The following is a 115,343-nucleotide window of genomic DNA, read 5'->3' as shown; positions in this document are numbered from 1 at the left end:
AGGCCTCAAAGTGTGTGAGACTATCCACGTTAGCCATGGGTCGCTAGTATGACCCACCGTTAACGTAGATAGACGCAGACATTCTCGTCAGCTTGTCGCGCTGGTATAGCGGCGCAGACCCGCTCGCCAGACCAGCGTGACACAAAGGTAAGCTATGCTGCTAACGATCAGGCCAGTTAGTGGCAGGAAGGGATCGGCGTGACTGGTCAGTGCGCTGACAGGGAAGGTCGCCAGAAAGGCGAAAGGGAGGACATAGGTCAGGCAGAAGCGCAGGGGCTGGCGGTAGATATCAACTGGGTAGCGACCAAACTGCCAGAGCGCGGAATAAAACACGTCCAGCTCGGCGGTTGGGGACCAGAAGGCGAGACTGGCCAGTAGAACGCGTATCGCCCAGGCAATGACGATTCCCACGGCAAGCAGGAGCAACCAGCTTAGAATGCCCCACCACGAGGGTAGGGCTCCCATCTGCACAATGCCCAGGATCGTGGCTAGAAGCCCCAGTGCTACCTGGGAGAGCGCGAACGGCGCGCATTTCCCCAGGCTGACCATAAAGAGACTCGGCGCGGGCTGGAGCAGCACGTGATCTAGCTTGCCATCTCGGACTTGTCCCGCGAACCAGCTCAAATTGGGTTCCACAAAGGTCGAGAAGATCCCGCTGCTGACCTGAAAGGTTCCCAGCAGGGTAATCGACTCTCCGAGGCTCCAACCGGCCAGCGTTTGCGTCTGCGTATAGATCACGCTCAAAACCACAAAGCCGGAAGCAATATTAAGTGTAGTCAGTAGTAGCTGAAAGACCAAGTTCGCCCGAAAGGCCAGCTCGCGGCGTAACGAGAGCGAGAAGTTCATCCCCAGCAACTGTAAAAGCTTCATAGATCTTTACCCTCCAATGGCGCTATAACGTCGTAAGCCTGCGCGCCAGGTTGCCTTAACGGCCAGTAGAAAGACGAGTATCCAGGACACCTGCCAGACATAGCCTCCCAAAATTTGCTTATAGTCTAGGTTGGAACTCATGATTTCGGCCGGAAAACCGAGTAAGGCGTGAAAGGGCAGAGCCTCCACAAGTGGACGCAGGCTGGAAGGAAAGCGTGTGATGGGCGCAGCCGACCCACCCAGCAGAAAGACCAGGGACTCGCTCAAACCTACAATACCATGCGCCTGCTCAGTCCAGAAGGCTGAAAGGGCGAAGAGATAGGTAAAGAGAAAACGCAGTATTGCCGCCAGAAGCAGGGCGGGCAGTGCCAGAAGAAGCATGCGTATATCCCAGGTGGTGTGAGTAATCACGCCCACAAGGATGATGATTGGCAGTCCGAACAGCAGGTGCCAGAGGCGCATCGCGATATTCGTACCGAGCTGTCCCAGCACCGTAGGCTGGGGTTTCAGCAACTCCTGGCTGAATGTCCCATCATAGATAGCATTAGAGAATGTATGGTTTTCATAAGAGACCGTCATCAACTGGATGGCTAACAGCGCGACATAGTAGGTTGAGATTTGACTATTTCCGGGTAAAGCGACCGACCAGACCGCGAGTCCGATCAGGGGCGCGATTGCCTGGTTGATCATCAGAGTAATCACGAAGGCTCGCCCGGTCAGCCATTGCAGGATTTCACGCTGCGTCGTGATTGCGAGTAAGCGGAGTATGCGCATCATATCCTGCCTTCCTGATAAATTTGATCTATCACCTGCTCCAGAGGAATGCCTCCTATAGCCAAATCAACGACAGGAAGTTCGGAGAGTAACCGTGCGGAGACGGTCGCGACCTGCTCACGTTGGACGCACAGTGTAGCCTTGCCTGGCTCCGCTTCTATGACTTCACCATACATATTCCACTTCGGGGTCACCTTTTCGGCGATCGTGACTGTCAGTATTCTAGAGGTCGAGAAGGATGTGGAGAGGCCCTCCAGCCCCCCATCATATCTCAAGGTTCCGTGGTCAATAAGCACGACACGTTTGCAGAGCTCCTCGACATCGGCCATATAGTGGCTAGTCAAAAGGATGGTTGCCTTTGTCTGCTGGCTATAGTCTGTGATAAAACGGCGTATCATACTGACCGCGGTCACATCCAGGCCTAGCGTCGGCTCATCGAGAAAGAGGATACGTGGCTGATAGATGAGTGCGAGGGCCAGCCCACAGCGCATGCGCTCCCCCAGACTGAGGGCACGAATCTGGCGCTTAAGCAGCGGCTCCAATTTAAGCATTTCTACCAGGAGAGCCAGGCCTTTATGAAAAGCCGTCTCAGAGATTTCGTAGATGAGCTGCTGGAAGCGTAGTGAATCAAGTACCGTCAGTTCGTTTGGGCCACCGATGGGCTGGCTACCACGGATAAAGGCGATGTTCTTTAAGAAAGAGGTTTCCCGGTGCCAGGGAGTAAAGCCAAGCACATTGACTGTGCCACCGGTTGGGTGCAAGATACCACTCAGAATCTTCATCGTCGTAGTCTTCCCGGCGCCATTAGGACCAATAAAGCCCACTACCTCGCCCGCTTCAAGCTCAAATGAGATATCACGCACAGCCTGTATCTCGCGGTATTTTCGGTGAACAAGCGAGCCTAACGCGGCACGCAAACCAGCCTCTCGCACCGGGGCTTTATAGATCATCGAGATATCCTGAATATTGATGACAGAGACCATAGATGGTCCTCCTAGAGTGAGTATATCCATCGTTCTGTGCATGCATGCGATGCTACCCGAGCCGGCCATGCTCTTTTTTTCTGGATAGCAACTATACTTTACGACACTGATGCAAGAATAGAGGGTTATATGTCTATTAACAAGAGATAAGCTGTGATATAAAGCCTGAAGACAGCTATATGACACACCAAAAGCCTATATTTGCAATTGAGGCTTTTGCATTAGTAAATGGAACCTCGGGCTCACGGTGGTACGACGCTGGGGACGAGACGCGTGCCAATCCATAATACCGCAGGGAGCAGGCGTGAATAAATACTTTATCGAAGCGTAGTCATAGTATGACTTGTTGCTGTTAGCGTAGCAATAATCGCGCTCTTGATAAGATGTTATCTATGAAAGGTCTTATCTATTGGATATTCGTAAGCTTTTAGGACTCCCGGATTTGTTAGATGTGCGCTCTGTCGTGTGCGTACAGCCACATCCCGACGATAACGAGGTTGGAGCGGCAGGAACGCTGCTGGCGCTTGCGGAACGTGGTTGCAAGATCGTCTTTGTGACCGTCACTGATGGTGGCGCTGGAGTGCCAAATCTCACCATGTCCCGTGAGGAGATCGTCGAGATCAGGCGTGAGGAGAGGCTCAACGCCGGGAAGTTGCTTGGTGTCTCTGAGCAGTTGGAACTGGGTTTTCCAGATGCGGGCCAGTATACAGAGCAAGAGGTCGTTCAGCGCCTGATTCCTATTCTGCGCGAGCATCGTCCTGAACTGGTAATGACTGTGGATCCCTGGATGCCCTACGAGGCCCACCCTGACCATATCAAGACTGGCCACGCGGTCGTGCATGCCATGCTCTTCTCCGGTAACAACGCGACTCAGCGTGGAGCTGGTGAGCCATATACCGTGCCGCAGATCGCCTTTTACGCGAGCAGTCACCCCAACACCTATATCGATGTGACCTCCTATTGGGAGCGCAAGCTCTCAGCCATCCTGGCACACAAGAGCCAGTTTGAGAACGCGGAATGGCCCCTCTTAAGCAATTTCTTTGCCTACCAGGCCCAACAACTCTACCAGGCTGGTCATATGGAAGCCAGAGCAGACGAGGTACGCTACGCCGAAGCCTTTAAGCTGCTCTCCGTTCGACAACTGCACTTCTTCCCCACCGCACTTTATAGCTAAGAAGTTTAATGAGGTTCGATGATGAACGAGATAACGACTCTCGCTCAGCCGGTACCTGTGCGTAAGCGCATCGCCTATAGCACGCACCAGCTTGGCTCCAACCTGCTCTGGAACGCCTTCAATACGGTTGCCGTCTATTATTATGTGACGGAGCTGCATGTTTCGGGCGTGATCCTCTCCGCCAGCTTGATTGCCTATGGCCTCATCAATGCGGTCTTAAATCTGCTGGCTGGCCATATTAGCGATCGTACCAATACGCGTTGGGGGCGGCGTCTCCCCTTTATTATTGGTGGCGCGCTTCCTTTTTGTGTGACCTTCTACTTTATCTTTGCCCCGCCTGCTTTGGGGCCTCAGGGACTATTGATCTATTTCCTGGTCTTGACCTTCATTTTTGATCTCTGCTTTACGGTTACTGCGCTCAATTTTGGCAGCCTCTTTCCTGAAATGTATCAGGAAAAGCGGACGCGGCTGTATGTTGGCGCGCTCTTGCAGCTATTTGCCATTCTCGGCCTGATGGTGGGTGTGGCTCTCTCGAAGTCCCTGGGTCAGACCCTGGGATGGCAGACCATGGCCCTGGTTTTTGCTGGGATTGGTGTGGTCTCGCTCTATGTCTCGGTTTATGGCAGCTTTGAGAATCCCGCCTACCGTGAGCGGTCCTTCAGCTTCCGTGAGGCCGTCACCTCCACGTTTCGTAATCCGCGCTTTATTCCCTATGTTGTGGCGAACTTCTTGATTCAGTTCTCCACGACCCTCTTTACGACCGTTTCTGCCTTTTATACCAAATATGTGGTCTCGTTGAATGCCCTGGAGAACACGCTATTCCTGGGCAGCATCTTTATTGTTGCTATCCCTATGTCGTTTCTCTGGGCCAGGATCGCAACCCGCATCTCAACGATTCGCGCGGCCATGATCAGCACGCTGCTCTATCTGCTGATTACGCTGGCTTTTCTCTTTGAGACGAATCCCACCAGCGTCATTATCACCGGCGCGTTCCTGGGCATCCCCATCGCCGGCTTCCTGGTGCTGCTCAACATTCTGCTCGCCGACGTAATTGATTATGACGCCGAGCTAACTGGCCGCAGGCGCGAGGGCATGTACTTGGGCATGAATGGCTTTATTGTTCGCCTCGGCCTGTCTCTGCAATATGCCGTTATGGCCATCTTCTTTGTCGTAAGCGGTTATGACGAGCATCTCAAAGTGCAACATGCGAACACCATTCTCGGCTTCCGAATTCTACTAGGCGGCCTGCCAATAGGCTTCTTGCTGATAGCTATCGTCATGCTGAGAAGCTATCAGAGCCGCCTCAAGCCAACACAGATCATGATCGAACCAGCAATAATGCCAGCTGATTGAGGCTAATCACTGCCCCTGGTGCTCACATACCAGGGGATATGAGATATGATACTAACAAGTCAGATACCCTACGGCTAAAGCCGAGGGCTTGTGTCTGAACTCCACCGCAACTCAGCATACCTTTTCAGGCGTGCTACTTTGGCTTCATCGTCCGACACATCAGGGCGTACTGACAAGAGGCCCGTTCCTATCCAGTCTTGCCGGATAAGAAGCGTTCTCATGGCAATATTCCTCGCGCCAACCAGATCGGCATGGAGGGTATACTGACAATTCTGACAGACAAAGAGCAATCCCTTGTGAGGACGATTCTCCTTGCAGGTGTGCCCACATTTGGGGCAGGCCTGCGAGGTAGAGTTGGCATCCACCTTGATCGCCATACTTCGATGCAAGAGCGCTTTATAGGCGATCATCGCGTGCAGCTCACCAAAAGCCCATTTGGAGAAGGTACGATTGGCTTTTCGCTGTTTTGCACTGGCTTTTTTGCCTTTCCGTCGTTTGGTACGCTCACGAATATCTGTCAGATGCTCCAGTCCAATCAAGCTTTGTGGGTGCTCTAGGACGATCCGCTTACTCACAACATGATTGACGTTTGCTTTCAACCGTCTCTCTCGTCCACTGATGGCGACGAGCCTTCTCGTCGCGGAACGAGTGCCTTTTTTTTGCAGACGCTTTCTCAGTCGTGCATAGTGGTGAGACTTGGCAATAGGAGAGATGTCAGCATGGAAGGTACAATCGCCTTGCATCGTCGCCGTGACGGCGAGATATCGCATCCCAACATCCACGCCAACGATCTGCTTGTGCGTTTCAGGGGTAGGATCAGACGTCTCCACTTCCAAGGTGACGAGCAGGTAAAACTCTTTTTTCTTGCTGGGCTTAGGCCGCCACTCCAAACAGACGGGCGAGAAAGGTGACTTGAGGCGCTCTCTGCTCATCTTATTTTTCTCACTTCTTGCAACACAACCCGCAAAGGTATCTGCACCAGCCGTCATATCCACGACGACATACTCATCTGCCCCCTCAACACAGTAATTGAGGAGCGGTTCTACCGCACCCGCTTTGGAGTGATAGCATTTGAGTCTTTTCTCAGAAAAGCCTGTATGCCTGCGTAGCGAGCCGAGGCAAGAGCAAAAGAGAACTGAGAAAATGCTAATGATACCGCGTATCATTGACAGAAAGCAGGGCGATCCGGTATACTTTCAACAACGCTTGTTAATGATACGTAATATCATTAACAAGCGATATCAAGGAAGGAGTGAGATATGCCAGTCTACGAGTTCGTATGCCCGAAGTGTCGAACTTACTTCGATGAGTTGCGACCGGTACGCGAGGCCGATGATACAGCATGGTGTCCCGCGTGCGCAACGGAAGCGATACGTCAGATCTCACGTTTTGCCTTTAAGAAGGCTGCCAAGGCCAGGTCCGGGGAGCGCGAGACCACGCTTCAACGTTCCAGTCCCATCTCGCACGCCAGCGGGTGTGCCTGCTGTTTGCCAGCGCCATCTCGCTCACAGCATGTCTGAGTCACTGCATAAAGGCACTTTAGACCCTGGAAAGGATTGCACTTGATTGTGAATCAACGTTTGCAGGAGATCGAGCAGGAACGTCTGCGTCTTGCCCCGGCCACGCGCGATGACTTTGAGGCTGTCGCGACGCTCTTTGCCGCGTTGCATGCATATAACGCCTCACTCAATGAGCAGTTCGCACTGGCCGACGACTGGCGAGCCTTATTGAGGGAACATTTTCTTCACACGCATGAGACTGAGAACGCGTTCTGGCTGCTGGCATGGGAGGGACAGCGTCCTGTGGGATTGTTGCTTTTAGAGAACCATCTCGACTCCCCCCTCTTTCGCCATCGCAGTTGGGTGGAACTGGTCGCGCTCTATATCGATCCAGGCTTACAGGGCGCAGGACTAGCACAGCGCTTGATGGAAGAGGCGAAGAGTTGGACGACACAGCATGGATCCTCGCATATGCAGCTCTACGTGACAGCACAAAACGCGCGGGCGCGGGCCTTTTATCGCCATTGTGGCTGGCAGCCCATTCAAGAGATCTTGAGCCTGGCCCTTTCACCGGAGCCGCGCTCGGCACCATTATTGGTTGATCCCTCGTGTGATGGGGAATTGCTCAACAATGGGCACCATCACCTGGCACTCAAAACGCATACACAGGTAGACCAGGCTCAGAGCAATCAAGACCTTCTTGAGCCGGAAGCACGATGAACAGAAAGGATAGATACGTATGACAACACAGGCACAGGTCCCAGTGACCGTTCTGACAGGTTTCCTGGGTTCGGGGAAGACGACCCTCCTCAACTCTCTTCTGACCGCCGAGCATGGCAAGCGTATTGCAGTGATCGAGAACGAATTTGGCGAGGTTGGTGTCGACCAGGATCTTGTGATTGGTGCCGAGGAAGAGATCTTTGAGATGAACAACGGCTGCATCTGCTGTACTGTACGTGGAGATCTCATCCGTATTTTGGGCAACCTGATGAAGCGCAAAGATCGCTTTGACTACATCCTCATTGAGACAACGGGCATGGCTGATCCCGGCCCTGTGGCTCAGACCTTCTTTGTTGATGACGAGATGCAGAGCAAGATGCGTCTCGATGGCATCGTGACGCTCGTTGACGCCAAACACGTCTGGGAGCACATTGATGACAGCAGCGAGGTCAAGGAGCAGATCGCCTTCGCCGATGTGATCCTGCTCAACAAGATCGACCTGGTTGCCCCTGAGGATGTGGACCAGCTTGAGGCACGCATGAAGAGCATGAATGCCGCGGCGAAGATCTACCGCACGCACAACGCGGAGATTAATGTTGAGAAGATCCTCCATGTGGGTGGCTTCAATCTGGATCGTGCTATGGAAGTAGATCCAAAGTTCATGGAGCCAGAGTATCCCTTCGAGTGGGGTGGGATCTACGCGCTGGAGGCGGGAACGTATCAGCTTGCGCTTCAGCCCGGACCTGATCCGCAGATCAACGTCGCACTTTTTTCAGCTCAGAAGGCGACGACTGCTACTCTGGCTGAGCGCACGATGGATGCGGTGCTGCTCTTCTCCAATGATGAGCAGGTGTGCCGACCTGGTGAAGTGCTTGAGAGGACAGATACCCTCTATCAATTGGCACTGGAGGGACAGGAACTCAATTATACGCTCTCAATTGCGCAGCCTGGTTTCTATGCACTCTATACCCAGCATCATCCCACAGAATTTCAGCTCGAACTGCGCTCTGAGCATGGTCCTCTGACTGCTGTGGTGGCACACGACTACAAGCCTAAGCATGAGCACGACGACGAAGTCTCCTCCGTTGGTATTGATGTTTCGGGCGACCTCGATCCACGCAAACTCAATGAGTGGCTGGGAGAACTATTGCGTACCCAGGGTCCCGATATCTTCCGCATGAAGGGAGTGCTCAGCATCAAAGGGGCTGAGGAACGCTATGTCTTCCAGGGCGTTCACATGCTCTTCGATGGTCGTCCTGACCGAGCCTGGGGCAGTACGCCACGCCGCAACTCACTGATCTTTATTGGTCGCAACCTCAATCGAGAGCAGTTGAACAAAGGATTTAAAGCATGCCTGGCGTAAGACTACATTCAAAACGGCTGCTTGATCCGACCTCGAGCCAGCGGTGGTTAGAGCACCTGGATGATCATGTCAACTCCCTGGCCTGGTCACCCGATGGGCTATGGCTTGCGGCAGCCTCGGTCAGTGGCCCCATCACCATCTTCTCTGGCAGCACAGGCCAGGTCGCGCATACCCTGACAGGTCACGGCTTTGGAACCTGTGAGCTGGGCTGGAATGCCAATGGTAGCCTTCTTGCCAGTGTGGGGCAGGATGGCAAGGTCAAGCTCTGGAATCCGCAGACGGGCGAGGAACGCTTCTCGCTGCCTGGTGGTGGTGCCTGGGTGGAGCACCTGGCCTGGAATCCCCAGGGGAATCTGCTCGCCACGGCGGCTGGGCGCAAGCTCCGCCTCTGGGACTCGGCGGAGGGGAAATTGCTGCGCGAGTATCCCGATCATCGCAGCACCATCGCCGATATTGGCTGGAAGCCTTCCAGCAATGTGCTGACCTCGGCAGCCTATGGAAGCCTCACGTTCTGGAGCATCGACAAAGATGAGCCATTGGAGCGCTTCGAGTGGAAAGGCTCGATCCTGACCATGGCCTGGTCACCCGATGGCAAGCATATCGCGACCGGCGACCAGGATGCGACCGTGCATTTCTGGATCTTCCAGAGTGGCGAGGACCTGCAAATGTGGGGCTATCCCACCAAGGTACGCGAGCTCTCCTGGAACAGTACCGGGCGCTACCTGGCAACCGGTGGCAGTACAACGGCTACGGTCTGGGACTGCTCGGGCAAGGGACCAGCTGGCAGCAAGCCTATTGAGCTTGAGGGACACGCTAACCTGATCACGGCCCTGGCATTTCAGTTCAAAGGCTCACTCATTGCCGCCGCCAGTAACGAGGGGAAAGTGATCTTCTGGAATATTGAGCGTCCACGCCGCCCGCTGGTGCAGGCCGACTTCGGCTCCGGTATCAGTCAGCTCTCCTGGTCGCCCAATGATCAGTATGTCGCGATTGGCACCGAGGGCGGACTGGTCACCGTGTGTACCCCACCACGAGGCAAGTAGAAAGAGAGACAGTCTATGAGTATGCTTACACAGAAGCGTGCTGATCAGCGCATTCCAGTGTATGTGCTCGTCGGGTTCCTGGGGAGTGGCAAAACGACTGTGCTGGGCGAGATGCTTGGCTGGTGTGTTGAGCAGGGCCTCAAGCCAGGTCTCATTATCAATGAGTTTGGCGATGTCTCCATTGATGGCGAGGCGCTCCGCGATGAAGGACTTGCGATGACCGAGTTGACCGATGGTTGCGTATGCTGTACGGCGGGTGAGGAACTGGTCCCCGCGATTCTGGAGATGGCACGCCGCCCGGACGTTGACCTGGTTTTCTTAGAGGCAACCGGCCTGGCCGATCCGGCTGATATGCTTGATGAATTGACGGATCCTTTCTTATGGCAGAAGGTCACAGTTGGCGGTGTCATCTCGGTGATGGACAGCAAGCGCATCATTGAGCTGGCTGGTAATCTGGAGCTGGCGCGTAGGCAGATTGAGTTCGCCGATGCGCTGATCATGAACAAGTGTGACCTGATCGACCAGGAATGGCGGCAAGCACTCCTGGAGTGGGTGCCACGCTATGCGCCGAAAGCGCGTGTCTTTGCCGCCGTCGAGGGGCTGCCCGAAGAAGGTGTAGAGACCTTGCTTCTGCACGCGTTACACCTGGGAAAGGCACGCTTCGAGCGCGATATCGTGCCTCAAGGCCAGGAGAGCCATGCTCATCATGCGCATGATGAGCACGATGAACATGAGCACTATCATGCGCATGATGAGCATGATGAATATGAGCATTACCATGCGCACGGGCATGCCCACGAATCTCTTCACACTGTGAGCTTTCCCCTTGATCAACTGGTGGTGCGTGCCAGGGTTTGAGCATTTCCTGGGTGAGTTGCCGGAAGAGGTCTATCGTGCCAAGGGGTTCGTGACCTTTGTGGATGATCCACAGACCATACATGTCTTCCAGTTCACTCCCGGCTTCTTGCGTATTCGCCCCTTCAAGTTGCAGCGACGCGAGTTGCTACGCGGGGTCTTCATTGGTCAGAACCTCGAGAAAGCCGAGCTTGCGGAACAGCTTCAAGCCTGCTTGCAACCAATTTCTACTGAGCAGAGCATACCCTTCAACTAGTTCTTGCTCTTCGTGACTCGTCGTGTGCCGTTGGCCTCCCTCGGCACACGGCGAGTTTTTCTCCTTCGTGTCCAGAAAGGCAAAAATGGAACGTGTAATGCGAGTGACAAGCACGGCAGTCATGCGAGACGATGGAAAGTTGATCAAAGTCGTACAGAAACGAGGACAGCTCTTTATCTGCGCGCATGGTTGTTGCTGTGGAAAGACAGAGCGGGGCTTCGCCTCAGTGCCTGAGGATCTCTATCACCAGGAGTGGGAGCGGCGCAAACTGCGCAACAAGGTCCATTTGACCTTCTCGGCGTGCCTGGGACCATGCTCGCTGGCCAACGTGGCCTTGCTCATCTTCGATGGCACATCGACCTGGTTCCACTCGCTCAATACAACTGAGCAGATTCGAGCGCTTTATGACTATCTCGAGGCACGGTTGCTTGCAGACGTTCCTCTCCCTCAAATCCTGCAAGAATGTGTCTTCGATGGATTTCTACCTGCCGAAAGAACGGCAGAGCTGCCGGCTCCTGCTTGCTAAATTTAGAGATGCCTCCTTCCTCATCTGGGGGCATCTCCTTGTTCATTGCGACAACGGGCGCAACGCCCAAAGAGGGTGAGAGTCAGGCCCTCAAGCGAGAAATTGGTCTGGTGACAAACGGAGGCAAACTGTTCAACGGAGACATCCAGATCGACCTCAACAAAGCGTCGACATTGGACGCAGGTCAGGTGATAATGGGTGTTATCATGACAGACATGATAGCGATGTGACCCATCGGCATAGGTAATTCGGTCTAGTAATCCCTGATTGACCAGCACCTCTATTGAACGATAGAGGGTCGCGCGTCCAAAGTGAGGGTCTTGCTCGCGCAGGTCGTGCCAGAGATCATCAAGCGAGAAATCTGCACCGCTGGCAGCCAGCTCCGCCAGGCGATCTGCGATCAAGCGCCGTGGGCGCGTGATGCGCTGTCCCGCTCGATCAAAGGCAGTGTAAATGGTCTGTGCGATCATAGTGATAGCTCACAATCTTTCCTGGTCACGGCGTGCAGAGCGTTCCTCAAAGATAGAGACATATGGGTGATGAGGAATATTTTGATGGACATGGTCGGCATGATATTCGGCCTCGCGGAAAAGGACCGCAAGATGCTCATCGTCGAGCGAATAGTAGATAATATTGCCCACGCGACGCTGTCTGACGAGCCGACGATCACGCAACAGCCGAAGCTGATGGGAGACCGCTGACTCTGACACATGTACCAGAATCGCCAGGTCTCGCACGCAGAGCGGATGGCGCATCAGAGCATACAGTATTTTGACCCGTGTGGTATCACCCAGGGCTTGAAACATCGTGACGACCAGGGAAAGCAGCTCCTCTGAGGGACCAGAAGAGCGAACCTCCTCTATCGCCCCAGGATCGATGGGCACCAATAATAGTCCGCCAGTACGAGTTGTTGGCTCAAGTGGTTCTTGTTGTTTCTTCACTATTTAATGATACAACGTCTCTTTAGGGTTTGTCAAGGGCCTGGAAAACGAGGGCGACGCGCTTATTGTGCATGCGCCAAACACTGCCTCATCTTCTTGCTCTCCTTCCCCCTCATACTCTTTGCTCTGCTTACGTAGAAATGCTGGGCATATGCGCACCAGAAGATAGGTCGTAAAGGCAAAGGTGGTGATAAAGAAGCTGACCGGATAAGGAAGATAGTATGAGACGAACAGCCCAAGCCAGGTGAAGAGAAGGGAGAGGATGATAGAGCAGAGAATGGTCAGGGGGGGACGTGTAGTCAGGCGTTCGGCAATCGCCGCAGGCGTGACCAGAAGCGCAAAAATCATGAGGACACCCACAACTTGTGTCGCGGCTGTGACCGCCAGGGCCAGTACAATCATAAAGAGGAGCGAGAGCAGCTGGGTTGGTACCCCACGTGCCTCAGCAATCTCTTCATCCAGGGAAGCGAAGAGTAAGGGGCGATAGATCGCAAGCAAGACCACGAGCGTCACAATCGTAGTAATCAAGGTAACGATTACATCTCGCTGGCTGATCCCGAGCACCTGACCAAAGAGCACTGCATAGGCCTGGGTCGCGTAGCCCTTGTAGAGCGATAGGAAGAGTACTCCCAGACCAAGCATCCAGGAGAGCACAATACCTGTGACCACGTCGCGACCCTGTAAGCGCTTTCCTAGCCAGCCCATGATCATGCCACTGCCAATAGTGAAGGCGAGAAGACCGTAGAGCGAACTCAATCCTACGAGGATCGCCGCGGTTGCCCCTGCGAAGCCGACATGCGAGAGAGAGTGGCCCGCGAAGGAGAGTCCGCGCAGGACCACAAAATAGCCAACAATGCCAGCGACAATCGCCACCAGTGTTCCCGCCAGAAAGGCATTGCGCATAAAGGCATAGCGAAAGATCTCTCCGAAGTCGGCGACCAGGTTCCAGGACAAGGTCGGGCTACTCGCTACGACCAGGCCGTGTCCCATCTGTGCCTGGGACAGGAAAGGGAGCAGCAAATTGATTGTGTGCAGCATCAGTATGAAGTTCCTTCCTTCTCTCTTCTTTGTCCGTGTTTATCTTCCCAACTCTAAACCAGAGACTAGCACACGCCCTCGGCTATCGCGCATGACTTCAACAGGCACGCGATAGAGGCGCGAGAGACGCTCGGTCGAAATAATCTCCTCGGGCGTGCCAAGTGTGATTTGCTTCTGTGCGATGTAGAGCACCTGCTGCGTCATCGGCAGCAACGGGTTGATATCGTGGGTGACCAGGAGGACCGTCATCTGGTGCTCCTGCGCGACTGTGCCAACCAGGTGCGCGATGGCGTACTGGTTGCGGATATCCAGGCTAGCCAGGGGCTCGTCGAGCAGCAAGAGGTGCGGCTGACCCAGGATGGACTGGGCCAGGAGCAGGCGCTGCTGCTCACCACCCGAGAGCTGCCCGACCGGGCGGTTGATATAGCTGGTAGCGCCCACTGCCTCACACGCCGCCTCTACTGCTTCGCGGCGTGCCTGGCGTTGTCGCGAGGACACAAAAGGCGAGGCAACGCCCCATCTATGTCCATCGAGGCCTAGCATGACAAAATCGCGTGCGCATACCCGCAGATGTGCGTCCAATGTGCGCCGCTGTGGAACATAGCCAATCAAGGGGTTGCCACGTTTGGGGGGCACTCCCAGCACATGTATCTCTCCTTGCGCTGGCGATATCAGACCAAGCACCAGGCGCAGGAGCGTGGTTTTGCCTGCGCCATTTGGGCCAAGCGCGCAGACAAACTCCCCCGCATGAATAGTGAAGGAGGCATCACGCCAGATGGTGCGGTCTCCCTGCTGCACTGTCAGACCATGCGCTTCAAGCGCGTGAGCGCGAACCTCTTGTTTCTGCCTGGTCGTTGTCTCTGTAGTGTGTTCTGTCTCTGCTGGACCTGTCACTTCGTCGCTCCTCTCCTTGTTAGCCCTTGTTACTCTGACTCAGTGCCTGCTCAAGTTTGTCGAGCTGGGCAAGCTGCCAATCCTGGAATCTGCTAGTGGAGGGTCGTACCGTCTCGGAGACCTCGACAACTGGAATACTGGCCTTCGCCACCTGCTGTTGCAGATTCTTGACACTGTTATCGATGGTCTGCACATTGAGAATGAAGACCTTGATCTCGTTCTTCGTCACCTGGTCGTTGAACTGGGCGACAGAGCTTGCAGGGGGGTCAGAGCCATTGGCTTCAGCGGTGTAGTAGGCTTCTGGCGTAATGACTTTGAGTCCAAGGGCGTTCGTCATGTAGACAAAAATGGATTCGGAGATACCAATAGACACACCTGCGTACTTCGCCTTGATGTCGGCAATCTTGTTGAGATAGGGCTGTAAAGCAACCTCAAAGGCGCGATATTGCTGATCAAAATAGCTGGCGTCGGCGCTATCCATCGCCTTATAGTCAGCAGTGATCTGCCTGGCAGCCTGCTGCACATACTTCGGGTTGTACCAGAGGTGGGGATTATCGCCCTCTTTCTTGCCCACCAGCTTACCCACATCCAGGACTTTGCGGTTGTCAGAAGGGTTGGCGTCCAGGAGCTTACTGCTCCAGGTATCGTAGCCCGCTCCGTTGAGCACCACATAATCAGCCTGCGCAATCGCGCGTGCATCGTCGTTGGTGCTCTCATAGTCGTGGGGATCGCCAGTGGGAGAACTGACGATACTTTTGACGTCCACATGGGTCCCACCAAGTTGTGTGGCGATACTGCCCCAGAAATTCTCGCCAGCGACCACGCTTAGTACTTTTCCGCCGCTGGCGTTGCCGGCCTGGCTCTCGCCTCCACAGTCCGCGAGAGGGAGTAATACACTGAGTACCAGGAAGAAACCAAAGAACAAACGCTGTTTACATTGATAACTACTTAACCAAGACACCCTATGTGCTTCTCGTAGCGCCTTCTCCATGTGCATCATAGATCCTCCATGAACAGATTACAATGCTCCAACCAACTAATGATATTATGTATCATTAATTTTCGAGACACTGTACCATGCTTCTCTGTCTATGTCAAGAAAAATGAAAGTATTTGCGAATAATTCTATTAAAAGTCAATACAGGTTCATATGAGCATATATACAGATAGGCATGAGCCGCCAAAAATAGCGTTATTTTCTTCTCCCTGGCAATGGATTCCATGCGTATCGTTTGTATGAGGATCTATTCTCTCGAGTTATTTTGATATTTTGTCTCATTAGCTATTGACACCGCATCTCAATAAATGATACTGTAGAGGCATATTGATATGTTGTATCGATAGCTACAAACATCGTATAGCTCATGAAAACCCTCGTCGAAGGGTTTTTCTTAAACAAGAGTCTGAGCATCTTGACGAGTTAGGTGATGTTTCTAATTACAGGTTGTCTACGTTATCTATTTTTGTTTGTTCAAGGAGGATTCCTATGTCTCCCTCGCGTCGTGCAGTGTTTCCGTCTGCACTTATCAGTATGTTCTTCCTGCTGGTCCTCGCGGCCTGTGGTGGGAGTAACGCTCAGGGTTCGTCCACTGGAAATGGTGGAAAGACAATTGAAGTTGTGGCCGCCGAAAATTTCTGGGGCAGTATAGCCTTCCAGGTCGGCGGCAGCCATGTCCATGTTACCAGCCTGATCGTCGATCCCAATGCCGACCCTCATAGCTATGAGCCAACCACGGCTAATGCAAGAGTGGTCGCTGACGCGCAGTATGTGATTTTCAATGGTGCGGGCTATGATCCCTGGATGGACAAGCTCTTGAAGGCCAATCCGGCAAGTGGGCGCAAAGAACTGAATGTGGGCGACTTCAATGGCAAGCACGAGGGTGATAATCCGCATATGTGGTACAGCCCCGATTATGTGACAGCCGTGGCGAATAAAATCCGCGATGACCTCAAGACGCTCGATCCGGGCGATGCCACGGCCTTTGATCAATCGGCTCAGGCGTTTCTCACGAACGGGTTGAAGCAGTATCATACGTTGATCGCGGACATCAAAGCGAAGTATAGCGATACACCGGTCGGGGCGACCGAGAGCATCTTCTCCTATCTCGGGCCCGCCCTGGGATTGAAGCTGGTCACGCCGTATTCGTATCTCAAGGCCGTTTCTGAGGGACAAGATATCGCTGCTGGCGATGAGGCGACCGTCGAGCAGCAGATCAAGCAGAAACAGATCAAAGTCCTGATCTACAACTCACAGAATACGCCCAATAATATTCAGGCCCTGATCAACCTGGCAAAGGCCAACAACATTCCCGTTGCCACCATCACGGAGACGCTGACCCCGGCGAGCGCCTCGTTTGAGGAATGGCAGTCAGCACAACTCCAAGGCATCGAAACCGCCCTCGCTCAAGCAACGGGCAAGTAACGCATGAGTGCGGCAAGTTTAGGCTTGCCGCACTCATAAAGGGAACCACAACATGCATGATATATTCTCTTCTCCTTCGCCTGTTCCCACTCCTCCCAAGCTTTCCCCCATTATCCAGGTGGAAGACGCGGCGGTTGTGCTGGGAGGGCGTAGGATCTGGCAGCAGGTACACCTGAGCGTCCAGCCAGGCGAGTTTCTGGCGATCCTGGGTCCCAATGGCGCAGGCAAGTCGACGCTGCTCAAAGCCATGCTTGGGCTGCTTCCGCTCGCGGCTGGAAACATTACGGTCCTTGGGCGTCCCGCGCAACGAGGGAATGCTGCCATCGGCTACGTTCCTCAACGGCGGCATTTTGAGGCCGATGTGCGTGTGCGAGGGCGCAGTATTGTGCGCCTCGGGCTAGACGGAGCGCATTGGGGCTTGCCCTTACCGCTACTTCAACGCCGCAAGGAGCGCGAGGCTGCGGACTGCGTGCAGGAGGCCATTGATCGTGTTGGCGCAAGCGCGTACGCGGATCGACCAATTGGTGAGCTCTCTGGCGGAGAGCAACAACGCTTGCTGATCGCGCAAGCGCTAGTCAAGCGCCCGCGCATCCTGGCCCTGGATGAACCTCTCGACAGCCTGGATCTGCGCAACCAGCAAGGAGTGGCGGGCGTGATCCGCCAGATCAGCCGGGAGACAGGGGCCACGGTACTGCTTGTCGCGCATGATGTCAACCCCATCCTGGCGGCGGTTGATCGCGTGGTCTATGTCGCACATGGGCAGATTGCTGTCGGAAAGCCAGAAGAGGTGATCACGACTGAGACCCTTTCGCGCCTCTACAATACGCCCATTGAGGTCCTGCGCGCCAGCGATGGGCGCATCGTTGTGGTTGGGCAACCCGAAGAGGAGGTCAGCTATCATGCACATCGTCTTCGCTGATGCCAACCCCTTCTCCTGGGACCTCGTCGCCGATCTCCAGCTCCTTTTGCACTATCACTTCATGCAAAACGCGTATCTCGCCGGGACGCTTGTCGCCGTGGCGGCAGGTATGATGGGCTATTTTATGGTGTTGCGCGACCAGAGCTTCGCGGGTCATAGCCTGGCCAACGTCGGCTTTGCTGGGGCGACGGGAGCTGCTCTCTTTGGGATCGCGCCCGTCATCGGCCTCTTTCTCGCGGGCTTGCTCGCGGCTGTTGGTATCCAGACACTCAACAGCGCGGCTCGCCAGAATCGCCAGAGCGATATCGCGGTTGGAGCTGTTTTCACCGCCTCGCTGGCGCTGGGCTTCCTCTTTATTCATCTCTCCACAGCCGAGTACGCGGGCAGCGTCTATACCGTTCTCTTTGGGAATGTGCTCGGCATTAGCGACGCGGATGTGGGAGTCATTGCCTGCTCAACGCTGCTCCTGCTTGCTGTTCTGTTCTGCATTGCGCGCCCCCTCTTTTTTGCATCCCTTGACCCCAATGTGGCGGCGGCGCACCGAGTACCAGTGCGTATCCTCTCCCTTGGCTTCCTTGTGCTGCTGGCGCTTGAGGTTGCCGTCGCCGTACAGGTCGTTGGGGTGTTGCTTATCTTTGCGCTCCTGGTCACGCCGGCAGCGATTGCGCACGCTGTCACAACTCGCCCTGCCGTGGCTGTGCTGGTCGCGATCACCTTAGCGCTGCTCTTTACCTGGGTCGGACTCGCCATTGGCTACGCCACTCCCTATCCAGTCGGCTTTTTTATTACCACCTTTGCCTTTTGCACCTATGTACTGGTCCGTGGCGTGCGCTTCATCCAAACGGCTCTCCTACGCCGACGTGTCCATTCACGAGAAGGAGGGATCATATGAACATCATCACTGCCACAGCACTGCCCCCATTCACCCTGAATCTCTGGCAGGATCTCCAGGTAATGCTGAGCTACGACTTTATGCGCCAGGCTCTCCTTGCCGGAACACTCTTGAGTATCGTTGCCGGGTTGGTTGGTTATTTTGTCGTCTTGCGCCACCAGGCGTTTGCAGGAGAGTCACTTTCGGATGTCGCCTTTACCGGAGCGCTGGGTGGCGCGGCATTGGGTATCAATCCTTTCCTCAGTCTGATGGTCACAACCGTTGTTGTGGCACTTGCGATGGGAGGATTTGGTGAGCGCTTGCGGGGACGAGATGTGGCAATTGGCACGGTCCTCTCCTGGGTGCTTGGATTAGGTGTCTTCTTCTTGAGCCTGTTTACCGCGCACGTGAGCGGGACAGGAACGGGCTTTTCAGGGGTCACAGTGCTCTTTGGCAATATCCTGGGGGTATCAGCAGATCAACTGCGTACGATAGCCCTTGTGAGTGGCGGGGTAATCCTTGCCCTCTTGCTGCTTGTGAGGCCTCTGCTCTTTGCATCCCTTGATCCCGATGTCGCAGCCGCTCATGGGGTGCCAGTACGTGCACTTGGCCTGGGTTTTATGGTCCTGCTGGCCATCACCGTCAGTGAAGCAACCCTGGCCGTGGGAGCACTCCTGGTATTCGCATTATTACTTTTGCCAGCCGCTATTGCGTACCAGATGAGTAGTCGCCCCTTTGTAGCCCTTGGGCTTGCGGCTATCCTCGCTGTCGTCTTTACCTGGATTGGCATGGCCATCGGTTTTTATACAGGATATCCAAGTAGTATCTGTATTAGCCTGCTTGCGTTTGTGTGCTATGTTGCGGTGATTGGAGGGAGTGGCAGCATAGTGAAGATCGCAGGAAAAAGAACGAGGCCGTTTGCGCATGAGAGCATCGTGTGACCCATATTTCCCGACAGAAAAGACACAAAATGTGTTTAATCAGCTTGGTGGACAATCTTTGTTGTGCAAGAGAGATATTGGTTTCGTTTGACATATGCCATTTGAAAAGAAAACTCCATAGCTACCTCTATGTGCCTCATTCTCTATGGAGAATAAGGTTAACCTCAACGACTATCAAACTTTGGAGAAAGCATGTGCTAACATTGAGTACTTCTTCCACAATGTCTATAATGGGCAACGGCTGCATTCCGACTTGACGTATCGATCACCAAACGAATTTAAGCAGATGTATTACCAAGGTCTGCTTTCCTGAAATGTCATCTGAAGTGGCCTTTGGGAACCAGTCCAGGGAGAAAAGGGCCTCAATGTGAGGATGATTTCCAGATTTCAGCCCTTTTTGCAGATGAAAATTGGCAAAAGTGGAGTCAAAGTGGTGAGAGCTCATCAACAAAAATGCTTAAGTTAACACTACCAGCACAAAGGTATTGTCAACTTAACCAGAAAAATGAAGAATATTGCTGAGGTATAGCGAAGAAGGATGCTGATGGGTCATGGAAGATGTGGGGGATACCTATGGTTATGCGACTCGCTTTGCTCCAGTCAGTTCATTCCAAGTCTGAAATCGGTCCTGTAAAAGAGCGCGGTATTTTCCGGCCCTCAGACGGTGTCGTCGCAGTTGAAAATGTCCAGCGATGGGGCCAAAGGCAGAGAGGAAGCGTTGAGCCTGTTTCGTTGATTTGAACCGCCGCATCTTCTTTTCACGCAGGCGCGTCGGTTGGTGAGAATTTTCCGCCCGGTTGTTGAGCCCTTTGTGCTGCCGGTGCTCTACGCCAGGCAGAATCTCGCGTTTGGCCGCGCCATAGCTCCTCAGCTTATCGGTAATGATTACACGAGGAACGTATTGCAACCCTTTGAGAAGTTTGCGGAAAAAGCGTTTCGCCGCGTGTGTGTTCCGCCGGCTCTGCACCAGGATATCCAGCACGTTGCCGTCCTGATCGACGGCTCGCCACAGATACGACCTTTTCCCATTGATGGTGAGAAAGACCTCATCCAGGTGCCACTTGTCCCCACACCAAGGGCGACGGCGGCGGAGTTCGTTCGCGTACGTCTGCCCAAACTTCAAGCACCACTGGCGCACGGTTTCGTAGGTCACGACGATTCCGCGCTGTGCCAGAAGCTCTTCTACATCGCGAAAACTGAGCGAGAAGCGGAAATAGAGCCACACAGCATGGCTGATGATTTCAGGCGGAAAACGGTAGCCTCTGTAATCGGGGGCAGTGGTGGTTGTTTTCATGAAGCCATGTTAGCACATTGTTCAGCTACGTTCCAAGTTGACAATATCAGGCCGAGACCCAGCGGTCGTCGCCCTCTTTCACGCCTTCGCACAGGCCGTTGCCGACGCCGGTCCCTTTACCTATTCACCCATCAAGGCACAAGTGGGTTTCCAGGGCCAACAGCGGATTTTTGCAGGAGTTCGTCTGACGAAACGAGGGTTGGAAGGCTATCTCGACTTGCCCCGACGAGTCGAGAGTGCGCGCTTCCGCCGCGTTTCTCCCTACACTCATCGCCTCTTCGTGCACCATTTTGTCTTGACTTCTGCCGACCAGCTCGACGCCGAGTTCCTTGGCTGGATAAAGGAGGCCTATCAGGTCGGCCAGGGCCTTCCCCAGATGAAAACGCGACTAGGCCGGGGCGCTCTTGAGTTCCACGAAAACAAGTGTGGCTGGAGTCTTAGGCGCTGACGAGACCGAGAGACGTGGCGAACCTTGCTGGGATGCCAAACAGTTGGATCGTCACCCGCTCAGCGGAGTGCGCGCGCGCATTGCGAGCCAACCGCTTGGCCCAGGACAGACGAGTGCGGGCACGCTCGGCACGGGAAAGTGGGGCGGGAGTGGCAGGGTCTCTGTCATTCCCAGGCTCTGCCTGGATTTCTACGAGCTGGTGGCGAAGCAGGTGGATGCAGGCACGTCGATGTGCTCTTCGACTCCAATCCTGCCAGAGAAGCGGCTTCCCTTCGATAGCGAGTGGATGCAGGAGCACGCTGACCTGGCGTGGCTTTTTGGTGGCGTTGCCATTCCATTGGCACTGCTCACGCAGCGGACAAGGACGGCAACTGCGAATGCTGGCCGCGTACACCACGCGCAGGCTCCCATCAGCTTCTCGACGTTGTTCCTGGGAGTGAAGAGGCTTGCCAGCCGGACATCGGAGCGTCCCATCAGGCTGGAGAGGAAAGTCGGCTCCGGTAAAGCACCCCGTTTTCCAGGAGGTGGCTGTGGTCGGTGGACCGTATCCAGAGGCAGGAGCGGCTGAGGATGGATGGGTAGCGGCCTGCTTGCTCTGTAATGGAATGGCAGGAGCAAACTCAGTCGTGCGCAAAGGGGTCGGATCTCCCTGGTGCCCCAACTCCAGGCGCAGATTCCACACCCATTGGCTTACGATACACCATGTCTCTTGGCCGCAAGCAGTATGACTACACCAGCGATCCGGATCGATCTCCTGATCTTCATCAGAGAGCGTCGGCTCGAAGGCGCCACGATGCAGATACAGTTCGACCACATCGGAAGCGGTGAATGCCTGCTGCGGCAGGTTGGTGAAGAAGAGTTCGTAAACAACGCCTGCGCGTGTGACGCCAACCGGACTCTTCTTTTTGGTGGCTGGATGCGTTGCCACGACTACGCGACAAGATATCCCCTCGGGTCCCACCGGGGCCTGTAGGCAGTCGTAGAGGCTGCGCACCATCTGGCTTTCTGGGCGCTGTTGGACCTGGTCAGGAGGCAGATGCAGACGCGCCTGAACCAACGGGTGATCGAGCACACGGTATTCTTTGCCACGGGTCACAAAGGCGAAGCCAGCCACATCGGTGAGCACAGCCCCGGTGCCATATTGCCCGTCGAGCCGCAGCAGGGTGTGCGAAGCTTCGAGCTGATATGCCGTAAGATAGCACCCAATGGCAGAGAGCCCCTTGCGCAATTCTTCCCGGTAATGCCCGTTGCCACGGTTGCCAAACGAGCCGAGCCACTGGTAGCTATGGGCCTGAGAAATGGCTGCGCGTGTCCGAACAACCTCTCCGCGTTTGCGGCCTCGGTAGCCAGGGGCGCACACGTCATCCAACCGACGAAAGGGCGGGGGAAGTTCATCGGTCTGGGGTAAAGCGCGTTGGCGGGCGGCCTCTCGCGTCCCATCGATGTCGAACACGATCCAGGAGGTTCCTGCTCGATCTCGCAGGCTTCCTGCTTGCTGGTCGGGCGTGAGTGGCCGAGCGAGTAGATCGTCCAGAAAGAGGATACGCAGGGCTTCAACAGGTGCCTCCGTCAACGCCGTTAAGAAACGGGAGAGCGCCGAACGGGAGGGCAACCGATCCCGTTCAAATAAGGCCATAAATGGGACGGCAAACGGCTGGAGACGCTGGTAGAACTCCTCCGGGGTGCGTTCCCCGCTGATGGCATAGCCGAAGAGGATGGCAAGGAAGTCGATCACGTCGTAGTGCCCGAAGCGCCGCCGCGCAAAACGCACCTGCTCGTTGATCTTGTTCAGCACGTCATGCTTGCGAAGATGCGCCGTTATCACCACGACTTCTCCGAACCACGAGGGCGTTGTGGGATTGGATTCAGAAGAGGTCTGGATACGCACTGATCCATCGGCGATACTGGTCATATGTGCCTCCTTGAGAGAAAGTGTTTGCTTCTTTCTTCTTAAAAAGGCACATTTTTATCCCTGCGCGCTATGGGTTAGCAGCTCGTTGCGCATCGCGTGGGTAAATGGGCACCTGGCCCTTTACTTTTTTGTAGCACTATGCAGAGCTACGAAACCGCCAGTGAGATAGTGAAAATGAACATCCATCCAGCCACATTCCTCCATGAGCGCCTTCAGTCGGGGAGCGTCGGGAAAGGCACGCAGAGATTGGGGGAAGTACTGATAGGCGCTGAGCTTCTGGCCAAGCAAGACGCCGAAGAGAGGCGCACATGTGTAGAAGTAACCATGGAAGAGCGCGCGCAAGATGGGGCCAGGCGGGTGGCTGACCTCCAAGCAGATGAGCCGACCGCCTGGGCGCACAACTCGCCGCATTTCCCGTAATCCTTGCTCCAGATCCGTCAGGGTACGTACGAGAAAAGAAGAACAGCAGAGGTCCACGCTGTTGTCAGGCAGATCGAGCTGCTCTCCATTGCCTACACGCAGTTCGATCCGCGCCCCAAGCCCGAGCAAGCACACCTTCCGCTGCGCCTGAGCGAGCATCTCTGATGTGAGATCAATCCCAATGATGCGCGCCTCGGGAGCGGAGACACGCGTGAGCTCGATGGCGAAATCCGCTGTACCGGTTCCCAGATCCAGAGCGACTTCCCCAGTGCTCACAGCCAGCATCCGCGCCACACGCTTGCGCCACACATGGATCAGACCAAAGCTTATCAAGACGCTCATCGCATTATAAATCCCCGCGATACAGCGAAAAGGATTGCTCAGAGGCAAGGCCTGCTTGCTGGCGCCCACTGAAACTCCTTCTGTTTTCATCATGGGCGCATATTCTCCTCTCCTGATTCGATGTGAAAAGCGTTAGCGTTGCTCATCTCACGCCACTGAACTGCCTTCGCTTCTCGGCTGACTTGCTGCTGTTGAGCGCGCGTCAAGGTTCGCTGGAGAACAATAAGCAGTACGCCGGTGAGGGCTCCAATAGAAGTCGTGGCCCAGCCTCCATAGATCAGGCTAAAAATGATCTCCAGGAGCGGAAATGAGAACAGCGGCGGGGTGAGTGCTTGCAGCATGAACAACGTGGGTATCCAAAACAACATCCACATGATAGGATGAGCAGCAATGCTACTAAGAATGCCTACCAGCAACCCTCGTTTGATCGTCATGCGATTGGGCTTCACGATAAAGCGGAACCAGGCGGGTATACCAATCAGCAGGGCGGCAGCGGGAGCGGCCAGATAGAGGAGAGAGAAATCGCTATTGAACCCTTGTGCTGTAGTGTGAAAAACCAGTGCGGTGGCTCCGTCAGCAGCCAGGACAATCACCAGTCCCATAAACAGCCAGAAGATTCGAGGCGGTTTGACCGAAGCGCTTTCAATATGCGCTAATGACATGTTGTGTTCCCTCCTTCTCTTCGCTTATGATGTTTCTTTTTGAAGCTGGTCTATGGCTTTCTCATCTCGTGTTGAGCAGATCAATTGGTAAAAGTTCATGAAAGCTACGATGCTGTCCTTTAGATTGGTTTTACAAGGAAACTTCGTTGCTCTGGTAATCCTCGTCCTGATAGCGTTCGTCACCAAGCAGAGGACCAATGATTGTAGCCAGCCGGGCCAGGGATTGTCTCACCGGCGAGAGCCAGAGCACGGGCTGCATGAGCTTGAGCACATCGCAGAGAAAGGCGAGAAAGAGCCGGGTACGCGCCGCGTTTTTGCTCTGATCGATCAGCCAGAAAAGCACCAGGGCCATATGAGCGCCATACAACACGGTTGCCAGATCCTCGCGCTGGGCCTCGCGCGGCGCATCCTTTGCCCCCTGAATAACTCTCAGATAGCTCTTTCTGGCTCGCCGGCGTATCTCTGCGGCGCTTGCGCCAAACACTCCCACTTTGGAATGCGGATTGAGCGTAGTACCGAACAGTGCACTGAATACGCCTCGATAGGGTGCGAGCAATGTAAGCTGCTGGCTGAGAGTCTGATGAAGCCGCTCGGATAGGGAAGTAGGCGGAAGCTCGCGTGTATACTGGTCGAGTTCCTCGTCCAAGTTTTGATACAGCACCAGGACCAGTTCCTCTTTACTTGCAAAGTAACGATAGGTCAGCCCAGGCGAATATCCCGCCTCTGCCGCTATCTCGCGCATCGTCGTTTCTTCATAACCCCTGTCCCCGAACAGACGCAGCGCGCTCTCCAGAATGCGCTGGCGCGCCAATTCGCCTTTGCGGGTCAGTCTCCCGTCCAACTCTTCGGTCATCTCGCCTCTTTCGTGCTTTCTCATGCTCTCTTCTTTGAAAAATAAACGTGTTTATTTTTATAAGTATAGAACGATACGAGGAAATTGTCAAGAGAAAATAAACACGTTTATTTTCTCAGTGAGGGCCAGCCGAAGCGTTGTCTCCTGTTGGCCCTCACTGCTTCTTGCTACCAGAAGTTGCGCTTATGAAGCGTGGCTCCATTCACGAAAAGGTCGCGTGGCTTTGCATTAGGAACTCCTGTTCCCGTCCCCTGCGGGATGGACCAGAAAGGTTCAGGGACGCCTCGAAAGCCTGGCCTAAAGTGCCTTTACGCGGCCTTATGGGCCAGTTCCAAAACGTTGAGGCCTCGCTGCCAACGATGGAGACCAGCACCCAGAGCGGAAGCCACAATCAGTTCAAATGCGGCCCTCTCACTTCCTGCCTGTTCGACGACCTTTGCCACCTGCTCATCCGTGACCTGGTAGGCGGCCTTGCCAACCTGTCGTGCCAGGTCGTCGTAGGGTGCCTCCAAGGGGGGGCCTCCGGTTGCTCGCTCTGCCATCGCTTGGCGAAGGGTGGCATCGGTCTCCCCCGGCCCTTCGAGGACGCGCTGGCGCACCGTGTCGGCCAGGGCACGATGATCGGGATGGGCGGGAGTCTTCCCTTTCCCAAACGCATAGCCCTGGACCAAGAGTCGCTTTGCGGCTCGGTCGAAGTCTCTCTCAGAGAGCATCTGGTAATCGAGGGTATCCGCGCAACGGGTGGTGATATGAAAGAGAACGCAGACCGCGATTGCATCCTCCAAGGCTTGAGGTGTGACCTCTCTCCGAAGCACCGCCCGAGCATCCTTCACCGTCAGTTCGTCAGGTCGCCGGGTCAAGATCTCCAGGAAGGTGAGGGTTGCCTGTAGTTTCGTGGGTAGTTCCGCCTGCCGGAAATCCTCAAGGGTTGCCTCTACGAGCGGCCTTCCCAGCACTCGCGCCACGATCGCGCCGTGAGCTCCGATACAGAAAGGGCATGCATTCCACTTGGCGGTCATGACCACCATCAATTCCCGCTCTGCGACGGTCCAGGCGCTTTCTCCACGCATGGCCGCATGCGTCCAAACACTCATGGGGTCGCCAAAGAACTTTTTGTGGTAAAAGACGAGCCGCGCTGCATCGGGCAGGCGCATACCCGACACCAGGGAGATAAAGCGGATAAGGAGGGGCGAGATGAGGCCATCGCCATGCTCGACCTTGTGCAGTCTCATACGTTTTCCTTTCGTTCTTGAGATACTGTCAGTAACGTGGGATCTTTAAAAGAGAAAACACCATTTTGTGTGTTTGTGCTTTTTCGTGCGCAGACCTTTTCAGTTGCGACGTGTCACGCTTCTTGCAGCGAAGCTGCGCCTGCTCTAGGCCTCGTCTCCCGCATTACACTGGCAAGAAAATCACTTGTTATGCGGCTGCGCGCAATTCTAACGGCTACATCGCCCTGCTGGCTGACATTGAAGCGGACAATCTCTCCAGTCACAACAGTCTGGAAACCCGCACCTGGCTGACGGACCATCCACGCATCCAGCACGTGGTCATTCCCAAGGGGGCGTACAGGCTCAATCTGCAGGAAGGCTGGCTGGGCCTTGTGAGCACCTCTTTCGACGCGATGCGTTCGCTGGACAGGGTTTTGCCAATGCCAGTGAAATTGAGCGAGCGATGTAGGTGGCGACGGTGCAACTCAACCACCGAGCCAAACCCTGGATTTGGGGACGGCCTCCCAGAACGCGGCGCCACTTGCATCGCCTCTTTTCTTACCGCCTTCGAGGAACAAAGCACTAAGCGAGCACGCGGCCCGGTCTGCATCCCCATTGGGGGTAGAGGCTACCGTTTTCAGTTGAAACACATTGGTCAGGTCGAGACACGTGATCAGCGACCCGCGTCTGAGACAATGGAGGCAAAAACTCAATCCCAACCCATCGTCATGGCTGCCATGCTCAATGCGGTGCGGGGTATGCTATGGTTCGATAGCCTTCCTCGTGCTCAGACTCGCCAGCCTGCTTTTGTTCGCCTCTACGATACTGCTGGCGGTTCAAAAGTGAGCCAGAACCACATGAAATCTCAAAACCTGCTCAGCCTACACCCTTATTACCATGTATCCAAAGGAGCCAGAGCCACTTGGTAAATTGCGTGAAGAGTGAGCACGTTTTGACTCGAAGGGTGGGATTTTGGCGCGAAGGGTGAGCAGCACAACTATTGAGAGCAGATCAACTCGCTTCTGGAGCGGGCTATGTTGCGCTGTTTGTGTAAATTCGGCTGGACATTTGGAGTTTCAAGGGGAAACAGAGAGACATCCGTGAGTGATGCTGTTCTCGAACAACGCAAATCACCTCTTGAATGCTCCTGAAACCGTCCATGAAATTCCCCAATTACCCCTATAGAAGCCTAATTCACAGAAAGATCTTGTTTGAAAATGGTCTCATATTTCTGATAAAACTCAGGCTTCAGTATCCCAAAAATGTAGGTATCTTGGCGTACTCCATTGTGGAAATCGTGCTGCCGCAGCAAACCTTCTCGCTGGAACCCAACATGTTCCATCAGCTTCTGCGAACGTTGATTAAAACTGAACACTTCGGCATAGACGCGCTCCAAGCCCTTCACAGTGAACCCATAGTCCAGGAGAAGACGCAGGGCCGTCCTTCCAATCCCCTGTCCCCTCAGATGTTTTTCGCCAATACAGATGCCCAGAGCCGCACGACGCATCCGCAGATCGATCATAACCAACTGAAGAAAACCGACGAGCTGCTTCTCAAACTCGATGCCAAGCATTACCTGATCATCTTTCGTCTGGACCATATGTTGCTCGAAGAAAGGTCGAAAAGCATGATGAGAAAGTGGTTTCTCTAGAGCTGGCGTCCATCCTCCCCAGATGCCGGTTTCGATATCCGCAAACCAGGCATAAACACTCTCTATGTCATTGGGCTCCAATGGACGGAGCGTTACCGCATCTAGCGTAAACATTGAACCTCCTTAAGGGTTTTCCAACAAAAATAGTGTCAATTCCTCTGAAACCTTCAGGGGCACAGTATATACTACCATCAATGGTTCTCATAGATGCCATGATTCGCTTCTTCTCCATCTCTTCAGTGAAACACTCGAAAAGAGACTGCTCAACATACCGTGAATTTACAAGTTTCGAGAACCATGAACCGCTTGTGGCGCGAGCTCTCAAGTATCGAATAGTTGTGCTGCTCACCCTTCGCGCCAAAATCCCACCCTTCGAGTCAAAACGTGCTCACTCTTCACGCAATTTACCACCACTTTTCAAGGCATAGGCGGCTCTGGTGAGATAGTGACCAGGGTGAGCATATTCATTTCCTTTCTCTTCTAGAAGCAAGAAGATTCGGCCAGGTATTTCAGGTTGAACAATTGCTTGCGCATCATGATGAGATCTCCTACAGGCAAGAAGAGACGTAGAAAGCAGCCCCATGCCTTCTTCGGATAGAGAATGCGCAACTTGACGATCAGGCGGCAGGTTTCATCGGTTTGCGGCACAATGAAGTAACTCACTGCACTTTCGCCATACAAAGATTGCACTTGTGGGGAGGTAGCAAGTCCCGTCAGATGCCGATCGTTCTCGAAATCGACAAGTTGCCAGATCCCGAAGTGCTGACCGAACTCCAGGTTTTCCAGGCCTGCGGTGAGCTGGCGGGGGCTGCGGTGTCCGAGATTATCAATCCAATCGTAGCTATAGGGAGCGACACGAAGCTGGCAGAGCCAGCGAAACAGCTGGAAGGCAGGAACACGGACCTCGACCGCTCGAAAGTAGACGCCATCAGCATCTGGCAGATAGCGATCACAAGGAAAAGACAGAGCGCGTTCAGCGGGCGTCGTGCCCCAGGTTGTCCAGAATGATTGAGCGGTTCCTTTCATGCTCTGATTCCTTTCCGCTTGGCAGAGATATTATCTCTGCCTCAAGAGAGATCCATGCGTTGGAGCAGGATAATAACTTCAAAACGCTATCAGGCTTCAGGTCAGTTAATGGCACCAAGGTGCCGAAAGATTCTCACTAGAATCAACCCATGTGCTTATGCGTGCGTGACAGAGAGCTTCCCTTCTACGACGGATTGCGCAACGAGCAGATCCAGGGAGAAACTTGTAAGCAGGCAACAGAGAAGAAGCCAGGAGAAAAAGGCTATTCTCTTCCTTGCAAGGATACCATACCATATGGTATCCTTGCAAGGAAGAGAAATGGGTATTGTCAACTTAAGCAAAATTGTAGAGATTAAACAAAAGAAACAGACCCCAAAGTGGGGATGGCGCCCTTTTTCTGACCGTGTTTTCTAGAGAATCTTGGAGAATGTGGCATCGATGTGGTGAAAACTCATTAACAACTTACCGTTCGCTTAAATCTGGACGCAATAACAAGATTCTGATAAGCTCGTGGCATGAAAGAAGCCTTGAGCATTGAAACTGAAAGAATGGATGATCTTCCGTTGTTGCTGACCCACATGCAACGTATGCACCTGGCAGAATTGCTGGACAAACACATCCCGACCCACGGTCAGAGAAAAGGACTGAGTGTGGGTGAACTGAGTGTGGTGTGGCTGGCCCATATTCTTTCGCAGGCCGATCATCGGATGAATCGCGTGCAAGAGTGGGCAACCCGACGGCTCTCCACCTTGCGTGGATGCGGAATGAGCACGCTGTGTCCGCAGGATGTGACGGATGATCGGTTGGCGGATGTGCTGCGCTTGCTCTCCGATGATGTCCACTGGCAGGCATGTGAGCAAGAACTGATGGAACAACTGGTGCGCGTCTACGATTTGCCCGCGACCTGTGTACGGATCAACACCACCACAGCCAGCAGTTATGCCGAGGTCAACGAGCAGGGGCTGTTGCAACTGGGGCACAGCAAAGATCATCGTCCTGATCTGCCTCAACTCAAGCTCGTGCTTGCCAGCCTGGACCCGTTGGGAATACCGCTGGCGACCGAAGTGCTCTCGGGGGAGCATGCCGATGATCCGGTGTACCTGCCCATCATTGCCCGCGTGCGTGACGGGCTGCAGCAGAAAGGATTGCTGTACGTCGGGGATTGCAAAATGGCCGCGTTGCAGACGCGTGCGAGCATTGCCGCGCAGGGAGATTTTTACTTGTGTCCTCTTTCGGCTCTGCAAGCCCCCCCAAAGCAGGTGGGTCAGGAAGTGGACACGAAGCGTACGCAAGGAGCCCGTTTGCTGTCGGTCTGCCGAGTGGACGAACAGGGAACCAACACGTGCATTGCTCAAGGATACGAAACCATCCACCTCGTAACGGCTCAGGGAGATGGAGAGACGCAGAGCTGGCAGGAGCGCCGTTTGTTGATCCAATCGATGGCAGCCACCCGCGCAGCTCAAGCCAGCTTGCAAGAGCGTGTGCAGAAAGCCCAGCAGGAGCTTGAGGAACTGACCGCACGTCGCCAAGGCAAACCCCGCCTGACGACATGCAACGAGGTGGATGAGGCCATCAAAGCGGTCCTCAAGCGGTTTCGGGTAGAGGGCTTGCTGCAGGTACAGATCCAGGAACACGTCCAGGAGCGTCCAGTACGTGCCTATCGCGGGCGTTTGTCGGGCGTACGTCGCGATTGCACCTTCACACTGACGTGTATGCGAGACGAGATGGCCATTGCCAAGGCCATGAGCGAGCTTGGCTGGCGGGTCTATGCCACCAATCATCTGGCAGAAGACCTGACGCTGGAACAGGCCGTCGAAGCCTATCGCGATGAATATCTGGTAGAACGCAACTTCGCTCGTCTCAAGGGCCGTCCGTTGTCCCTGGCTCCGTTGTATGTGCAACGCGATGATCACCGCGTCGGACTGGTCCGCTTGCTTACCCTGGCCTTGCGCGTTCTGACCTTGCTGGAAGGTGTGGTGCGCCAACGCCTGGGTGAGCAGAAAGAGGAACTGGCTGGCCTCTTTGCTGGCAACCCTAAACGGAGGACGGCTCAACCCACCGCTGAACGCTTGCTGGAAGCTTTTCGCGAAGTGACCTTGACGGTCGTTTCTGCTCCTAGTTTCGCACAGCGGCATGTCACACCTCTTTCTCCTCTTCAGCAGCGAATTTTGGCTCTTTTTGGCTTCTCTCCTGCTGTCTACCTTGGGTTAGCTGATGATTCGTAATATCGACCTAAAATTTAAGCGAACGGTAAGTAACAAATTTTTTTAAGTTGAAAATACCCCTTGCATGAATGAGAACTTTGCTGGCTGCTTGAGCACATGCACTACACCGTGGATGGGCTGACAGAACAGCAACTGCACTGGCGCCCTGCTCAGACTCAGGCCAATAGCTCAGCAGCAATTATCAACCACATTCTCGCCAGTATGCGCGCCTGCATCCTGTGGCCCTGAAAATACGCAGGGTTGGTGGCGCGTAAACAACGATATGATCCACTAAATGTCTTTTGTCGCAACCACTTTTCTATTCAATCAGTCCAAGATTCGTAAGGAGGGAGCCTACCATGCCACTTTCTTTTCAGCATTCTTGTTCTGCCCCGATAGGTATACGCCAGAGTGAGGTAGAAGCAAAGCTTCAGTCACTGCTTGCTCGTGCCATTGCCTGGGCGCAACGTCACCAACATCCCATTATTGCGAGCCTATCTTTTCCTCTTGACCAGTTTGCACCATTTCATCTCTTCGCGGTGTTACAGCACCTTGAGCTCTCGCATCGTTTCTTCTGGTTGCATGGGCAGGAGTGCCTCATAGGAGCAGGTACTTCCCTCGTTCTGGAAGCGCAAGGTGCCGATGTGCATAGGATCTTGAAGCAAAAATGGGAGGCAGCCCGCGAGCAGGTAGTGGCTCTTGGAGATGAACAGGTAACGGACGTCTTACCTACCTTCTTGGGGGGATTTCGCTTTGATCCGCAAGCGCGCCATACATCCTCTGCCTGGCGCCATTTTCCTGATGGTGCTTTGATTTTGCCCCAGGTAGTATTTCGTTCAACACAAGGCGGCTGTTCCCTGACAATCAATCATTCCATTACCCCCGAAGATACTGTTCTCACTTGCGAGAGCGCCATTCACTTGGTGCTTGACCGCATTTTTCAGATAAGTGCATCCTTGGCTCAAGACGCTCTGTTTCGCTCTGGCATGGTCTCGAGGGACGTTGATACCTCTCAGGAAGAGCCCTGGAAACAACTGGTAAGCGACGCAGTACGGGCAATTCGACAAGGCACCATGTCGAAAGTGGTGTTGGCACGCAGTATGAGAGTCAATGCACGCTCGCAGTCCTCTTTTGATATTCCCTCTCTGGTCTATCGCCTTCACCAGCAAGCACCACTTTCCTATATTTTCGCAATGCAATTCCAGGAGACGGCGTTTGTAGGCGCAACACCAGAACAGCTCGTAGCAGCACAGGCAGGAAAGATACGGACGATGTCACTGGCCGGTTCTGCGCTGCGCGGTCAAACCGTCGAGACCGATGCTTGTATTGGTCAGGCGCTGCTAACCAGTAGGAAAGACCGAGAAGAGCATGCAATAGTGACTGATACCATCATGCAACAATTAGGTCCTTTGTGCAACACACTTCATCGACCAGTTCTGCCTCAATTGCTCCGCCTGCCCACAATTCAACATCTGCAAACGCCTATCTGGGGCCAATTACGTCAGGGCTATAGCTTGCTGGATGCGGTATCTGCGTTACATCCAACCCCTGCCGTTGGGGGATTACCCTCTGATGGAGCACGAACCTACATTCGCACTTACGAGCAGATGGACCGCGGTTGGTATGCTGGGCCTCTTGGCTGGATTGATCTGAATGGAGATGGAGAATTTGTGGTAGCGCTACGTTCTGGACTCGTGCAGAAACAAACCGCAACGCTCTTTGCTGGCTGTGGTATTGTGGCCAACTCGCAGCCAGAAAGTGAATATCAAGAAACATGCTTAAAGTTCCAGGTCATGCTCAATGCAATTCAAGGACAAAGCTAAATCTTTCTTGGCAGACCAAGGACGATAGCTCCATGCTCTCGCAAAATACAAACCCACCCTGGTCATAAGACGAGGTAGAGCCACACGAACTGGTGAAAATGGGAGAGATTTGAAAATATCAGGCTTTATTGGTGCGGATATATGTATGCAAACCAACATATCAGCACCAATGGAGCCTGGACTGCCCCTAAAGAATCGCTCCAGCTCAGATTTCACAGAAGAGTCCCCTGAGAAGTGGTGAGCAAAAAGGAGCAACATCATGACTCAGCAAGTTTTCAGTCCAGAAATCAAACTGCACATTGTCCGACAACTGGTGAGTGGCTTGGCGTCAATCGGCGCTGGTACTATGAGCATCAACAGCAGCAAGCCAGACGTGGCGAGCAAGAAGCCAGGGTCCGCCAGGCGATGGAACAGGTCATTCTCGCGTTTCCCGGCTACGGCTATCGGCGCGTTGCAGCGGGCAGGCACCAGGATCAACCACAAACGGGTGCGGCGCATCATGCGCGAGCACTCCTGGCTCTGCCGAAGCAAACGACGAACGGGGCGAACGACCAATTCGTGGCATCAGTACCGCCGCTCTCCCAACCTTGTCGCCAATCGCCAGTTTGATGCTCCCGATCGGTGTTGGGTGGCGGATCTGACATACATCCGTTTGCCCAAAGAGTTCGTCTACCTGGCTTGCATTCTCGACGCCTATTCGCGCAAGTGCATCGGCTGGAGCCTGCGACGGGGGCTGGATCACTCGTTGACCCTGGCGGCCTTAGAGATGGCTATCCAGTCTCGCGAGGTGCGCCCCGGACTGATCCATCATTGCGACCAGGGCAACACAGCCTATGTGCATCGTCTCTTCGAGGTCGGAGCCTGCGTGAGCATGGCTGCCACGGGGAATCCGTATCAGAATGCTCAGGCCGAGAGCTTCATGAAGACCCTTAAAACTGAGGAAGTCTACGTGAATGATTACCAAACCCTGGAAGAAGCCTCAGACAATATCGGGTACTTCTTGCAGGTAGTCTACAACCAGCGGCGGCTTCATTCCAGCCTGGGATATCGGCCGCCTGGCGAGTTTGAGCTTTTGTGTGCTCAGGGTCTCCTTGAGTGATATCTCTACTGGAGTGGTTTCTCGGGTCCAGTCCAAAGACATTATCGGTGATCCTCCATCCCCCATGGATGGTACAACAAGCTGATCCAGGGAAGGAAGCTGTAAGCAAGCGACGGAGAATCCATGGAGAGCAACGAAGCAGGGAGGGAAAGAGCGTTCATCCCTTGCAAACATACCATACCATATGGTATGGTATGAGGAAGAGAAACGTGTTGAGCAAAGGGAGGAACCGGTCATGGCGCAACTCAGCAGACGCAGATGGCTCGAGGAAGGACTCGCCCTGCTTGAAGAGGCAGGAGCCGAAGCGCTCACCATTGAGTCCTTGACCAGTCGACTTGGGGTGACCAAAGGGTCCTTTTATCACCACTTCGCCAATTCCCAGGACTTTAAGCAGCGGTTGCTGGAGTTTTGGGAAGAAGAGGGAACACTTCGCATTATCCAATGGGCAGAACAGGAGGATTCACCACCAGAAAAGCTGGCACGGGTGATACGAGCGAGCTTACATCCTCCTCGGCTCGATGTGGCTCTGCGCGCCTGGGCCTTACAAGATGAACAGGTGCGCGTTCACCAGCAGCGCATCGATCAGCAGCGGCTGGCGTATCTGGAAGCGGTGGTCTTTGCCACCAGGGCCGATCATCTGTACGCAAAGTCTCTTGCCAGAGTCCTCTACAGTCTCTATGTGGGCAGCCAGCATATCATTCCCCCCATTGAGGGCGAGGATCTCGGCGCTTTATATCAGCTTGTCCAACAGTGGTTTGCAAAGGAGAGTCAGCAATGTTTGTCGTGATCTATACTCATGGCCCGGCCTGGCAGACTGGGAAGACGGTGTCTGAGCAGCCCTTTTATCGTGAACATGGCAGGTATATGAAACAGTTTTTTATGGCCAGGAAGCTGCTTTTGGGCGGTCCTTTTCTGGACAATCAGGGCGGTCTGGGCATTCTCGATGTCACGAGCGAAGCGCAGGCGCGGGAGATCGTTGCACACGATCCCGCGGTGTTGGAGCGGGTTTTTGAGCCGCACCTGCATCTCTGGCATGCCTACTTCAATCAGTATCAAGCGCAAAGCGCTCCATCAGGAGAGTGCCCATCGGGCGAGAGGGAGGTCTTGCCATGACGAACCCAACACAGGCTCTCGAACGCTTCGTTCGTCCGAAGACAATCCTGCTCACGAGCTATCGTCGCAACGGCACCTCGGTGGGTACGCCGGTGCATATCGCCGTCAACGGGGAGCACGCCTTCGTCCGTACGTGGGACAAAACATGGAAGTTCAGGCGCATCCGCAACAACCCCGTGGTCGAGATCGCCCCAGCGACCTGGCGCGGTCAGCCCACCGGTCCGGCGAGCCGTGCCCACGCTCGGGTGCTGGATGGGAGTGAGGCGCTCCATGCTGCTCACGCCCTTGCCCGCAAGTATCCTGTGCTGCATGGTTGGTTGTGTTGCAAAAAAGGGAATGATATGCAAAGGCCTGTTTTCTCCTCTTGCTGTTGCACTTAGGCAGCCACCCCGAACAGGCGGGAGATGAAGGTGACTTGACGAAGAATATCTCCTTTTCCCACGCTTCGTATCTGCCCTTTGCGTATCATGTTCATCACCTCGTATCCTTGCAAGGTTCGCTCCGCTGTCTCGAATGAGAAGAAGCCCATCCCGGGTTTGGTCAGCCGCTTGATAAACCGATGGTCTTGTTCGATCAGATTGTTGAGGTATTTGACCTGCCTCAATTCAACACTCTCTGGAAGCACTCCGGCTGCTTTCAGATCAGCAATAGCTTTGGGATAGGCCGCGTTTTTATCGACGTTGATCACGCGAGGAGCCAACGTGATGGCTGTGATGTCAGTCAGAGCCATGGGCGAGGCTACCTGCTCAGTGACCAGACACGCCAGAGAAACCGGACGAACAGTCGATACGAGTGCTTTGAGGAAGAAACGTTTGGCCGCTTCGGCATCGCGCGTCGGGCTCAAGAGAAACTCCAGCGTATTCCCCTCGGAATCGACGGCCCGGTAGAGATAGGCCCAGGCTTTTTTGATCTTGATGTAGGTTTCATCCACGCGTCCTCGAGTCGTTGCCTATTCTCAGGCGGGTCCGGCAACGTTTTTCCAGTTCCGGCGCATATCGCTGCACCCAGCGATAGATCGTCGTGTGATCAACGCACAGGCCCCGTTCGAGCATCATCTCTTCCACGTCGCGGTAGCTGAGTGCGTACCGCAAGTACCAGCGCACACACAGAAGAATCATGCCGGGCTGAAAGTGACGCCACTTGAACGGGGGATGATGACTCATGAAGAGAACTCCTCGCAAATAAAGAAGAGTTTATCATCGCCCCCTCATTCTTGCAACACAACCCAAAAAAGCGAGAAGCGTTGCAAAAACGGCTTGAGAATGTGCGACGGTGGACAGTGGGAGCCCGGAAGCGGATGCACAACGCGAGCAAGCTGTACCGGAAACGCTGTCAACAGACCAAAGAACGAGCTGATACACTCTATCGCATCCTCAATGAGCATCAAAGAGAGATGGAACTGGAAGGTGTCGCCGACTTTCTTCTGCGTAAAACGATCAAAGAGGAGAAGGCTGTGGCAGATGCCGAAATTGAGGAATACCAGCAACGACAGTGGAAAGCCTATCACACCAGCAACAAAGAGTTCGCCAAGTGTGAGAAATATTGTCGAGAGCAGCGTGAGTTCCTCCGAGCCATTGAGGATCTAGCACAACAAGAGCGGGAGATGTACGAGCTGGATGTGCGACCCGTTCAGTCTAAACTCGCTGCATAAGCGGGAGGACGACTGGCAAGGTGATGAACTTTGACAACTGATCATCCGATGTGAGGCGCAATTCCTCACCCGCGAGGTGAACGCGGAACAGCAAGGCCCCGTGGTAGCGACTGGTCATCAATCCACGAAGCGGGCATCAAAGAAGCAACTGTGAGTCTGACGACGGTGAACTTCTGAGCCAGGCTCCTATGGCTAAGGAAACTGAATGTACGGCTGAACCATCGTAACGTACAACAAGTCAAACAGACTGAAAGACTTGCCCAAAAGGGAACAGGATAAGGCTAGCAGTATCCAAATGACTAGCAAACGTGATGTGGTTGTCGAGACCGCATCATCTCACCCAACACTATCCTCGGTGGATAGTACAAGCCTAACGGAGCGCAAAACGGATGATCGGAACGGGATAACCCTCAAAACCGCTCTCATTGATGGTCGATACAATGAGCAGGCGACCAGGCCGCATGCGCTTGAGGGAAGGATTGCCGAAAAAGCGAATGCTAGGGGTAATGCCCTAGATAGGCTAACGTCGGCACAATGATCTGGAAGAAAGAGGCACAAGTAGTATGACAGATACGAAGGCACCTAGGGTGAAGCGGAAAATGCCACTTGACCCTGAGAGTGAGAGTTGGCACAAGCTGCCCTGGCGCAAGTTTGAGCGGCATGTGTATAGGATACAAAAGCGCATCTTTCGAGCCGAACAACGTGGCAACGTGAGAGCAGTCCACAAACTCCAAAAACTCTTGATGAAATCCAGAGCAGCGCGAATGATAGCTGTCCGGCGGGTGACGCAGGAGAATCAGGGCAAGAAAACCGCAGGGATAGACGGAATCAAATCTGTCCACCCCAAACAACGGTTGGAAATGGCTGATCTCTTGCACCCGAAACGAATAAGACACAGGAAGCCCCAACCGGTCAGACGAATATACATTCCAAAGCCGGGAAAAACGGAAAAAAGGCCGTTAGGCATACCTGTCATGCTCGACCGCGCCCACCAGCATCTAGTAAAACAAGCACTAGAGCCAGAATGGGAAGCAAAATTCGAGCCGAACAGCTATGGATTTCGCCCTGGACGCTCGTGTCATGATGCCATCGGAGCCATCTATATGCAGATCAACAAAAAGGCAAAATATGTCTTAGATGCGGATCTGAAGGGGTGCTTCGATAACATCAACCATGAGGCACTGCTTCAAAAACTGAAAACCTACCCGGCGCTCAAACGGGTGATCCGGGCGTGGTTGAAGGCTGGCTATGCTGATAACGGGGTGTTTGAAGAAACACCGAGCGGCACACCGCAAGGGGGAGTCGTTTCACCGTTATTAGCAAATATCGCACTTCACGGGATGGAAATAGCTCTAACAGAAGCATATAGACCCAAAGAAGGGAAACCAAACTTTGTCCGATATGCCGATGATTTTGTGGTTTTTCATCCAACGGAAGAAGGGATATTCAAGGCTAAAGTAGTGCTAGAAGCATGGATCAAGGACATGGGATTAGAAATGAAGCCCAGTAAAACCAGGATTACACATACGCTCCAAGAATATCAAGGAACGATAGGATTTGATTTCCTGGGATGGACTGTGAGGCAATTCCCGGTTGGGAAAACGCACTCAGGAAAACTCCATCAGCGTCCACTGGGGTTCAAGACCATCATCAAACCGAGTAAAGAAGCAGAGAAACGCCATATAGCGGAATTGGGAGAAATCATTCGGAAAAACCGCCATGTATCCCAAGAACAACTTATCAACAAGTTGAACCCGGTGATACGTGGATGGACAAATTATCACAAGACCGTGGTAGCCGCCAAAACCTTCCAGCGATGCAGGAGAAATCTGTTTCAGCAACTCCAAGAATGGGGGAGACGACGACACCCCAACAAAGGGAAACGATGGATAGCCAGGAAATATTGGCATGTTGAGGATGGCGCAGGATGGATTTTCAAAGACGAAAAAGCCACCTTATGGAGCCATGATCTCACGCATATCCAACGCCATACCAAAGTAAGAGGGACGGCAAGCCCATACAATGGAGACTTACTCTACTGGAGTCAAAGACTGAGCAAACACCCAATGCTGAGCAGCACCAAAGGCAAACTCCTCCAAAAACAAGAAGGAAAATGCCGATGGTGTGGACTCCTCTTTCAAGATGGAGATCTGATAGAAATCGATCACATTACCCCCAAAAAGGAAGGAGGTGGAGAAGAATTGAGCAATAAATTCGCACTCCATCGACATTGCCATGATGTAAGACACGCAAAACGTGTTGCCGGTGCTTATGACAAAAGCCAAATCATTGAGGAGCCGGATGCGTTGAAAGGCGCAAGTCCGGTTTTGAAGACGAGCGGGAGGGGCGATCCTCCTGCTTAGTTTAACAACCGCAAGGATCAGATCATGGCTGTCTGCAAGGTGGCTCTGGCAAATCTGGGCATGTGCGTGCGCGATCACTATTTTCCGGCTTCCTACGCTCATGCCAGTTGGCACCGCTTGCAGCCTTTCTTTCAGTTGCCGGGACGGATCTTCTGGGGACGGGACCGGGTCGAGGTTGAACTCAAGCCATTTAACGACCGTGTCCTCAACCGAGATCTGGAGGCACTGTGTGCAAAGGTCGCGAAAGTCCAGCCGTGTTTACCAGATGGACGCTCTCTCTTCTTTCGTATGCAAGGGGCTGCTGTCATTCCACTTCTAGATGCGCAAGAGATGGCGGTGGTGTGAAACCCTGAAAAAGCTCTGGAACACCAGGCAGAACGGTTGCAAAACAAACTCAAGAACAGTATGCTATTCATATATGTCTGGAATCCGAACAGGCGGCGTGCGATGCCGAAGCCGTTGATGTTATCACTGCTGCTTCATTAGAAATATATGCAGGTGTGCATCCACTTATCACGGACGAGAGCAGACAAAAAGATGGAAGGTTAGTTATCATATGAAAGTACACATTTCCGGTTTTGGACCGTTTGGAAAGGAAAAAACAAATCCCACGGCCCGCTTGATTGAAGACCTTGATAGCTACCGTATTGACGGCGCATCACTTCAGTTGCATCTCTTGCCTGTTACCGTTCAGGGAATACATGATTATGCCAAATTGCTTTATGAAGAGAGTCTTGATGACGAGATCCTGGTAATTGCTTTTGGTCTCGCCGGCGGAAGAAAAGGCATGGCTATAGAAAGAGTGGCCATTAACTGCTTCGACTTTTCAATACCCGATAACGATGGTAAGAAACTTATCGATACCCCTATTGTTCCGGGAGGCCCGGATGCCTATTTTTCCGGACTTCCAATTAAACGAATCCAGGCATTCTGGCAACGTACCGGTATAGCCGGTTATGTTTCCAACACTGCTGGCACGTATCTGTGCAATGGACTCTTCTACCTTCTCCGGCACTACACCAGGGCTTCTGGCGCACGTGGTGGCTTTATACATGTTCCTTATACAGGGGACATCATTACTGATTCTTCAGAGCCAACAATGAGTTATGCGGATGTGTTGAGCGCGGCCAAGATGGCTATCGAAGTAGCGATACAGTACCCTGACGATGAAGTGCTTCCAGGCGGAGCTATTTGCTGACCTTTACGAGTAATCACGTATGGGGGAAACGACACGTGGTTCGTTCCTAAGTACTTGTTAAAAAATAACTTTCTCCCTCTCTGAGGTTTGAGTAGCCTCGGAAGGGATAGCGGGACGCGGCCTGATCGTATAGTTCCACTGGCGACACACACTCAGCGGTTCGATGTTGAGTTGCAGCATTTGGTCATCGGAGACCTTTTGCCCTTTCGCAAAGGTTCCGTCTAAGCAGGCAGCCCGAACCGTCAACCCGCTCTGGGTACTGGTGCCGCGAATATAATTGAGCATGATGTCCAGACTGCGGAGGGGCTTGCCCGCCCAATTCCGGCTGATCTGGCTAAAGAGTCGATGCTCGATGGGATTCCATTTCGAACACCCAGTGGGATAATGACACACGGTCACACTCAGCTCATAGCGATCACTGAACTGCTCTTGCAGGTGGAGCTTAAAGCTGCCGAGTCCGATAGCCATTGCTGCCTCCGGCATCGGCCAGGATCAATAGGTGTGTGGCGTGAGGAAAGAGCTTTCGTCCCTCCTCTTCCCACCAGCGGGCCAGGGCGGTCACGGCAAATTCCGGCGTATCGGCTGAGGTCCCTACATAAACGGAGCCACGATTGCTACCCACGTCATAAATCCCATAGGGCACCGCTCGCATCAGGGCATCGTGGGGAAAGTCATGCACATTGACCGTCTCTGCTTCTTGACCCCAGGCTCGCCCAGCATTCTTGAAGTCGCCAATCAACTCTTTCTTCTTGGTATCCACACTGATGATCGGCTTGAAAGACCTGTCTCTGGTTCTCGATCACCTCAAACTGAGATTGTCGATCAGGATGAGCGGCGCTGGCCTCGTGCTTTTTCACATTCACGCGCAAAGAGTAGCCAAGCTTGCGTAACAGACTCCCCACCGTCGGTGGACTGGCAGCATAACCGGCTTCCTCCAGCTGCCGACTGAGATGACGCAGACTGCTGCGCACCCATTTCTGCTCACTCATGGGGTCGCCGGCTGTTTCTGGCTGCACCAAAGCTTGCAGTGCCCCCTCTAGCGCCGGGTCTTTTTTCGGCGCGGGGCCGACCTCCACCGGGCAGGCGAACTCGCTGCTCCGGTCGCTCCGCAAGCTCCCCGGCGAGTTCTTGTCTTCCACGCCGGATCGTCTTTTCATCCAGACCGGTGATTTGCGTGAGCAACCGATCCCCACCAGCACCCAGGCGGGTGGACTCCACCGCCACATACCAGCGCCGTTGTTGTTCATCCAGTCGGCTCAGCAGCAGATTCATCTGTCGATGCAGCTCTTGATCAGGATGAGGCGTGTCCTGCTGGCAATGGGGACACTCGCAGTGATGCACCTCTGCTCGTGACATGGCTTGTTTCTCTCACCTCTGTTTTTCTTAATAACCTATTCTACCTCCTATCTTCACGTCTCACCAGCTGTAAATCCCAGATTCGGCGGGAGAAATCTGCATACCTCTGCGGGCCATCGTAAGCTGGGGAGCTTTCCCTTTGGCTCTTTGTTCGCCAGGATACCTCTGCCGATTCCGCCCTCAGCATGTTGGGATTGACAATGGAAGTACCGGTGGCCCCGGTTGGTAATATGTTTGGCAGAGTTGAGTCTCAAAACTTTCCCTCTCTTTCCTTGTCTCTGCTCTCGTGATATGGTACGCTTGTTCCAGATACCTATTGGTTCAATTGCTTGCTCCGTCTGGAGGTGTATGTTCCTGGCCTGGCCGCTCGCGCTTTCGGCGTTCGCCCCGATGGGGTTATTTTAAACAATCAGGAGTTGAAACATGATGCAGAAGAGAACAACGCCACCCCCACCCCTTGATATCACCGCTCTCTTTCCCGAATTAGCTCCCCTGGCCCGCCGAGCTGTACGCCTGCACCCACGTCGAGGCCTTAAACCTGGACCTGGTGAAAGCAAGGTGGGCGGCACGTTTCTCTGGCCCGCCAACGAACCCTGGCCGATGTGTTCGGTTGGTCATGCCCAGACTGAACCTCGACGCAAACAGGATGCAGAATTGCTGCGCAGGGAGGCGGAGACCTGGGGTCCAGTGAATGAGCGCTACCCTTCTGGAAAGCCAATGCCCGAGGGCCAGCCACATGGAGCTTATGTTGGGGTCATCCAGTTGCGAGTTGCTGATGTCCCCGAACTTGGCTTTCCAGAAGGGTGTGATCTCTTTCAATTGCTCTGGTGTCCACGAGACCATGACCATGAAGAATACTCCTACTACGGACCTGAATGCCGCGTGTATTGGAGACAGAGCAGCACTATTTCTGAGGTTCTGAAGGAGCAGCCAGTACCTGCCATCTTCGATCCTCATTATATGCCGCAGGTCTGCCAGTTTATCCCGGAACGCATTCAAGACTATCCAGACGTCTTCGCGCTTCCCGAAGAGTTGCAGTACCGCATCTGGAACTGGGAGGAGACGGAGGCCGCTCAAGGCCACGTATATGGCTATCCGGATGCAGCTCCTGGCATGAAGATTGGCGAGAATGTCGATTGGATTCAGGACCCCTGGTTCCCCCCCTGTCCTTCCTGTCGGCAAGAGATGGAGCATTTACTCACGGTAGCAAGTTGGGAGTGGGATGGGGGGTCTTTCCGCTGGTGGAGACCTCTGGAGGAACCGCCCCTCGCGCATGGTGTGCCTCTGCAAGACGGTCAGGATACGAATGATGACGCAGGGATTACGCTGGGAGATGCAGGCAATATCTACCTGTTTGTCTGTCGTCGCTGTCCCGGTTGGCCTATAGCCTATACGCTTCAATGTAGCTAGTGCAGATTTCTCCCGCCGAATCTGGGATTTACACACCAGCCTGCTAGCTCGAACGGAAGTTATTTTTTAACGGCACCTTAGCGTGGTATTCCGGTCCGTTAATACTCAAGGGCCACAATCAAGTCGAATGACACTGTGTTCCAGGCGTCCCATTAGCAGAAAGATTACATCCCTACCCATGATCTGCACACAGGAGCCAGGCAGGAGCGAGACGGCAAAACACGGCAAGGACCATCTGACATTGCGTTCAGACGGCTGACGTATCGCTGAACTCGCGTTCATCCGCCATCTCCATCCTGTCGTATATAGGTGCGAGCTGTGATGGTTGCAGCGCTAGTTTGAAGCGGAGAACCACGCCCATGCCTCGCGTGCAATCTCTACTGGAATAGTATGTGGACCATCGAATTCTTGATAGGACACGTCGTAGTGGTCATGTTGTAGTTGCCGCACAATGCGGCGACTACAAAGATCGATGGGAAGTATATTATCTTGTGTTCCGTGCGAGATATAGATGAGGGGCTTGCCATGCCTTGATGACTGAGGTAGGCGTCCTGGTGAGAAAGCAACGATATGAGTAAAGAGATCGCCATTTGCCAGCCCAAGCGAAAGAGCATACGATGCTCCATCAGAAAAGCCACCAATTGCGAGGTGTGATGGATCTATCGCATAGTTCGTAAAGATATGAGTGAGAGCCTTGTCAATTGAGCGAACATCCTCATTATAAGTGTTCATGATTGCATTCCAGGTTCGGCTTCGTGAGGACGGCGCGAGCAACATGAAACCAGCCGTGTCTGCTACTGGAATAAATGATGTCAGGCCATCGCGGGCGTTGCCTCCTGCTCCGTGCAACATGATAACAAGTGGTGGAGGGCTAGTAGTACGATAATTGGAAGGAACGTAGAGAAGCACACTAGGTGTATCCTTTAAGCGAAGGGGATGAAGTCCGCTAACAGCAGACTTCTCATTTGTCGGAGTCGCAGGTCGCGCTGTCAACCTCTCACGCATTGCTTCTGAGTTCGTATTGTTTATCGAGGACATCACCCACTACTCCTCATCTTCACAATACAGGATTTACGGCCACTCGCTCCCTGGAAAATGATTGCTTTTCGTGACAAATACTTCTCCTCTTATTCCTTCTAGCGAGACGAGCCAGGGAATACGTCTGCTGCCTCGTCATTGGATCAAGAAACTGTCTCAGTGGAAGTTTTGTTCGGTTCTTCATTCTACCACATTGACATCATCGGGCCTGTGGGAGAACCATATCCACGACTATGGCGCAACTTTTGACAGAGATCGTGTCCATTGGTCCATTCGCGCACAAGTTGGTATCTCCGCGCGGAAGTGAGCGGACTACACGGACAAGAATTGGCTCTTGTCGAGGTATCTCCCGGATGATGGAATAATAGGAATTAGGGAGAAACGGTAAAAGCGGCGTGGCCTAAACTGAGAAAACAGGCGAAAATATGGATTTGCACCTGTTATTTTGCCTCCTTTCCTCTGTTTCACGCTCAAACGCTTTGCTGATTTGCCCTCTAACGCCCATAAAAAACAGGCGAAAAAACGGGCGAGTTGGCCTTTATTAGAACAAAGGTGCGCTAATTCCTACTATTTCGTTATCCGGGAGATACCTCATCACAGGGCTAGTGGAAGAGGCAAATTCCTTAGCGTGCGTTTTCGTTCCATTAATACTCAGAGGCCTAAAAGGGCTGAGAGATGATGCGGATGTTAGAGGAAGAGATGCCTTTTACTTCAAAAACCCCAACGTATTTGACCCCGGAACAGCGTCAAGAGCTGACCCAGATCCCGGCTGATCTGTCCGACCGAGAGATTGCTCGCTACTACACCTTTACGCAAAAGGATCTTGATCTGATCAACCAACGGAGGCGACATCATAATCGTCTGGGCTTTGCTGTTCAGCTTGCCGTGCTTCGATTCCCTGGACGCCCTCTCAAGGATCTAGCCGGGGTTCCCAGTCGCGTTCTGGCTGTAATCGCAGATCAAGTACAGGTTCCTGCTTCCGCCTTTTTCCGCTATGGAGATCGTGACCACACACCTTATGAGCACCTGGATGAGATACGGCGCGCATACAACTTCCGCGAATGTGGGTGGAAGGAGTATGTGTGGCTGGCCCATGAACTGTTGCCGCTGGCATTGGAGAGCGAGCATCCGCTCCCGTTGATTGAACACATGCTGGAACTGCTGCGGAAAGAAGGAATCCTTCCCCCAGGGTTTCCTCATCTGGAGCGGCTGACCTGGATTGTGCTCAAGGCTGCGGAGAGGTGCCTGTACCGCCTGCTGACGTCCAATCTGACACTGGAGCATCGCACCAAGCTAGATGGATTGCTCCAGTGGGATTCCCACTTTCCAGCGCTTGCTGCGGTAAGCTGTAGTAACACAGGTTGCGATGGTCACGATCCCGTATCTTCGGGCTGCGATAGTGATGCACAAACGAAATATACGGCAACGAGTAACGATTTAGGAGGAGAGTTAAGAGCAACTGTTTACCTTCGCTATAGCGTAGCGTGCTTGGCCGCGTGGGCAAAAGTGGTGTTTAACCAACCGATGCCATCCGGTCACTACGGAGATGCGGTGGTTGCTCGGAATTCAGATAATAGGCAGCAGGATTGCATAGAAGCAGGCGGCAATGGGAAGGTTTGGCCCGGTCAGACATCGTGCTATAGTGGAATGGTTGGTGGTGGTTACTCGCTAACTGCCTATGCTGCTGGCCTTTATTGGTCGCCCTATGCGTGGAAGCAGGTAGCCACCACATATTCGTATTAGTCCCTCTCTGACATTTCTGGAGTCAAGTGGCTGGCTTGCACATTTCCAATGCATACCCTTTCCAGGCCACTTGATGTCAATCCCAACAGTCTGCAATGTTCGCCAGCAGACTGTTGGGATTGACCAACAACAAGCAATGCTCTGGCGCCTCAGTGCCTCTTTCCACCGTGGTGATGGCACAAGCCCCATCGGGAGCGGCTTTCCCTGGATGACCACCACCGATTCCCGTGATTGACGCCGATTTCCCCGTTTCACCTCAAAATCGGTCGAAGTTTGCCCAATTTCCCAGCTCTCTCCCATCGTACCGTCTCTCCATTGCTCTGGATGAGCTCGACGCAAAAAAAACTTGCCGCACCCCCATGCAATGGGTAGCCCACAGCTTTTTGCGCGGGCTATGTGAGGGATGAGCAAGATCAAAGAAGTTTTTACCACAGTCCCTATACTATACTTCAATTGCAACTCTAGTGTTGATAATACGTTTATCCTAAAAAGTACGGAGGTGAAAAATGTTATTTGTAGTCATTGGTAGTAGCGCAGGAAAGACTCGTGACGAGATTATGGCCATCTATCCTCGCCACAAGGCATTTCTGGATCAGTTCCTTACCCGCGGTGAGGTGGTAGGAGTAGGTCCTTTCACTGACCCAGGAGGCGGAAATATGGGGCTCTTCCGCAGCCGGGCTGCGGCCGAGGCCTTCGCCAAGTCAGATCCGTTCTTCTTGGAAGGAGCCGTGAAGGAGTATCAGATCAAGGAGTGGGGCGATAGCATGCTTTCCTAAGTACTACAGCCCCACTTAAGGAAAAAATGTGGTAGGATCTCTCGGGGAGGAGAAGCCTATGACCACATCAGCTAGGATCGAGCAGGAACATCTACAAGAAGAGGAGGCCCTACGCCGCATCACTGGTGCAGCCCAGGTGCTGGAAGAGCTTACCGCACGCTTGGGCAAGCACGTTCGCCGCGCGGAAGTCCGCTCACGCCTGGAACGCTATCTCCGGGGTTTGTTGGCCCCCGTTGGGCGCAAGAATGGCTGGCAGATGGCCGAGGCTCTTGGGGAAGCCAATGCGCATGGGGTGCAGCGGCTCCTGCAAGAAGCGGAGTGGGATGAGCAGGCCCTACGCGATGAGCTGTGCAGGTACGTCATCGAGCACCTAGCAGGCGAACAAGGTGTACTGGTCGTCGATGAAACAGGCTTTCTCAAGAAGGGAAAGAAGTCCGCAGGGGTCGCCTCACAGTACAGCGGTGCGGCGGGGGGAACAGCCAACTGCCAGATTGGTGTCTTCCTGCTCTATGCGAGCTCCAAAGGCCAGGCATTCATTGATCGAGAGCTCTACCTGCCCCAGGAGTGGACCCAAGATCGGGTGCGCTGTCGAGAGGCGGGTATCCCCGAGGAGGTCGCTTTCGCCACTAAAGGCCAGTTAGCACAGCAGATGTTGGCGCGCGCCTTTGCTGCAGGGGTACCAGCACAATGGGTGGTTGGCGATACGATCTATGGCTCTGACGAACTGCGGTTGTGGCTGGAGGCACAGCACAAGCACGCTCTCCTGGCAGTCCCAGAAACACATCTGGTATGGGTCGCTGGTCGCCAACAACCTGTGGGCTTGCTCGCGGCGCTTTTACCCGCGTCAGCCTGGGTTGTGCTCTCCGCCGGCGAAGGCAGCAAGGGCGCGCGACGCTATGAATGGGCCTGGCTCCAATTGCCAGAGCGCGCGCGAGCAGGCCGCTGCCCAGGGCCGCTGGGTGCTGATCCGGCGCTCGCTCTCCGACCCGAGCGAGCGGGCCTACTATCGTGCGTCTGGGCCAGCAGAAACAACCTTAGCGGAACTGATAGCCGTGGCAGGGAGTCGCTGGCAAATTGAAGAGGGCTTTGAACAGGCCAAGGGCGAGGTTGGACTCGACGAGTATGAGGTGCGAACCTGGCGGGCTTGGCACCGCTACGTGACCCTGGCTCTGCTCGCCCATGCCGCTCTCGTCGTGATGCGCCGTAGCATCCAGGAGCAGGAAAAAAAAGCGGAGCCTGCGGCGAGCGCATCGAAGTGAGTGTACCAGAAGTGCGTCGCTTGCTGGCTGCGTTGGGCGCCTCGTCAGAAGAACAGCGCTTGCGCTTGCACTGGTCCACCTTTCGGCGGCGACACCAGGCAACGTCCAAGCGTTTGCATGCGCTGCGTCGTGCTCGTCAGGCTCCCTGCCCGCCTGCTCAGCTTCCAGCTCCGGTCCCTCTCTGTGGGCTGCCTCCCCTCACCGAGGCGGACTGGCAACGCATCACGCCGTTGTTACCACCCCAGACCCCGCAGCGAGGCCGCAGAGCAGCGGATTATCACCGGATGGTGGAGGGTATGCTTTGGATTGTGCATACTGGCTCATCGTGGCGCGAACTGCCAGAGCGATTCGGCCCCTGGGAGACGGTGGCCTATCACTTCTACCGCTGGGGCAAAGTAGGTCTCTGGCAGCGCATCCGAGAGGTCTTACTCCAGGAGAGGGCGCTGCCAGGTCCTGCTCCCTGATCATGTATGTGGGACTGTAGTATAAGTACTACAGCACCACTTAAAACGTGGGGTGGCTCCACAGGCTCACTGCCATATTACAAGTCTTCTACAAAGAAGGAGCCTAAGAAACCACTTCGTAACATATATACCTCGCTAAGTGGGACTGTAGTATAAGAGCGTGTTTTGTAAATGACCACAGAGCTAGAGCCAGGACTGGCGAGCCAGCGGGTGTAAGCACACTCCCGCTAGCTGCACCTGTCGCATGGACTGAAACGTCTTAGAAAGCGGCTTCAGCCTATTTACAAAACAGGCTCTCAGAAGGATCACTCTTCACCTACTTTGAGACCAAGGAGACACTGTTCAATGAATTGTATTTGGAATTGAAGGCCGAAGTGCGAGCAAACATGCTCGACACGTATCCCGCCCATGCAAGCTTAGGGGTCCGTGCTCGTTGGGTTTGGGACATGTATGTTCGGTTCGGCATTGCCCATCCTGATAAATACAAAGTCATAACCCAATTGAGCGTTTCGAATTCCATCTGGGAACAGACCAAACGTCTGAGTATGGAAGGATACGAAGCTCTTCATGCGATGATTCAAGAGACGTTTGCCTGTGGTGCTCTCAAAGATCAGCCCTATGAATTTGGTACGACCTTACTCCTCTCTCTCATGAATATGACAATTGAGTTCATTGCACTCCATCCTTCAGAGGCAGACCGTTTTTGGGATGCTGGCTTTACCGCTTTCTGGAATGCGGTGACAGGGTCCTAAAAATTTTCTTCTTAAATGAGTGCCTAAGCAATCATTTATAAAACAAATGATTGCCAAACGTTGTCTGACTATTAGATTGTGCCAAGGCAAATGGGACGTGTGTGTTATCAATCACGGCTCTCCACACTTCTGGTACAATCACAAACACTCATGTTTCTTTTGGGAGATTTTCATGACAGCACCCAATCCACTCATCACAACCCGATTCAACGTCACAAGCACCGCTGCGGACGTCGTAGCTGGTCTCGACCTCTCTAGCGTCCGTGCCATCGTCACCGGAGCCTCGTCTGGCATCGGCCTTGAGACCGCTCGTGCACTCGCTAGTGCTGGTGCGGGAGTCACCCTCGCAGTCCGCAATACCGACGCTGGCGCGAAGGCTGCCGAGGACATTGCGAAGTCAACCAGGAATAAGCGTGTGCGCGTCACCGCTCTGGACCTCGCCAATCAAGCCTCAGTAGCCAACTTTGTCCAGAGCTGGAAGGGACCGCTGCATCTGCTGATCAACAATGCAGGGGCCATTCCGAGCACTCTGTCCCAGACTGCGGAAGGCTGGGAACTGCAGTTCGCCACCAATTACCTTGGTCACTTCACTCTGAGCCTTGGATTGCATGACGCCCTCGCCGTTGGTGCCCGCGAACGGGGCGAGGCACGCATCGTCTCGGTCAGTTCCACGGCACATATGAGATCACCAGTCGTGTTCGACGACATCCACTTTGAACGACGCGAGTACGACCCGCAGGCGGCCTACGCACAGTCCAAGACCGCCAACTCGTTATTTGCGGTCGAAGCCACGCGCCGCTGGGCCGCCGACGGCATCGTCACCAACACTGCCAACCCCGGCGGTATCGCCACCGGATTGCAAAGAGACTTCACACAGAAACAAAAAGATTACTTGGCCGCCGCCGAGGCCGCGGGAGTCTTCGTCTACAAGACTGTCGAGCAAGGTGCCGCTACTACCCTCGTCGCGGCAGTTGCCCCCGAATTCGCCCACACCGGCGGACACTATCTTACCGACGGCCAGGAGGCCCACACGGTGCCCAACGACGCTGACTTGTTCAAAAACAGTGACGGTGTCAAGCAGTGGGCGATTGACCCGGACATCGCACAGAAACTGTGGACGGTCTCGCTCGAACTCATCGGCCAACCCACCGCGTAAGGCGAATCGAATCCGCATTGCGGGGAGATGCGTGTCCCTATCGGAGGGAGGCCCAGGATACGTGTGAAAACTACTCAAAGTGATAGATTTTTTCACGTATCCTGGGCCTCCCTCCGATTTGCTTCTCGTCACCGTTTGCAACAGCCCGAAAAGGACGCCATTTTATGCCTACAAAATGAGCCGTTGCATTTTTCCGAAAAGCATCAAAGGGATGAGATGAAATTGCGCCGCCATATTATGAGAGAGAAGTTTTTCTCAAAAATCGTCTCAATGCATTCTTCAAGCTAATCGTCGGCAAATTATCTGAGAGAAACGCGCCAATTTACCTGAGAAATGACATGACCCCGAGTTGGGGTCATAACATTTTTTCGTACACTTTTCCCCGCTAAGGGTTTGCAAGCCTGATAGGAGCCTTCAATCTCCCCGCTAACGCACGCGCAAGCAGGAAGGGCTATCGGCCATCTACTCGCCTTCATTCTGGTGTTTGTGCTTTCTGCTCTCTGACATAGCGATATAACGTCGAACGGGAGATCCCAAGCGTCGAACAAATATCATCAATGGAATGGTTTGGATCTGCAAACAGACGCAAGGCCAAGGCAACTTTCCCATTGGAGGTCAGTTTTCTGGGTCTCCCTCCTACGCGTCCCCTCGCACGGGCTGCGGCTAATCCTGCATTCGTTCGCTCTCGAATCAGATCGCGCTCAAACTCAGCCAGCGCTCCCATCAGGTGAAAAATCAGCTTTCCTCCTGGGGTTGTAGTATCAATATTCTCGGTGAGGCTGATAAAGTCTACCCCATATCCCTGAAGGCCGTTGAGGGTTGCGATGAGGTCTTGGAGGGAGCGGCCTAAACGGTCAAGTTTCCAGACCACCAGGGTGTCTCCTGGCCTGATGAACGCCAGGGTGTCCTCCAAGCCTTTGCGTTCAAAGGTTGATCCGGTCATCTTATCGCTGAAATACTTCTCACATCCCCCTTCTTTCAACGCATCCCTTTGTAATGCCTCGTTTTGTTCTTGCTTGGAAACCCGGATATAGCCAATCTTCATAGAACCTCTGCTAAGGTTTTCGAGAGCATCGGACAAAAATGGCTGTTGTAGGAAGGAATTCTTGCCATACCTCATCCACGCGTGCTGGTTAGTTTACTTTCACTCCCCCCACTTCTCTCTCCTCCTGCGATGTGGGCGGATTCGGCCCCACCAGCCGTCCTACCAACGTAATACTGAGTGTAAGCTTTTGGCGTTTTCTCCGATGTTCTATATAGATAAAACAAAAGGCAGGGTAAGGCTATTGCAAATCATCTGTTCTCTACCATGACGGACCATGAATTGGTGGCACAGCTCTATCGGAGGTACGCTCAGACGCTCTTAAAATACCTTATTTCTTCCCTTCGGGAAAGGCAAGATGCCGAGGATGTTCTTGTGGAGGTCTTTCTGGCCGCCCTTGAGTACCGGGGACTTGCGCGCCTGAATGAATACCAGCAATTCGCCTGGCTACTCTCGGTGGCACGCCATAAGGTCGCGGACTGGTATCGCGCGACAAAACGTCTTTCGCAGGCGTCGCTCGATCAGATGACACCCTTTCTTCAGGAACCTGTAAGCAAGGAGAATCAGCCAGAGACCATAGTTCTGAAACGGGAAGAATACGCGTTGCTTCAGCGGCTGATTATGCGTCTGCCCAAAACACAACAGGATGTGCTGCAGCTTCGCTTCATTTGTGGGCTACGCCACGCGGAAATCGCGTCTCTTCTGAACAAAACCGAGGGCGCGGTGCAGGTGATCTTCTCCCGTGCCATTCGCGCCTTGCGGGCCAGGTATCAGCAGGAAACCGGCAGAAGGATGGTCAAATGACTCATAAAGATACACTCTGGCATGATAACCCGGACGATCTCAACTCCTCTGCGGGCACATTCAAGGGAGATGTGGAGGTGCCAGATCCAGACGATGAAAAGATGTACATGCTACTGGAAATGTTCTACAGTACCAGCCATGAAGAAGATGCTGGCTCGCTACAGCGAGCATGGGAACGCATCGCGCGTGAGGGTTCACATGCATTCCCTTCTCAAAGGCGTGCTCGTCGAATCCAATCGGCTCCGCTGGCTTCTAGGCGGTTAGCTCGTCCTGTTCGACGCATCCATTCCAGTTTGAGAATACTGGCCGCCTGTTTGGTAGCTTGTGTCCTTGTTGGAAGTATGCTTGGCATGATCGCGCTCCACAGCACAAAGTCGTCTGGACCCGCGTCCCAGAGGCCATCACCGAGCGTGACACCAGTCCGCGTTCTTGGAAATACCCTGGGACCGCTCTCGCTGGGCATGAGTCAGGATGAGGTGAGAGTGATAATGGAGAAAACGTCGAAGGTCTCCTCAGGGAAAGACATAGACAGACAATCTATCATGTTGCAGGCGGATAAGATGAATTGTGAGGTAGCATTTAGGTTTCTTTCCCCTCAGAAAGCGGTACAACTGCTAGCCTGGGGTTCCTTTCAGGGAGCCACACAGCAAGGGTTTCGTCTGGGAATGACGATGCAGGAGTTCACGCAGCACTACTCCTCATTTCATCTGGTATCGCATGAGAGAACCTCCTTGCCGTTTCCCCTTCTTATAAAGCAGGGTATTTCCTTAAAGCAGGATATTTCCTCTATCATCTCGATTACAGATGGGAAACACATCACGCTATGGGTCGTATTCGATCAGCAGCAACGTGCGCTCCAAATGGTTTTGCAGTCGGGAAGCCAGGCCGGGTAAACAGACGAGAGGGTTAATGCTTCCCTCTCGCCCCTACCTCCTGTACGCCAGACACCCATAAAAGGACATCCATAAAAGCTCAATTCGATTTGTAAAAGCTCAAACTGTTGTCTGGTTGAGTACATGACATACTGTATCTTTTTACATCACTCGAAGCTTATAGACATCGCAAAGGAAAGGAATTCAACTGATGTATCAATTTCGACAGCCACTGATAAAGGAGCAAAGCCGGAACGCTCCGCGATCCTCCTCTCTAAGAGAACAGGTCGCACCGAGGATGGAGGGGCCGCATCTTCAACGCCCCACATCCTCTCTCACGAAAGCGCCCCACATCCGATCTCATCTCCTCGTAAGGGTGGGCCTTTCCCTGCTCGTGTTCCTTGTTTGTTTGGGCATCTTTATCAGTCTCGTCCAGTTTTCTCCCCTCGCATCGCTCCTGGGGGGAAGCCAAACGCAGGCAACTCCTATAGGGCATTCATCCACATCATCCATCTTCCAAGTTGTGCAACGTCCGTCCGAAGTGAATGACCAGATGAGGGCGATGGGACAGGAGAAAATCCATGCATTTGAATCCGCACTTGGGCATATCCAGCGAACGAGCAAAGATGTGGCCCACTATCAAGCTCAATTGCAACATTACCGCACGCAACTGGCGGCGCTCTCAACAAGGCGCGACTATATAGCCTTTCTCATTCAGATTGGCTCCGATCTGGCTTCAATGCAACAGGATCTGGCTGACAATCAACCACAGCCCATGCTCAACCAGTTTAAAACGGAGGCTCAGGATTGGGGCAAGGCTCACCTCTATCACGACCCCTTCGACAAAAAAGACTACTATCTCAACTCAAGCTATCTCTCGATGGATGGACATAATGGGTACTTCTATGGCGAGAGCGCTTATCTCAATGATGAAATCCGGGCCAATTCGCCCCAGGTTATGCAAGATATTAAAGATGATTACTTCCTGCACGCAATGCTGGAGGCCAATTATGAGGATACAACATCCTATAATCAACCACATCAGGTCGATCAAAACTTACTTGCTTACTACAGTTTGCAGAACGCGGATGTCTTACTTGTTTCGCTGACAGAGCAATCCATGCGCATTTATCACGATGGGACGTTGAAGCAGTCCCTCCTGCTCACAACGGGGCGAGTCTATCGTCCTACCCCGGTGGGCCACTTCCACATGTCGACACATTATGAGAACCTGACGCTCACCTCGTATGATGCTCCCAGTTCGCCTGATTACTACACGCCAGTCGTGGTACGGGATGCGGTCCAGTTTTGGGACAATGGGTATCTGATCCATAGCTCACAATGGCGCAAGGATTATGGTCCTATGACCCAATTTCCTCACAATGACTCCGGCGGAGATCCAGAGGCAAGCGTTGGAAGCCATGGCTGCATCAATGTTGCCCCCAGCATTTTGCGAACGCTCGCGCCAACCATTACCACACAAACCCACCTGATCATTTTCTAGCCGCAATCATGACTCATCCCTCGATACCGTTGGGACACCCTCAACCAGCTAGATATGAAGAGCAACTCTGAGGAGAAGAACAGAAAAAAGCGAGCGAAGTTTTATACCTGGTGGTTGCTGGCTGTAAATGTGATTACTTGATGGCGGCAAAATGGTTCTTTCTCACTTTCCGTGAAAAGGTCAAGCACAATGAAGGACTCGCTGGCGGAGTAGGTCAAATTCAGCCCGTCCGTACATTTGTCGTTTGATCAATTTCAGGCGATTCACATGTCCTTCAACCATTCCGTTGTTCCATTCCAAAGTGAAGGCTGCTACGACAGCCTTCCAGTCCTTGCGAAGCCCAGCGACAAAACTATGTAGTTCGGGACACGAGCTTTGAAGAGCTTGTTGTGACCAGTCGTCAAGTTGATCAGCACGACGGTGGTGGAGCATCTCCCGAAACTGCTGGACGAGTTGGTAGATCAAAGCCAGGTCAGCACTGCGGTCTAAGATTTTCTGCAGATCTTGCTGTTCTTCTCGTTGTAAGTCGGTAGGAGAGCGTAAAAACAGGAAACGCACTTGCTTGACGGTCAGCGTTCGAACAGCAGGAGGTATCGGAGTAGCAGGCAAACGGGCCCCGGTGCGCAGACACACGAGATACTTATTGACTGAAGCATAGCTTCCCTTGTAGCCAAGAGTTGTGAGTTCCCGAAACAGATGAGAGGCATTGTGTACCCCTGCCTGCCATCGCTCCCAGAGGTAGGAGTGATACGCCTCCAGTTTGGTTCGCTCGGCACGGCGGCGCTTTTTCTCTGGAAAGCACGGTGCGGCAAGAAAGCGTTCAATGGTCTGCGATGGACACCAATGTGAGAGGCAATTTCTGCAATTTTGAAGCCTTGTTTACGCAGGGCGATAGCCTGCTCATAGCGTTCCTGACGCTCTTGGCGCTGTGCTAAACGGATCCCCTCAGCCTTTTTGCTGGGTGCAGGACGGATCTCACTGAGAACTGGAGGCTGTGGGGGGGATGCTTGCCCCTCCCTTTGGGCATCTGGCCTAGGCTCTTCCGTGAAGCGAAGACACCCTTTGTTTCGGTCAAGAATGGGTTCAAGTGCATCTCCCAAATTCTTGACCCGCGTGAAAACGGTCTGCCACCTGAATGGCTTGAGGAGCTCCCTGTCGGGCTGCATCGGCATACTCAGTACTGCGATCTCGACTGACAATCTCCACACTGGGATGCGCCTTCAGCCAGGTGATGACCGAGTCGGCCTCCCGGTCAGGGAGGAGATCAATAGGAATATGCCGTTCCAGATCGCAAAGAATTGTGCCATACCGACGTCCTTTGCGCCATGCCCACTCGTCCATCCCAACAACCCGTGGCGGCACTGGATCAGGAACTGCAGAGCGGCGAATGAGACGCAACAGGGTCTGCAAACTTGCAGGCATCCGAAGCTTTTCCGCCAGATGAGCTCCTGGCTTTCCTCCCAGGGCAAATGCTACCTCGCGTAACACATTGGCCTGTCGCGAGGTGCGACGAGCATATGGGAGCGCAAACGTGGGAAATTGCTCTGCAAACGTCTTGCGCGGGCAGGTGGCCTCATCACAGAAAAAGCGGCGAACCTGCAGATGCAGACGAACCACCTGCGCCTGGCAAGGTAAGTCAGCAAGCGTACGCATATATCGGCTGTGAACACGTCTAGAGATCTGATGACACCCAGGGCAAGTACCTTCTGCCTGAGAAGATCGTACGTGCAAAAGCAAAGTATCCTTCTCCCAGGAGACCACTTCTAGCAAGAGGTCATTGGAAGAAGGAAAGACGAACGGAGAGATCATGGAATGTGAGTATCTTTCTTCGTGGGGAACAAGTGGAACAAAACTTTTGCTGGATCTTATTCTATCACTCATCCCTTTTCACGGAAAGTGAGAAAGAACCTAATCTTTTATCAAGAAAAACCGCTTCACAGGCCATTCGGACTCTTTTCCCACGTGGAGATTACCTCACATAATTCCCAAAAGAGTACCTCATCGAATTTCAATATTTACAGGGTAATATACAGGGCAATCGCATCTAATTAACCCCATCAAGAATGCGGAGCAGGTACTGGGTATCCCAGCCAGCTTTGAGACGCTTGGCATGGATGCCAACCCGAGAGGAGCGTTCCTGACGTAAGAGATTCAGGCTGATATGGCGTAAAACGGCCAGATTTTCGTTTGCATGACCAAGCCGAACCCGCGACTCATCTTCCCGAAAGGCCACATCCAACACCCAATGGAGGCTGTTTTCGATCCCCCAGTGGCTTCTGACCGCCTTTGCAAAGGTTTTGACCGATGAAAAACTGAGCAAGAAATAGCGCGTTTCTTTCGTGGTCTGCTGCTCCATCCGCCGTTCTGCCCGCACCACCCCAACGCCTCGCAAGCCTTTCCACTTCCCTTCTGGATCAAGATACGCCAGGATGTCGGGGTCGGAGAGCGTCCAATACTCGCGGATTTCCAACCGACCATGCCCTTTTGCCACCTGCCGATCGGTCTGCCAGTGTTGGCCCGCAAAGCCGTCCTTTTCGGAGAGGGCAAAGGTCGCTTTCACCTCGTCATACAGATTTCCCTGGTTGTCTTTGAGCGCCAGAGCGTAGTCGCCCTCTTGCTCGATAATCTGTTCAGCAATCTTGATTTGCGTTCCCAAGGCATCAATGGTAACCAGACACCCCTGTAAAGCCAGTTGCTTGAGCAGCAGAGGAATGGCGGTGATCTCGTTGAATTTCTCTTCCGTCGCAAGTTGCGCCAACACCAGCCGATTTTCCACCGCCCACGCACTGACCAGATGCAACGCTTTTTTGCCATTCGCCGCATCGTGTGAGCGGCGCAGCGTCTTGCCGTCGATGGCCACCACTCCCTTGACCGTTTGAGCAATCCCCTGCACTCATTGCACAAAACTGGCCTCAAATTGCTTGGGGTCAATGAGGGAAAACACGCGGCCAAACGTGTCGTGAGAGGGAATACCATTGGGCAGCGCGAGCAATTCCGTGAAAAACGCCTCTTTCGCCTTGCCGAATTCTTCAATTGCTACCCATCCTTCGGCTCCGCAAAGGATTCCGCAGATCGCCAGAATGATGATATCTCGCAAACGGTGCCGTTTCGTTCGATCTCTTCGAGGGTCTTCCACCTGGGCAAACAGGCTTTCCAGGTCTCGCAGGTCTTTTTCTTCCATCTGGGGGCCTCCCACTTTTGGGCCTATTGTATCACCTCCTCGTCCTTTTCTTTTTGCTGATGAGTTTATTTAGATGCGATTACCCTGGGGTAATATAGGCATCTTGCTGTCTTTTGAGATCGTGACCCCGAAGAGAATGGCTGCCTGAGCTTCTGTATCATTGGCTCTTGTCTCGGTAGTGTTGCAAAAAAATTTGAGCTGAGAAAATGGATCGGGTAATGACGGCACAAGAAGCATTGTCACAGAGAAAAGGTGCATGTTCTGCATCTTTTCCTGACGAGAGATGTTCGAGTGCGCTTCAATTTGCTGAGCTTTAAATTTTTTGCAACACTACCCTATTTATGGCGAGCCGTGGATCAGGAGGGCAACGTGCTCGACATTCTGGTCCAGAGCCACCGCGATAAGAAAGCGGCGAAAAGATTTTTTCGCAAGCTGCTCAAAGGGCTCCAATACGTTCCGCGAGTCATCATCACTGATAAGCTGAAGAGTTATGGGGCGGCGAAACGCGAAATCCTGCCTGGGGTGGAGCACCGTCAGCACAAAGGGCTGAACAATCGAGCAGAGAACTCGCATCAACCCACGCGACTGCGCGAGAAGAAAATGCGCAAATTCAAATCAGCCAAACAGGTGCAACGCTTTCTTTCCGCGTTCGGTCCCATCTCGGGGCATTTCCAACCGCAACGTCACCGTTTGAATGCGCGAGAATACCGTGCCACTTTACAGGGTCGATTCCAGCAATGGAATGAAGTGACCGGGGTGAAACTGGTCGCATAACCACAATGACATCCTCACCTCTCATTGCCCTTCAGCGTCTCTCCTCGTTATAGCTCATCAATATATTTCATCCCCACGAACAAGTTGACAATACCAGCTGAACTTCACGCCAGCCACCACATTCGTGCAGGCCATCCACGGCTTCGAGACGTTCCCGCTCACAGCACGGCCCGGAACGCTCTTCCAGTATTCGAACGCCAATTACACCCTCGCAGGGTATATCGTCCAGCAGGCGTCCGGACAGTCATACAACAGCTACGTGCAGCAGCACATCTTTGTGCCGCTTGCAATGACGCACACGTACGCCATGAGCGGCACGGTCCGCGAACCAGGCCTCACTCCTGGGAACCTCACCTGGTTCGGGCTGATGAGCCTCCCAGTCACCGATTCGTACGCGCCGCCGATAGTGCCGGCCGGGGCGGGCTTCATCTCCAGCGCCTCGGACATGACGCACTACCTCATCGCCCAGATGAACGGCGGCGTTTACAACGGGACGCGCATCGTCTCGGCGAAGGCTATGCAAGAGATGCATGCCCCGCTCTCCCCACCAAACGTGCAAGGCCAGGTCCCTGATGCCACGTCCTACGGGCTGGGCTGGGGTGTGGGGACCATCAGTGGCCAGCCTGTCATCACCCATGACGGGCAGACGCATGACTTCGATGCGGCGATGGCCATCCTCCCGGAGCAGAAGATCGCGGTCGTCGTGCTCATGAACCAGCAACCTCAGTTCCTCATCAGTTACGACGACCAGCTCTATGAGGGCGTCATGCAGGGCATCACGACTGGCACCTTCCCGTCAATCGGCCAGGCCTTTAACGTCTTCTACGGGGTATTCGACGCGATCGTCCTTGCCACCCTGCTCCTGATGATCCGTTCGTTCTGGCGGACTGGGAGATGGGTGCAGACATTCCGAGGACGGGTGAGGCGGATCGGGTTCTGGTGGGCGGCCGCCAGTGCGGTCGGCCTGGATCTGGCCATAGCCGCACTGATTGCTGTAGCCGTCCTCTACGGGCTGGGCTCCCTGACCGGCTTCGTGCCCCTCACACCTGCCAGAATGAACTATGGCGCACCCGATGTTGCCGCCTGGATCTACGCGATCATCCTCTTCTTTCCTGTTCGCGCTGTGGTGCGGGCGATCGTCATCGCCTCCCGTGGCAGGTGAGCACCGCCTCGTTGCTCCCTGTCGCTCCTGGCCGGTGGCGATCCGGCTTGAGGGAAGGCGAGGATCTCTGCCAACATCTCTTACAAGGCCGTCTTGTGAGAGATGTTGGCAGAGATCCTCGCCTTCCCTCTTCTTCGCAGTGTTTTTCTTCCCCTGTGCCAAGATACGTGGCGGAGGCGCCAGGAAATGCATCCAAAGCGTCGCATTTTTGATCCTTCTCAGGTATTTACCTCTCGAGGTTCCTTCTCCATTTGATCACCTCTTCTGCATGAGCCACTGCGTCCCCTGCTCGATGACGAACGGACTCTTGCTTTGTTCTGGCTTCCAGCCATCTTCCAAAGCCTTTTGAATAATCCAGGCCGCATCTTTCGGCGTATGAAGATTGATTCCCCCTGGCTCGAAGGATATGTGGTCAAGATCAAGCAGTAGCGGCGTTCGCCGTGGCCATCCAATTGGGGCATCTTCCCCGGTAAGAAAAAAGACGCGCAAAGGACTGGCTTTTGTCTGGGACAAGTAGGCAGTAAAACGATCCCGGCACTGCCAGGGGTTGGCTAGATCACCTGAGGCCACATAGCCTGGAGTAAGCCTCCAGAGATAGGTTTGGCCTTGTACGACAATCTGCCTGAGCTTCTTTTTCACTCTGCACCTCCTCCCGAGAATTTAACATATGGAAATGTCTCTGTCTAGATGCGCTCATCAACTCTGGCGCGAAACCCTGATGAGTTAAGTCAGAAATGTTCAGTTATGACCCCAAGTATGGCGGGCCCCTCCCACCAACAAGAGCCGTTTTGGCCCAGAAACCCATCTGTTTTTCGGCTCTGTGCCATGTTATCCTGGCAAAAATCGTGTGGCTCCAGAAGCTGCTTTCAAGAAATGCGCGCCATTTTATGGTGACAAAACAATCCATTTCGCCCGGGCTACGGAGCCCTTAAAAGATGAGCTATGCTGCTACGCCACATTATGAAGCAGAGATTTCATCCAGAAATCACCTCGCTCCGCCTCTGGAGCCAACGATGGGCAACAATCCTGGCAGAAATACGCCTTTAAATCGGACAGACGACATCTTGTCTTTGCTTCGTCTCTTCATTTGATCTGAGATGCGTACGAAGCACGGATATATCCTTATTCTACACAACGAAGGAGAGCCAGAAAAGAGCCAATCGCGCTAGAAAAATAGCTGATCCAACCAACCAGTGCGCGCGTGGCGTTATTGTCTACGGCTAGAACCATATAATGGCAATGTGTAGCATATATTGGCAATAAAATTGGGATCAGAATCACTGTTTGCCACAGAAGTACCCCAAAACGACTCACTGCCACGATATGCTATACAATGCAGAATTGCTGCCAAAAGATGCTTCAGAGCATCATGTTGCCTGATTGCTCTCGATCAGCCTGCGAGCGTGGAACAGTGTCAGGATATACTTCACAGGCGCGGCCTACATGGGGGTAAAATCACACGATAGGAAGCGATCATATGAAAAAGAGATCTCCATCTTCCTCAAATGTTCCCATTCTTCCTCCGCAGGCAGCAGGAGCAGATAGGTGTGACCTCACGCCTGCTTTACCGCTTTTCCTTCAACCATTTTTCTGTTCTGCTGCATTACAACCCGATCATTCTCAAGAGATGGTCAGGACACGCAAGGTGTAACGATGGGCCAAAACCGTCAGGTGGTTGCTGCTCTCCACGTCAGCCATCCGGAAGTGGAGAGCAGATTCACCATCATACTCTACCAGTCTTCCTGGTTCACTGGTCCAATGCGGATGCTGCTGCAAAAACTGCTGAGTGAGCGGATGCGACCAGTAGACCAGTTGATCGACGGAGGGAACATCGCCACGTGCGCCCATGTCCTTGCCACAATGGACACAGTGTATATGAATCCAGAACGGGTAGGGAGACGTCCTAAGGCGTTCTGGGTATGGAGAGAGAGGTGCCTCTGTATCGTTTCCTTCCACACAGACCAACGCTGGTTCTCCACAAGACAGGCAGGGGTGCTGACCCTTGAGGAGCGCTTGCATCAGGCGATCGGTCAGCCCTTGCATCGTCCGCTTCCAGGCAGGCCGAAACGAGTGGAGGCCCGAGAGCTGGACCAGGCCCATACTATGGACCGTATCCTGATGGTAGCGCCGAACACAGTCAGGACAGCGGAGATGAAGATTCGATCTCTCCTCACCCCCAGCTGCCAGAAAACACCCCTCCAGTCGGTGGCGCGCACAGAGGGGACACCACAGACGAGTTGGCTGCCATCCCTCGGCCAGTGCTTCATCCAATGTCAATCCCACTGCTTCTGCTTCGTGACGCAACGGTCCGTGGAGAAGGTGACGCAGATGGCGACGTGCTCGATACAGGCGAACCTCCAGAGCGTTGCTTGTGAGAGAGAGGCGCTCAGCAACCTCAGAGCGAGGGAGTCCAAGCAGGTGGCACATCTCCACTATCTGGCGTGTGTCGAGAGGTAACGCACCAAGCGCCCGATCAAGCAGCAGGACCAGGTCCTGGCGGCTGAGCTCTTCAAGAGGATCGGATGTCTCAGCAGCGAGAAGATCGATCTCGTTGGAGCCTTCCTCATACTCCATCGTAGAAGATGGCTGGAGCAATGGGACATGCCGGAGAAGATCCATCTCACGTCTACGAGCCGCGCGACGACAGATATTGCGACAGATCTCGTCAATCCAGGGGTGGAAACCAGCTGGAGAGTGGAGACGCTCCAGATGACTCCAGGCTTCAAGCAGCGTTTCCTGGACCACATCGTCGATGCTATGCGGTTCTGTGCCTCGTGCTCGCGCAATGCGAGCGAGGCGCAGACGTGTCGCTGTCAGTATGCCATCTTGATCTGCTAGCAATGCAGACCGCAGCCACTGCCGTTCGCCAGGGAAGCACTGCTGCACTGGAGGATCGATAATTTCTTGCATAGCTTTTCCTTTCTTAGTCTCTGCTCTCTTATCACGTGAGAGGAGCTTTCCTTACCCCTTTTTTCGAACGTATCGGGTGTCGCACTCTCTCTTCTGCCACCTTTCTCTCTCCTTTTCCATCCGTTGAGAAAGCTGCTCAAAATTGTGGTAAGTTTCTCGGCATCCAGGCGATAGGATACTGACGCACGATGAGAGGAGCACAAACGTCTGCTCTCTCTCCGTCGATCATAGCAGCGTATGGAGGAAAATCATGGACGCATGTCCCTTTTGTACCACTTATAAGGATCTCCCTTCTACTCCAGGCGGGATTCTCTTTGAAGACCGTCTCGTCTATGTGCATCACTACTGTCGGGATGAGGGACCCAGTTACCTGGGCCATCTCTTGCTGAAGACAAAACGCCATGTTCCCGGCCTGGCGGATCTGACCGAAGCTGAGGGGCAAGCAGTCGGTCAGAGTATAGCACGCCTCTCGAAAGCACTCCAGGCCTGTACAGGCGCGGAGAAAATCTATGTCGAAGCGTACTATGAGGTGGTTCCGCATCTCCATCTGCACCTTCTGGCTCGCTATCCTGAAACCCCACAGGAGTACTGGCGCTGGAAGATCGGCGAGTGGCCGCAAGCTCCTCAAGGGGGACCCACAGAAATTGCAGCTCTTTGTGAGCGGTTACAGGCGTATCTTGCGCAAACAGTGCGTGGGAGCGTTGAGCCACACCATGGAAAAGGTATTATGAAAGGACAGCATTCGATGAACACCACCCCAATGAAACCCCACATCCTCGCCCTTCTCCACTTCACGCGTCAACAAGAGGTACAGTTGATCGCTAATCTCAGTGACGCGGAGCGCAACGCGACAGGGATACCAAACGCTGGGACAACAAAAGACGCATGGACAGTAAAAGACTTTCTGGCAAATATGCTGCGCTGGAAAGAGTTACAGACGCAAAATCTGGCTATAGTGCAACGAGGAGAGGTACCTCCTGTCTGGACAGACATGGAAGTGGTCCACCAGATCAACAGCGAGACATTTACCCGCTATCGGACCTCCACGTTTCAGGCCATAGAAGAAGAGGCGGAACACGTTTTCAACGCCTTCATCACACAGGTGGAAAGAATGAGCGAAGAGGAACTCAACGATCCCCATTACTACGCCTGGCTGGAAGGAGCGCGATTGCGCAATGAAGTCCTAAACTACGGGCTCTGGTTGCCCTGCAACCAACTCACCATATGCGCTCTTCAGCTGGGAAAAAAGCAGCTTGCCTTCCAGCTTCAAGAGGCCCTGGTCCAGGCAGTCCGCCAGAGCACATTGCCGGATGAGGGTGTAGGGGTCGCTCTCTATAACATGGTGTGCTTCTACGCCACAAACGGCGAGCCTGAGAAGGCCCTGCACCATTTGCCAGAGGCATTACGCTTGAGACCAACCCTTGTTGAAGTGTCCAAGCGTGATTCCGATCTCGAGAGTCTGCGAGCCAATCCAGCCTTCCAGGCCATCCTCACTGATCCTGTCTTACTGGCTCGCGTGCCTCTCAGTGATCTGGTGAAACCACACGATCTGCACACGAGCCTTCGTGGAGAGGTTCCCCCTCTCGTGATTGATGTCCGTGGGTCCGCAGAGTACGTAGTTGGTCATGTGGCAGGTGCGGTGAATATTCCGCTGGGAACCCTCGAAAGTCAGCTCTCACAGATTCCGCACGAGCGGCCTGTGGTTACCTATTGTAATATGCATAACCGGGGAGCGTCGCGTGGAGAACAGGCCGCAGCTCAGCTCCGTGAGCAGGGATACCAGGTGCGTACCCTGGATGGCGGCTATCCCGCTTGGAAAGAACAGAGCTTCCCTGTGGAAGCAGCGCTCCAGGTGTAAAAGAGAAGCATCGACCAGGGGGTTCCCTGGTCGATGCAACATGACACTGTCCGCTTGCATAGTACTATAATGGTGAGCAGGAAGCCATTTTCCTCGCAATGGACCCACTACTCAAGCCGTCCTTCCTGCTCACAGTATACCAAGTAGGAACAGCATCCAACGGTATTGTCAACTTAAAAAATTTCGTTGATGAGCTTTCACCACTTCGATGCCAGATCAACCAGAATTCTCGAGCAACCAAGGCAAGAAAAAGGGCGCAATCCCCACTTTGAGGCCTGTTTCTCTTCTATAAGCTCTACAATTTCAATGAAGTTGACAATACCAATGGCAACCTGGTTGATTCACGCCTCAGCGAGAAACGGGATATGGAGGCCGCCCAACAGTTTTTCAAGCAGGCACTCGCCGTTGTTGGCCATACCCCTGAACGGGTGACAACGGATGGGCACGCCTCCTACCCACGAGGAGTGCGTGAAACGCTAGGCGCTCATGTGCTCCATCGAACCAACAAATATCTCAATAATCGCCTGGAGCAAGACCATCGAGGAGTCAAGCAACGGTATTATCCCATGCATGGCTTCGGAAATTTTGACTCGGCTGCTCGTTTCTGTTCTGCCTTTGACGAATTAAGGAACTATCTCTGCCCTCGCTCCACCAAGGGAGAACCGCCCTCACGCTCAGAACAGCGACGAGCTTTCCTTGATCGGCTTACAGCCTTGAAGGCATCGATACAAGCAGCCCTCTAGCGAGAGACCGCACTATCTCAGCATTCGCTTTCCACAATGAGCTTCTGTGTTCTCAGTTCTGACAGAACCTCGCCGGAGATCAGACCACTTTCACAGGCGTGGCAGACGCCGGTTCGACAAGCCCACCGGACCGGCACATCACAGGCTTCAGCAAGTTCGAGCAGGCTATGAAATTGCGAGTTCCAGTGGACCGTGAGTCCGCTCCGTGCGAACGAAACCAGGGGACCTGCCTCTGCTGGACTGGCCGGTGGATGTGGTGGTCGAACGGTTTTGTTCACCAGACCTGATGGACTGGATGTGCCCGGACCGAATAGCTCTGTCTAGTGTCTGTCTAAGAGCATGCTCCAGAGGGTGATCAGGATGCCGACTACCGTGACGACCGCGCCAACCCAGGTGATCGCATTCAGTCCGAGCTGTGGGCTGGCGGCGATAATCCCACCCAGAAACGCACCACCGGCGTTCCCCAGGTTGAAGGCTGCGGCATTAAAAGCCGCAGCCAGTGCTGTTGCTCCTTTTGCTTTGTCCACAATACGGACTTGTAGCATCGGGATGATGGCGAAGGCTGCAATACCGAAGAGGAAAATAGTGACGACCGCGGTAATCATGTTGTGCCCGGTGATGGTGAAAAGAGCTTCGATAAGAGCCAGCAAGACAAGGCTCACCAGCAGGGAGCGCATCAGCTTCCAGTCGGCGGCTTTGCCTCCGATAATGTTTCCAAGCGTGCTTGCCACCCCAAAAAGAACCAGAATCAGGCTGACAGCTGTGGGCGAGAAGCCTGTAATGCGCTCAAGAAAAGGGGTGATATAGGTGAAGATGGTGAAAACTCCTCCAAAGCCGAATGTCGTCATGAGCAGTGCCAGCAGGACCTGTTTGCGGCCAAGGATGCGAAATTCCTGACCCAGGCCAGAGGTGCTTGTATGTTGCGTGCGTGGAATCAGGAACGTGATGCTCATAAAGGCGAGTAGACTCAAGGCGACAATCACCCAGAATGGTGAGTGCCAGCCAGCCTGTTGACCGAGAAAGGTGCCCAGAGGAACACCAATGATATTGGCGAGGGTCAGACCAGTGAACATCGTTGCAAAGGCGCTGGCACGTTTATCCGGAGCGACCATTTCGGTTGCGACAACCGTACCAATGCCGAAGAAGGCTCCATTCGCAAAGGCGGCAATGATACGAGCAAGCAGGAGTGTGAGATAATTCGGCGCAATTGCCGCCAGCACATTTCCGAGCGTAAAAAGAGCAAGGAGCAGCAGGAGCACGCTTTTAGGGGAAAGTTTGCCGGTGACGACGGTTAAAAGTGGCGCTCCAATGACAATACCAAGAGCGTAGCCTGTGACCAGGAAGCCCGCCGATGAGATCGAGACGTTCAGATCGTGCGCGACATTTGGGAGCAGACCGATGATTATAAACTCGGCCATACCGAAAGCAAACGTACTGAGCATCAGCGCGTAGATGGCCCATGAAAGAGAGCGGGCTGTTCTCTGAGGCCACTCATGACTTTGTGTTTCTATGAAATTGTTTTCCATGCTAATCTTTTCCTTCATCGCCATAGCCTCTGTTTTAGCACCAATGCCACCATGCTCATCCTCTCCCTTTATTTTTGCCCCTTCCCCGCCGGTTTGTGCTTACTTTGGGTGCTATGGCTATCTTATATACGTATCTATTTTTTACGTCGACATCCAACGAGTATTGCCTGAAACTTCAATGCTATCGCTAACGGGAGTGATCCTTGCTGTCACGCCTGTTTTATTCATGTTGCTCATAACGCGTCCAGCTTTTTCAGCGTGAGAACAACTGAAAAAGCTGGACGCATCGTTTCTCTATTTCCGGCAAGGCTTTTACACCAGGCTCCTAGGCTGAGGAGCTCTTCACTCTAACGACTGCACATTCACTCGCGTGGAAGACTTTTGTCTTCTTCGCTCTCTTGTGTCGATACACGGATTTTTCTGCATGTACGCTGCCCTGCTTTCAAGAGGTGGATCGAATGGATGTCGTCTTTAAAACGTACATCTGCAGCCTCAGCATTCATCTCCACACTTTTATTTTTCTATGGCTCTCTGTTGGCTCTGGCTTTCTTACGCTTTTGCCGCAATGACCTCGAGTTCAACGAGAATTTCCGGGTAAATCAATTCGGTAACCACAGAAAACATGCCTGCTGGTGCTGGAGAAACATCACCCAGGTAACGGCCTCGAACTTGAATATAGGCCGATTTATCCTCCGCGTGAATCAGATACTGATTGACCTTCACGATATCAGCTACCCCCATGCCAGCAGATTCCAGGATGGCCAGAATATGCTTCCAGGCCAGGTCGGCCTGCTCCTCAATCGTCTTTGGCACGGTCCCATCAAGCTTGATGCCGGGCGTTCCAGACGCATACAACCAGCGAACATTGCCTGGGACCTCCACCCCATCACTGTAGCGATCAGGGCCGTGACCACCAATCAGTGCTGACACCCCTATATTGTGGATGTTCATTCTTCGTCTCCTTGGTTATCTTTATCTCGATTTGAGAGCACATGCGAGAATGCTCAACATTTCTTTCAAAGGACATCTTCTCTCAAACAACATCGGTATGCGAGTCATCTTCTTATCAGTCCAATAGATCCTATTCCTCTTCTAGAAGAAGTGTCCATCTTCGAGATCCTGGATCAGCGTGGGGTGTACTGGCTGCCACCCCAGCAGCTCGCGGGTCAGCGCGCTCGACGTCGGGTTGTCTACTGAGGAGAAGGGTCCGAGCCAGCGAAAGTGCTTGCCCGCGTCCTCTGGAGAGATGGAGACCACCGGGAGATCGAGATGCCGACCGATCACCTCGGCGATGGTGCGGGTCGGCACGCCCTCTTCCCCGACTCCGTGCAGCACCGATCCCGCTGGGGCCTTCTCCAGCGCCAGACGGAACAGGCGAGCGGCATCGAGCCGGTGCAGAGCGGGCCAGCGGTTAGAACCATCGCCGACGTAGCCGGAGACGCCCTTCTCACGGGCGAGACCGATCAGGATCTCCGTGAAGCCGCCTCTTCTTTTGTCGTGAACCGAGGGAGCCAGTCGCACGATCGATGAGCGCACGCCGCGCCGGGAGAGAGCGAGCGCCACTTTCTCCGATACGAGCCGGGGCGCGACCAACCCGGCGTCGGCCACGTCCTTTTCCGTCCCGAGACGCCCCTGCGGGAGAAAGAATGTGAGCATCACTGTTCCCGAGGTGATCACGAACGGCTTGCCGGAGCCTTCGAGCGCTGCTCCGATTGTCTGGACGGCGTTCAGATCCGTGCGCACAGCGCTCTCGTAGTCCGTGAAGATCCCCTGGTTGTCCGCGATGAAGTCGTGGACAAACGCGAGGTGGATGACGCCGTCAGATGCAGCCGCTGCGCTGCGCAGGCTGTCAAGATCATCGAGGGAACCACGATGCACCTGTGCGCCGGCGGCAGCAAGCGAGGCAGCGGCTGCATCTGAGCGTGCCAGGCCGAGGACCTGATGGCCCGCCTCGATCAGTTCGGGGACGACGACGGAGCCGAGACTGCCGGTCGCGCCGGTAACAAAAACTTTCATAGGAAAAACCTCCATTAAGAAGCGTAAGGTTAGGGTTTCGGTCGTGTGGCCACACACATCAAGTCAGGTGATACAGCATGATTGATTGTGTCGTCACACATGCGTGTGCCGGTTTGGCAAGCAATGCAGCCAGCATCTCTCCCGACGACAAGCGTTCCTTGACTGACATCAGAAGTATACACTGATAAAGGACTTGTCAAAAGGGCCATTTTTAGATAGACGAAAGGAGCCATTGAAGAAAGATTTCGATCTATGCAGAGGGTATTGTCAACGTGACGGTGTGGCGAAACATGGTGCTAAAATAACCTCATGAAAACAAACATCGTTGCCCCCACATAGAAAGGCTTTCGTTACCCTCCGGAAATCATTAGCCACGCCATCTGGCTGTATTTTCGCTTTTCGCTCAGTTGCGCGTGATGTCGAAGAACTGCTGGCACAGCGAGGGATCGTCGTGACCTATGAAACCGTGCGGCAGTGGTGCTTGAAGTTTGGGCAGACCGATGCCAATGAGTTACGTCGTCGCCGCCCTCGTTGTGGCGACACATGGCACCTGGATGCGCGTCTATCTGAAGATGAACGGGAAAACGCACTCTCTCTGGAGGGCTGTAGATCAGGATGGCAACGTGCTCGACATCCTTGTGCAAAGCCGACGCAACAAGAAGGCTGCGAAACGATTTTTCCGCAAGCTTCTCAAAGGGTTACACTACGTTCCACGCGTGATCATTACCGATAAGCTGAAGAGTTATGGGGCGGCGAAACGCGAAACCTTGCCTGGCGTGGAGCATCGTCAGCACTCGCGTGTTGAACAATCGTGCTGAAAATTCGCACCAACCTACGCGGGCTGTGTTGCAAAAAGAAGGAGGAGCATGATAAGCTTGGGCTTATTTTGAAGATGGGAAGGAAGCACTGGTATGGATGGAACCCCCCCTTTCAAATGGCGTCATTTTGAAGCGGACATGATCTTGCTCTGTGTCCGCTGGTATCTACGCTATGCTCTCAGCTACCGAAACCTCGAGGAGATGATGGCTGAACGAGGGCTCGCAATTGACCATACGACGATCTTCCGGTGGGTCCAACAGTATGCACCTGAGTTGGAGAAACGCTGCCGACCTCACCTCAAGCCGACGACAGATTCCTGGCGAGTCGATGAGACCTACATCAAAGTCCGCAAAGCTTGGATGTACCTGTATCGAGCGGTCGATTCCGAAGGGAACACACTCGAGTTTCTCTTGAGTCCAACGCGGGATGCCGAAGCCGCCAAACGCTTTTTCTGCAAAGCACTGTATGTGGCTGCCTCTTCAGCTTCTCAAGCACGTCCGATCGAGGAACCGGTGGTTCAGCGCACCGCGCTGGCTCGCCTCAATACTGCTCCATCGGCTCCTCGCGTGGTCAATGTTGATAAAAATGCGGCCTATCCCAAGGCCATTGCGGACCTCAAAGCTGCTGGAGTTCTTCCCGCGTCCGTCGAACTGAGGCAGGTCAAATACTTGAATAACCGGATCGAGCAAGATCATCGCTTCATCAAACGGCTGGTCAAGCCAGGGATGGGCTTCTTTTCTGTTGAAACAGCAGAACGAACGCTCCAGGGATACGAGGTGATGAACATGCTTCGTAAGGGGCAAATCAGAGGGGTGGACAAAGGAGACATCCGCCTGCAGATCACCTTCATTGCCCGCCTGTTTGGCGTGGCCGCCTAAGCTGAACGGGAAGCGGGGCTTCACATTCCCCATGGGTTTCTCTTAGAATGGGTCTCTCTTAGAATTTTTGCAACACAGCCTGTGTTCTGGTCGAGAGTGATTTCCGGCCTTTCGGCATACTGTATCTGCGTTCCTGAACGTCTTGACACGGATTGAAATCTTTCTTCAATGGCCCCTTTAGCCTACCTGAAAATGGCTCTTTTGACAAGATCATTATTGGAGTATGCTTCTCGTGTCAGGAAAAGAAAGTTTCTTCAAGAAGCAGATAAAGGAGATGTCCAGAGGGAGCGAGCATGAATAGTCGTGTTGCAAAAAAAATTGGGCTGAGAAAGTGGTGCAGGTAATGTGGCTCTACCCAATGTGCTGAGCTTTACATTTTTTGCAACACGACCTCATTTGTTCACACTCGTCTCATCATATCCTGGCAGAAAGCAGCATACGGAGAGAAAGTCTCTCCGTTTGAAAGAATCCGCCTGACTTCTCTAGGAGACATATGTAACGTTGGTAGAACGAAAAGAAAAAAAGAATTGTGAAAGGACAAGGGACAACATATGCAAGCTATCGCCATTACCGCCTTTGGCGGGCCTGATCGTCTCACGCTCATGGACCTGCCTGCGCCAACCTGTGGCCCGGACCAGGTCATTATTCACGTTCAGGCAGCAGGTGTTGGAATGTGGGATGTGAAGGCGCGGCAGGGGAGCCTGACGCTGGAAGGACAACAGTTTCCGCTCATTCTTGGTTGGGAATCAGCAGGGATCATTGAACAGGTAGGGGCTGCGGTGACCGGGCTGAACGTAGGAACCCGCGTGATCTCTACGACGTATCAGGTCGGCATTGGTCATTATGCCCAGTCTGTCGCTGTTCCTGCACATCTCGTCGCGCCAGCTCCATCCTCTCTCGATGCCTTGCACGCAGCCGCGCTTCCTATCGGCGGGCTTACCGCTTACCAGGCAATCTATGAAGTGCTGAAGATGCAGAGAGGAGAAACGCTCCTGATTACCGGTGCGGCTGGAGGAACAGGCACGCTTGCCGTTCAGCTTGCTGCTCATTTAGGAGTCCACGTCATTGCCACTGCGAGCAGTAAGAACCATCCATACCTTCAGCAGCTTGGAGCCAGTGAACTCATTGATTACGCACAGACGGACTTCGCGAGCGTGGTCCAGGCGGCTCATCCCAAGGGTATCGATGCAGTTCTGGACTGTGTTGGTGGAGAGACGGCGGCAAGAAGTCTGAAGGTTGTGCGTGATGGTGGGCGGTTCGTCACGATTGTTGATCTTGAGCAGGTAACACCTACCCGTCACATTGATACGCAATTGCTCTACTACCGCCCCGATGGACAACAATTGGCCGAACTAACGAAGCTCGTCGATGCCGGTCAGTTGACGGTCCACCTCGACCAGGTGTTTCCTTTGGAAAAGGCCAGCCAGGCTCACGAGCGCTTGGAGACACGGCACCACCAGGGAAAAATTGTGCTTAGCCTGGAAGGGTGAACGTAATCTCATCTTCCGGTATTGTCAACTCAGCCAAAGTTGTAGAGCTTCCATGCCAAAAATGGCCGCAACGTGGAGAGAGCTCTCTATCTCTGACCTGATAGTCAGGAGAACCCTGGCGAAAATAACGTCGGAGCTGTGAGAGCTCATCAACAATTTTGGAAGTTGACAAGACCTCTTTGGACGCCTGCGTCTCACGGGATGTGCAACGAGGTTTAGCTCATCAGTGATATGACTTGAGACCGTTCTTCGTCGCTGTCCCCGGGAATAACTGCTCAGGTGGGTAGTGGTTAGGTGGTAAGTGATGAGATAGAATTGGGGTTATGACTCAAGAAACGATGATACACGTTTGCCGTGTCTGTAGAAGTACAAATATTGTCAAAAATGGAGCCAATCGTTGTGGAAATGCTCAATACCACTGCAAGGACTGTGGCACCTATCGTGTTCTCACGCCAGTAAGCGTCTTCAGAAACTGAGCAACAAACCGTGCTGCGGGCTTATCTGGAACGGTATAGCCTACGTGGAGTGGCACGAATCTTTGCCATGGCACGGTCAACCATTGCGGGGTGGCTCAAAGCGCACGTCCAGAACTCGCCTGATGTCAAAGAAACCCTTCCGCCTGCGACCCAGATGATGTGCTCGAACTCGATGAAATGTGGAGTTTTGTGCGCAAAAAAGACCAGGCGCGGTGGTTGTAGACGGCAATGTGCCGCCGAACCCGCCAAATCGTTGCCTTTGCTATTGGAGACCGAAGCAAAGCGACCTGTCTTCGGCTTTGGCAAGCCATCCCGCATGAATACAAACACTGCCATACCTTCAGTGATTTTTGGCATGCCTATCAGTACGTATTCCCAACTGAAACCCATCATTGTGTTGGGAAGGAAACTGGGGAGACTGCGCATATGGAACGCTGGAACAACACCTTGCGTCAACGAGTAGGCTGCTACGTTCGACAAACGTTGTCCTTTTCCAAATCTGACGAATCTCATGAAATGGTTACCAAGTGGTTTATTGTTCAGTATAATTTGGGCTTATCACTTACCATCTAACCACTACCGTATCGTCGAGGGCGCTCTCAGACTCAAACTTAACAAGAACGGCTACCGGAGCCGATGTATCCTTAGCCCTGGCAGCCTCACCAGAAGGAGATGAACACAAATGACTTCGACAAACTATGATGTAATTGTGATCGGCGCCAGTAAGGGCGGTAGATTCTTCCCAATCGATTTTGCAAAAGCAGGCCGGAAAGTGGCGCTCATCGAGCGCGACCAGATAGGCGGTGTCTGTGTGAACTTCGGCTGTACCCCGACAAAAACGATGGTCGCCAGCGCACGCCTCGCCTATCAGGCAAGACGTGGGGCCGAGTACGGTGTTCACGCCGGCCCCATTTCGGTCGATCTGCGGACCGTCCGCCAACGCAAACAAGGCATAGTCGAGGGTGTTCGCAACAGCCACGAGAGCCGCCTGACAGCGCTGCAAGGACGGGGTCTCGATCTGCTAATGGGCGAGGCCCATTTTATCGCTCCGAAGACGCTTGAGATCTCTCTCAAGGACGGCGAGAGGCGAGAGATCACCGCGCCACTGATTTTTATCGATACCGGGGACCGACCAGAACAACTCACGATCAAAGGCGCCGAGAGTGTCCCTGTGCTCAATTCCACCACGATCATGGAACTGGATACGCTCCCCGAACACCTGCTCATCACTGGTGGCGGCTATATCGGGCTGGAGTTCGGGCAGATGTTTCGCCGCTTTGGCAGCCAGGTCACGATCATTCAGCCTCGTCCACGCTTACTCATGAACGAGGATGAAGATGTCTCTAACGAAATCACGAAGATTTTGCGCGAGGAAGGGATCACGGTCTTGACCGAAACAATGCCGCAACAGATTGAGCCACTGGACGGTGGGCGCATGCGGTTGACCGTACGCACGCCTCAGGGAGAACAGCAGATTACCGGCTCGCATCTGCTGGCGGCAACCGGTCGTGTCCCCAACACGGAAGCGCTCACCCCTGAAGCTGCTGGCATACGCCTCGACAAAGATGGCTACATCCAGGTCAATGAGCGCCTGGAAACGAACGTTCCTGGCATCTATGCGCTGGGAGATGTCAAAGGTGGGCCTGCTTTCACCCACGTCTCTTTAGATGATTTCCGCATTGTGCGCACCAACCTGCTTGAGCAGGGCAACGCCAGCACACGAGGTCGCCTGGTCCCCCATACCATCTTCATCGATCCCCAGCTTGGGCGAGTTGGCCTGACCGAAAACAAGGCCAGAAAACAGGGTCGCAACATCCGGGTGGCCAAATTGCCCATGAACGCCGTGTCCCGTGCCGTAGAAACCGGCGAGACGCGCGGCTTCATGAAGGCCATCGTCGATGCCGATACCCAACAAATTTTGGGCTGTGCCATCCTGGGAGCAGAAGGCGGCGAGATTATGACCATCATCCAGGTAGCGATGATGGGCAAGCTGCCCTACACCGCCTTGAGAGATGGCATTTTCACGCATCCCACCCTGGCTGAAGGGCTCAAGGCACTGTTTATGACGCTCGACTCTTAGGGTTACGTTGATACTACCTTTTTGTTATGAGTCATCCCGGATTTTTGAGCTTCCCATAGAACCACCGGAGTGATGAGGAACTCAAAAAAAGTGGATGCTAGGCAAAAAAAGGTATTGTCAACTTGGTAACGAAGTTGATAAAGTAACTCCATGAAAACACATACCACTACTCCCAATTACAAAGGTTACCGCTTCCCACCGGAAATTATCAGCCATGCGGTGTGGTTGTATTTCCGTTTCTCGCTCAGTTTTCGTGATGTGGAAGAGCTTCTTGCACAACGTGGGATCGTGGTGAGCTATGAAACGGTGCGTCAATGGTGTTTGAAGTTTGGGCAGACCTATGCCAATGAACTACGACGTCGTCGCCCGCGCTGTGGGGATAAGTGGCACATGGACGAGGTAGTCCTCACGATCCGTGGCGAGAGGCACTATCTGTGGCGAGCGGTGGATCAAGATGGCAATGTGCTCGATATCCTGGTCCAGAGCCATCGCAATAAAAAGGCCGCCAAGAGATTTTTTCGCAAGCTGCGCGTAAGGCTGCAATACGTACCGCGTGTCATCATCACGGACAAGCTCAGGAGCTATGGTGCGGCCAAACGCGAGATCCTGCCTGGTGTGGAGCATCGGCAGCACAAAGGATTGAACAATCGAGCGGAAAACTCACACCAACCCACGCGATTGCGTGAAAAGAAGATGCGGCGCTTCAAATCAGCCAAGCTGGCCCAACGCTTTCTCTCCGCCTTCGGCCCTATCTCTCAACATTTCCAACCGCGACGACACCGTTTGCGTGCCGGGGAATACCGTGCCACTTTGCTGGTCCGATTTCAGACCTGGAGTGAGATCACCGGAGTGAAACTGGTTGGCTAACTGCTGAATATCCCAAGCTTCCCACTGCTCTGCAACTTGTTCCCTCTTTATACCTCAGCAATTACCCCCACTTCAACCAGCAAGTTGACAATACCGACCCACATAATTCCACAATTTACATCAGGTGAGCTATCCAGGCACATTTCATATCGGCTTTGTCCAACGTAAATTTTGGCCAAAATAGTGACAGCAAGCTTGTCGCAAGAAGAGTTTGCAAAGAAAAAGAAGATGGTCTATAGCTCTTGCAGAAAGTCAAACCAGCAAGAGGAGAACCATCATCATGACAGAATCTACGATGAAACTGACCCAACGTTTTACGGGATGTGCGAGCCTGGCTGCGGTGGGCATCAAGCTGCGCACCCTGGACCTGTTGGCACCGATCCGAAAGCTCGTTCAGATTCCGCAGAAGACCGTGAAGGACACGCCGTTTGAGAAACTCTCTGACGCTTTCATCAGTATCCTGGCAGGCGCCGCAGGACTGGTAGAGATCAACAGCCGTTTGAGGAGCGACCGCGCGTTGCAACAGGCGTTTGGACGAAGCCGCTGCGCAGAACAATCGGTGGTCCAGGAGACACTCTCGGCCTGCACCGCCGAGACGGTCAAGCAGATGGAGCAAGCGATGAAGCACATCTACCAACAGCACAGCCAGGGTATCGGCATGACTACCATCGACAGTTTCAGATCCTGGATGTTGACCTTACCGGCCTGCCCTGTGGCAAAAAGGCGGCTTTGGCGACCAAAGGCCATTTTGCCGGGGCGCGCAACCGCCGTGGACGCCAATTGGGTCGAGTTCTGGCGACTCGCTACGCAGAAGTGGTGGTCGATCAGCTTTTTGAGGGTCGGACCAAGCTGGCTGAGGCATTTGTCCCCCTGGTGCAAGCCGCCGAGCAGACGCTGGGGCTCGATGAAGCCAAACGCACTCGCATCCTGCTTCGGGTAGATGCGGGAGGAGGCAGCCTGGACGATGTGAACTGGGCTCTCAGCCGAGGCTACCAGATCCTGTGCAAGGATTACTCTGGCCAACGTGCCGCTCGACTGGCAGCCTCCGTCACCCGTTGGGTGGACGATCCTGATGAACCAGGCCGACAAGTGGGCTGGGTCGAACTGGAAGCGTCTGAATATGTACGCCCCGTGGTCCGCATTGCGATCCGCAAACGCAAGCCCAATGGACAGTGGGGCATCGCGGTCCTGATTTCCAGCTTGTCGCCCGCCGAGGTCGAGGAACTGAGCGAAGTCTCGCTTGCCTGCAGTCTTGATCCCGCCAAGGAATTGCTGCTTACCCATGTGCGCCTCTACGACCAGCGCGGTGGCGGAGTCGAGACCTCTTTCAAAGGCAACAAACAGGGCTTCTCTCTCGGCAAACGCGGCAAGAAGTGCTTTGAAGCGCAACAGATGGTCATGCTCCTGGGAAGCTTGGCCCACAATGTCGTCGTCTGGGCACAACTGTGGTTGGCAGGAACGGCCTCTGCCATGCAACACTACGGACCTTTACGTATGGTGCGCGATGTCTTTCATGTGAGTGGCTTTCTACTCCTTGATGCTTGGGGGCGCATCCGTCAGATTGGACTCAATCAAGATGCTCCCTTCGCGCTTGTTTTACTTAGCCCTTTGCGGACTCTCGTGGCTCCTGCGCATGTGACCATTTATTTGGCCAAAAGCGGGATGTCGCAGAGCGACAGGAATGCGCATGAAAATGGATTATACTGAGGGGGGTGATGAGCACCAGTGGTTGTACCTAAAGTGATACTCTCAGTTCGAGCCAAAAGCTGACCGGGGTGCATCCAGCAGGAATGACTGTTGCCATGAGCACGTGGAGGAACCTTGTCCGTTTTTTCGCACCCAGCTTCACCACCCACAGTAGAAAGTAAATTCATCACGAGGAGGTGTGTTATGCAGGTGGTCTATGAACGCTGTGCTGCCATCGACGCCCATCAGAAGACGGCTGTGACTACCATCGCGATCACACAAGCCAATGGGCATCTCCAGAAAGAGACGCGTACCTTTACGACCATGACCAGTGATCTGCTCCGACTCGACGATTGGCTACAGGAGCAAGGGGTAACCGTCGTCGCCATGGAAAGCACGGGTGTGTTTTGGCATCCGATTTTTAACCTGTTGGAAGAAGGACGAGAGATCATCCTGGTCAATGCTCAGCATATGAAGGCTGTGCCGGGACGAAAGACAGACGTAAAGGACAGTGAATGGCTGGCAGACTTGTTGCGGCATGGGTTGCTTCAGGCGAGCTTTATTCCGCCGAAGCCGACACGAGAACTGCGGGAACTGACCCGCTACCGCAAGACCCAGGTGCAAGAACGCAATCAAGAGGTCAACCGGCTCCAGAAGGTGCTGGAGGGAGCCAACCTCAAATTGGCAGTCGTAGCGACCGATGTCTTAGGCAAGAGTGGACGCGATATGCTCGACGCCGTGGTAGCCGGAGAGCAGGATGCCGAGACATTGGCTGCCCTGGCCCGCGGACGGCTGCGCGCCAAGCTCTCCGATCTGCGCCTGGCCCTGGACGGACGTGTGCAACCGCACCATCGCTTTCTGCTCCAGCGCATCCTGGCTCATATTGACTTTCTGGACCAGTCCATCGCTCAAGTTGAGCAAGAGATCGAGCAACGTTCGCATCCGTTTGAGGAGGCCGTGGAGTTAGTCGTGACGATTACCGGGTTGCAAGCCACCACTGCCGCTGGGATTCTGGCAGAGATTGGGATAGATATGACACGCTTTCCTTCTGACAAACACCTGGCCTCCTGGGCGGGCGTAGTGCGCTGTATCACGCACTTGAGTATCCCTGGCGCAGCCAGGAGGAACTCGAAAGGAGGTTCTTGGGTCAATGGCTTACCTTGAGTCGAAAGACAACGGGGACAAGAGCATGCCACTGAAAGCGAGAGGAAACCAGAAGACGCTTATGGAACCGTCTCGCAAGACCCGTGCAATATGGTGAGAGCTACACTGCTCAAATTCCAATCCCCAATCGGTGTATGCCCACACCCATCGCTACAGCGTCTAAGAGCGGTGTCGCCTCATGGAGTGAACTCAGATGCCGACACTCCACCTTTCGTGAGGCGAGATGATGGACAGCGAGTCTCTTGAAGGGGATGAGTGGAACACCTACGTTGTGCTCGTACGTACTCAAGTGACGGAATGCAGGATGACCTAAAAGGGGAGACCCTCATGGTTACGGAGCTTGGATAGTACTCGTCGGAGTCACGCCCGATCAGGGAAGCCAGGAGAGCTGGCCACAGGGGGAAGCCAAGCAGGTGCTTGGAGTCTTCCTCTCAGGGAGGTGCGCGAGATGCGCTTCTGCCATAACTGAAGGAAGACTCACTGGAAACAGAGAAGCACTGGAGAGCGCCGTGCCTGGAAACTCGCATGCGGCGTTCGGAGGAGGGCCGGGGGAAAAGGGCTGTTTATGCAGTACCTCGCCCGCGGCCTATCCTACTGCCCAGGCAACAAGCAGAGTGCGGGCAAGCGTCTGAGTGGGAAGGCGACGCAGGGCAATACGTATCTGCGTGCGCTCTTAGGGGAGGCGGCCTGGGCTGCTGCCCGGACCAAAGGCAGCTATCTGTCCGCCTTCTATCAGCGCCTGGCCCGTCGTCGGGGGAAGAAAAAAGCCCTTGTGGCTCTGGAGCACAAGCTGCTAATCATCATCTATCACGTCTTGCGCACCAAGAAACCCTACCAGGACCTGGGAGCGGATTACTTTGATCACTTAGAGAAAAATCGCCTGGAGCGGCACCATATTCGCCGTCTCGAGCAGCTTGGCTACACTGTCACGCTCACCCCAAAGGAGGCTGCTTAACTCGTACTCCCTTGTTTCAACAGCACATGATCCTTTCACCAGGAGCATGAGCACTCCGCTTTTGCCCCTCTGGTTTCCTATGCGTTTCTTTGTCTCCAAGGGAGCCGGAGAATTTTCGGAGGAACTTAGGTCCAAGAAAGCGAGGAGCGTGTTAACGAGATCTATCAACGCTTGAAAGACGACGGATTTGAAATGAAGCCCCCGGAACGGAGTCATGCCTGGACATTTTATGTTCAAGCGCCAGGCGGGTTCCTGGTCGAGGTTCTGGCCTAGCCTACGGCGTCCAGATCTCTCGGATTTCCAGGAGTGGTTGGTTCTGCCCACACAATCGAGAGAGGATGAATAGCGTGTACAAGCCGAGCTCCTCTGAACACGAAAATGGGATGCGCCTCTTTCCGAGGCTCAAAATGAATTCATATTATAAACGGACCACGGAGCAATAGCCGCGTACGCCAGTAGCGGGCCCGCTACTGGCGTACGCGGCTACTTGAGTCAAAGTGGCGTCTATGTAAGCGCACTCCGCAAAACACGCGCCAGGGCATGCACATCTGCTCGTAGCGCCTCTGGGGTCGCATTTGCGAAACCAAGCACAAGGCCATCACGCTTGAGGGGTTGCATGCTAAATTGCGAGACGGGCAGTATACGCAAGCCTTGTTTTGCAGCCAGTTCGACTACGCTATCGGCGCTTCCCCCCTCCGGCAGCCAGGCAACCAGGTGGATGCCAGCCTCTGGTATTGTAACGTCCAGAATATTGCCCAGCTCCTGGCTCAAGGCCTTCACCAGGGCATCGCGCCGCTCCATGTAGAGTCCACGCATCTTGCGTAGGTAGCGCGCGAAATGCCCCTCGGTAATAAAATCGGTCAAGGCCATCTGCTCCAGCAGCGGCGGGTGTACATCGACGAAGCGGCGGGTGGCGAGAAAGCCCTCCAGCAACTGCGGTGGCACAACCATATATCCCAGGCGCAACGAGGGAAAGAGCACCTTGCTAAAGGTGCCAATATAGATCACGCGCCCCACACGATCAAGGCCATGCAACGCCTCCAGAGGCCGCCCGCTGTAACGATACTCGCTATCATAGTCATCCTCTACGATCCAGCCTTGCGTCTCCCTCGCCCATTCTAGCAACTCCAGGCGCCGGACCAGGCTCATGGTGACCCCTGTAGGAAACTGATGTGAGGGGGTCACTACCGCCAGGCGCGCCTCGCCTTTAAGCCGTCGCCCTGCCGCGACACTGATACCCTGGCGATCCACAGGCACTGGCAGCATAATGGCTCCTGCAGCCATTAACGCACCCCTGGCCCCAAAGTAGCCCGGATCCTCAACCCAGGACTGCTCGCCAGGATCGAGCAATACGCGCGCCACCAGATCTAGCGCGCCCTGTGCTCCGGCTGTGAGTATGATCTGTTCAGGCATACAATGTACACCACGCGTAATGCCGATGTGGGCTGCAATGGCCTCGCGCAAGGGCGCGTAGCCCTGTACATCCCGGTAACGTGCATAAGCTTGCAACGATTGCCGGGCATGTTTCGCTATCAGCCTGGCCCAGATCTCATAGGGAAAGTACGCCACTTCAGGATAACCCACCAGGAACACATCTTTGTCTGGGCTTACCTCTACCACATGTCCCGCTACAAACTCGTCGAGCAGGATTTGACTACGCCGCGCCAGCAAGGCATGCTGTATCGCTGGCGTCCCTTTTCTACCTTGTTTTGACGCCTTTCCGCCCGCCTGCGCCAGTTGCTCCGGCTCTAAGCGAGCTACCCGCGTCCCATCTCCCACCCGGCTCTCCAGATATCCCTCCAGCAATAACTGTTCGTAGGCCAGAGCCGTCGTATTACGCGATACCCCTAGCTGGCTAGCCAGGACACGCGTCGAGGGGAGGCGTGTTCCCGTCTCCAACTGGCCCGCCAGGATTTGCGCCCGCAAGCGCTCATAAAGCTGGCGATAGAGCGGCGCCTGCGCGTTCTGATCAAGTATAATCTCCGGTTTATCCACCGGTTTCGCCCGCTTTGGCATAAGTTACTGTTGCTCCCTTTGCTGAAAGCGCTCAAAAATTTTTTACTCAAAAATGGCACTGCCATAATAATATAAATTGGCTCTTCAAGCAAGTCTATTATTAAGATAGACTACCTCCAGAAAGAAAACAACTACATGAAACACTTGCTAGTTACCCCGATGGCAAGTCAGACGAACGGGGTCAAGGGACTCTGCCCCTTGCTAGTGCTACGTTCCTCAATGACATGGATAAAGCGATGAACCGAGGTCTGGAGTCCAAAGAGAGGTCGACTGTTCGCAGGTCTCGGCTTGTAGAAATGATAGCGCCATTAAGGAATACAGCATTACCCTCTTCTGTCAGAGATGGTAGGTGCTCAAAACAGAGCACCGTGTTTTTGGGCAGGGACGTTGAAGAGTCCTTGGCTTGCAGAGGGTGGTGCTCTCCATACCTCACTGGCTGTCTCTCCCTCTCTGACAAAAGAGGGATTAGCGAGGTCACGGTTGAGCAAATTGAAGCCGCGCAGAAGTTCTTCCAGGTTGTAACGGTCCAGAATCTCTACAATCTAGTGATGTGCCAGAGCGAGGATGTGCTTGAGTATTGCCAACGCGCCAATATCGGGTTTATTCCCTGGTTTCCGCTGGCTGCGGGGAGCATGACACAGCCAGGCTCCCCACTCGATGCTCTCGCGAAAGAGAAACATACGACTCCCAGTGGTATCGCCCTCGCATGGATACTGAAGCGTAGCCCCATCATGTTGCCAATCCCTGGCACCAGCCAGCTGAAGCACCTGGAGGAGAATATAGCAGCTACCAACATTGAACTCAGCGATGAAGAGTTTCAGCAGCTCAACGAACTGGGTCAGCGCGAGTGGCAGAGACATCAGATTGATAAACATCAATACCTGAAGGATCTGGAAAAGTAGGCAATATGCACGCCAAACGGCGCGTTATAGGGTCCATGCTTGCATGAACTCTCTTCGCCGGGCGATACGTTCTCACGGCGCGAATAAGGCCATGTTAGCATGGGCCCTACAAGATCTCCTGCATAAAGTAGTTTTTCATAGAAGAAGAAAGAGTTTTCCTATGTCACAAATGCAAGCTCATTGCTCGATAGCGGGGGAACAGGCGTCTCCCACGCGCATTAATCCTCGCATCATCCTTGTGCTGGCTACTTGGGACATCTGTTCGGGAAATCAGCCTGTTATGAACAATGAAATGAGCTTTCTTGCCAAGCACGTGAGATGCGTGTACAATCAACACTGCCCATTCTGTGTATGCACTCCAACCATATGCCATTTTTACAAAGAAGAGGTTCTATTTGTGTGGTGGGTATTTTCCTCGGTCAAGCGATGCCTGTCTTTCAACTTCCAAACATTTCTCGAACGCGTTCTCTGTTGGGTCAAACCATCGGCAACCTCCCTTGTGCCCGGTACGCTTGCCGATCTGACTAAAGGGAAATTGGAACTGCTGGCGGAAAATGCGCTCTTACGGCAGCAACTGATCATTCTCCGTCGACAGGTCAAGCGACCGACCTACCGGAAGACGGACCGGCTTCTCCTGGTGCTTCTTGCCAGGATGGCCCGAACCTGGAAACAGTCACTCTTCCTGGTCCAGCCAGAGACGCTCCTGCGCTGGCATCGTGAACTCTTCCGTCTGTTCTGGAAGCGCAAAACGAAGGCATGCGCGAGAAAGTCGAAGCTCTCACCTGAGACGATCTGCTTGATCAAGGAAATGGCCGCGAAGAATCGACTTTGGGGCGCGGAGCGTATTCGGGGAGAACTGCTCAAGTTGGATATTCGCGTGAGCAAACGAACTATCCAGAAATATATGAGGCCCATTCGCCGGAGACGACCGAATGGGCAGAGTTGGAAAACGTTCTTGCGCAATCACGCGGCAGGCGTGTGGGCCTGTGATTTCTTACAGGTGACTGATCTCTTCTTCCGCCCACTTTTTGCTTTTTTCATCATCGAACTCCAGTCGCGCCAGGTGATCCATGTGAACGTGACGCGATCGCCGACCGATCCCTGGGTCGCGCAACAACTGCGCGAAGCGACTCCGTATGGGCAAACACCCAAGTATCTGATCAGGGATAATGATCGCAAATTCGGGCCGAATTTTGCTCGCGTGGCCGCAACGAGTGGGATCAAGGTGCTTCGCACACCATACCGAACGCCGCGTGCCAATGCTGTGTGTGAACGCTTTCTGGGAAGTGTGAGGCGAGAATGCTTGGATCATTCCCTGATCTTCCATGAGAAGCAACTCCATCGGCTCCTCAATGCCTATACGGTCTACTTCAACCAGGCTCGACCCCATCAAGGGCTGGGGCAACGCATTCCGGTACCATCGGTTCCGTCTGCTTCTCTTCTGAAGCCCCCAAGCCGGGTGATCGCCATTCCCATGTTGGGTAGGTTACACCATGACTACCGGAGGGCCGCCTAAATAGCCAAAAGCCAGAGAAAAGAGAAGATGTACGAATGTGTTTCTGTGCAGTCTGACCCTTTGCTTCATTGAGCAAAGAGAACAAGTCCTCTTGCCTCATCGCAGAGGTCTGGCGTGCTGACGATGGGGTGTATCCACTTGAGATAAACCCTTTCCGTGCTTTTTCTGCCTCTCGTTTCTTGGCATGAGTCAGAGATTTTGGAACGGATATGCTAAATAGCCAGCACACTGTACTTTTGTTTTGGCGTTAGCATTTTTGCAGAGCTATGGAGCGACTTTAGCCGCCCCATCACAACAATGTCACACACGAGACGCGCTTGCCTGGTGCACTATTTCACGCATTTGATCCAGATGAGATGCATCGTGGTATAAACCCAGGATAAAGCGGCCAATGGCATTGAGTTCGCCAGCTTGCGGGAAGAATGAATATGTCATTATAGTATCCAGGTGAGGCTCGTCAGGCCACGCGTCGAGCATAGCTTTACGCATACGACGGCTCTCCTCAAGACGCTGGCGCACCTGAGCGATACTTGTCACGCTCTCCCAGGGAGTCTCGTAACGTGAACGACCCTCAACCTGCAGACCACGGGCCAGCACGAGAGCCAGGGCGGCGGCCTCTTCGGATGAAGCGGTGGCGTGAACCACCACGTGGCCCAGGGTCCACGCCAGGGCGGCCTCTTCAGAATTCCCAAAGGTATCGTTCGCCTGGGGATCTAGCGGCACGAATGTCACGTCCGCATCAACTGTATCAGTAATGATCTCTTGCATTACATTGATCGTTTCATCGGTAAGCTGATAAAGATCGGTCTTTGTCAGACCAGCGGCTATGTCTGCCAGGGTCTGAGAGCCGCTTGTCACTGCACTAAAATCGAGCATAGGGGTCTCCATCAATGAATTTTTGTTAGGAAGTAAAAGGATCTCAGGTTTTTTCAGCGCCTGTTTTCCTTAAGCAAGGCTTGGTAAATAAGGTGACGAGTGATCAGGTTTTAGGGGTCTTGGTCACTTTCGGTGTTTAAGCTCATCAACAGACACGAGGGAAAAGGCTTCCGGGCTTTCTGGAGCAATCTCTTGCTGTGTTTAAACACCGAAAGTGACCAAGACCCCTAAAATCTGTCAACTCTTCGCACTTACACACAACATCTTGATGGCAGCAGTATACTACGACAATGGAACTGTTAAAAGAGCCATTCATAGCTATAATAAGGGGGGCCATTTACGAGCAAGCGAGGTCTTCAAAACGTTTCAATAAGAAGAACAGACAGGAGCGTTCTTGTACCTTCAGGCGCTGAGGCCTGGTTGTTCTTGGTTGTGGACCCGCAGGCGCGTTCTTGTCCGCAGGTGGTGTTCGCATTCGTTGGTGCTCCAGCGGGAAGGATGGTGCCCGTGGACACAAAGGGCCTGCAAGAGGATGTGTTTTCTGGACGCGCCTACGATGGAAGGTGGGGGCACGTCCCAGACAGGAAAAGACACGTCTGTGACGGCTTGCAGAGCGGGTGTGAACCGTAGGGGGTGTAGTGTGTGTCTCCGAAATGCGAGGGAGCAGGAAAGAACGTCCCCAGAGAAGCCAGGAATCGCCTGGAGCTGGTGACGGCGCGAGGAGCTGAGATGACCCCAAAGCACCAGGAAATCATCGATGCGACATTGCAGGCGATGTATGCGCGTGAGCGACAGTGTCATCGTGTGCTCAGTCTTCCTCCTGAGGAGCCGTTCCGCAGGAGGAGTATTGAGCAGCTGCGTGCGAGTCTGCTGGGCCAGAAATTGTTGTAGATTTTGTTTTTGCACTGGAGTAGATGTGACTTTGCACTGGAGTGATTGCTTCAACTCTCTCACTCTGTCACATAATAGTCTCCGAAGGCTGACCAATAGGTGATTGAACGGGATAGAGCCGCTTGAGTTTGAGGCGCGCATCTGCTGTCCGAAATTGCCAGTTGATGATACCCACGCGCTGGTTGCGGTGCTCCTGCCAACTTTGCACTTGTTGACACAGTTCCTCGATGGTCGCGATGTTGTGCGCCAGACCCTGCCGCGCCAGCACGGAGAATTCGATCTCGGCAATGTTGAGCCAGCTCGCATGCTTGGGTGTGTAGTGAATTTCCAGACGATCTGCCAGCGCTTTGGCCTGTTCTGGTGGGAGGAGCTCGTAAAAAGAAGCGGGGGTGTGCGTGTTGAGATTGTCCAGCACCAGGACGACTTTCTTTGCTTCGGGATACTGTTTTTCCAGAATCTCTTGCATGAACAGCGCCCAATCCTTCTTGGTTCGGTGCTCAGTGACTTTCAGGCAGCGTTTGCCCGCCAGTGGCTCATAGGCAATGAAGAGGTTGGCACTTCCCTGTTTTTCGTAGGTGTAGTCTTCGCGGGCGACCTGCCCCGGTTTGGCTGGCTCAGGGGGATATTTGCCTTTGACCAGATTTTTACCCATCTCATCCATGCAGATGTGGGGAACCGAGGGATCGTAGGGCTGGCAATAGACATCCAGCACATCCTCCATATGATAGACAAAGTCGCCGTCCGCCTCTTTGGGAAAACACCACGATTTTTTCAGCCACGGCTTCAGCTCGTTTTTTTGAGCGTCGTTCTCACTGTTTCCGGGCCGATGTGTTCCACATACTCCAGTTGCGCCATGCGATCAGCCAGCAATCGCACCGTCCAGCGCTGGTGTCCGTCAGGAGCCTTGCTACACGCCAGGGCGATCAATTGTGCCTCTCCTTTGCCATCTAGGCACCGCCGCTCGGGGTGTTCGCGCGGAAAGCTTCCGGTGAGAGCCACTTCCAGGCTCCCTTGCACAAAGCGCTGTTTGACGCGAATCACCGTGCGGCGACTGATGGAGAGCGCCTCGGCAATCTGCCCATCAGTGTGACCGGGTTTTCCTTGCCATTGATCGCTCATCAGGAGCACCCGCGCCACGACGTAGTGTTTAGCCGGAGTCGTGCTGGTATGCATCATCATTTCTAACCATCGGCGTTGCTCTTGACTCAATCTCACGGGGTAACGGGAGTGGGAGGTTTTCATAGACGTCAGCCCCTTTTTGTCCTCTCGAAGACATAACTCACCCCCATACAAAATCGGAGCCCGCCAGGCTTCGATTTTGTATGATTGCTTGACAGATGTGAGTTCCCATACAGAGCGACCACGCGCATATCCTCGTTTGGCTCTCAGCCCTTCGCGCTAAACGAGAGGACTTCCTGCGATATCTCAGAACCAGTCCACATTTCTCGCATCTTCCCATCGTCGAGACGCACAAACCACATGACTCGTGAGACGATTTCTGTTCGGACAGTGCCGCGCAGCGCAACCAGGTCCCCTTCGCTTACCATGTTCTCGATGGTGATACGGAAGTCAGGAAAGGCTGCTCGAATCTTGAGCACTGCTTGTTTCACACCTTCAGGGCTTCGCACCTCTGGATGCGCGTGATCTACCCAGGTAGGAGCAAGCACTTCATCAGCCAGTATCACATTCCCCGTATTCCACATCTCCATATAGCGTCTCACAACAATCTTGTTCGTTTCTGGGTTCATTCTTTCTTCTCTTTTCCTTTTTCTCTCTGTGATAGATCAGTAATCGCCTTCGCTCATCTGGTTATCCCAGATTTCCGCTGTGATCACCTCCGCATACCGGAGAAAGATGTTGGTCATGAGGACTCGCTGAACGTCTTCCTCTGCATCCGCACAGCAGTCGGAGAGCACCGTGAGTTCGTAATCCTTATCCGCTGCTTCCAACAGCGTCGAGAGCACTACACCGCTCGTTGCGATCCCGCATAGGACTAGGTGACTGATAGCTTGAGACCGCAGGATGATCTCCAAATCGCTCCCGCTGAACGCGCTGGCTCGTAGCTTGGTCACTATCACCTCGCCAGGTTGTGGAGCGACGGCAGGATGAATATCCAGATCTGTCGATGGCAGGAATCCCGCTGCAAGACTCCTGGAGAAGAGGCGATTGTGCGGACTGATTTCTGGATATCCAGCTCGGAAACGAACCGTCACATGGATCACGCGTATGCCTGCCTTTCTCGCAGAGGCAAGCGCATTGCTCAGCCGCTTGAGAAACGCGGGATCTTCGCCGGTATATGAGAGAGCCGCACGCTGAATATCCATCACGATGAATGCTGTCTGGCTCTTCAAGGAAGTTTCTGACATGTTGTTGTCCTTTCATACTTCGTTTGAATGAAGGAGCGCTCGCAGACAGAGTTTTCTTCGCAAGGAGCGGAAAAGGCATGGAGCTTCTCTCCTCCTTATCTGCGAGCCACTCCATAGAGGACGGCATCGACAATCGTTGGGGCAAGAGCAGGATCGAGCCTGGGAATGTTGATCAACTGTCGACTGACAAGCGGCCCCAACAACAGATCGAGGGTGAGATCCTGGTCAAGCGAAGCGGGCAGATCGCCACGAGCAATTCCCCGCTCAAACAGCCTGAATGCCATCTGACGGATGGGAGCTTGCAACTGGCGAAACTGTTCGACGAACGCTGGATTCCCTGCTCCTTCCGCAGCCAATGCGGGCAGGACTTTGCTCACCAGAGGCCGTTGCGTGGCCTCAATGCGCTCTTGCAGGAACATAATGAGATCCTGCCGCGTATTGCCTGTATCAGGAAGGGAGATGGGAAAAAGGGCGGTCTGCATTGCAGCGAGGACCAACGGAACTTTCGAGGACCAGCGCCGATACAGCGTCGCGGTGCTTACCCCTGCCCGTTCAGCAACCTCGGTCAGAGCAAGGCCGCTGTAGCCACGCTCATCAAGCAGTTGGAGCGTGGCTTCCAAAATGGCACGGTCAGCGGCAGGATTGCGAGGGCGGCCAGGAACACGTGTTATCATACCGAACTCTCCTCCCATATCGAGAGACATCATTTCGTAATGAGAGCATACCACGCAAAGTTACGAAATGCAATATTTCGTTTCGTAAAATGCGGATATGGGAAAGACTGCGCTGAAAAGGAAGAGATTGTCTTCTCACGTGAACACATCTCTTTTGAGAACACTGACCCTTTGTGACAATCTTACTTAGTTGGAGCAGTGATGCTGATTTTGCACTGGAGTGTGTGGTGCTGTTTTGGAGTAAGCAAGTGAAGGGTGATATTTCTTGTGTACCCCAGAAGAACGCCACAAACTCATCAATAACTAGGGAATATATGCCCCGCTCCGTTCCTCCTGCTCCCTTGCCACTCCAAAATAGCACCACATCCACTCCAGTGCAAAGTCAAACTCTACAGGATCTACGAGGCGGAGCGGGATGCGATCTGGCTGGATCGCGATGAGGTCAGCCGCTTGTGGCATAAAAAGCGTGGGCTGAGGAATTATCAAGAGCCTGAGATCTGAGATGTCTCCGTCCCTCTGTAGATTTTGCACTTCTTTTCTGGCCAAGATCCCATACGCAGTAGCCTGGGGAGTCGTTACGTGGCGAGGAGTTCACCCAGCCAATCCGTCCGGATGAGATGCACCTCCTTCTTATAGAGGCCCATTGCGATCTTCTTGGTATCCAAGAGTCGAAGCAAGAGATCTTTGAAGGCAGGGCTGAGGTTGGAGATGACTGCTTTCTCGTGTTTGGGGAAGATCCTTACGCGCAGTGTGTGTTCTCCCCGGGTTGGAATGGCGAGTTGTGTCTCTACTACCATCCTTGCTTCCAGTATACTCAGAAATCGCTTGGCATCGAGCGCTGCCATGATGGCTTCAACATCAGTAAGTTTTTTGTTCCCTTTTTTTTCTTGCGCCCGAGAGATGCTGAGAGCCAGCAAGAACATCGTAAGATTTTCGACTGGCTCTCCCGTCGTGAAGATGCGTAGCAGCTTGCTCGGCTCGGCGGGATGGTTTTTTTGCGCGTCATTTGGAGACTCGTCAGCAATATCGACTGCTCCATCCTGTTCCACGATCTGACGCAAGAACAACCCCTGGGTGCGGCGTCTCTTATTGCAAGCCGCTCATATTGTGGCCCGCCAAAAGCACGGCTATTTGCCTGCTCAATTTCGGCGCATCGCCGCACGGCGTGGAAAAAAGCGGGCTGGCATGGCTGTCGCTCACAGTATTCTCGTGATTATCTATCATCTCCTCACAGATGAGGTTCCCTACGAAGAAAAGGGAGAGACCTTCTTTGAAGAACGAGATCGTGAGATGACTGAGAAACGGCTGATTCGTCAATTGGAACGTTTAGGACATCACGTGACCCTCCAACCATTGGCTCCGGCAGGATAACACCCGACCTGGGACACTGGGGAGGGACTTTTTCAGAGGAGAGGGTAATGCTGTATTCCTTAATGGCGCTATCATTTCTACAAGCCGAGACCTGCGAACAGTCGACCTCTCTTTGGACTCCAGACCTCGGTTCATCGCTTTATTCATGTCATTGAGGAACGTAGCACTAGCAAGGGGCAGAGTCCCTTGACCCCGTTCGTCTGACTTGCCATCGGGGTAACTAGCAAGTGTTTCATGTAGTTGTTTTTTTTCTGGAGGTAGTCTATCTTAATAATAGACTTGCTTGAAGAGCCAATTCATATTATTATGGCAGTGCCATTTTTGAGTAAAAAATTTTTGAGCGCTTTCAGCAAAGGGAGCAACAGTAACTTATGCCAAAGCGGGCGAAACCGGTGGATAAACCGGAGATTATACTTGATCAGAACGCGCAGGCGCCGCTCTATCGCCAGCTTTATGAGCGCTTGCGGGCGCAAATCCTGGCGGGCCAGTTGGAGACGGGAACACGCCTCCCCTCGACGCGTGTCCTGGCTAGCCAGCTAGGGGTATCGCGTAATACGACGGCTCTGGCCTACGAACAGTTATTGCTGGAGGGATATCTGGAGAGCCGGGTGGGAGATGGGACGCGGGTAGCTCGCTTAGAGCCGGAGCAACTGGCGCAGGCGGGCGGAAAGGCGTCAAAACAAGGTAGAAAAGGGACGCCAGCGATACAGCATGCCTTGCTGGCGCGGCGTAGTCAAATCCTGCTCGACGAGTTTGTAGCGGGACATGTGGTAGAGGTAAGCCCAGACAAAGATGTGTTCCTGGTGGGTTATCCTGAAGTGGCGTACTTTCCCTATGAGATCTGGGCCAGGCTGATAGCGAAACATGCCCGGCAATCGTTGCAAGCTTATGCACGTTACCGGGATGTACAGGGCTACGCGCCCTTGCGCGAGGCCATTGCAGCCCACATCGGCATTACGCGTGGTGTACATTGTATGCCTGAACAGATCATACTCACAGCCGGAGCACAGGGCGCGCTAGATCTGGTGGCGCGCGTATTGCTCGATCCTGGCGAGCAGTCCTGGGTTGAGGATCCGGGCTACTTTGGGGCCAGGGGTGCGTTAATGGCTGCAGGAGCCATTATGCTGCCAGTGCCTGTGGATCGCCAGGGTATCAGTGTCGCGGCAGGGCGACGGCTTAAAGGCGAGGCGCGCCTGGCGGTAGTGACCCCCTCACATCAGTTTCCTACAGGGGTCACCATGAGCCTGGTCCGGCGCCTGGAGTTGCTAGAATGGGCGAGGGAGACGCAAGGCTGGATCGTAGAGGATGACTATGATAGCGAGTATCGTTACAGCGGGCGGCCTCTGGAGGCGTTGCATGGCCTTGATCGTGTGGGGCGCGTGATCTATATTGGCACCTTTAGCAAGGTGCTCTTTCCCTCGTTGCGCCTGGGATATATGGTTGTGCCACCGCAGTTGCTGGAGGGCTTTCTCGCCACCCGCCGCTTCGTCGATGTACACCCGCCGCTGCTGGAGCAGATGGCCTTGACCGATTTTATTACCGAGGGGCATTTCGCGCGCTACCTACGCAAGATGCGTGGACTCTACATGGAGCGGCGCGATGCCCTGGTGAAGGCCTTGAGCCAGGAGCTGGGCAATATTCTGGACGTTACAATACCAGAGGCTGGCATCCACCTGGTTGCCTGGCTGCCGGAGGGGGGAAGCGCCGATAGCGTAGTCGAACTGGCTGCAAAACAAGGCTTGCGTATACTGCCCGTCTCGCAATTTAGCATGCAACCCCTCAAGCGTGATGGCCTTGTGCTTGGTTTCGCAAATGCGACCCCAGAGGCGCTACGAGCAGATGTGCATGCCCTGGCGCGTGTTTTGCGGAGTGCGCTTACATAGACGCCACTTTGACTCAAGTAGCCGCGTACGCCAGTAGCGGGCCCGCTACTGGCGTACGCGGCTATTGCTCCGTGGTCCGTTTATAATATGAATTCATTTTGAGCCTCGGAAAGAGGCGCATCCCATTTTCGTGTTCAGAGGAGCTCGGCTTGTACACGCTATTCATCCTCTCTCGATTGTGTGGGCAGAACCAACCACTCCTGGAAATCCGAGAGATCTGGACGCCGTAGGCTAGGCCAGAACCTCGACCAGGAACCCGCCTGGCGCTTGAACATAAAATGTCCAGGCATGACTCCGTTCCGGGGGCTTCATTTCAAATCCGTCGTCTTTCAAGCGTTGATAGATCTCGTTAACACGCTCCTCGCTTTCTTGGACCTAAGGTAGACTTTATCCAAATTTTTAGACAACACGTTCTGACTACGCTGCAAAAGCGAGCGTCTCCACGAGGTGATCGAAAAACACCCGTGGAATTTGAACGGTATCGCCTTCATATGACGACACCGAAAAAAAGGTGGAGGGCCAGAGATGCTGGCGAACGAATGCGAGCGTATCGGAAAAGGTGGGCAAGGCTTTGGTATACCAAGCCGCCTGACGAATGGGAAATGGTTGCCCACCCAACAACTGATGCGCAAACAGGGTCACAAGCGAAAAGAGGCCCAATAGGGCAGGTGTGGTGCGCACAATGGCCAGATCCGACCATTGCCGTTGGGTCTCCACACCCAGATGAGCACGCACCTCATGAAAGGTGACCTCGACCGTCCAGCGCAAGACAAACCACTCGACGATCTGGACCGCCTCTGCCTGTTGATCAGTGCACAGCAAAGCCATTGGCTCATATTGGCCGTTTGGATCACGAATGAGGACCCACCGAATCGTGACAGGAGGGATGGGAGATTGATACCACAGAGCGGTCCCAGTCGCGATCTCCATCTCTCGCTTTGTCCCCCCATACCAGGACACCATGTGTTTCTTCCACGATGTCGTGGGATCGTTGAGGCGCGCAGCAAGCTTGGGCTGGGCTTGGCCTTTGAGGGCATGCCTGCCTCGTTTCCCGGCTCCACGCACCGCAGGAGGCTCGTACAAACAGGCATCCAGGCGCAAGCGCGCGATAGCGCTCACGCGGGGCAAGCGGCTCACCTTCAGCAAGAACGAGAGCACTGCATACGTCCCATCAGCGACCACCACCAGCCTTCGAGCAGGCATCCAGCGCGTCACTTGCAAGATCATTTGCCAGGCCCAATCCGTAATCGTTTTGTGCTGCAGCTTGCGCTGTTGGTGATAACGCTCCGATGGAGCCAGTACCGTCAAAAAGGGCAAAGCCCACACCCTCTGCGCCCAGGGAATGGGAGTCAAGAGCATCATCGAGATCCAGCGCAACCCATTGGTTTTTACGAAAAACTCCTTGCTCGAACGTACGGGATCACGATAGACGCCTCGTGCGGCAATCTTGCGACCACGTCGGCGTTCTATGGTTTCATCGATCCCCATGATCACTGGCTCATTTCCTGGGAAAAACAGCTGGATCAGCAACAGCAGCAAGCGGCGACTGAGTTCTCGACTCGACCAGGTGGCACGATTGAGCACCCGATGGTAGTTCTGGTAGTGCTTTTCGTTCGCGCATCCCATCACTCTCAAGATGGCGGCAACGGTTCGCTCACCAGGAGCCAGGATCGCTCCTATCACGAGCACCTTGGCCCATTCCCACACTCGTTCGCTCAAGACCGTTTCAAAATGGCGCAAGACGTGTATAATCCTTGTAGGCAGCGTCAGCATCTCTTCTTTTTTCCTTGGACAGAAATTTTGAGAGAAGCTTACTCTGCCTTTCGTTTTTTGTCTAGCGATTGGATAAAGTCTACCTAAGTTCCTCCGAAAATTCTCCGGCTCCCTTGGAGACAAAGAAACGCATAGGAAACCAGAGGGGCAAAAGCGGAGTGCTCATGCTCCTGGTGAAAGGATCATGTGCTGTTGAAACAAGGGAGTACGAGTTAAGCAGCCTCCTTTGGGGTGAGCGTGACAGTGTAGCCAAGCTGCTCGAGACGGCGAATATGGTGCCGCTCCAGGCGATTTTTCTCTAAGTGATCAAAGTAATCCGCTCCCAGGTCCTGGTAGGGTTTCTTGGTGCGCAAGACGTGATAGATGATGATTAGCAGCTTGTGCTCCAGAGCCACAAGGGCTTTTTTCTTCCCCCGACGACGGGCCAGGCGCTGATAGAAGGCGGACAGATAGCTGCCTTTGGTCCGGGCAGCAGCCCAGGCCGCCTCCCCTAAGAGCGCACGCAGATACGTATTGCCCTGCGTCGCCTTCCCACTCAGACGCTTGCCCGCACTCTGCTTGTTGCCTGGGCAGTAGGATAGGCCGCGGGCGAGGTACTGCATAAACAGCCCTTTTCCCCCGGCCCTCCTCCGAACGCCGCATGCGAGTTTCCAGGCACGGCGCTCTCCAGTGCTTCTCTGTTTCCAGTGAGTCTTCCTTCAGTTATGGCAGAAGCGCATCTCGCGCACCTCCCTGAGAGGAAGACTCCAAGCACCTGCTTGGCTTCCCCCTGTGGCCAGCTCTCCTGGCTTCCCTGATCGGGCGTGACTCCGACGAGTACTATCCAAGCTCCGTAACCATGAGGGTCTCCCCTTTTAGGTCATCCTGCATTCCGTCACTTGAGTACGTACGAGCACAACGTAGGTGTTCCACTCATCCCCTTCAAGAGACTCGCTGTCCATCATCTCGCCTCACGAAAGGTGGAGTGTCGGCATCTGAGTTCACTCCATGAGGCGACACCGCTCTTAGACGCTGTAGCGATGGGTGTGGGCATACACCGATTGGGGATTGGAATTTGAGCAGTGTAGCTCTCACCATATTGCACGGGTCTTGCGAGACGGTTCCATAAGCGTCTTCTGGTTTCCTCTCGCTTTCAGTGGCATGCTCTTGTCCCCGTTGTCTTTCGACTCAAGGTAAGCCATTGACCCAAGAACCTCCTTTCGAGTTCCTCCTGGCTGCGCCAGGGATACTCAAGTGCGTGATACAGCGCACTACGCCCGCCCAGGAGGCCAGGTGTTTGTCAGAAGGAAAGCGTGTCATATCTATCCCAATCTCTGCCAGAATCCCAGCGGCAGTGGTGGCTTGCAACCCGGTAATCGTCACGACTAACTCCACGGCCTCCTCAAACGGATGCGAACGTTGCTCGATCTCTTGCTCAACTTGAGCGATGGACTGGTCCAGAAAGTCAATATGAGCCAGGATGCGCTGGAGCAGAAAGCGATGGTGCGGTTGCACACGTCCGTCCAGGGCCAGGCGCAGATCGGAGAGCTTGGCGCGCAGCCGTCCGCGGGCCAGGGCAGCCAATGTCTCGGCATCCTGCTCTCCGGCTACCACGGCGTCGAGCATATCGCGTCCACTCTTGCCTAAGACATCGGTCGCTACGACTGCCAATTTGAGGTTGGCTCCCTCCAGCACCTTCTGGAGCCGGTTGACCTCTTGATTGCGTTCTTGCACCTGGGTCTTGCGGTAGCGGGTCAGTTCCCGCAGTTCTCGTGTCGGCTTCGGCGGAATAAAGCTCGCCTGAAGCAACCCCATGCCGCAACAAGTCTGCCGGTATTGTCAACTTAAATTTTTTTGTTGATGAGCTTTCACCACTTCGATGCCATATCAGCCATAATTCTCGAACAAACAAGGGCAAGAAACAGGGCACAATCCCCACTTTGAGGTCTGTTTCTCTTCTATAAGCTCTACAATTGTAAGTAAGTTGACAATACCAAAACGCGTAATGATGCGCAATGATGTGCTTCAAGCTTGGCGAGACACGCGGCTTCTTCTGAGAGAAGCGGGCCACTTCTCGTGTGGGAAAAACGAGGCTTGTGCAGCGCATCGCCTCCACGTTTTTTCTCCAGATCCAATAGTTGTGTGTAAGTGTAAGGGATAAACGGTCTGGAGCTCGCAGATTGGCTGGAAAGCCAGGAGGAATATGAGCATATCCCTATCCTGCTGATGAGCGCGGATATGCCGCAGGAAGTCAGTGGCAACAAGCATCTCAGAACGCTGTAGAAACCCTTTGAACTGGAACCCCTGCTGCTCCTGGTCGCGGAACTGCTGGCCTGAGCAGCAAAGGATGTCCCTGGCGTGGGAAAAGCGTTCTCCAACAGCCATGATGCTCAAGCCCTACTTCCATGATCGGGAAGATCGGCGCGCATAGGGACAGACCAGCATGGATGCCTGGCTGCCCCCGCAGCGATTTCAAGAGAGCAAGGGAAAGCCTTCTGTTGCAAATATCGGTTGACGGAACATGACAAGGCCGTTCTCAAAATGGGAACTTAGCTGGAAAAACATGCACGTACCATGAAATGACATCCCTGTAATCTTTTGCATAAAGAGATGGAGATATGTTTGTCATTCTCTTGCACTCAACATATATCTTGAAGATGGAACACCATTATTGAGGTAGGTAGGTTGCTCGTGGGAAGCACCTATTCCGTCTACGGAGAAGCAGAAGGAGAACATTGAGATGCCCCAAGCCACCACCTATGACGCGATTGTGATCGGGACCAGCCGGGGTGGCAGACTCCTCCCCATCACCCTGGCGAAGGCAGGCCGGAACGTGGCGCTGATTGAGCGAGACCATATCGGCGGGGTCTGTGTCAACGTGGGCTGTACCCCCACCAAAACGATGGTTGCTAGCGCACGCGTTGCCTATCTGGCACGGCGTGGCTCTGAGTACGGCGTCCACACAGGCCCCATCTCGGTCGATCTGCAGGCCGTCCTCCAACGCAAACAAGGGATCGTTGAGGGCGCGCGCAAGGGCCACGAGAACCTTCTGACTGCGGCACAAGGGCTGGATCTGCTCAGGGGCGAGGCTCACTTTACCGCCCCAAAAACGCTTGAGGTCTCTCTCCAGGACGGCGAGACGCGAGAAATCACCGCGCCCCTGATTGTGATCGACACCGGCGTCCGACCAGCGCCACTCGCGATCAAGGGCGCCGAGAGTATTCCCGTGCTCAATTCCACCACGCTCATGGAGCTGGATACACTTCCCGAACATCTGCTCATTCTCGGTGGCGGCTACATCGGGCTGGAGTTCGGACAGATGTTTCGCCGCTTTGGCAGCCAGGTCACCATCATTCAGCGCCGTCCACGCTTGCTGATGAGTGAGGATGAGGACGTGTCTGACGAGATCACGAAGATGTTTCGCGAGGAGGGGATCACGGTCCTGACTGGCACCACACCGCAACAGGTGGAGCAGCTCAGTGATGGGCGTATCCAGTTGACCGTGCGCACGCCTCAAGGGGACCAGCAGCTGACCGGCTCGCATCTGCTAGCAGCCGCCGGTCGCATTCCCAATACCGAAGCGCTCACCCCCGAAGCGGCGGGCATCCACCTGGACCAGGAGGGCTACATTCAGGTCAATGAGCGACTGGAAACGAACGTTCCTGGCGTCTATGCCATGGGGGATGTGAGAGGGGGGCCAGCGTTCACCCACGCCTCGTACGATGACTTCCGCATTTTGCGCACCAATCTGCTGGAGCATGGCAGTGCCAGCATGTGGGATCGCCTGGTCCCCCATACCATCTTCATCGACCCCCAGCTTGGACGGGTTGGCATGACCGAAAACGAGGCCAGGAAACAGGGTCGCAACATCCGTGTGGCGAAATTGCCCATGACTGCTGTGCCCCGTGCCCTGGAAACTGGCGAGACGCGTGGGTTTATGAAGGCCGTTGTCGATGCCGACACCCAGCACATCCTGGGCTGCGCCATCCTGAGCATCGAAGGGGGCGAGATCATGACCATCATCCAGGTGGCGATGATGGGGAAGCTGCCCTACACCGCTTTAAAGGAAGGCATCTTCACCCATCCGCTCCTGGCGGAAGGGCTCAATCTGCTGTTTATGACACTCGATTCGTAGGACAAGCTCTCGTTCATCAAAAATACCATGAGAAAGAGATTAGGAGTGAAGAGATGAGCAAAGGTTTCGTCTCGCGGGGATTCCGAGGTCGCCGAAAACCTGGCGACGAGCGTGGGCGCATCCCGCCAGGACAATATCTGGAGCGTGGCTTTCCCGTCCTTTCGGCAGGACCAACGCCACACACGCCCCTCGCAGCCTGGGATTTCTCCCTGCTTGGGGAGGTCGATCAACCAAAACGGTGGACCTGGGATGCCTTTCGCGCCCTGCCACATGAGATGGTGACCAAAGACATCCACTGCGTGACCAAGTGGTCGAAACTGGATACCCACTGGGAAGGCGTCTCCGTCGATACGCTGCTTGAGCAGGTTGCACACGATGCCAAGTACGTGATCGCCTTTAGCGATGGCGGCTATACCACCAACCTTCCGCTGGAAGACGTGTTGGGTGGGAAGGCATGGGTGGTGGATGCGTATGAGGGGCAGCCGCTCCCCCCGGAACATGGTGGACCGGCCCGCCTGCTGGTTCCCCATCTCTACTTCTGGAAGAGCGCCAAGTGGGTTCGGGGTCTGCGGTTGGTCGCGCAGGATGAACCGGGCTTCTGGGAGTCGCTTGGCTACAACAATCACGGTGATCCATGGAAAGAAGAACGATACCGGGGCGACTAAGCTGGCAACTCGGCGAGGTCGTGGCGACGCAGGAAGAAACAGCGCGGGCGAAGAGCATCACGCTCGCCGTTCCGCACTGGAACGGGCATCGACCAGGACAGCATGTGGATGTGCGCCTCACGGCTGAAGACGGCTACCAGGCAGAACGTAGCTATTCGATCGCGTCTGCTCCAAAGCCGGAACCACGTGTGACGCTTACCGTCGAACGGCTCGATGAGGGGGAAGTATCGCCCTACCTCACGGGTGAACTCCGTGTCGGTGACCAGCTGGAACTGCGCGGTCCAATCGGGGGATACTTCGTCTGGGAGGAGCAGATGGGTGGCCCTCTCTTGCTGGTAGCTGGGGGATCGGGGATCGTGCCGTTGATGGCGATGATCCGCTATTGGGCTGCTCTAGGGAGCACGATTCCGATCCGTTTGCTGTATTCGTCGCGATCATACACAGAGGTCATCTACCGTGACGAACTCGCTCGCCTGGTCAAGGGCAACACGAAGCTTGAGGTGGTGCATACGCTAACCCGGGAGCAACCGCCTGGGTGGACAGAGTATCACCGCCGGATCGATACCGAGATGCTGCGTGAGGTGGCATGGCCAGTTGATCAACGCCCGTTGCTGTTCATCTGTGGCCCAACCCCATTCGTCGAAACAACCGCCACGAGTCTCGTCACCCTGGGATATGAGCCAGGACGAATCAAAACCGAACGCTTCGGACCGACAGGAGAAACATGATGGAGAACAAGCTTGATGGCAACGCTGCCGGGGGCATCCTGCAAGAGATCTTCCCCTTTGAAATGACGCAGGTCCAGGCAACCTGCACCGGCTGCGGCGCAACCGCTGCCATCGGTGCTTTGGCTGTCTACATGCATGGGATGGGGACGGTCATTCGCTGCCCCTCCTGCGATACAGTGCTCATTCGCGTGGCGCAAGGAAGGGGGCGCTACTGGCTGGATATGCGGGGAGTGCGCGTTCTTCAGATCAACACAGAGATCTAGTACTGGAAGGTTCTGTCAGAACTGAGAGCACAACAGTCATAGAAAGAGGTGAAAGCTCCTCAATTCATCATCCATTGGGTTTATAAAGCCATCCGCATTAGAAGCAAGTCTTTCACGGAACAATTGTTGTTGTTCTGCGAGTGACATTGTTTTTCCCGTGGCGTGACGTAGGCGAAAATAGTTACGCAATTCGTCAAAAGCACAGCAAAAACGAGCTGCTGATTTGAAATTACCAAAGCCACGCATTGGATAGTAGCGCTGTTTCACTCCCCGATGATCTTGCTCCAGCAGATTATTGAGATATTTATTGGTACGATGCTGCACACTGCTCCCAAGGATCTCACGTACTGCTCGTGGGTAGGAAGTATGCCCGTCTGTTGTTACGCGCTCTGGAGCATGGCCAACAATGGTGAGAGCCTGCTTGAAAAATCGCTGGACGGCCTCCATATCTCGTTTCTCGCTGAGGCGCGAATCAACGAGATTGCCATCCTCATCAATAGATCGATAGAGGTAGCACCACTTCCCATGGACCTTGAGATAGGTTTCATCGACATACCATGATCTCCTAGCTTGCCCGCGTCGTTTAGCCCGCAACTGTTCTGTCATGAGTGGGGCAAAGCGCGTTTCCCACTCACGAACTGCCTCGTGGGTGAACTCCCAGCCGCGTTCCAGAAACATTTCCGCTAGATCTCGCAAGCTCAACTTGTATCGGAGCCGCCACAGGACGACCAGAAGAACAATATCTGTAGGATATTCCAGGAAATTGAAAGGCGTTCCTGTGCGTTCGTTGAAGAGGTGCTTGCAAGCTGAGCAACGGAATCTTCGATAGCCGAGCGTGGTCTTCTGGGTTTGCTCTCTCGTGGTAGCTGAGGCACAATATGGGCAATTCATGAATCACTCCTTCTCCGATGGGTCGTTATTCTCAGCATACCTTGCAAATGATAGATAGGACAAGCTTTGCTCTGAATTCTGACAAAACCCTCGCACGCGCTTTAACGAAGACCGAGGCGGTGTGGCCAGAGCTCGAACAAGCCTATGCTTTGGTCCACTAGGCGGCACATGTGCTGGCCAATCAGGAAAACGAGAAAGGTCAGGCGGTGCGTGAGCGCTATGAAAAGGTGTTGGGCACCATGCGCGAGCAGCAAGCGTCGCTGGGAACGCTTGGCGAGGCCATTGACACGTTCGTGAAAGTCACTGAGCGTTACTGACCTGGCTTGTTTCACTGTTATGACGTGCCTGATCTGCCTCGGACGAACAATGAACTGGAGCACTGCTTTGGCTCCGTGCGCTATGGGGAGCGGCGCGCTTCAGGTCGGCGGGGAGCCATTGCTGCACTGGTGGTACGTGGGCCTGTGCGGGTGCTCACAGCTTTGGCCTTGCAACGGCAGTGTTTTTTACCACGAGCCTTGGCTTTTTCTGATCCAGAAATGTGGTACAACATGCGTGCGCAGCTCGCCTTTCGGCGCAAGGCGCAGCGCAAACAATTACGCTTCCGCAAGAATCCCGCCGCGTACCTTACGGCGTTGGAGGAAGTCCTCCTCAAGATAGGCTTGCCATCCTAGGTTTTTGGCTGAATGGCAATCTGAGGTTGAGGACGAACGTAGCTCAGCAAGAGCCCTGCGCATGTTCAAACGGTTTTCTGCGGATCTGCTTTACTATTCTTGTTGAGCTTCTGCCGTGCTTGCTCAAACCAAGATTGCCATTCAGCGGTTTTTTTGAGGGAGCAAGCACTGAATAACAGGCTCACTTTCCTTTTCGTGAGCCTGTTATTCGCCGGTAAAATACTCCTATTTCTCTTTCGAGAGCATTGCAGGCAACGCATGATCTTTTGAAAAGAAACGGATAGAGAGAGAATTGACACAATGGCGCGTATTCTTTGAGGTTAACTGCTCTCCCACAAAGACATGTCCCAGGTGAGCACCGCAGTTGGCGCATTCGATTTCCGTTCTTCTCCCATCGGGATCGGGAACCCGTTTGACCGTGTGGGGGTAATCCTCATCGAAGCTCGGCCATCCACATCCTGCATCAAATTTGCTTTTCGAGGAGAAAAGCGGCGCGTTGCATTGGCGACACACAAAGGTTCCTTCTTCGTAAAAATGATCATACTCCCCGCTAAAGGGAGGTTCTGTCCCTTTGCCAAGAATCACGCGTTGCTCTTCAGGCGTTAATGGATTCATATTTCATTCCTCTCATTGATGTGTCGAACTGAACAGCGTGGTGTCAGCACTCAAGACCAGCGCATACCACAGATGCAGACCACACCACTCTTTTTGTGAATGCGGTTCTAGCGAACGCGCCCTCCCAACCACCCTCTGGTTCCGCCACGAATCATCATACTCCATCTGGGAACATATGCCAATGCTTCTGAGCATCCCATCAGAAGGAAGGGGGTTGGAGCCTTGTCTCAGCTTGTCTTCATGCAGGCCAAGAAAGAGTCAAAATCATACTCGCGGGTGTGATTATTCGTGGCGGAATGCGGCTGAACGTGTCAGGGTGATTATTGGGAGTCAGGCGAAAGGGGCAGAATAATTATCGATGCCATATGGCCGGGGTGTCCATTCCAGGATGGCTTCTGTAAGTTTTGATAGACACCTTGAGTCAGACCCAACCACTACCCATATATGGCTTGCCCCACGTTAATAAAGAATTTAATTATTGTTTGCTTATACACTGGTTGAGTATGGAGACAGAACCAAAGATGGTATTGATTGTCATACCCCAGATGTTGGTGGTAGTGGTGGAGAGCGTGTCGCACTGTTTTCAAGAGGGGATGGTCGTGAGTGTTCTCTGCTGGCAAGGAGAGGCCGCGTGTCGTGTTGGTTGGAGGGTGAGAATAAAACATCGGTCCAGCGGTCCTGTCGCGGCCAGATCGAAGCGTCTGCTACCGCTAGCGAATCAAGGAGGAGGAGCAGCAGCAGCCGCAGTTCTCCCCAGACGGCTGGCCGTCTGAACGGATGACTCATAGGCATATGTGTCATCATTTTAAGATACTGTAGAGCGCCGAAGAAAAAGCCCTCGCATTGATTAACTGACAATTACTACAAGCTAGGATGTGTAGTTCGGGTCTGATGAGACAGGCTTTTGCGAGTATAGATACTGATCTAGCGCTTGCTTTGATAGATTCTGATCTTTATAATTGTCAAAAGCCATAACGATATTGACACGCTCCTGTTCGCCCTGCACTGGTCGCACACTATGCAGGCAACGATTGCCGCGAAGCGCCACCATGCGCCCCTGAGCGGGTTTCACAACGATCTTCTTGCCAAAAAGCTGGCGTACCACATTCAATTGCACGAACCAGTCCAGCCAGCGTTGCAAAAAGGCCGGGCCTCTTCCTTTCAGATAGATCCTGAATAATGGATAGACCTCGATCTCGCCCCCACTTACCTCATTGAGGTAGACCAGCACCGTTACGGCATTGCGATCATAATGCCAGCGGTAGGTGCCACCAGCGGGAGTGACGTTGATGTTGACGCCCACCAGCTTATCTTTCAATGGTGTCATGTCGTCGCTACTGATTCTGCGCACGAAGTCAGTCAGTTGCCGGTAAAACTGGTCAATCTCAGGGATACCGCTTTCAATCTGTTGCCCATTGATTACTTTATAATGCAGTGGATGACCACGCACGGCACGGTGAATGAGCTCCAGATCCTGGTTTTGCTGAAGCTAGGCGACAAGATCAAGAAAATGAGTGCATTGTTCAGGAGAAACAAAATTTTCTTGAATCAGGTATCCCTGTTTGAGAAAATTTGTATGCAATTTAGGCTTCTCTGCAACTATAGACATCTACCCTCCTAATAAAAATATGCTTACGACGAAATAAGATTTCTTACGAACCAGTATACTGGTACCAGAAAACTGGCTCTTCCGCACTTTTCGTGCTGTTGATGTTGCAACCCTGGTTCGTAAATAGGATAGAAGAGAAAATTGCGCAGCGAGAACAAATCTGCACCGAGGTACACACTTTTCCCATGCTTCCTTTTTCCTTACCAGGCTTTGAAGTACAAGCGGTTTCAGAGGCAGAAGTTGGTCTCACCATTACTGCTCGTGCCACGAGCCCAATAGCTACCTGCCCGGCTTGTCAACACGAATCGTGTCATGTTCATAGTTATTACACACGTGCTCCTCAAGATCTTCCTGTCAGCGGACAAACCGTTCGCTTGCGCCTACGCGTTCGTCGCTTTCGTTGTCAGAATGGAGCATGTCGACAACAAACGTTTGTGGAGCAAGCACCACAAGTCGTTTCCCGCTACGCTCGACAAACAAGGCGACTGAGAGAGACACTCAAAGCGTTTGCGTATACACTCAGTGGTCAAGCAGGATCGCGCCTTCTCAAACAGGCTGGAATGACAGTGAGTGGAGATACTCTGCTGAGAGTCGCGAAATCAGTCGGCACCACAGTCCTCATGACACCAGAGCTCTTAGGGATGGACGATTTCGCTTTCAAACGAGGCCGCACCTATGGCACCATTCTGGTGGATTTACGAACGCATCGTCCTGTGGATTTGCTGCCTGAACGAACAGCAGATGCATTGTCCTTCTGGCTTAGAACCCATCCCGGTGTTTTATTGATTAGCCGAGATCGTTCCACCGAGTATGCACGGGGTGCCAGCGATGGCGCTCCAGAGGCGTTACAGGTCGCTGATCGCTTCCACGTTTTACAAAACCTGCGTGAGGCAGGAGAGCGAGCCCTTAAGCGCCTTCACGCAGAACTGGTCGAGCAGCAAAAAGCGTCTGGTCATCCCCAAGCCATTCACTACAAGCGTCGACGCAGCCAAACAGAAGTTGCCGCTTCCACAGTTGCCCACCTAAGGCGTCAGGCACGGTATGAAGAAGTGGTCGCCCTTTATCAACAAGGAATGAGTATTCTTGGCATTGCGAATCAACTACGAATGAGCCGGAGCACTGTGCGTAGTTTTGTGTATGCAGGTGCTTTTCCTGAGCGCGCTAATGTTCTGCGGACAAAAAGTCTGCTTGATCCATATGTCCCCTACCTGGAAACCAGGCTGAAGCAAGGGTGCCGCAATGCGCATCAGCTTTGGGAAGAACAGGTGGCCCAGGGTTTCAAAGGAAGCTACAAGGTAGTGAACCACTGGCTGGCTCCCCGACGAGAAAAACCTGGGCGCAAGCATTCTTTGCGCGAGAAAGACCTCCTGGGTCTCACAGAGCAAGAGGAAGCGGGAACATACTCTCAGCAGCCAAAGCAAGAGGAACAAGAAGAAGCTTTGGAACCAGTGGCTCTGGAAGCTCCACGTCATCTGATCTGGCTCCTGCTACGCGATCCCTCGTCTCTCAATCAAGACGAACAGCGAACGTTAGGTCTCATTCGGCAGCATTCTCTCGTGGAAAGGCTCTATCATTTGATACAGGGCTATCTCAGATTGGCGAGGGAACGGGATGTCGAAGCCTTTGATCCTTGGCTAGCCCAGTGTAGTAACTGTGATATCCCAGACATGCAATCATTTGCTCAAGGCATACAAAAAGATTATGAAGCCGTGAAAACGTCCTTGATTCTTCCTTACAGCAACGGACCTGTTGAAGGTGCGCCGTTTCGGTGCGCATGAGATCCTCTCCAGAGGAGAGAAAGGTTGAGCGTAATGGACCTTTAGGACAACGGCTAACTTTGAGGGGAAACCCGACGAGGACAACAGCATGCCTGTAAAGCGGAGAAGCCAGAAGACATGTATGGTAATCGTATCCGCAAGTCCTGGATGTATGGTGAAACTGTGTTTGTTGAACCCAAGTTCTGCGTGGCGTTCAGGTCCGCCCATCGCAGCATGTCTGACGCGATGTCATCAGAAGACGCGCCTCCCCTTCGAGGGTGCGTTACACGCTCTCTGATGAACGGCACACAATGAGTGTGAGAAGGAACGAACGGGCACCTACCCATTCTATTACGTCTTATGCGTACAAATACGGGATGGTCTAAAAGCCAAAAGGCTCAAGATCACGGAGTCTTCGTAGTACTCAAATGATCGAGGTAATGCTCGATACACGGGGAAGGAAGACAGGTTGATGTGTTCGAACGAGAGCAGGTGAGCAGGCCGTGTGATGCGTAAGTCCTTCTCAAGACGTGTTTTCACGAGCATGTTGGCTGGAAAGCTGGATGCACAGGAAACTTGCATGTCCAGTTTGGAGAGGGGCGGTTGGAAACGTGCCAGTAATGGCAACGCGCTAGCCGCCTACTCTACGGCAGGTCAATCGTTTAAAGTTTGTGAAGCGTTCTATGTTTGGCCGTGGAAGCTTTGAGCTGTTACGAAACCGCTTTTTGGAGGCGGCATGAGCGTGACATTCTGTGAGCACGAAAAGTGCGGAAGAGCCAGACAAACGGTACCACCAAACTCTCTATGTAGTTGGAGATGGCCGCAAGAAGGTAGGCTTCGAGGATATTCATTTCATAGCCTTTGCTGTCGGAGCATCGTTCCTTAAACCGTTTGGTGCGGGTGTCCGATTCCTTGAGGTCAACTGCCGTTGTTGGCGGGAGTTCACGCGTCTGTTCATAGGTCAGGGTGACGCGCTCAATGAGTGGGTGGACGCCATGTTCTGCCAGAGTGTCGCGCAGCTCTCTTCGATGTCGAGCCCGCTTGAATCGAAGTCGCCGCAATAGAGTAAGACATGTCTTGATCCGTCCCCATAACGCAGCTGTGCGTCATTTTTCATGGTTGCGCTGCTGTACCCTTTGGCGACATAGATAGGGATGCGTAGATCGGCGACGATGCGATCTAAGGCGTCAGCCATATCATCCTTTTCCACCCATATTTCAAGGCGGTGCTTTTGCAGGAGCCAGGGATCGAGGGTATAGGAAGCCATCTGGCAGCTTTCGGCAAAGTGCTGGAGGGAGGTGCCGCGCCAGCGAGAGAATGATCGCCGGCCGCTATCAATGATGCCTTCCCAGGGAAACTCGACATGTTCACGAGCCTGGACCAAGAGCGTACTGACCCATTTATACGCCTGGTCAGCGGGATCTGCTTTGGCATTTTTGGGAGAGAGGCGCAGCGCTTCGGTTGAGAGCAGAACGTAGTAGAAGTGGCGGAGCATTTGCGGGTAGCGCCCATTGTCTTCATAATCTTTCCAGATGAGATCAAGACAGGTTTGTTTGTCGGCATGCCAGAAGCAACTTGCTCTTGCCATTGCTGTGTACCTCCCTTTCTTTGCTAGGAAACACTCTATATCATCCCTTTGATTGTGACCAGGCAGACCATATTTTGTCTGGGGTTGCTGTTTGCTGAAGGAGGAGATACAGTTCGGAAGAAATTGGAGGAGTTTGGGGTGGAGAGGAGGGCTGAGGTGGTGTAGGCTTTGTGCAGGAACAAGATGGACTGGGTGCGGTTCATTTGGATGTCTTGAAGAGCCCACACTGGTGTAGAAAGAAAGGTGAGCCATGTTTGTGTTGAGTCGACGGCAGCGCCGGGTTATGATGCGTTTTCTGCAGGCGCTGGCGGTGCAGGGTGTGGTGTTGGTGGTGCGGCACTGGTTGCATTGGTAAGAAGGAGCGAAGGGATGCAGATCAAAGACGGGGTTACCTGGTATACCAAAAAAGAAGTGTTTGCTGTGGTGCATGCGCGCCGCTTGGCGCTGGACGAATCGCAGTTTGAGGACTGGCAAAAGAAGGGGATTGTGCCGTTGGGGCGCAAGGTCGGTCGAGGGCGGGGAAAGGGGGTTGAGGTCGTTTGGTCTGCGGCCCAGGTTGGATTAGTTTGCAAGGTATGTGCGCTGCGCCAGCAGCAAGGGGTGCGAGGGGTGGCCGCGCAATGTACTATTCCGGTCTGGGCCTGGCTGTACCTGGGTGAGGAGTCAGGAGTGGAGTTGACACAGCTCAGGCGGGCAATGCACACGTGGGCGCAGCGGCAGGCGCAGGAGTCAAAGAAGGAGGCGAAGGAGCGGGCGCGGGAGATGGTAGAGCTGGTAGGTAATGACACGAGTTCGGAGCAGTGGCGGTATGCGCGGCGAAAGATTGCGGAAGCCTTGTATGGAGGGAAGCCGGCAGGAGAGCAGATTGGGTTGGCGCTCTGGGAGGTGTATGCGCGGACGCGGCAAGCGAATGGGCCAGCAGAGATTGCGTTGACGCCGGAGCTGTTGGATCTGTATGAGGAGGGACGGCGCCTTGGGCGAGAGGTGCTCTTGCAAGAGAGAAAGCTTTCTGACCAGCGCTGGTGGTGGGCGCGGCATATCCAGTTAAAGGCGGTGAAAGAATATGGAGAGCAGCAGCAGCGATACAGCCAGGAGACGGCAGGGAGCGTGGTTGCAGAGGTGTTTGCGGTTGATATGGTGGGAACGTTATTGTCCTCGGCGTGTGAGGATGTGGCGATGGCGCTGGGAATGGAGGAGTTATTGCTGAAGCAGAAGGATCAGGTGGTGCGAGAGCGCTTTGGAGTGGACTGGTGGATGGAGCGAGTGAGGAGTGTGCGATTGGAGGTGAAACAGGAGGTGTCGCCGTTGGTGTTGCTGGATGGGAGTCACCCAGGAGGGTTGCGTCTGAAGGAGGTGGTGAGTACATAAATGCAGGTGTAGGTCAGGTGGGAGTGTGCCTTTCCTGAGGTTCTCGGTTCTGTCCTGGGTGCTGCTGTTGGCCTCTGTGTGGTTGTGTTGCCTTATGGTGTGTCTGGCAGGTGAGAAGAGGGAGTGTCCCGTTGGCATTGGCTTTCGAATGCCTGCGATATGGCATCAATTTGCATATAGTCAGAATTGAAGGAAGGAGGGGAGTGAGAGGAAAGGCTCGCTGTGAGTTGGGGGAGGAGGGAGGTTCATGCCGATACTGTCGTAGTCAGGATGGTGGAAGGGGAGCTGTCTGCTGGTCACTGCTGGCGCGCCGGTGAGGTCATTACTGTCAGAATTACCATAAATTCGCCACTTCCGGCGCATATCTTTCGCCAGAGTATTGAGCTTGAATGGTTAAGGAAATGCTGATTTTTCTGAAGTATAACATGGAACTCCGTCAACTTTGATGAATACTGTCTGCCTGCTTGACGTATAAACTTGCCAATTTTAATCGAGCAGAGGAAATCCATCGATCTCTCTGAAAATCGAGGCAAATTGCCAAATCTCGGCAATGATATGCATGAAATCGGTGAGGATATGGTTGCGCCCGCTCCAGGTATTGTCAACTTAAAAAATTTCGTTAATGAGCTTTCACCACTTCGATGCCACATCAACCAGAATTCTCGAGCAACCAGGGCAAGAAAAAGGGCGCAATCCCCACTTTGAGGCCTGTTTCTCTCTATAAGCTCTACAATTTCAATTAAGTTGACAATACCTCTCTTTTCTATGACGCATACAAGAACCTTAAAATAAGGTTCTTTTTCTCAGCTTGCAGAGCGATGGTGCATTTCCGAAAGGAGGTCTGTGGTGGATAAAAGCTCACACCATGTCACACAACGCAAACAGCAACAGGGTAGGACACCTGCAGGGGAATCCGTTCCTCATGCCCGCCCTTTGAGGGGAACACACAAGCGACTCAACCAGGTGGAAGCCATCTGGGAGTCTTTCCCGGAGGGTCTCATTGCGTGTGATCGTAACCAGAAGATTCTACGGATCAATGCCGCTGCTCGCAAGCTCTTTGAAGTGGGTTCCGAAGCCCGATGTCAAGGAAGAGACTACCAGCAATTTCTCACATCTTACATCCGCTCTGATGAGCAGCCACCATGCGCTCCCTCAGAGCAATGGCTGATGAACTTCGCTCTTGCCGGGATAACAGGAGCCTGTTCGCCAGCACAGGCGCTGCTGCTACATCTCCCTTCCGGGCGCACGATCTCCGTTACGGTTCGTTCCTTTTCCGCGAGTGATCAAGAGCGCAACGTGGAAGAAACCGTCTCTGTCATCCAGGAGTTCACACATTGCCGTCAGGAAGTCTCCCACCTCCAACGTGCCCACGAGGCGATGTTGAAGTTGATTGCCGCGATCGCGCAGATTCCTGAACAGATGAATCACCTCTTGCCAGAAGAAACCTTCCTTCTCTCGCCTCCGGTGCTCTTCGTAGCCCAGCAGGTGGTAGATGTCATCCGGTCTGTCCTGGATGGTCGCCGGGTGAACATGCTCGCGTTCGGCCATCGAACAGGTCATCTGTATTTTGTCGCGGAAAGTGGCTATACCGCTGAACGAGAACAGTACTGGCGAGACATTGGGGAACGCTTCAATCTCTCAGCATGGATTGGCGACGCGGCCTTCGCCCGCCTGGGTGCCAACCAGGAGGTCGTGCTTGCGAGGGATCAGTTGCACACCATTGAACGTCTCGGGAAACAACTGCCTTTTCCGGCGCCTCTTCACCCCGTGTCTTCTGGCTCCGAGACCCTCCTGTTCGTTCCTCTGTTTCTGGAGCAGCAGTGGGTTGGGATATTGACCATCATCACAGCGACTTCTAAGGGGGAGTACATGCCAGAGGAGATTGCGCTTGTGAACGCCGTCGCCGCGCAGACCATGCTGCTCCTTGAGGGCATCCACGGTCTCTCCGCCCAGGGAGAGCAACAGAAGAGAGCACTTGTCCAGCGCGAAGTGCATCGCCTGGCTGGCGACTTTCTGACCTTGGCCACGCATGAATTGCGCACCCCACTGACCGGGATCATGGGCAATCTGCAATTGGCACAGCGCCGCTTGAAAGCCTTAAAGGATCAGTTCCCGCCTCTGTCAGCCCAGATCCGCGACCAACTGGCCTCTGTTCAGCAACCCTTAGTCTCAGCTTCGCAGAGCGCCCGGCTTCAGCAACGGATGATCAATGACTTGATCGATGATGCGCGTATCCAGACCAAGACGCTCACCCTCTCTTTGAACCCGGAGGATCTGGGCACCCTGCTCAGAGAGGTGGTGGCCAGGCAGCAACAATCTGCGCCAGAGCACCCCATCGTGCTGGATGTTCCGCCTTTGGAACAAGACGTGCCCATCCTCGCTGAAGCCGAGCGGATCACGTACGTGCTCACCACCTACTTGACGAATGCACTCACCTTTTCTTCCCCAGGACAGCCCGTGGTAGTGCAGTTACAGATTGCGGATGCGCTCGCCCGTGTCTCGGTTCATAACGAGGGATCGGGCATTGCGAGAGAAGAGCTCGATCATATCTGGGAACGCTTCTATCGCGCCAAAGGCAGCGCCGTCCAGCATGAACTGGGTCTGAGTTTCGGATTGGCCCTCTATTTGTGCCGGGAGTTCATTGAACGACATCAGGGGAGCGTTGGAGTGCAGAGTGTTCCTGGTCAGGGAGCCACGTTCTGGTTTACTTTACCCATCACCACATTTCCAGGAGAGTGACACAAGCTTGCCTGCCATGTAGCTCAATCTTTATGAACCCTACTGTAGCGGTAGTTTGTTGCCTTGGGATTTCTGCTTGTTTTAAGCTCATCAGATTCTAGCAACCTAAGCTCAAACTGCAGAGGATTGATATCCAAAATCAGGCGTAGTTTCCCGAGTCAACAAACTACCGGTAGTGCTGTGTTCCTTAAGTGGGAGTAAGATAAAGAAAGGAGAGGAGACAGGAGGAAGGAGAAAGAAGATGCCAAAGATCTTACGGGCTCGTCCACCGCAAGAGGAGCAAGAAGAGCGCCGGGTCCACAAACTCGCAACCAGTCGACATGGTCCTGCTGATTGGATCCTGCATGCTCGCATGGTGATGAGCAGTTGGGAAGGGCACCAGGTTAACGAGATCGCTCGCGACCTGCACTGTAGTGAACAAACCGTTCGCCGACGTCTGCATCGTTTCAATGTCCAGGGTTTTGAGGGATTGGGCGACCAAAAGAGAGCAGGACGCCCCCGACGTCTCAGCGTGGAGGATGACAGCCGGATCCTTGCCCTGGTGCGTCAATCTCCCCCTGGAAAACTGGAGAGGCTCTCCGATGGGAGCTTGGATGTCCGCGATGAGCAAGGGTCGGCTCAATGGAGCCTCAATGCGCTCGAGCAAGCCGCCCAAGAAGCAGGGATCACAGTGAAACGGAGTCAGATTCGCCGTATCTGTTTACGCGAAGGCGTCCGCTGGCGCCGCACCCATAGTTGGAGCAAGAGCGATGAGAAGGAGTTCGCCCCAAAAGGGTAGCAGTCGTCAGCCATTACACCACACCCCCTGAGGGCTCGACGACCATCTGTGCCGATGAATGAGGACCAATTCTGCCCCGGAGCTTTCCCCCAGCGCCAGGATGGTCAGCGGATGGGCACCGGATAAAAGCGCCTCTAGAGTACAGTCGAGGGCTTGAGAAGACCTGGATCTATGGAGCCTTACGCGTGCGCGATGGCAAGGAGCTGACCCGGTGTGCTGCTTCGCGCAATTCCAAAGGCTACATTGCTCTGCTGAACGATATCGAGGCTGACAATCCGAAAGGAGATATCTTCGTGGTCAAGGATAACCTGACCAGTCACCTGAGCGCCGAAACCAACGCTTGGCTCGCAGAACATCCCCGCATCCACCAGATCTTCATTCCAAAAGGCGCTTGCTGGCTCAATCTGCAAGAGGGCTGGTGGAGGCTCTTTCGCCGCGATGCGCTGGCTGGACAGAGTTTTGCCAATCCGACCGAGATCGACCAGGCCAGGAGCGTGGCTACGGCGCAACTGAATGCGCGTGCCAAGCCCTGGGTCTGGGGACGGCCACCCAAGTCGCCTCGACATCGTCGCCATCTCTTTTGTTACAGGATTTAAGGAACTGAGCAGTAGGTTGCATAATGCACCCGTCTCTCGGATTACGATCACATCAAAGGAGTTAGGGAAGGCTGGTTCTGCGGAGCCGGGAAGAAGAGATAGGGAACTCCGATCATTGTATAGTAAACCAGCAACGCGCTCCTGACGCTACCATCGTCAAATGGATACTTGAGGCTTAGGTGGTTTTCAAAAGCCCTGCCTTGCGCAACGCATCCTGAACATTCCATTGGTTCGGATACCACTGCACGGGTTTTTCCCTCCCCTCTTTCCCGCGTAGTTCGCACTTCATGACTACCCAACAGTAGCCATGAGGGTCATAATGAAGTTGAGCAAGCATCTCCATTGCCTCTTTTGCTGGTATTGTCAACTTAATTGAAATTGTAGAGCTTATAGAAGAGAAACAGGCCTCAAAGTGGGGATTGCGCCCTTTTTCTTGCCCTGGTTGCTCGAGAATTCTGGTTGATGTGGCATCGAAGTGGTGAAAGCTCATCAACGAAATTTTTTAAGTTGACAATACCCTTCAAATGCGGATCGGGCTCAATCATTTCTGTAAATTCCTGCGGTGTTGTTCAGTTTTTGCCTGTTCCACACGTATATGTAGGAATTGCATGAACGATAGTAGGACTATTCTGTGGCTGATTCTTCCTTCAAAAAAGAGGAGGTTAGCCACAGATGTATCAAAAATCCGTTCGCGTCATTTCCACATGTACCATATATCCGTGCTAGAATAAGGAAAATCTTTGAAGGAAGGAAGGTATCATGGCAGGACATCGGATCTATACAGTGAGCTTTGCAAGTGTCTATCCCATGTACGTTACAAAAGCGGAGAAAAAAGGACGCGCGAAAACAGACGTCGATGAAATCATTCGTTGGCTGACAGGATATAGCCAGGAAGAGTTAGAAGACCAACTGGAAAAACAAACAGACTTTGAGACCTTCTTTGCGGAGGCTCCTGGGCTGAATCCTTCGCGGGCTTTGATTAGGGGTGTGGTTTGCGGTGTCCGAGTGGAAGACATCAAAGAACCAACTATGCAGGAAATTCGCTACTTGGATAAGTTAATCGACGAATTAGCAAAAGGAAAAGCAGTGGATAAGATTTTGCGGAAATAATACATCTTCAGATATTAGCCTCGGACAAAGAAAAAATCCGTTCGTGTCATTCCCACATGTACATCTACGCGCCTCGACCATCTGCAGATCTTCGCTAGAGCAACACTTTTCAGATCAGAAGCAGATGGAGATGGAGCGGTAGACTCCATAGTTCAAGCTATTTTGTGCTTGTGAATTTACCAAAACGAAAGTGGTCAACCCGCTTTTTGAGCCGCGTTGGTCGGCAGTAACAGACGAGCTGCTCAAGTGGGTGGGCAAGTGCTTACATCGGAGGGCCAAACTCGCTCATGTCGCAAGTCATTTACCATCCAAAACAGTCCACGTCCACTCCAATGCAAAGCCCCACGCTCCCCAGGGAGCGTGGGTGTCCCTTGGTGCGTCTCAGGACGCGTGCCGTGTCAAGACGACGCAGGTCTCACCAAAGCTGTCGATACTTTTCCCCAGAGGAGAGACGCGTTTCATCTCCAACTCTATCCTCTGTACAGAAGAAGACACTGGTAGCGTGAGTGTGATGGCCAGTTCCCCGGGAGGGGAGACGCACGCTACGGCCTGAAGCTCGAGCCATTGCGGAGCGTCTGCGTGTCGCCCTGGAGCCAGAGGGGTTGCCTGGCTCACGAGATGTGCAATGAGCTACGTGCAAGGAATTGGACGGGAAGCCCCAGGACGCGCTGTGAACTGGAGAAATCAGTTCGAGGGAGGGGGCATTGGGGAAGGACTGAGTTGCTCCATAGCCTGGCGAATGGAGCGAGCCAGTGAGGCCATTTCCTCATTTGGAATGGCGAGCACCCCTTTTGAGGAGTCAAGAGCAGCGGTTTGCTGAAGTTCATAGGGAACACCTGGAGGCAAGGGAGCAACGTGCCAATGCACATGGCGATTGCCTTGTTGACTGCCAAGTGTTTGAATGTAGAGCCATTCCGTCGGCACCACCCGTCTGATCGCTTCAGCGACCTGATAAATGAGCTGCTGAAGCTGGAGGTACTCCTCCAGAGTGAAGTCCCCGGTGGCTTGTTCGCGGTGTTCTCGTGGAGCGACCAGCGTGTAGCCATAGAGCGAGGGGTATTTGTTCAAAAACACAATGGCGCTCTGATCCTCATAGATCACATGATGAGGATTGGTGCCCGCCACCAGTTCACAGAGAAAACAGGGGCCTTCTTTCACGCGCTTTTCGTAGGCGCCGATATCAAAGGGATGCTTCTCAACCATGTAGTCTCCTGAATAGGTCATGAATGGTCTTGTCACGTGACTCCATTGTACGCACCTCAACCATTTTTTGCAAGAAAGGCCCAGCGAAGACGCTCCCAGGTGAGCCATATCGCTTGAATCTGTGAACCATTTGATGGTGCTTGATTGATGCTGGTGCGCTATACAAGTGTTTTGAAGTGTTTTATACTACAGACCAAACCCCACACATCTGTTGGGTGTGATCCATGTTTTTGGCGAAAGAGTAAGTCCTTGTGGCTTGCTCTTTTTTTCTCGGAGCGCTTTTTCCTGGGGAAAGCGGGTCACTCTTCTTGCGGTCTTTCCCATTGATGCTTTCTGTGCTCTATACACCCCGTTGTAGACGCAACGAGGCCCTCCTGACGCTCCCCAGCGCTGGGAGATCTCCGATCTGCTGGGTGGATCTGGCGCACCTGGTTCCAGATCCATGAAGTGCTTTTGTGCATGGCTCATTCTGGCGCTTGCCTACTGTCTGCTCCAGCGGGATCGTGGTCTAGGCTCTTGTCGAGTGTGCTGCAGTAGTCTGACTCCTGTCAGACCGAGTGGGTGCTGACGTGTATTTCTCCAGGATAATCTGGCGCGCACCAGCAGCACTGCTCACCGTTTTGAAAGAAGACAGAGACGAGTGACTGCGTCCACGCCCAAGAGAGGAGGAATCTTGAAGTGAGCGAGGAGTGGAATTGATGGAGTTCTCGCCAAGAGGAACGTACGGTATGCGCCTGGTATCGTCTCCTCAGAAATGGCAAGGCGGTGATGCGCGGGTGCTCCGGATGTGGTCTATGCCGGGCGCCTGGTGCTGGTGGGGGAGTGCAGAAGAGAAGGGTGGATGGAGATGGGGGTGAGGTGAGTGAGAGGCGAGAAGAATGAAAGGGTGACAGGGAAAAGAGGGCAG

General features: G+C 53.8%; 107 protein-coding genes and 11 pseudogenes (1 of these 118 running past the window's edge). 69 read left to right on the top strand and 49 right to left on the bottom strand.

Annotated elements, in window-relative coordinates:
* Positions 1-18, top strand: the final stretch of a protein-coding gene (locus KRAC_RS29530) for a DUF998 domain-containing protein (protein WP_007913684.1). 738 nt of this gene lie to the left of the window's left edge; the window shows 18 of its 756 coding nt (coding positions 739-756); its start codon lies off the left edge, out of view; it ends in the stop codon at positions 16-18.
* A gap of 69 nt (positions 19-87) precedes the next feature.
* On the opposite strand, the gene KRAC_RS29525 is transcribed toward KRAC_RS29530, so the two are convergent.
* From KRAC_RS29525 to KRAC_RS29515, 3 genes are read right to left on the bottom strand one after another with little or no spacing between them, the layout of a single operon-like run.
* Positions 88-870: an ABC transporter permease gene (locus KRAC_RS29525; protein WP_007913682.1), complete on the bottom strand. Its 783-nt coding sequence runs from the start codon at positions 868-870 to the stop codon at positions 88-90.
* Positions 871-876: 6 nt separating this feature from the next.
* Positions 877-1,647: an ABC-2 family transporter protein gene (locus KRAC_RS29520; protein ID WP_007913681.1), complete on the bottom strand. Its 771-nt coding sequence runs from the start codon at positions 1,645-1,647 to the stop codon at positions 877-879.
* On the bottom strand, positions 1,644-2,627 hold the full coding sequence (locus KRAC_RS29515; RefSeq protein WP_007913680.1) for an ABC transporter ATP-binding protein: 984 nt from the start codon (positions 2,625-2,627) through the stop codon (positions 1,644-1,646). The genes KRAC_RS29520 and KRAC_RS29515 overlap by 4 nt, the downstream gene beginning before the upstream one ends.
* Before the next feature lie 409 nt (positions 2,628-3,036).
* On the opposite strand from KRAC_RS29515, the gene KRAC_RS29510 reads away from it, so the two are divergent.
* Together KRAC_RS29510 and KRAC_RS29505 are read left to right on the top strand one after the other, a co-directional pair.
* Positions 3,037-3,801, top strand: a complete 765-nt coding sequence (locus tag KRAC_RS29510; RefSeq protein WP_007913678.1) for a PIG-L deacetylase family protein — start codon at positions 3,037-3,039, stop codon at positions 3,799-3,801.
* An 18-nt stretch (positions 3,802-3,819) separates the two neighbouring features.
* Complete coding sequence (locus KRAC_RS29505; RefSeq protein WP_157507329.1) at positions 3,820-5,154, top strand: MFS transporter; 1,335 nt, start codon at positions 3,820-3,822, stop codon at positions 5,152-5,154.
* 74 nt (positions 5,155-5,228) lie between these two features.
* Here KRAC_RS29505 and KRAC_RS29500 read toward each other — a convergent pair.
* Positions 5,229-6,038, bottom strand: a pseudogene (locus KRAC_RS29500) (RNA-guided endonuclease InsQ/TnpB family protein); the annotation flags it as partial.
* 375 nt (positions 6,039-6,413) lie between these two features.
* On the opposite strand from KRAC_RS29500, the gene KRAC_RS62770 reads away from it, so the two are divergent.
* The 7 genes from KRAC_RS62770 to KRAC_RS29465 all read left to right on the top strand — a co-directional run bounded on the left by KRAC_RS62770 (position 6,414) and on the right by KRAC_RS29465 (position 11,416).
* Positions 6,414-6,674, top strand: coding sequence for an FmdB family zinc ribbon protein (locus KRAC_RS62770; protein ID WP_007913664.1), 261 nt, complete (start codon positions 6,414-6,416; stop codon positions 6,672-6,674).
* Between the two features lie 48 nt (positions 6,675-6,722).
* Positions 6,723-7,373, top strand: a complete 651-nt coding sequence (locus KRAC_RS29490) for a GNAT family N-acetyltransferase (protein ID WP_244422462.1) — start codon at positions 6,723-6,725, stop codon at positions 7,371-7,373.
* Positions 7,374-7,392: 19 nt separating this feature from the next.
* A complete protein-coding gene (locus KRAC_RS29485) occupies positions 7,393-8,736 on the top strand; it encodes a CobW family GTP-binding protein (protein WP_007913662.1) in 1,344 nt (447 codons plus the stop codon).
* Positions 8,724-9,779 carry a WD40 repeat domain-containing protein gene (locus KRAC_RS29480; protein ID WP_007913661.1) on the top strand — a complete coding sequence of 352 codons (1,056 nt, stop codon included), beginning with the start codon at positions 8,724-8,726 and terminating at the stop codon, positions 9,777-9,779. Before KRAC_RS29485 ends, KRAC_RS29480 begins: the two co-directional genes overlap by 13 nt.
* Before the next feature lie 15 nt (positions 9,780-9,794).
* Positions 9,795-10,637 carry a CobW family GTP-binding protein gene (locus tag KRAC_RS29475; RefSeq protein WP_040445307.1) on the top strand — a complete coding sequence of 281 codons (843 nt, stop codon included), beginning with the start codon at positions 9,795-9,797 and terminating at the stop codon, positions 10,635-10,637.
* Positions 10,624-10,890: a CobW C-terminal domain-containing protein gene (locus KRAC_RS29470; protein ID WP_040445305.1), complete on the top strand. Its 267-nt coding sequence runs from the start codon at positions 10,624-10,626 to the stop codon at positions 10,888-10,890. Before KRAC_RS29475 ends, KRAC_RS29470 begins: the two co-directional genes overlap by 14 nt.
* 85 nt (positions 10,891-10,975) lie before the next feature.
* Positions 10,976-11,416, top strand: a complete 441-nt coding sequence (locus KRAC_RS29465; protein ID WP_007913659.1) for a (2Fe-2S) ferredoxin domain-containing protein — start codon at positions 10,976-10,978, stop codon at positions 11,414-11,416.
* Positions 11,417-11,436: 20 nt separating this feature from the next.
* Here KRAC_RS29465 and KRAC_RS29460 read toward each other — a convergent pair whose 3' ends face one another.
* Genes KRAC_RS29460 through KRAC_RS29440 form a run of 5 tightly spaced genes read right to left on the bottom strand, consistent with a single transcriptional unit; the run spans position 11,437 to position 15,250 of the window.
* The gene (locus tag KRAC_RS29460) at positions 11,437-11,886 is read right to left on the bottom strand and encodes a Fur family transcriptional regulator (protein ID WP_007913657.1); all 450 of its coding nucleotides are present in this window, start codon (positions 11,884-11,886) and stop codon (positions 11,437-11,439) included.
* Positions 11,887-11,895: 9 nt separating this feature from the next.
* On the bottom strand, positions 11,896-12,357 hold the full coding sequence (locus KRAC_RS29455; protein ID WP_157507327.1) for a metalloregulator ArsR/SmtB family transcription factor: 462 nt from the start codon (positions 12,355-12,357) through the stop codon (positions 11,896-11,898).
* 3 nt (positions 12,358-12,360) lie between these two features.
* Positions 12,361-13,395, bottom strand: coding sequence for a metal ABC transporter permease (locus KRAC_RS29450; RefSeq protein WP_007913655.1), 1,035 nt, complete (start codon positions 13,393-13,395; stop codon positions 12,361-12,363).
* A 39-nt stretch (positions 13,396-13,434) separates the two neighbouring features.
* Positions 13,435-14,289: a metal ABC transporter ATP-binding protein gene (locus KRAC_RS29445; protein WP_007913654.1), complete on the bottom strand. Its 855-nt coding sequence runs from the start codon at positions 14,287-14,289 to the stop codon at positions 13,435-13,437.
* Positions 14,290-14,308: 19 nt separating this feature from the next.
* A complete protein-coding gene (locus KRAC_RS29440; protein ID WP_244422336.1) occupies positions 14,309-15,250 on the bottom strand; it encodes a metal ABC transporter solute-binding protein, Zn/Mn family in 942 nt (313 codons plus the stop codon).
* Positions 15,251-15,775: 525 nt separating this feature from the next.
* Here KRAC_RS29440 and KRAC_RS29435 point away from each other — a divergent pair.
* Genes KRAC_RS29435 through KRAC_RS29420 form a run of 4 tightly spaced genes read left to right on the top strand, consistent with a single transcriptional unit; the run spans position 15,776 to position 19,442 of the window.
* On the top strand, positions 15,776-16,711 hold the full coding sequence (locus KRAC_RS29435; protein ID WP_007913652.1) for a metal ABC transporter solute-binding protein, Zn/Mn family: 936 nt from the start codon (positions 15,776-15,778) through the stop codon (positions 16,709-16,711).
* A gap of 52 nt (positions 16,712-16,763) precedes the next feature.
* Complete coding sequence (locus tag KRAC_RS29430) at positions 16,764-17,630, top strand: ABC transporter ATP-binding protein (RefSeq protein ID WP_007913650.1); 867 nt, start codon at positions 16,764-16,766, stop codon at positions 17,628-17,630.
* A complete protein-coding gene (locus tag KRAC_RS29425; protein ID WP_007913649.1) occupies positions 17,611-18,522 on the top strand; it encodes a metal ABC transporter permease in 912 nt (303 codons plus the stop codon). Before KRAC_RS29430 ends, KRAC_RS29425 begins: the two co-directional genes overlap by 20 nt.
* Positions 18,519-19,442 (top strand): metal ABC transporter permease, encoded by a 924-nt coding sequence (locus KRAC_RS29420; protein ID WP_007913647.1) that lies wholly within the window; start codon positions 18,519-18,521, stop codon positions 19,440-19,442. Before KRAC_RS29425 ends, KRAC_RS29420 begins: the two co-directional genes overlap by 4 nt.
* A gap of 577 nt (positions 19,443-20,019) precedes the next feature.
* Here the strand turns inward: KRAC_RS29420 and KRAC_RS29415 are convergent.
* On the bottom strand, positions 20,020-20,736 hold the full coding sequence (locus tag KRAC_RS29415) for an IS6 family transposase (protein ID WP_007913640.1): 717 nt from the start codon (positions 20,734-20,736) through the stop codon (positions 20,020-20,022).
* A gap of 37 nt (positions 20,737-20,773) precedes the next feature.
* Here KRAC_RS29415 and KRAC_RS29410 point away from each other — a divergent pair, with 37 nt between their 5' ends.
* A complete protein-coding gene (locus KRAC_RS29410) occupies positions 20,774-21,184 on the top strand; it encodes a DUF5655 domain-containing protein (protein WP_007913639.1) in 411 nt (136 codons plus the stop codon).
* Here KRAC_RS29410 and KRAC_RS29405 read toward each other — a convergent pair.
* The 5 genes from KRAC_RS29405 to KRAC_RS74700 form a co-directional block, all read right to left on the bottom strand.
* Complete coding sequence (locus KRAC_RS29405) at positions 21,174-23,096, bottom strand: hypothetical protein (protein ID WP_007913637.1); 1,923 nt, start codon at positions 23,094-23,096, stop codon at positions 21,174-21,176. The two genes, KRAC_RS29410 and KRAC_RS29405, sit on opposite strands and share 11 nt — an antisense overlap.
* Before the next feature lie 120 nt (positions 23,097-23,216).
* Positions 23,217-23,951 (bottom strand): ubiquinone/menaquinone biosynthesis methyltransferase, encoded by a 735-nt coding sequence (locus tag KRAC_RS29400; protein ID WP_007913635.1) that lies wholly within the window; start codon positions 23,949-23,951, stop codon positions 23,217-23,219.
* Positions 23,948-24,520 (bottom strand): hypothetical protein, encoded by a 573-nt coding sequence (locus KRAC_RS29395; protein WP_007913633.1) that lies wholly within the window; start codon positions 24,518-24,520, stop codon positions 23,948-23,950. The genes KRAC_RS29400 and KRAC_RS29395 overlap by 4 nt, the downstream gene beginning before the upstream one ends.
* A gap of 130 nt (positions 24,521-24,650) precedes the next feature.
* On the bottom strand, positions 24,651-25,397 hold the full coding sequence (locus KRAC_RS29390; protein WP_244422334.1) for a TetR/AcrR family transcriptional regulator: 747 nt from the start codon (positions 25,395-25,397) through the stop codon (positions 24,651-24,653).
* Between the two features lie 284 nt (positions 25,398-25,681).
* Entirely contained in the window at positions 25,682-26,605 is a 924-nt protein-coding gene (locus KRAC_RS74700) for a carboxymuconolactone decarboxylase family protein (RefSeq protein WP_007913630.1), read from the bottom strand.
* A gap of 122 nt (positions 26,606-26,727) precedes the next feature.
* Between KRAC_RS74700 and KRAC_RS76350 the strand changes: the two genes are divergently transcribed.
* Positions 26,728-27,513, top strand: a complete 786-nt coding sequence (locus tag KRAC_RS76350) for a hypothetical protein (RefSeq protein WP_244422333.1) — start codon at positions 26,728-26,730, stop codon at positions 27,511-27,513.
* A gap of 260 nt (positions 27,514-27,773) precedes the next feature.
* On the opposite strand, the gene KRAC_RS62760 is transcribed toward KRAC_RS76350, so the two are convergent.
* Positions 27,774-28,349: a GNAT family N-acetyltransferase gene (locus KRAC_RS62760; RefSeq protein ID WP_007913627.1), complete on the bottom strand. Its 576-nt coding sequence runs from the start codon at positions 28,347-28,349 to the stop codon at positions 27,774-27,776.
* A gap of 366 nt (positions 28,350-28,715) precedes the next feature.
* Positions 28,716-29,261, bottom strand: a complete 546-nt coding sequence (locus tag KRAC_RS29365) for a hypothetical protein (protein WP_007913626.1) — start codon at positions 29,259-29,261, stop codon at positions 28,716-28,718.
* A 515-nt stretch (positions 29,262-29,776) separates the two neighbouring features.
* On the opposite strand from KRAC_RS29365, the gene KRAC_RS29360 reads away from it, so the two are divergent.
* The 6 genes from KRAC_RS29360 (at position 29,777) to KRAC_RS29335 (ending at position 35,880) form a co-directional block, all read left to right on the top strand.
* Positions 29,777-31,486, top strand: coding sequence for an IS1634 family transposase (locus tag KRAC_RS29360; protein ID WP_007913624.1), 1,710 nt, complete (start codon positions 29,777-29,779; stop codon positions 31,484-31,486).
* A 338-nt stretch (positions 31,487-31,824) separates the two neighbouring features.
* Positions 31,825-33,288 (top strand): isochorismate synthase, encoded by a 1,464-nt coding sequence (locus tag KRAC_RS29355; RefSeq protein WP_007913623.1) that lies wholly within the window; start codon positions 31,825-31,827, stop codon positions 33,286-33,288.
* A gap of 259 nt (positions 33,289-33,547) precedes the next feature.
* On the top strand, positions 33,548-34,387 hold the full coding sequence (locus tag KRAC_RS29350) for an IS3 family transposase (protein WP_007913615.1): 840 nt from the start codon (positions 33,548-33,550) through the stop codon (positions 34,385-34,387).
* A 235-nt stretch (positions 34,388-34,622) separates the two neighbouring features.
* Positions 34,623-35,174: a TetR/AcrR family transcriptional regulator gene (locus KRAC_RS29345; RefSeq protein ID WP_007913613.1), complete on the top strand. Its 552-nt coding sequence runs from the start codon at positions 34,623-34,625 to the stop codon at positions 35,172-35,174.
* A complete protein-coding gene (locus tag KRAC_RS29340) occupies positions 35,162-35,500 on the top strand; it encodes a YciI family protein (protein ID WP_007913611.1) in 339 nt (112 codons plus the stop codon). Before KRAC_RS29345 ends, KRAC_RS29340 begins: the two co-directional genes overlap by 13 nt.
* Positions 35,497-35,880 (top strand): PPOX class F420-dependent oxidoreductase, encoded by a 384-nt coding sequence (locus KRAC_RS29335; RefSeq protein WP_007913609.1) that lies wholly within the window; start codon positions 35,497-35,499, stop codon positions 35,878-35,880. The genes KRAC_RS29340 and KRAC_RS29335 overlap by 4 nt, the downstream gene beginning before the upstream one ends.
* Here KRAC_RS29335 and KRAC_RS29330 read toward each other — a convergent pair.
* Positions 35,877-36,663 (bottom strand): annotated as a pseudogene (locus KRAC_RS29330) (IS6 family transposase). The gene KRAC_RS29335 and the pseudogene KRAC_RS29330 overlap by 4 nt on opposite strands.
* Before the next feature lie 134 nt (positions 36,664-36,797).
* Here KRAC_RS29330 and KRAC_RS29325 point away from each other — a divergent pair.
* The 4 genes from KRAC_RS29325 to KRAC_RS29305 all read left to right on the top strand — a co-directional run bounded on the left by KRAC_RS29325 (position 36,798) and on the right by KRAC_RS29305 (position 40,712).
* Positions 36,798-37,151, top strand: coding sequence for a hypothetical protein (locus KRAC_RS29325; protein WP_007913607.1), 354 nt, complete (start codon positions 36,798-36,800; stop codon positions 37,149-37,151).
* 563 nt (positions 37,152-37,714) lie between these two features.
* The gene (gene ltrA / locus KRAC_RS29315) at positions 37,715-39,514 is read left to right on the top strand and encodes a group II intron reverse transcriptase/maturase (protein ID WP_007913605.1); all 1,800 of its coding nucleotides are present in this window, start codon (positions 37,715-37,717) and stop codon (positions 39,512-39,514) included.
* Positions 39,515-39,538: 24 nt separating this feature from the next.
* Positions 39,539-39,859 carry a hypothetical protein gene (locus KRAC_RS29310; RefSeq protein WP_007913604.1) on the top strand — a complete coding sequence of 107 codons (321 nt, stop codon included), beginning with the start codon at positions 39,539-39,541 and terminating at the stop codon, positions 39,857-39,859.
* A 211-nt stretch (positions 39,860-40,070) separates the two neighbouring features.
* The gene (locus KRAC_RS29305; RefSeq protein WP_007913602.1) at positions 40,071-40,712 is read left to right on the top strand and encodes a pyroglutamyl-peptidase I; all 642 of its coding nucleotides are present in this window, start codon (positions 40,071-40,073) and stop codon (positions 40,710-40,712) included.
* A gap of 57 nt (positions 40,713-40,769) precedes the next feature.
* Here the strand turns inward: KRAC_RS29305 and KRAC_RS69325 are convergent, their stop codons facing one another.
* The 3 genes and pseudogenes from KRAC_RS69325 to KRAC_RS71785 all read right to left on the bottom strand — a co-directional run bounded on the left by KRAC_RS69325 (position 40,770) and on the right by KRAC_RS71785 (position 42,068).
* Positions 40,770-41,180, bottom strand: coding sequence for an ISAzo13-like element transposase-related protein (locus KRAC_RS69325; RefSeq protein ID WP_052568680.1), 411 nt, complete (start codon positions 41,178-41,180; stop codon positions 40,770-40,772).
* Positions 41,155-41,701, bottom strand: a pseudogene (locus tag KRAC_RS78465) (ISAzo13 family transposase). Before KRAC_RS78465 ends, KRAC_RS69325 begins: the two are co-directional and overlap by 26 nt.
* Entirely contained in the window at positions 41,694-42,068 is a 375-nt protein-coding gene (locus KRAC_RS71785) for a hypothetical protein (protein ID WP_040445297.1), read from the bottom strand. The pseudogene KRAC_RS78465 and the gene KRAC_RS71785 overlap by 8 nt, the downstream one beginning before the upstream one ends.
* A 423-nt stretch (positions 42,069-42,491) precedes the next feature.
* Here KRAC_RS71785 and KRAC_RS29290 point away from each other — a divergent pair, with 423 nt between their 5' ends.
* On the top strand, positions 42,492-43,478 hold the full coding sequence (locus tag KRAC_RS29290; RefSeq protein ID WP_007913600.1) for a YwqG family protein: 987 nt from the start codon (positions 42,492-42,494) through the stop codon (positions 43,476-43,478).
* Between the two features lie 333 nt (positions 43,479-43,811).
* Here KRAC_RS29290 and KRAC_RS29285 read toward each other — a convergent pair whose 3' ends face one another.
* Positions 43,812-44,387, bottom strand: coding sequence for an alpha/beta hydrolase (locus KRAC_RS29285; protein ID WP_211221345.1), 576 nt, complete (start codon positions 44,385-44,387; stop codon positions 43,812-43,814).
* An 804-nt stretch (positions 44,388-45,191) separates the two neighbouring features.
* Between KRAC_RS29285 and KRAC_RS29280 the strand changes: the two genes are divergently transcribed.
* From KRAC_RS29280 to KRAC_RS29255, 7 genes and pseudogenes are all read left to right on the top strand, one after another.
* The gene (locus KRAC_RS29280) at positions 45,192-46,259 is read left to right on the top strand and encodes a DUF4158 domain-containing protein (RefSeq protein WP_007913594.1); all 1,068 of its coding nucleotides are present in this window, start codon (positions 45,192-45,194) and stop codon (positions 46,257-46,259) included.
* A gap of 73 nt (positions 46,260-46,332) precedes the next feature.
* Positions 46,333-46,494, top strand: coding sequence for a hypothetical protein (locus tag KRAC_RS71775; protein ID WP_007913592.1), 162 nt, complete (start codon positions 46,333-46,335; stop codon positions 46,492-46,494).
* Positions 46,495-46,765: 271 nt separating this feature from the next.
* A complete protein-coding gene (locus KRAC_RS29275) occupies positions 46,766-47,035 on the top strand; it encodes a YciI family protein (protein ID WP_007913591.1) in 270 nt (89 codons plus the stop codon).
* A 58-nt stretch (positions 47,036-47,093) separates the two neighbouring features.
* A pseudogene (locus KRAC_RS62740) lies at positions 47,094-48,294 on the top strand (IS701 family transposase).
* On the top strand, positions 48,291-48,758 hold the full coding sequence (locus KRAC_RS62735; protein WP_052568675.1) for a transposase: 468 nt from the start codon (positions 48,291-48,293) through the stop codon (positions 48,756-48,758). The pseudogene KRAC_RS62740 and the gene KRAC_RS62735 overlap by 4 nt, the downstream one beginning before the upstream one ends.
* Before the next feature lie 350 nt (positions 48,759-49,108).
* The gene (locus tag KRAC_RS29260) at positions 49,109-49,510 is read left to right on the top strand and encodes a TetR/AcrR family transcriptional regulator (RefSeq protein ID WP_211221344.1); all 402 of its coding nucleotides are present in this window, start codon (positions 49,109-49,111) and stop codon (positions 49,508-49,510) included.
* A gap of 172 nt (positions 49,511-49,682) precedes the next feature.
* On the top strand, positions 49,683-50,666 hold the full coding sequence (locus KRAC_RS29255) for an SDR family NAD(P)-dependent oxidoreductase (protein ID WP_007913590.1): 984 nt from the start codon (positions 49,683-49,685) through the stop codon (positions 50,664-50,666).
* Positions 50,667-51,138: 472 nt separating this feature from the next.
* On the opposite strand, the gene KRAC_RS29250 is transcribed toward KRAC_RS29255, so the two are convergent.
* Positions 51,139-51,711, bottom strand: coding sequence for a recombinase family protein (locus tag KRAC_RS29250; RefSeq protein ID WP_007913589.1), 573 nt, complete (start codon positions 51,709-51,711; stop codon positions 51,139-51,141).
* A gap of 264 nt (positions 51,712-51,975) precedes the next feature.
* Here KRAC_RS29250 and KRAC_RS29245 point away from each other — a divergent pair, with 264 nt between their 5' ends.
* The 3 genes from KRAC_RS29245 (at position 51,976) to KRAC_RS29235 (ending at position 54,888) form a co-directional block, all read left to right on the top strand.
* Positions 51,976-52,512 carry an RNA polymerase sigma factor gene (locus KRAC_RS29245; RefSeq protein WP_007913588.1) on the top strand — a complete coding sequence of 179 codons (537 nt, stop codon included), beginning with the start codon at positions 51,976-51,978 and terminating at the stop codon, positions 52,510-52,512.
* Positions 52,509-53,405, top strand: coding sequence for a hypothetical protein (locus tag KRAC_RS29240; protein WP_007913587.1), 897 nt, complete (start codon positions 52,509-52,511; stop codon positions 53,403-53,405). Before KRAC_RS29245 ends, KRAC_RS29240 begins: the two co-directional genes overlap by 4 nt.
* Before the next feature lie 541 nt (positions 53,406-53,946).
* On the top strand, positions 53,947-54,888 hold the full coding sequence (locus tag KRAC_RS29235; RefSeq protein ID WP_244422325.1) for a L,D-transpeptidase: 942 nt from the start codon (positions 53,947-53,949) through the stop codon (positions 54,886-54,888).
* Between the two features lie 180 nt (positions 54,889-55,068).
* Here the strand turns inward: KRAC_RS29235 and KRAC_RS29230 are convergent, their stop codons facing one another.
* From KRAC_RS29230 to KRAC_RS29220, 3 genes and pseudogenes are all read right to left on the bottom strand, one after another.
* On the bottom strand, positions 55,069-55,446 hold the full coding sequence (locus KRAC_RS29230; RefSeq protein ID WP_420795840.1) for an ISL3 family transposase: 378 nt from the start codon (positions 55,444-55,446) through the stop codon (positions 55,069-55,071).
* Positions 55,447-55,971: 525 nt separating this feature from the next.
* Entirely contained in the window at positions 55,972-56,697 is a 726-nt protein-coding gene (locus KRAC_RS29225; RefSeq protein WP_040445294.1) for an ISL3 family transposase, read from the bottom strand.
* Positions 56,698-56,932: 235 nt separating this feature from the next.
* Positions 56,933-58,069: pseudogene (locus KRAC_RS29220) on the bottom strand (ISAs1 family transposase).
* A gap of 336 nt (positions 58,070-58,405) precedes the next feature.
* Between KRAC_RS29220 and KRAC_RS29210 the strand changes: the two are divergent.
* Together KRAC_RS29210 and KRAC_RS29205 are read left to right on the top strand one after the other, a co-directional pair.
* Positions 58,406-58,843, top strand: a pseudogene (locus KRAC_RS29210) (IS6 family transposase); the annotation flags it as partial.
* Positions 58,844-58,967: 124 nt separating this feature from the next.
* Complete coding sequence (locus KRAC_RS29205; RefSeq protein WP_040445291.1) at positions 58,968-60,005, top strand: serine hydrolase domain-containing protein; 1,038 nt, start codon at positions 58,968-58,970, stop codon at positions 60,003-60,005.
* A 255-nt stretch (positions 60,006-60,260) separates the two neighbouring features.
* Here KRAC_RS29205 and KRAC_RS29200 read toward each other — a convergent pair whose 3' ends face one another.
* Positions 60,261-60,644 (bottom strand): hypothetical protein, encoded by a 384-nt coding sequence (locus KRAC_RS29200; RefSeq protein ID WP_007913583.1) that lies wholly within the window; start codon positions 60,642-60,644, stop codon positions 60,261-60,263.
* Positions 60,645-61,625: 981 nt separating this feature from the next.
* Positions 61,626-62,915, bottom strand: a complete 1,290-nt coding sequence (locus tag KRAC_RS62730) for an RNA polymerase sigma factor (protein WP_007913578.1) — start codon at positions 62,913-62,915, stop codon at positions 61,626-61,628.
* Between the two features lie 250 nt (positions 62,916-63,165).
* Between KRAC_RS62730 and KRAC_RS62725 the strand changes: the two genes are divergently transcribed.
* Both KRAC_RS62725 and KRAC_RS29185 read left to right on the top strand, forming a co-directional pair.
* Complete coding sequence (locus KRAC_RS62725) at positions 63,166-64,773, top strand: rhodanese-like domain-containing protein (protein WP_007913576.1); 1,608 nt, start codon at positions 63,166-63,168, stop codon at positions 64,771-64,773.
* A 275-nt stretch (positions 64,774-65,048) separates the two neighbouring features.
* Positions 65,049-65,516, top strand: a complete 468-nt coding sequence (locus tag KRAC_RS29185) for a DDE-type integrase/transposase/recombinase (protein WP_274532156.1) — start codon at positions 65,049-65,051, stop codon at positions 65,514-65,516.
* Between the two features lie 65 nt (positions 65,517-65,581).
* Here KRAC_RS29185 and KRAC_RS70300 read toward each other — a convergent pair.
* From KRAC_RS70300 to KRAC_RS29170, 4 genes and pseudogenes are all read right to left on the bottom strand, one after another.
* Positions 65,582-65,836, bottom strand: a pseudogene (locus KRAC_RS70300) (2Fe-2S iron-sulfur cluster-binding protein); the annotation flags it as partial.
* A complete protein-coding gene (locus KRAC_RS29180) occupies positions 65,837-67,042 on the bottom strand; it encodes an MFS transporter (protein ID WP_007913574.1) in 1,206 nt (401 codons plus the stop codon).
* A gap of 549 nt (positions 67,043-67,591) precedes the next feature.
* Positions 67,592-67,993 carry a RidA family protein gene (locus KRAC_RS29175; protein ID WP_007913572.1) on the bottom strand — a complete coding sequence of 134 codons (402 nt, stop codon included), beginning with the start codon at positions 67,991-67,993 and terminating at the stop codon, positions 67,592-67,594.
* Positions 67,994-68,134: 141 nt separating this feature from the next.
* Complete coding sequence (locus tag KRAC_RS29170; RefSeq protein ID WP_007913570.1) at positions 68,135-69,058, bottom strand: SDR family oxidoreductase; 924 nt, start codon at positions 69,056-69,058, stop codon at positions 68,135-68,137.
* Positions 69,059-69,421: 363 nt separating this feature from the next.
* On the opposite strand from KRAC_RS29170, the pseudogene KRAC_RS29165 reads away from it, so the two are divergent.
* From KRAC_RS29165 to KRAC_RS79735, 10 genes and pseudogenes are all read left to right on the top strand, one after another.
* Positions 69,422-69,898 (top strand): annotated as a pseudogene (locus KRAC_RS29165) (IS6 family transposase); the annotation flags it as partial.
* Positions 69,899-69,969: 71 nt separating this feature from the next.
* Positions 69,970-70,755, top strand: a complete 786-nt coding sequence (locus tag KRAC_RS29160) for an IS6 family transposase (RefSeq protein ID WP_007913568.1) — start codon at positions 69,970-69,972, stop codon at positions 70,753-70,755.
* A 551-nt stretch (positions 70,756-71,306) separates the two neighbouring features.
* A complete protein-coding gene (locus KRAC_RS29155; RefSeq protein ID WP_007913566.1) occupies positions 71,307-72,245 on the top strand; it encodes an NADP-dependent oxidoreductase in 939 nt (312 codons plus the stop codon).
* 323 nt (positions 72,246-72,568) lie between these two features.
* Positions 72,569-73,294, top strand: a pseudogene (locus KRAC_RS69310) (IS1 family transposase).
* A 109-nt stretch (positions 73,295-73,403) separates the two neighbouring features.
* Positions 73,404-74,801: a mercuric reductase gene (locus KRAC_RS29145; protein WP_007913561.1), complete on the top strand. Its 1,398-nt coding sequence runs from the start codon at positions 73,404-73,406 to the stop codon at positions 74,799-74,801.
* A gap of 150 nt (positions 74,802-74,951) precedes the next feature.
* Positions 74,952-75,668 (top strand): IS6 family transposase, encoded by a 717-nt coding sequence (locus KRAC_RS29140; RefSeq protein ID WP_007913559.1) that lies wholly within the window; start codon positions 74,952-74,954, stop codon positions 75,666-75,668.
* A gap of 816 nt (positions 75,669-76,484) precedes the next feature.
* On the top strand, positions 76,485-77,375 hold the full coding sequence (locus KRAC_RS76340; RefSeq protein ID WP_244422323.1) for a transposase: 891 nt from the start codon (positions 76,485-76,487) through the stop codon (positions 77,373-77,375).
* Positions 77,376-77,558: 183 nt separating this feature from the next.
* The gene (locus tag KRAC_RS29125) at positions 77,559-78,518 is read left to right on the top strand and encodes an IS110 family RNA-guided transposase (RefSeq protein WP_052568672.1); all 960 of its coding nucleotides are present in this window, start codon (positions 77,559-77,561) and stop codon (positions 78,516-78,518) included.
* Between the two features lie 565 nt (positions 78,519-79,083).
* The gene (locus tag KRAC_RS29120) at positions 79,084-79,473 is read left to right on the top strand and encodes a transposase (protein ID WP_007913556.1); all 390 of its coding nucleotides are present in this window, start codon (positions 79,084-79,086) and stop codon (positions 79,471-79,473) included.
* Between the two features lie 129 nt (positions 79,474-79,602).
* Positions 79,603-79,746 (top strand): annotated as a pseudogene (locus tag KRAC_RS79735) (VOC family protein); the annotation flags it as partial.
* Between the two features lie 231 nt (positions 79,747-79,977).
* On the opposite strand, the gene pdxR (KRAC_RS29115) reads toward KRAC_RS79735, so the two are convergent.
* On the bottom strand, positions 79,978-81,489 hold the full coding sequence (pdxR, locus tag KRAC_RS29115) for a MocR-like pyridoxine biosynthesis transcription factor PdxR (protein ID WP_007913527.1): 1,512 nt from the start codon (positions 81,487-81,489) through the stop codon (positions 79,978-79,980).
* Between the two features lie 398 nt (positions 81,490-81,887).
* Between pdxR (KRAC_RS29115) and KRAC_RS29110 the strand changes: the two genes are divergently transcribed.
* Both KRAC_RS29110 and KRAC_RS29105 read left to right on the top strand, forming a co-directional pair.
* Positions 81,888-82,391: an aldo/keto reductase gene (locus KRAC_RS29110; RefSeq protein WP_244422321.1), complete on the top strand. Its 504-nt coding sequence runs from the start codon at positions 81,888-81,890 to the stop codon at positions 82,389-82,391.
* A gap of 397 nt (positions 82,392-82,788) precedes the next feature.
* Positions 82,789-83,907: an integrase core domain-containing protein gene (locus tag KRAC_RS29105; protein WP_052568671.1), complete on the top strand. Its 1,119-nt coding sequence runs from the start codon at positions 82,789-82,791 to the stop codon at positions 83,905-83,907.
* A 300-nt stretch (positions 83,908-84,207) separates the two neighbouring features.
* On the opposite strand, the gene KRAC_RS29100 is transcribed toward KRAC_RS29105, so the two are convergent.
* On the bottom strand, positions 84,208-84,783 hold the full coding sequence (locus tag KRAC_RS29100) for a DinB family protein (RefSeq protein WP_007913552.1): 576 nt from the start codon (positions 84,781-84,783) through the stop codon (positions 84,208-84,210).
* A gap of 642 nt (positions 84,784-85,425) precedes the next feature.
* Here KRAC_RS29100 and KRAC_RS71770 point away from each other — a divergent pair.
* Entirely contained in the window at positions 85,426-85,674 is a 249-nt protein-coding gene (locus KRAC_RS71770) for a hypothetical protein (RefSeq protein ID WP_157507314.1), read from the top strand.
* 67 nt (positions 85,675-85,741) lie between these two features.
* Here the strand turns inward: KRAC_RS71770 and KRAC_RS69300 are convergent.
* The 5 genes from KRAC_RS69300 to KRAC_RS29065 all read right to left on the bottom strand — a co-directional run bounded on the left by KRAC_RS69300 (position 85,742) and on the right by KRAC_RS29065 (position 89,775).
* A protein-coding gene (locus KRAC_RS69300; RefSeq protein WP_085954422.1) for an IS630 family transposase occupies positions 85,742-86,916 on the bottom strand; the annotation gives its coding sequence in 2 pieces (ribosomal slippage) (positions 85,742-86,463 and positions 86,463-86,916; 1,176 coding nt in all).
* Between the two features lie 143 nt (positions 86,917-87,059).
* Positions 87,060-87,422, bottom strand: a complete 363-nt coding sequence (locus KRAC_RS29085; protein ID WP_007913535.1) for an ester cyclase — start codon at positions 87,420-87,422, stop codon at positions 87,060-87,062.
* A gap of 36 nt (positions 87,423-87,458) precedes the next feature.
* Entirely contained in the window at positions 87,459-88,040 is a 582-nt protein-coding gene (locus KRAC_RS29080) for a cysteine hydrolase family protein (protein ID WP_007913534.1), read from the bottom strand.
* Positions 88,041-88,135: 95 nt separating this feature from the next.
* Positions 88,136-88,714 (bottom strand): TetR/AcrR family transcriptional regulator, encoded by a 579-nt coding sequence (locus tag KRAC_RS78460; protein ID WP_007913533.1) that lies wholly within the window; start codon positions 88,712-88,714, stop codon positions 88,136-88,138.
* A gap of 575 nt (positions 88,715-89,289) precedes the next feature.
* Complete coding sequence (locus tag KRAC_RS29065) at positions 89,290-89,775, bottom strand: hypothetical protein (RefSeq protein WP_007913528.1); 486 nt, start codon at positions 89,773-89,775, stop codon at positions 89,290-89,292.
* A gap of 13 nt (positions 89,776-89,788) precedes the next feature.
* Between KRAC_RS29065 and KRAC_RS29060 the strand changes: the two genes are divergently transcribed.
* Entirely contained in the window at positions 89,789-90,085 is a 297-nt protein-coding gene (locus KRAC_RS29060) for a hypothetical protein (RefSeq protein ID WP_040445282.1), read from the top strand.
* A 371-nt stretch (positions 90,086-90,456) separates the two neighbouring features.
* Positions 90,457-91,968 (top strand): MocR-like pyridoxine biosynthesis transcription factor PdxR, encoded by a 1,512-nt coding sequence (pdxR, locus tag KRAC_RS29055; RefSeq protein WP_007913527.1) that lies wholly within the window; start codon positions 90,457-90,459, stop codon positions 91,966-91,968.
* A gap of 231 nt (positions 91,969-92,199) precedes the next feature.
* On the opposite strand, the pseudogene KRAC_RS79730 reads toward pdxR (KRAC_RS29055), so the two are convergent.
* From KRAC_RS79730 to KRAC_RS29040, 4 genes and pseudogenes are all read right to left on the bottom strand, one after another.
* A pseudogene (locus KRAC_RS79730) lies at positions 92,200-92,343 on the bottom strand (VOC family protein); the annotation flags it as partial.
* A 42-nt stretch (positions 92,344-92,385) separates the two neighbouring features.
* Positions 92,386-93,741 (bottom strand): IS701 family transposase, encoded by a 1,356-nt coding sequence (locus KRAC_RS29050; RefSeq protein WP_007913526.1) that lies wholly within the window; start codon positions 93,739-93,741, stop codon positions 92,386-92,388.
* 212 nt (positions 93,742-93,953) lie between these two features.
* Positions 93,954-94,343: a transposase gene (locus tag KRAC_RS29045; protein WP_007913556.1), complete on the bottom strand. Its 390-nt coding sequence runs from the start codon at positions 94,341-94,343 to the stop codon at positions 93,954-93,956.
* Positions 94,344-94,908: 565 nt separating this feature from the next.
* Positions 94,909-95,535: a transposase gene (locus KRAC_RS29040; RefSeq protein WP_052568670.1), complete on the bottom strand. Its 627-nt coding sequence runs from the start codon at positions 95,533-95,535 to the stop codon at positions 94,909-94,911.
* 925 nt (positions 95,536-96,460) lie between these two features.
* Between KRAC_RS29040 and KRAC_RS29030 the strand changes: the two genes are divergently transcribed.
* Genes KRAC_RS29030 through KRAC_RS29015 form a run of 4 tightly spaced genes read left to right on the top strand, consistent with a single transcriptional unit; the run spans position 96,461 to position 99,511 of the window.
* Entirely contained in the window at positions 96,461-97,855 is a 1,395-nt protein-coding gene (locus tag KRAC_RS29030; RefSeq protein ID WP_007913524.1) for a mercuric reductase, read from the top strand.
* Positions 97,856-97,908: 53 nt separating this feature from the next.
* Positions 97,909-98,520, top strand: coding sequence for a sulfite oxidase-like oxidoreductase (locus KRAC_RS29025; protein WP_007913523.1), 612 nt, complete (start codon positions 97,909-97,911; stop codon positions 98,518-98,520).
* A complete protein-coding gene (locus KRAC_RS29020) occupies positions 98,490-99,248 on the top strand; it encodes a ferredoxin reductase (protein WP_007913522.1) in 759 nt (252 codons plus the stop codon). Before KRAC_RS29025 ends, KRAC_RS29020 begins: the two co-directional genes overlap by 31 nt.
* Complete coding sequence (locus KRAC_RS29015) at positions 99,245-99,511, top strand: DUF6510 family protein (RefSeq protein ID WP_040445278.1); 267 nt, start codon at positions 99,245-99,247, stop codon at positions 99,509-99,511. Before KRAC_RS29020 ends, KRAC_RS29015 begins: the two co-directional genes overlap by 4 nt.
* 36 nt (positions 99,512-99,547) lie before the next feature.
* Here the strand turns inward: KRAC_RS29015 and KRAC_RS29010 are convergent, their stop codons facing one another.
* Positions 99,548-100,402, bottom strand: coding sequence for an IS6 family transposase (locus KRAC_RS29010; protein ID WP_007913520.1), 855 nt, complete (start codon positions 100,400-100,402; stop codon positions 99,548-99,550).
* 170 nt (positions 100,403-100,572) lie between these two features.
* On the opposite strand from KRAC_RS29010, the gene KRAC_RS71765 reads away from it, so the two are divergent.
* Both KRAC_RS71765 and KRAC_RS69295 read left to right on the top strand, forming a co-directional pair.
* Positions 100,573-100,719, top strand: coding sequence for a hypothetical protein (locus KRAC_RS71765; RefSeq protein WP_157507312.1), 147 nt, complete (start codon positions 100,573-100,575; stop codon positions 100,717-100,719).
* A 6-nt stretch (positions 100,720-100,725) separates the two neighbouring features.
* Entirely contained in the window at positions 100,726-101,073 is a 348-nt protein-coding gene (locus tag KRAC_RS69295; protein ID WP_052568669.1) for a hypothetical protein, read from the top strand.
* A 225-nt stretch (positions 101,074-101,298) separates the two neighbouring features.
* On the opposite strand, the gene KRAC_RS29000 is transcribed toward KRAC_RS69295, so the two are convergent.
* Positions 101,299-101,688, bottom strand: a complete 390-nt coding sequence (locus tag KRAC_RS29000; protein WP_007913519.1) for a methionine-R-sulfoxide reductase — start codon at positions 101,686-101,688, stop codon at positions 101,299-101,301.
* A 521-nt stretch (positions 101,689-102,209) separates the two neighbouring features.
* Here KRAC_RS29000 and KRAC_RS28995 point away from each other — a divergent pair.
* Positions 102,210-102,461 carry a hypothetical protein gene (locus KRAC_RS28995; RefSeq protein ID WP_157507310.1) on the top strand — a complete coding sequence of 84 codons (252 nt, stop codon included), beginning with the start codon at positions 102,210-102,212 and terminating at the stop codon, positions 102,459-102,461.
* Between the two features lie 95 nt (positions 102,462-102,556).
* On the opposite strand, the gene KRAC_RS28990 is transcribed toward KRAC_RS28995, so the two are convergent.
* Positions 102,557-103,150: a 2OG-Fe(II) oxygenase gene (locus tag KRAC_RS28990; protein WP_420795839.1), complete on the bottom strand. Its 594-nt coding sequence runs from the start codon at positions 103,148-103,150 to the stop codon at positions 102,557-102,559.
* 332 nt (positions 103,151-103,482) lie between these two features.
* Here KRAC_RS28990 and KRAC_RS28985 point away from each other — a divergent pair, with 332 nt between their 5' ends.
* A complete protein-coding gene (locus KRAC_RS28985; RefSeq protein WP_157507308.1) occupies positions 103,483-105,075 on the top strand; it encodes an ISL3 family transposase in 1,593 nt (530 codons plus the stop codon).
* 940 nt (positions 105,076-106,015) lie between these two features.
* On the opposite strand, the gene KRAC_RS28980 is transcribed toward KRAC_RS28985, so the two are convergent.
* Positions 106,016-106,642 carry a hypothetical protein gene (locus tag KRAC_RS28980; protein WP_007913503.1) on the bottom strand — a complete coding sequence of 209 codons (627 nt, stop codon included), beginning with the start codon at positions 106,640-106,642 and terminating at the stop codon, positions 106,016-106,018.
* A 369-nt stretch (positions 106,643-107,011) separates the two neighbouring features.
* Between KRAC_RS28980 and KRAC_RS28975 the strand changes: the two genes are divergently transcribed.
* From KRAC_RS28975 to KRAC_RS73875, 4 genes are all read left to right on the top strand, one after another.
* The gene (locus tag KRAC_RS28975) at positions 107,012-108,010 is read left to right on the top strand and encodes a hypothetical protein (protein ID WP_007913500.1); all 999 of its coding nucleotides are present in this window, start codon (positions 107,012-107,014) and stop codon (positions 108,008-108,010) included.
* 846 nt (positions 108,011-108,856) lie between these two features.
* Positions 108,857-110,749 (top strand): ATP-binding protein, encoded by a 1,893-nt coding sequence (locus tag KRAC_RS28970; protein ID WP_007913499.1) that lies wholly within the window; start codon positions 108,857-108,859, stop codon positions 110,747-110,749.
* A gap of 241 nt (positions 110,750-110,990) precedes the next feature.
* Complete coding sequence (locus tag KRAC_RS73880) at positions 110,991-111,527, top strand: helix-turn-helix domain-containing protein (protein ID WP_040443784.1); 537 nt, start codon at positions 110,991-110,993, stop codon at positions 111,525-111,527.
* A gap of 68 nt (positions 111,528-111,595) precedes the next feature.
* Positions 111,596-112,123 (top strand): transposase, encoded by a 528-nt coding sequence (locus KRAC_RS73875; RefSeq protein WP_040445272.1) that lies wholly within the window; start codon positions 111,596-111,598, stop codon positions 112,121-112,123.
* Positions 112,124-112,298: 175 nt separating this feature from the next.
* Here the strand turns inward: KRAC_RS73875 and KRAC_RS71760 are convergent, their stop codons facing one another.
* Positions 112,299-112,460 carry a hypothetical protein gene (locus KRAC_RS71760; RefSeq protein ID WP_007913498.1) on the bottom strand — a complete coding sequence of 54 codons (162 nt, stop codon included), beginning with the start codon at positions 112,458-112,460 and terminating at the stop codon, positions 112,299-112,301.
* A 422-nt stretch (positions 112,461-112,882) separates the two neighbouring features.
* On the opposite strand from KRAC_RS71760, the gene KRAC_RS28950 reads away from it, so the two are divergent.
* The gene (locus KRAC_RS28950) at positions 112,883-113,233 is read left to right on the top strand and encodes a DUF2200 domain-containing protein (protein ID WP_007913496.1); all 351 of its coding nucleotides are present in this window, start codon (positions 112,883-112,885) and stop codon (positions 113,231-113,233) included.
* Positions 113,234-113,917: 684 nt separating this feature from the next.
* Here the strand turns inward: KRAC_RS28950 and KRAC_RS28945 are convergent.
* On the bottom strand, positions 113,918-114,436 hold the full coding sequence (locus KRAC_RS28945) for an HIT family protein (RefSeq protein ID WP_007913494.1): 519 nt from the start codon (positions 114,434-114,436) through the stop codon (positions 113,918-113,920).
* Positions 114,437-115,343: the final 907 nt, after the last annotated feature.

The sequence above is a fragment of the Ktedonobacter racemifer DSM 44963 genome (assembly GCF_000178855.1).
GTDB classification, from domain to species: Bacteria; Chloroflexota; Ktedonobacteria; order Ktedonobacterales; family Ktedonobacteraceae; genus Ktedonobacter; species Ktedonobacter racemifer.
The sequence above is the reverse complement of the archived record's forward strand: the minus strand, read 5'-3'. Positions and strand labels throughout refer to the sequence as shown.

Coding starts and splice junctions, on each gene's coding strand:
- KRAC_RS28975 (WP_007913500.1), top strand. CDS start 107,012: ATGCAGATCAAAGACGGGGTTACCTGGTATACCAAAAAAGAAGTGTTT.
- KRAC_RS29525 (WP_007913682.1), bottom strand. CDS start 870: ATGAAGCTTTTACAGTTGCTGGGGATGAACTTCTCGCTCTCGTTACGC.
- KRAC_RS29360 (WP_007913624.1), top strand. CDS start 29,777: ATGAAAGAAGCCTTGAGCATTGAAACTGAAAGAATGGATGATCTTCCG.
- KRAC_RS28995 (WP_157507310.1), top strand. CDS start 102,210: ATGGTATTGATTGTCATACCCCAGATGTTGGTGGTAGTGGTGGAGAGC.
- KRAC_RS29395 (WP_007913633.1), bottom strand. CDS start 24,520: ATGTCATTAGCGCATATTGAAAGCGCTTCGGTCAAACCGCCTCGAATC.
- KRAC_RS29040 (WP_052568670.1), bottom strand. CDS start 95,535: ATGGGGTTGCTTCAGGCGAGCTTTATTCCGCCGAAGCCGACACGAGAA.
- KRAC_RS71760 (WP_007913498.1), bottom strand. CDS start 112,460: ATGCTTGCTCAACTTCATTATGACCCTCATGGCTACTGTTGGGTAGTC.
- KRAC_RS29465 (WP_007913659.1), top strand. CDS start 10,976: ATGGAACGTGTAATGCGAGTGACAAGCACGGCAGTCATGCGAGACGAT.
- KRAC_RS29155 (WP_007913566.1), top strand. CDS start 71,307: ATGCAAGCTATCGCCATTACCGCCTTTGGCGGGCCTGATCGTCTCACG.
- KRAC_RS29180 (WP_007913574.1), bottom strand. CDS start 67,042: ATGGAAAACAATTTCATAGAAACACAAAGTCATGAGTGGCCTCAGAGA.
- KRAC_RS29025 (WP_007913523.1), top strand. CDS start 97,909: ATGAGCAAAGGTTTCGTCTCGCGGGGATTCCGAGGTCGCCGAAAACCT.
- KRAC_RS29390 (WP_244422334.1), bottom strand. CDS start 25,397: ATGAGAAAGCACGAAAGAGGCGAGATGACCGAAGAGTTGGACGGGAGA.
- KRAC_RS29475 (WP_040445307.1), top strand. CDS start 9,795: ATGAGTATGCTTACACAGAAGCGTGCTGATCAGCGCATTCCAGTGTAT.
- KRAC_RS28985 (WP_157507308.1), top strand. CDS start 103,483: ATGCTTCCTTTTTCCTTACCAGGCTTTGAAGTACAAGCGGTTTCAGAG.
- KRAC_RS29145 (WP_007913561.1), top strand. CDS start 73,404: ATGACTTCGACAAACTATGATGTAATTGTGATCGGCGCCAGTAAGGGC.
- KRAC_RS29425 (WP_007913649.1), top strand. CDS start 17,611: ATGCACATCGTCTTCGCTGATGCCAACCCCTTCTCCTGGGACCTCGTC.
- KRAC_RS29050 (WP_007913526.1), bottom strand. CDS start 93,741: ATGCTGACGCTGCCTACAAGGATTATACACGTCTTGCGCCATTTTGAA.
- KRAC_RS62730 (WP_007913578.1), bottom strand. CDS start 62,915: ATGCAAGAAATTATCGATCCTCCAGTGCAGCAGTGCTTCCCTGGCGAA.
- KRAC_RS29405 (WP_007913637.1), bottom strand. CDS start 23,096: ATGACCAGTATCGCCGATGGATCAGTGCGTATCCAGACCTCTTCTGAA.
- KRAC_RS78460 (WP_007913533.1), bottom strand. CDS start 88,714: ATGATAACACGTGTTCCTGGCCGCCCTCGCAATCCTGCCGCTGACCGT.
- KRAC_RS28980 (WP_007913503.1), bottom strand. CDS start 106,642: ATGGCAAGAGCAAGTTGCTTCTGGCATGCCGACAAACAAACCTGTCTT.
- KRAC_RS29365 (WP_007913626.1), bottom strand. CDS start 29,261: ATGAAAGGAACCGCTCAATCATTCTGGACAACCTGGGGCACGACGCCC.
- KRAC_RS29415 (WP_007913640.1), bottom strand. CDS start 20,736: ATGAAAACAACCACCACTGCCCCCGATTACAGAGGCTACCGTTTTCCG.
- KRAC_RS29125 (WP_052568672.1), top strand. CDS start 77,559: ATGCAGGTGGTCTATGAACGCTGTGCTGCCATCGACGCCCATCAGAAG.
- KRAC_RS29085 (WP_007913535.1), bottom strand. CDS start 87,422: ATGAACCCAGAAACGAACAAGATTGTTGTGAGACGCTATATGGAGATG.
- KRAC_RS29275 (WP_007913591.1), top strand. CDS start 46,766: ATGTTATTTGTAGTCATTGGTAGTAGCGCAGGAAAGACTCGTGACGAG.
- KRAC_RS29310 (WP_007913604.1), top strand. CDS start 39,539: ATGGCTGTCTGCAAGGTGGCTCTGGCAAATCTGGGCATGTGCGTGCGC.
- KRAC_RS29010 (WP_007913520.1), bottom strand. CDS start 100,402: ATGAATTGCCCATATTGTGCCTCAGCTACCACGAGAGAGCAAACCCAG.
- KRAC_RS29160 (WP_007913568.1), top strand. CDS start 69,970: ATGGATGGAACCCCCCCTTTCAAATGGCGTCATTTTGAAGCGGACATG.
- KRAC_RS29345 (WP_007913613.1), top strand. CDS start 34,623: ATGGCGCAACTCAGCAGACGCAGATGGCTCGAGGAAGGACTCGCCCTG.
- KRAC_RS29045 (WP_007913556.1), bottom strand. CDS start 94,343: ATGCAGTACCTCGCCCGCGGCCTATCCTACTGCCCAGGCAACAAGCAG.
- KRAC_RS62760 (WP_007913627.1), bottom strand. CDS start 28,349: ATGTTTACGCTAGATGCGGTAACGCTCCGTCCATTGGAGCCCAATGAC.
- KRAC_RS29400 (WP_007913635.1), bottom strand. CDS start 23,951: ATGATGAAAACAGAAGGAGTTTCAGTGGGCGCCAGCAAGCAGGCCTTG.
- KRAC_RS29450 (WP_007913655.1), bottom strand. CDS start 13,395: ATGCTGCACACAATCAATTTGCTGCTCCCTTTCCTGTCCCAGGCACAG.
- KRAC_RS29325 (WP_007913607.1), top strand. CDS start 36,798: ATGCACAACGCGAGCAAGCTGTACCGGAAACGCTGTCAACAGACCAAA.
- KRAC_RS29255 (WP_007913590.1), top strand. CDS start 49,683: ATGACAGCACCCAATCCACTCATCACAACCCGATTCAACGTCACAAGC.
- KRAC_RS29030 (WP_007913524.1), top strand. CDS start 96,461: ATGCCCCAAGCCACCACCTATGACGCGATTGTGATCGGGACCAGCCGG.
- KRAC_RS69325 (WP_052568680.1), bottom strand. CDS start 41,180: ATGGCTATCGGACTCGGCAGCTTTAAGCTCCACCTGCAAGAGCAGTTC.
- KRAC_RS28950 (WP_007913496.1), top strand. CDS start 112,883: ATGGCAGGACATCGGATCTATACAGTGAGCTTTGCAAGTGTCTATCCC.
- KRAC_RS29020 (WP_007913522.1), top strand. CDS start 98,490: ATGGAAAGAAGAACGATACCGGGGCGACTAAGCTGGCAACTCGGCGAG.
- KRAC_RS29280 (WP_007913594.1), top strand. CDS start 45,192: ATGATGCGGATGTTAGAGGAAGAGATGCCTTTTACTTCAAAAACCCCA.
- KRAC_RS29250 (WP_007913589.1), bottom strand. CDS start 51,711: ATGAAGATTGGCTATATCCGGGTTTCCAAGCAAGAACAAAACGAGGCA.
- KRAC_RS29340 (WP_007913611.1), top strand. CDS start 35,162: ATGTTTGTCGTGATCTATACTCATGGCCCGGCCTGGCAGACTGGGAAG.
- KRAC_RS29480 (WP_007913661.1), top strand. CDS start 8,724: ATGCCTGGCGTAAGACTACATTCAAAACGGCTGCTTGATCCGACCTCG.
- KRAC_RS29235 (WP_244422325.1), top strand. CDS start 53,947: ATGGGACAGGAGAAAATCCATGCATTTGAATCCGCACTTGGGCATATC.
- KRAC_RS74700 (WP_007913630.1), bottom strand. CDS start 26,605: ATGAGACTGCACAAGGTCGAGCATGGCGATGGCCTCATCTCGCCCCTC.
- KRAC_RS29520 (WP_007913681.1), bottom strand. CDS start 1,647: ATGATGCGCATACTCCGCTTACTCGCAATCACGACGCAGCGTGAAATC.
- KRAC_RS73880 (WP_040443784.1), top strand. CDS start 110,991: ATGCCAAAGATCTTACGGGCTCGTCCACCGCAAGAGGAGCAAGAAGAG.
- KRAC_RS29305 (WP_007913602.1), top strand. CDS start 40,071: ATGAAAGTACACATTTCCGGTTTTGGACCGTTTGGAAAGGAAAAAACA.
- KRAC_RS29240 (WP_007913587.1), top strand. CDS start 52,509: ATGACTCATAAAGATACACTCTGGCATGATAACCCGGACGATCTCAAC.
- KRAC_RS29290 (WP_007913600.1), top strand. CDS start 42,492: ATGATGCAGAAGAGAACAACGCCACCCCCACCCCTTGATATCACCGCT.
- KRAC_RS29080 (WP_007913534.1), bottom strand. CDS start 88,040: ATGTCAGAAACTTCCTTGAAGAGCCAGACAGCATTCATCGTGATGGAT.
- KRAC_RS29420 (WP_007913647.1), top strand. CDS start 18,519: ATGAACATCATCACTGCCACAGCACTGCCCCCATTCACCCTGAATCTC.
- KRAC_RS29015 (WP_040445278.1), top strand. CDS start 99,245: ATGATGGAGAACAAGCTTGATGGCAACGCTGCCGGGGGCATCCTGCAA.
- KRAC_RS29225 (WP_040445294.1), bottom strand. CDS start 56,697: ATGATCTCTCCGTTCGTCTTTCCTTCTTCCAATGACCTCTTGCTAGAA.
- ltrA (WP_007913605.1), top strand. CDS start 37,715: ATGACAGATACGAAGGCACCTAGGGTGAAGCGGAAAATGCCACTTGAC.
- KRAC_RS71785 (WP_040445297.1), bottom strand. CDS start 42,068: ATGTCACGAGCAGAGGTGCATCACTGCGAGTGTCCCCATTGCCAGCAG.
- KRAC_RS29485 (WP_007913662.1), top strand. CDS start 7,393: ATGACAACACAGGCACAGGTCCCAGTGACCGTTCTGACAGGTTTCCTG.
- KRAC_RS62725 (WP_007913576.1), top strand. CDS start 63,166: ATGGACGCATGTCCCTTTTGTACCACTTATAAGGATCTCCCTTCTACT.
- KRAC_RS29175 (WP_007913572.1), bottom strand. CDS start 67,993: ATGAACATCCACAATATAGGGGTGTCAGCACTGATTGGTGGTCACGGC.
- pdxR (WP_007913527.1), bottom strand. CDS start 81,489: ATGCCAAAGCGGGCGAAACCGGTGGATAAACCGGAGATTATACTTGAT.
- KRAC_RS29000 (WP_007913519.1), bottom strand. CDS start 101,688: ATGAATCCATTAACGCCTGAAGAGCAACGCGTGATTCTTGGCAAAGGG.
- KRAC_RS29335 (WP_007913609.1), top strand. CDS start 35,497: ATGACGAACCCAACACAGGCTCTCGAACGCTTCGTTCGTCCGAAGACA.
- KRAC_RS29170 (WP_007913570.1), bottom strand. CDS start 69,058: ATGAAAGTTTTTGTTACCGGCGCGACCGGCAGTCTCGGCTCCGTCGTC.
- KRAC_RS29435 (WP_007913652.1), top strand. CDS start 15,776: ATGTCTCCCTCGCGTCGTGCAGTGTTTCCGTCTGCACTTATCAGTATG.
- KRAC_RS29430 (WP_007913650.1), top strand. CDS start 16,764: ATGCATGATATATTCTCTTCTCCTTCGCCTGTTCCCACTCCTCCCAAG.
- KRAC_RS62770 (WP_007913664.1), top strand. CDS start 6,414: ATGCCAGTCTACGAGTTCGTATGCCCGAAGTGTCGAACTTACTTCGAT.
- KRAC_RS71775 (WP_007913592.1), top strand. CDS start 46,333: ATGTCAATCCCAACAGTCTGCAATGTTCGCCAGCAGACTGTTGGGATT.
- KRAC_RS29505 (WP_157507329.1), top strand. CDS start 3,820: ATGATGAACGAGATAACGACTCTCGCTCAGCCGGTACCTGTGCGTAAG.
- KRAC_RS29350 (WP_007913615.1), top strand. CDS start 33,548: ATGACTCAGCAAGTTTTCAGTCCAGAAATCAAACTGCACATTGTCCGA.
- KRAC_RS29140 (WP_007913559.1), top strand. CDS start 74,952: ATGAAAACACATACCACTACTCCCAATTACAAAGGTTACCGCTTCCCA.
- pdxR (WP_007913527.1), top strand. CDS start 90,457: ATGCCAAAGCGGGCGAAACCGGTGGATAAACCGGAGATTATACTTGAT.
- KRAC_RS29120 (WP_007913556.1), top strand. CDS start 79,084: ATGCAGTACCTCGCCCGCGGCCTATCCTACTGCCCAGGCAACAAGCAG.
- KRAC_RS29355 (WP_007913623.1), top strand. CDS start 31,825: ATGCCACTTTCTTTTCAGCATTCTTGTTCTGCCCCGATAGGTATACGC.
- KRAC_RS28945 (WP_007913494.1), bottom strand. CDS start 114,436: ATGGTTGAGAAGCATCCCTTTGATATCGGCGCCTACGAAAAGCGCGTG.
- KRAC_RS29100 (WP_007913552.1), bottom strand. CDS start 84,783: ATGCTCGATTTTAGTGCAGTGACAAGCGGCTCTCAGACCCTGGCAGAC.
- KRAC_RS29245 (WP_007913588.1), top strand. CDS start 51,976: ATGACGGACCATGAATTGGTGGCACAGCTCTATCGGAGGTACGCTCAG.
- KRAC_RS29460 (WP_007913657.1), bottom strand. CDS start 11,886: ATGATCGCACAGACCATTTACACTGCCTTTGATCGAGCGGGACAGCGC.
- KRAC_RS29515 (WP_007913680.1), bottom strand. CDS start 2,627: ATGGTCTCTGTCATCAATATTCAGGATATCTCGATGATCTATAAAGCC.